Annotated in this window: 113 protein-coding genes, 6 tRNA genes and 1 pseudogene (2 of these 120 running past the window's edge); 39 read left to right on the top strand and 81 right to left on the bottom strand. The window is 38.6% G+C overall.

Annotation, left to right across the window (positions count from 1 at the left end; genetic code table 11):
• The 6 genes from AC5SLP_RS01785 to hemB form a co-directional block, all read right to left on the bottom strand.
• Nucleotides 1-905, bottom strand: the 5' portion of a protein-coding gene (locus AC5SLP_RS01785) for a transporter substrate-binding domain-containing diguanylate cyclase (protein ID WP_495253418.1). 1,936 nt of this gene lie to the left of the window's left edge; 905 of the gene's 2,841 nt are visible here — the first part of the coding sequence; its start codon is at nucleotides 903-905; its stop codon lies beyond the left edge, outside the window.
• A 207-nt stretch (nucleotides 906-1,112) separates the two neighbouring features.
• Nucleotides 1,113-2,375, bottom strand: a complete 1,263-nt coding sequence (locus AC5SLP_RS01780) for a (Fe-S)-binding protein (RefSeq protein WP_495253417.1) — start codon at nucleotides 2,373-2,375, stop codon at nucleotides 1,113-1,115.
• Nucleotides 2,376-2,378: 3 nt separating this feature from the next.
• Complete coding sequence (hemN, locus tag AC5SLP_RS01775; protein ID WP_495253416.1) at nucleotides 2,379-3,752, bottom strand: oxygen-independent coproporphyrinogen III oxidase; 1,374 nt, start codon at nucleotides 3,750-3,752, stop codon at nucleotides 2,379-2,381.
• A 9-nt stretch (nucleotides 3,753-3,761) separates the two neighbouring features.
• Entirely contained in the window at nucleotides 3,762-4,220 is a 459-nt protein-coding gene (locus AC5SLP_RS01770; RefSeq protein WP_495253415.1) for a DUF2603 domain-containing protein, read from the bottom strand.
• Nucleotides 4,221-4,249: 29 nt separating this feature from the next.
• Nucleotides 4,250-5,176: an ornithine carbamoyltransferase gene (argF, locus tag AC5SLP_RS01765; RefSeq protein WP_495253414.1), complete on the bottom strand. Its 927-nt coding sequence runs from the start codon at nucleotides 5,174-5,176 to the stop codon at nucleotides 4,250-4,252.
• 67 nt (nucleotides 5,177-5,243) lie between these two features.
• Nucleotides 5,244-6,218: a porphobilinogen synthase gene (gene hemB, locus AC5SLP_RS01760; protein WP_495253413.1), complete on the bottom strand. Its 975-nt coding sequence runs from the start codon at nucleotides 6,216-6,218 to the stop codon at nucleotides 5,244-5,246.
• A 77-nt stretch (nucleotides 6,219-6,295) separates the two neighbouring features.
• Here hemB and ribA point away from each other — a divergent pair, with 77 nt between their 5' ends.
• The 3 genes from ribA to mscL are packed head-to-tail and all read left to right on the top strand — an operon-like array spanning nucleotide 6,296 to nucleotide 7,739.
• The gene (gene ribA, locus AC5SLP_RS01755; RefSeq protein WP_495253412.1) at nucleotides 6,296-6,859 is read left to right on the top strand and encodes a GTP cyclohydrolase II; all 564 of its coding nucleotides are present in this window, start codon (nucleotides 6,296-6,298) and stop codon (nucleotides 6,857-6,859) included.
• 10 nt (nucleotides 6,860-6,869) lie between these two features.
• Nucleotides 6,870-7,298: a GNAT family N-acetyltransferase gene (locus AC5SLP_RS01750; protein WP_495253411.1), complete on the top strand. Its 429-nt coding sequence runs from the start codon at nucleotides 6,870-6,872 to the stop codon at nucleotides 7,296-7,298.
• A 12-nt stretch (nucleotides 7,299-7,310) separates the two neighbouring features.
• Nucleotides 7,311-7,739 carry a large conductance mechanosensitive channel protein MscL gene (gene mscL / locus AC5SLP_RS01745; RefSeq protein WP_495253410.1) on the top strand — a complete coding sequence of 143 codons (429 nt, stop codon included), beginning with the start codon at nucleotides 7,311-7,313 and terminating at the stop codon, nucleotides 7,737-7,739.
• A gap of 39 nt (nucleotides 7,740-7,778) precedes the next feature.
• Here the strand turns inward: mscL and AC5SLP_RS01740 are convergent, their stop codons facing one another.
• Nucleotides 7,779-8,048, bottom strand: a complete 270-nt coding sequence (locus tag AC5SLP_RS01740; protein ID WP_495253409.1) for a S24/S26 family peptidase — start codon at nucleotides 8,046-8,048, stop codon at nucleotides 7,779-7,781.
• Entirely contained in the window at nucleotides 8,045-8,521 is a 477-nt protein-coding gene (gene sodN, locus AC5SLP_RS01735) for a superoxide dismutase, Ni (protein WP_495253408.1), read from the bottom strand. The genes AC5SLP_RS01740 and sodN overlap by 4 nt, the downstream gene beginning before the upstream one ends.
• Nucleotides 8,522-8,635: 114 nt before the next feature.
• Here sodN and AC5SLP_RS01730 point away from each other — a divergent pair, with 114 nt between their 5' ends.
• The 7 genes and pseudogenes from AC5SLP_RS01730 to AC5SLP_RS01700 all read left to right on the top strand — a co-directional run bounded on the left by AC5SLP_RS01730 (nucleotide 8,636) and on the right by AC5SLP_RS01700 (nucleotide 13,711).
• Nucleotides 8,636-9,064, top strand: coding sequence for a desulfoferrodoxin family protein (locus AC5SLP_RS01730; protein ID WP_495253407.1), 429 nt, complete (start codon nucleotides 8,636-8,638; stop codon nucleotides 9,062-9,064).
• 116 nt (nucleotides 9,065-9,180) lie between these two features.
• Nucleotides 9,181-10,044: pseudogene (locus tag AC5SLP_RS01725) on the top strand (nitrate- and nitrite sensing domain-containing protein); the annotation flags it as partial.
• 54 nt (nucleotides 10,045-10,098) lie between these two features.
• Nucleotides 10,099-11,166, top strand: coding sequence for a methyl-accepting chemotaxis protein (locus tag AC5SLP_RS01720; RefSeq protein WP_495253863.1), 1,068 nt, complete (start codon nucleotides 10,099-10,101; stop codon nucleotides 11,164-11,166).
• 118 nt (nucleotides 11,167-11,284) lie between these two features.
• Complete coding sequence (rsmG, locus tag AC5SLP_RS01715) at nucleotides 11,285-11,854, top strand: 16S rRNA (guanine(527)-N(7))-methyltransferase RsmG (protein ID WP_495253406.1); 570 nt, start codon at nucleotides 11,285-11,287, stop codon at nucleotides 11,852-11,854.
• Nucleotides 11,844-12,074: a PP0621 family protein gene (locus tag AC5SLP_RS01710; RefSeq protein WP_495253405.1), complete on the top strand. Its 231-nt coding sequence runs from the start codon at nucleotides 11,844-11,846 to the stop codon at nucleotides 12,072-12,074. The genes rsmG and AC5SLP_RS01710 overlap by 11 nt, the downstream gene beginning before the upstream one ends.
• The gene (locus AC5SLP_RS01705) at nucleotides 12,074-12,454 is read left to right on the top strand and encodes a hypothetical protein (protein WP_495253404.1); all 381 of its coding nucleotides are present in this window, start codon (nucleotides 12,074-12,076) and stop codon (nucleotides 12,452-12,454) included. Before AC5SLP_RS01710 ends, AC5SLP_RS01705 begins: the two co-directional genes overlap by 1 nt.
• A gap of 9 nt (nucleotides 12,455-12,463) precedes the next feature.
• Nucleotides 12,464-13,711, top strand: coding sequence for a diguanylate cyclase domain-containing protein (locus AC5SLP_RS01700; RefSeq protein WP_495253403.1), 1,248 nt, complete (start codon nucleotides 12,464-12,466; stop codon nucleotides 13,709-13,711).
• On the opposite strand, the gene AC5SLP_RS01695 is transcribed toward AC5SLP_RS01700, so the two are convergent.
• From AC5SLP_RS01695 to AC5SLP_RS01685, 3 genes are read right to left on the bottom strand one after another with little or no spacing between them, the layout of a single operon-like run.
• A complete protein-coding gene (locus tag AC5SLP_RS01695; RefSeq protein WP_495253402.1) occupies nucleotides 13,708-14,736 on the bottom strand; it encodes an alanine racemase in 1,029 nt (342 codons plus the stop codon). The genes AC5SLP_RS01700 and AC5SLP_RS01695 overlap by 4 nt on opposite strands.
• Before the next feature lie 2 nt (nucleotides 14,737-14,738).
• Nucleotides 14,739-14,972, bottom strand: coding sequence for a hypothetical protein (locus tag AC5SLP_RS01690; protein WP_495253401.1), 234 nt, complete (start codon nucleotides 14,970-14,972; stop codon nucleotides 14,739-14,741).
• A gap of 10 nt (nucleotides 14,973-14,982) precedes the next feature.
• A complete protein-coding gene (locus AC5SLP_RS01685; RefSeq protein ID WP_495253400.1) occupies nucleotides 14,983-16,098 on the bottom strand; it encodes a L,D-transpeptidase family protein in 1,116 nt (371 codons plus the stop codon).
• A gap of 155 nt (nucleotides 16,099-16,253) precedes the next feature.
• Here AC5SLP_RS01685 and AC5SLP_RS01680 point away from each other — a divergent pair, with 155 nt between their 5' ends.
• The 5 genes from AC5SLP_RS01680 to nuoF are packed head-to-tail and all read left to right on the top strand — an operon-like array spanning nucleotide 16,254 to nucleotide 20,502.
• Nucleotides 16,254-16,616 carry an NADH-quinone oxidoreductase subunit A gene (locus AC5SLP_RS01680; protein ID WP_495253399.1) on the top strand — a complete coding sequence of 121 codons (363 nt, stop codon included), beginning with the start codon at nucleotides 16,254-16,256 and terminating at the stop codon, nucleotides 16,614-16,616.
• The gene (locus AC5SLP_RS01675) at nucleotides 16,607-17,125 is read left to right on the top strand and encodes an NADH-quinone oxidoreductase subunit B (protein WP_495253398.1); all 519 of its coding nucleotides are present in this window, start codon (nucleotides 16,607-16,609) and stop codon (nucleotides 17,123-17,125) included. Before AC5SLP_RS01680 ends, AC5SLP_RS01675 begins: the two co-directional genes overlap by 10 nt.
• Complete coding sequence (locus AC5SLP_RS01670) at nucleotides 17,118-18,785, top strand: NADH-quinone oxidoreductase subunit D (RefSeq protein WP_495253397.1); 1,668 nt, start codon at nucleotides 17,118-17,120, stop codon at nucleotides 18,783-18,785. Before AC5SLP_RS01675 ends, AC5SLP_RS01670 begins: the two co-directional genes overlap by 8 nt.
• Nucleotides 18,782-19,261, top strand: a complete 480-nt coding sequence (nuoE, locus tag AC5SLP_RS01665; protein ID WP_495253396.1) for an NADH-quinone oxidoreductase subunit NuoE — start codon at nucleotides 18,782-18,784, stop codon at nucleotides 19,259-19,261. The genes AC5SLP_RS01670 and nuoE overlap by 4 nt, the downstream gene beginning before the upstream one ends.
• Complete coding sequence (nuoF, locus tag AC5SLP_RS01660) at nucleotides 19,258-20,502, top strand: NADH-quinone oxidoreductase subunit NuoF (RefSeq protein ID WP_495253395.1); 1,245 nt, start codon at nucleotides 19,258-19,260, stop codon at nucleotides 20,500-20,502. Before nuoE ends, nuoF begins: the two co-directional genes overlap by 4 nt.
• Before the next feature lie 89 nt (nucleotides 20,503-20,591).
• On the opposite strand, the gene AC5SLP_RS01655 is transcribed toward nuoF, so the two are convergent.
• The 14 genes from AC5SLP_RS01655 to AC5SLP_RS01590 form a co-directional block, all read right to left on the bottom strand.
• Nucleotides 20,592-21,347, bottom strand: a complete 756-nt coding sequence (locus AC5SLP_RS01655; RefSeq protein ID WP_495253394.1) for a winged helix-turn-helix domain-containing protein — start codon at nucleotides 21,345-21,347, stop codon at nucleotides 20,592-20,594.
• A 235-nt stretch (nucleotides 21,348-21,582) separates the two neighbouring features.
• A complete protein-coding gene (locus AC5SLP_RS01650; RefSeq protein ID WP_495253393.1) occupies nucleotides 21,583-22,905 on the bottom strand; it encodes an OprD family outer membrane porin in 1,323 nt (440 codons plus the stop codon).
• A gap of 112 nt (nucleotides 22,906-23,017) precedes the next feature.
• Nucleotides 23,018-23,656: a cytochrome c3 family protein gene (locus tag AC5SLP_RS01645; RefSeq protein WP_495253392.1), complete on the bottom strand. Its 639-nt coding sequence runs from the start codon at nucleotides 23,654-23,656 to the stop codon at nucleotides 23,018-23,020.
• A complete protein-coding gene (locus AC5SLP_RS01640; protein WP_495253862.1) occupies nucleotides 23,653-24,039 on the bottom strand; it encodes a cytochrome c3 family protein in 387 nt (128 codons plus the stop codon). The genes AC5SLP_RS01645 and AC5SLP_RS01640 overlap by 4 nt, the downstream gene beginning before the upstream one ends.
• A 47-nt stretch (nucleotides 24,040-24,086) precedes the next feature.
• A complete protein-coding gene (locus tag AC5SLP_RS01635; RefSeq protein WP_495253391.1) occupies nucleotides 24,087-25,649 on the bottom strand; it encodes a flavocytochrome c in 1,563 nt (520 codons plus the stop codon).
• 353 nt (nucleotides 25,650-26,002) lie between these two features.
• Entirely contained in the window at nucleotides 26,003-26,653 is a 651-nt protein-coding gene (locus AC5SLP_RS01630; protein WP_495253390.1) for a DUF488 domain-containing protein, read from the bottom strand.
• A 2-nt stretch (nucleotides 26,654-26,655) separates the two neighbouring features.
• Nucleotides 26,656-28,161 carry an NADH-quinone oxidoreductase subunit N gene (locus tag AC5SLP_RS01625; protein WP_495253389.1) on the bottom strand — a complete coding sequence of 502 codons (1,506 nt, stop codon included), beginning with the start codon at nucleotides 28,159-28,161 and terminating at the stop codon, nucleotides 26,656-26,658.
• Nucleotides 28,161-29,642, bottom strand: coding sequence for a complex I subunit 4 family protein (locus AC5SLP_RS01620; protein WP_495253388.1), 1,482 nt, complete (start codon nucleotides 29,640-29,642; stop codon nucleotides 28,161-28,163). Before AC5SLP_RS01620 ends, AC5SLP_RS01625 begins: the two co-directional genes overlap by 1 nt.
• A gap of 2 nt (nucleotides 29,643-29,644) precedes the next feature.
• A complete protein-coding gene (gene nuoL / locus AC5SLP_RS01615; protein WP_495253387.1) occupies nucleotides 29,645-31,528 on the bottom strand; it encodes an NADH-quinone oxidoreductase subunit L in 1,884 nt (627 codons plus the stop codon).
• Entirely contained in the window at nucleotides 31,525-31,845 is a 321-nt protein-coding gene (gene nuoK, locus AC5SLP_RS01610) for an NADH-quinone oxidoreductase subunit NuoK (RefSeq protein ID WP_495253386.1), read from the bottom strand. The genes nuoL and nuoK overlap by 4 nt, the downstream gene beginning before the upstream one ends.
• Entirely contained in the window at nucleotides 31,842-32,339 is a 498-nt protein-coding gene (locus AC5SLP_RS01605) for an NADH-quinone oxidoreductase subunit J family protein (protein ID WP_495253385.1), read from the bottom strand. The genes nuoK and AC5SLP_RS01605 overlap by 4 nt, the downstream gene beginning before the upstream one ends.
• Nucleotides 32,336-32,836: a NuoI/complex I 23 kDa subunit family protein gene (locus AC5SLP_RS01600; protein ID WP_495253384.1), complete on the bottom strand. Its 501-nt coding sequence runs from the start codon at nucleotides 32,834-32,836 to the stop codon at nucleotides 32,336-32,338. Before AC5SLP_RS01600 ends, AC5SLP_RS01605 begins: the two co-directional genes overlap by 4 nt.
• 1 nt (nucleotide 32,837) lies before the next feature.
• Complete coding sequence (locus tag AC5SLP_RS01595; protein ID WP_495253383.1) at nucleotides 32,838-34,121, bottom strand: complex I subunit 1/NuoH family protein; 1,284 nt, start codon at nucleotides 34,119-34,121, stop codon at nucleotides 32,838-32,840.
• Nucleotides 34,118-35,632 carry an NADH-quinone oxidoreductase subunit G gene (locus AC5SLP_RS01590; RefSeq protein WP_495253382.1) on the bottom strand — a complete coding sequence of 505 codons (1,515 nt, stop codon included), beginning with the start codon at nucleotides 35,630-35,632 and terminating at the stop codon, nucleotides 34,118-34,120. Before AC5SLP_RS01590 ends, AC5SLP_RS01595 begins: the two co-directional genes overlap by 4 nt.
• Before the next feature lie 135 nt (nucleotides 35,633-35,767).
• On the opposite strand from AC5SLP_RS01590, the gene AC5SLP_RS01585 reads away from it, so the two are divergent.
• The 3 genes from AC5SLP_RS01585 to AC5SLP_RS01575 all read left to right on the top strand — a co-directional run bounded on the left by AC5SLP_RS01585 (nucleotide 35,768) and on the right by AC5SLP_RS01575 (nucleotide 38,319).
• Nucleotides 35,768-36,244, top strand: coding sequence for a hypothetical protein (locus AC5SLP_RS01585; protein WP_495253381.1), 477 nt, complete (start codon nucleotides 35,768-35,770; stop codon nucleotides 36,242-36,244).
• 142 nt (nucleotides 36,245-36,386) lie between these two features.
• Nucleotides 36,387-36,893, top strand: coding sequence for a PAS domain-containing protein (locus AC5SLP_RS01580; protein ID WP_495253380.1), 507 nt, complete (start codon nucleotides 36,387-36,389; stop codon nucleotides 36,891-36,893).
• Nucleotides 36,865-38,319, top strand: a complete 1,455-nt coding sequence (locus tag AC5SLP_RS01575; protein WP_495253379.1) for a methyl-accepting chemotaxis protein — start codon at nucleotides 36,865-36,867, stop codon at nucleotides 38,317-38,319. The genes AC5SLP_RS01580 and AC5SLP_RS01575 overlap by 29 nt, the downstream gene beginning before the upstream one ends.
• A 44-nt stretch (nucleotides 38,320-38,363) precedes the next feature.
• On the opposite strand, the gene AC5SLP_RS01570 is transcribed toward AC5SLP_RS01575, so the two are convergent.
• The 10 genes from AC5SLP_RS01570 to AC5SLP_RS01525 form a co-directional block, all read right to left on the bottom strand.
• A complete protein-coding gene (locus AC5SLP_RS01570; protein ID WP_495253378.1) occupies nucleotides 38,364-40,043 on the bottom strand; it encodes a sensor histidine kinase in 1,680 nt (559 codons plus the stop codon).
• Nucleotides 40,040-41,632, bottom strand: a complete 1,593-nt coding sequence (locus AC5SLP_RS01565) for an ABC transporter substrate-binding protein (protein WP_495253377.1) — start codon at nucleotides 41,630-41,632, stop codon at nucleotides 40,040-40,042. Before AC5SLP_RS01565 ends, AC5SLP_RS01570 begins: the two co-directional genes overlap by 4 nt.
• Nucleotides 41,629-43,212 carry an ABC transporter substrate-binding protein gene (locus tag AC5SLP_RS01560; RefSeq protein WP_495253376.1) on the bottom strand — a complete coding sequence of 528 codons (1,584 nt, stop codon included), beginning with the start codon at nucleotides 43,210-43,212 and terminating at the stop codon, nucleotides 41,629-41,631. Before AC5SLP_RS01560 ends, AC5SLP_RS01565 begins: the two co-directional genes overlap by 4 nt.
• Nucleotides 43,202-43,888, bottom strand: a complete 687-nt coding sequence (locus AC5SLP_RS01555) for a response regulator transcription factor (RefSeq protein ID WP_495253375.1) — start codon at nucleotides 43,886-43,888, stop codon at nucleotides 43,202-43,204. Before AC5SLP_RS01555 ends, AC5SLP_RS01560 begins: the two co-directional genes overlap by 11 nt.
• A gap of 149 nt (nucleotides 43,889-44,037) precedes the next feature.
• Nucleotides 44,038-44,601 (bottom strand): hypothetical protein, encoded by a 564-nt coding sequence (locus tag AC5SLP_RS01550; protein ID WP_495253374.1) that lies wholly within the window; start codon nucleotides 44,599-44,601, stop codon nucleotides 44,038-44,040.
• Entirely contained in the window at nucleotides 44,601-47,147 is a 2,547-nt protein-coding gene (gene torA / locus AC5SLP_RS01545; protein ID WP_495253373.1) for a trimethylamine-N-oxide reductase TorA, read from the bottom strand. The genes AC5SLP_RS01550 and torA overlap by 1 nt, the downstream gene beginning before the upstream one ends.
• Before the next feature lie 83 nt (nucleotides 47,148-47,230).
• Complete coding sequence (locus AC5SLP_RS01540) at nucleotides 47,231-48,076, bottom strand: c-type cytochrome (RefSeq protein ID WP_495253372.1); 846 nt, start codon at nucleotides 48,074-48,076, stop codon at nucleotides 47,231-47,233.
• The gene (locus AC5SLP_RS01535; protein ID WP_495253371.1) at nucleotides 48,073-49,302 is read right to left on the bottom strand and encodes a cytochrome b; all 1,230 of its coding nucleotides are present in this window, start codon (nucleotides 49,300-49,302) and stop codon (nucleotides 48,073-48,075) included. Before AC5SLP_RS01535 ends, AC5SLP_RS01540 begins: the two co-directional genes overlap by 4 nt.
• Before the next feature lie 3 nt (nucleotides 49,303-49,305).
• Nucleotides 49,306-49,809, bottom strand: coding sequence for a Rieske 2Fe-2S domain-containing protein (locus tag AC5SLP_RS01530; protein WP_495253370.1), 504 nt, complete (start codon nucleotides 49,807-49,809; stop codon nucleotides 49,306-49,308).
• A 12-nt stretch (nucleotides 49,810-49,821) separates the two neighbouring features.
• A complete protein-coding gene (locus tag AC5SLP_RS01525; RefSeq protein WP_495253369.1) occupies nucleotides 49,822-50,115 on the bottom strand; it encodes a c-type cytochrome in 294 nt (97 codons plus the stop codon).
• A gap of 192 nt (nucleotides 50,116-50,307) precedes the next feature.
• On the opposite strand from AC5SLP_RS01525, the gene AC5SLP_RS01520 reads away from it, so the two are divergent.
• Both AC5SLP_RS01520 and AC5SLP_RS01515 read left to right on the top strand, forming a co-directional pair.
• Complete coding sequence (locus AC5SLP_RS01520) at nucleotides 50,308-51,666, top strand: MATE family efflux transporter (protein ID WP_495253368.1); 1,359 nt, start codon at nucleotides 50,308-50,310, stop codon at nucleotides 51,664-51,666.
• A complete protein-coding gene (locus tag AC5SLP_RS01515; RefSeq protein ID WP_495253367.1) occupies nucleotides 51,663-52,214 on the top strand; it encodes a chalcone isomerase family protein in 552 nt (183 codons plus the stop codon). The genes AC5SLP_RS01520 and AC5SLP_RS01515 overlap by 4 nt, the downstream gene beginning before the upstream one ends.
• Nucleotide 52,215: 1 nt before the next feature.
• Here AC5SLP_RS01515 and AC5SLP_RS01510 read toward each other — a convergent pair whose 3' ends face one another.
• Nucleotides 52,216-53,484, bottom strand: a complete 1,269-nt coding sequence (locus AC5SLP_RS01510; RefSeq protein ID WP_495253366.1) for a SagB family peptide dehydrogenase — start codon at nucleotides 53,482-53,484, stop codon at nucleotides 52,216-52,218.
• Nucleotides 53,485-53,607: 123 nt separating this feature from the next.
• Here AC5SLP_RS01510 and AC5SLP_RS01505 point away from each other — a divergent pair, with 123 nt between their 5' ends.
• Complete coding sequence (locus tag AC5SLP_RS01505; RefSeq protein ID WP_495253365.1) at nucleotides 53,608-54,447, top strand: aldo/keto reductase family protein; 840 nt, start codon at nucleotides 53,608-53,610, stop codon at nucleotides 54,445-54,447.
• Here AC5SLP_RS01505 and yedA read toward each other — a convergent pair.
• The 21 genes from yedA to AC5SLP_RS01400 all read right to left on the bottom strand — a co-directional run bounded on the left by yedA (nucleotide 54,436) and on the right by AC5SLP_RS01400 (nucleotide 73,221).
• Complete coding sequence (gene yedA / locus AC5SLP_RS01500) at nucleotides 54,436-55,377, bottom strand: drug/metabolite exporter YedA (RefSeq protein WP_495253364.1); 942 nt, start codon at nucleotides 55,375-55,377, stop codon at nucleotides 54,436-54,438. The genes AC5SLP_RS01505 and yedA overlap by 12 nt on opposite strands.
• Nucleotides 55,378-55,398: 21 nt before the next feature.
• A complete protein-coding gene (locus AC5SLP_RS01495) occupies nucleotides 55,399-55,851 on the bottom strand; it encodes an Lrp/AsnC family transcriptional regulator (RefSeq protein WP_495253363.1) in 453 nt (150 codons plus the stop codon).
• A 163-nt stretch (nucleotides 55,852-56,014) separates the two neighbouring features.
• Nucleotides 56,015-56,091: transfer RNA gene (locus tag AC5SLP_RS01490), tRNA-Arg, on the bottom strand.
• A 70-nt stretch (nucleotides 56,092-56,161) separates the two neighbouring features.
• Entirely contained in the window at nucleotides 56,162-58,240 is a 2,079-nt protein-coding gene (fusA, locus tag AC5SLP_RS01485) for an elongation factor G (protein WP_495253362.1), read from the bottom strand.
• 81 nt (nucleotides 58,241-58,321) lie between these two features.
• Complete coding sequence (rpsG, locus tag AC5SLP_RS01480) at nucleotides 58,322-58,792, bottom strand: 30S ribosomal protein S7 (RefSeq protein WP_495253361.1); 471 nt, start codon at nucleotides 58,790-58,792, stop codon at nucleotides 58,322-58,324.
• A gap of 72 nt (nucleotides 58,793-58,864) precedes the next feature.
• Nucleotides 58,865-59,242 (bottom strand): 30S ribosomal protein S12, encoded by a 378-nt coding sequence (gene rpsL / locus AC5SLP_RS01475; protein ID WP_495253360.1) that lies wholly within the window; start codon nucleotides 59,240-59,242, stop codon nucleotides 58,865-58,867.
• A gap of 84 nt (nucleotides 59,243-59,326) precedes the next feature.
• Nucleotides 59,327-63,850: a DNA-directed RNA polymerase subunit beta' gene (gene rpoC / locus AC5SLP_RS01470; RefSeq protein WP_495253359.1), complete on the bottom strand. Its 4,524-nt coding sequence runs from the start codon at nucleotides 63,848-63,850 to the stop codon at nucleotides 59,327-59,329.
• Entirely contained in the window at nucleotides 63,828-67,985 is a 4,158-nt protein-coding gene (rpoB, locus tag AC5SLP_RS01465; protein WP_495253358.1) for a DNA-directed RNA polymerase subunit beta, read from the bottom strand. Before rpoB ends, rpoC begins: the two co-directional genes overlap by 23 nt.
• 132 nt (nucleotides 67,986-68,117) lie before the next feature.
• Nucleotides 68,118-68,495, bottom strand: a complete 378-nt coding sequence (gene rplL, locus AC5SLP_RS01460) for a 50S ribosomal protein L7/L12 (RefSeq protein WP_495253357.1) — start codon at nucleotides 68,493-68,495, stop codon at nucleotides 68,118-68,120.
• A gap of 89 nt (nucleotides 68,496-68,584) precedes the next feature.
• A complete protein-coding gene (rplJ, locus tag AC5SLP_RS01455) occupies nucleotides 68,585-69,067 on the bottom strand; it encodes a 50S ribosomal protein L10 (protein WP_495253356.1) in 483 nt (160 codons plus the stop codon).
• A gap of 114 nt (nucleotides 69,068-69,181) precedes the next feature.
• Nucleotides 69,182-69,886, bottom strand: a complete 705-nt coding sequence (rplA, locus tag AC5SLP_RS01450) for a 50S ribosomal protein L1 (protein WP_495253355.1) — start codon at nucleotides 69,884-69,886, stop codon at nucleotides 69,182-69,184.
• Between the two features lie 59 nt (nucleotides 69,887-69,945).
• Complete coding sequence (gene rplK, locus AC5SLP_RS01445; protein WP_495253354.1) at nucleotides 69,946-70,371, bottom strand: 50S ribosomal protein L11; 426 nt, start codon at nucleotides 70,369-70,371, stop codon at nucleotides 69,946-69,948.
• 16 nt (nucleotides 70,372-70,387) lie between these two features.
• A complete protein-coding gene (gene nusG / locus AC5SLP_RS01440) occupies nucleotides 70,388-70,918 on the bottom strand; it encodes a transcription termination/antitermination protein NusG (protein WP_495253353.1) in 531 nt (176 codons plus the stop codon).
• A gap of 9 nt (nucleotides 70,919-70,927) precedes the next feature.
• Nucleotides 70,928-71,107, bottom strand: a complete 180-nt coding sequence (gene secE / locus AC5SLP_RS01435) for a preprotein translocase subunit SecE (protein WP_041956442.1) — start codon at nucleotides 71,105-71,107, stop codon at nucleotides 70,928-70,930.
• 17 nt (nucleotides 71,108-71,124) lie between these two features.
• Nucleotides 71,125-71,200: transfer RNA gene (locus AC5SLP_RS01430), tRNA-Trp, on the bottom strand.
• A 28-nt stretch (nucleotides 71,201-71,228) separates the two neighbouring features.
• Nucleotides 71,229-71,387 (bottom strand): 50S ribosomal protein L33, encoded by a 159-nt coding sequence (rpmG, locus tag AC5SLP_RS01425; protein WP_495253352.1) that lies wholly within the window; start codon nucleotides 71,385-71,387, stop codon nucleotides 71,229-71,231.
• 51 nt (nucleotides 71,388-71,438) lie between these two features.
• Nucleotides 71,439-72,638 (bottom strand): elongation factor Tu, encoded by a 1,200-nt coding sequence (gene tuf, locus AC5SLP_RS01420; protein WP_495253351.1) that lies wholly within the window; start codon nucleotides 72,636-72,638, stop codon nucleotides 71,439-71,441.
• Nucleotides 72,639-72,709: 71 nt separating this feature from the next.
• A tRNA-Thr gene (locus AC5SLP_RS01415) sits at nucleotides 72,710-72,784 on the bottom strand.
• Between the two features lie 143 nt (nucleotides 72,785-72,927).
• Nucleotides 72,928-73,004, bottom strand: a tRNA-Gly gene (locus AC5SLP_RS01410).
• 3 nt (nucleotides 73,005-73,007) lie between these two features.
• Nucleotides 73,008-73,092, bottom strand: a tRNA-Tyr gene (locus AC5SLP_RS01405).
• 53 nt (nucleotides 73,093-73,145) lie between these two features.
• Nucleotides 73,146-73,221, bottom strand: a tRNA-Thr gene (locus AC5SLP_RS01400).
• A gap of 117 nt (nucleotides 73,222-73,338) precedes the next feature.
• On the opposite strand from AC5SLP_RS01400, the gene AC5SLP_RS01395 reads away from it, so the two are divergent.
• Both AC5SLP_RS01395 and AC5SLP_RS01390 read left to right on the top strand, forming a co-directional pair.
• On the top strand, nucleotides 73,339-74,082 hold the full coding sequence (locus AC5SLP_RS01395) for a YaaA family protein (RefSeq protein WP_495253350.1): 744 nt from the start codon (nucleotides 73,339-73,341) through the stop codon (nucleotides 74,080-74,082).
• Nucleotides 74,083-74,138: 56 nt separating this feature from the next.
• Entirely contained in the window at nucleotides 74,139-74,360 is a 222-nt protein-coding gene (locus AC5SLP_RS01390) for a hypothetical protein (RefSeq protein ID WP_495253349.1), read from the top strand.
• A gap of 115 nt (nucleotides 74,361-74,475) precedes the next feature.
• Here the strand turns inward: AC5SLP_RS01390 and AC5SLP_RS01385 are convergent, their stop codons facing one another.
• The 8 genes from AC5SLP_RS01385 to AC5SLP_RS01350 form a co-directional block, all read right to left on the bottom strand.
• Nucleotides 74,476-78,072, bottom strand: coding sequence for a proline dehydrogenase family protein (locus AC5SLP_RS01385; RefSeq protein ID WP_495253348.1), 3,597 nt, complete (start codon nucleotides 78,070-78,072; stop codon nucleotides 74,476-74,478).
• A 218-nt stretch (nucleotides 78,073-78,290) separates the two neighbouring features.
• Entirely contained in the window at nucleotides 78,291-79,007 is a 717-nt protein-coding gene (locus AC5SLP_RS01380) for an ABC transporter ATP-binding protein (RefSeq protein WP_495253347.1), read from the bottom strand.
• Nucleotides 79,000-79,782 (bottom strand): ABC transporter ATP-binding protein, encoded by a 783-nt coding sequence (locus AC5SLP_RS01375; protein WP_495253346.1) that lies wholly within the window; start codon nucleotides 79,780-79,782, stop codon nucleotides 79,000-79,002. Before AC5SLP_RS01375 ends, AC5SLP_RS01380 begins: the two co-directional genes overlap by 8 nt.
• Entirely contained in the window at nucleotides 79,779-80,729 is a 951-nt protein-coding gene (locus AC5SLP_RS01370; protein WP_495253345.1) for a branched-chain amino acid ABC transporter permease, read from the bottom strand. The genes AC5SLP_RS01375 and AC5SLP_RS01370 overlap by 4 nt, the downstream gene beginning before the upstream one ends.
• Nucleotides 80,726-81,628 carry a branched-chain amino acid ABC transporter permease gene (locus AC5SLP_RS01365; protein ID WP_495253344.1) on the bottom strand — a complete coding sequence of 301 codons (903 nt, stop codon included), beginning with the start codon at nucleotides 81,626-81,628 and terminating at the stop codon, nucleotides 80,726-80,728. The genes AC5SLP_RS01370 and AC5SLP_RS01365 overlap by 4 nt, the downstream gene beginning before the upstream one ends.
• Nucleotides 81,629-81,651: 23 nt before the next feature.
• Nucleotides 81,652-82,779, bottom strand: a complete 1,128-nt coding sequence (locus tag AC5SLP_RS01360; protein ID WP_495253343.1) for a branched-chain amino acid ABC transporter substrate-binding protein — start codon at nucleotides 82,777-82,779, stop codon at nucleotides 81,652-81,654.
• 68 nt (nucleotides 82,780-82,847) lie between these two features.
• Nucleotides 82,848-83,504, bottom strand: a complete 657-nt coding sequence (locus tag AC5SLP_RS01355) for a hypothetical protein (RefSeq protein ID WP_495253342.1) — start codon at nucleotides 83,502-83,504, stop codon at nucleotides 82,848-82,850.
• A complete protein-coding gene (locus AC5SLP_RS01350; RefSeq protein ID WP_495253341.1) occupies nucleotides 83,497-83,721 on the bottom strand; it encodes a hypothetical protein in 225 nt (74 codons plus the stop codon). The genes AC5SLP_RS01355 and AC5SLP_RS01350 overlap by 8 nt, the downstream gene beginning before the upstream one ends.
• A 267-nt stretch (nucleotides 83,722-83,988) precedes the next feature.
• Between AC5SLP_RS01350 and AC5SLP_RS01345 the strand changes: the two genes are divergently transcribed.
• Genes AC5SLP_RS01345 through AC5SLP_RS01335 form a run of 3 tightly spaced genes read left to right on the top strand, consistent with a single transcriptional unit; the run spans nucleotide 83,989 to nucleotide 85,889 of the window.
• Nucleotides 83,989-84,741, top strand: coding sequence for an SDR family oxidoreductase (locus tag AC5SLP_RS01345; RefSeq protein WP_495253340.1), 753 nt, complete (start codon nucleotides 83,989-83,991; stop codon nucleotides 84,739-84,741).
• Between the two features lie 56 nt (nucleotides 84,742-84,797).
• Nucleotides 84,798-85,025 (top strand): VF530 family protein, encoded by a 228-nt coding sequence (locus tag AC5SLP_RS01340; protein WP_495253339.1) that lies wholly within the window; start codon nucleotides 84,798-84,800, stop codon nucleotides 85,023-85,025.
• Between the two features lie 6 nt (nucleotides 85,026-85,031).
• Nucleotides 85,032-85,889, top strand: coding sequence for a DMT family transporter (locus AC5SLP_RS01335; RefSeq protein WP_495253338.1), 858 nt, complete (start codon nucleotides 85,032-85,034; stop codon nucleotides 85,887-85,889).
• Here AC5SLP_RS01335 and AC5SLP_RS01330 read toward each other — a convergent pair.
• Nucleotides 85,883-86,296 carry an ester cyclase gene (locus tag AC5SLP_RS01330; RefSeq protein WP_495253337.1) on the bottom strand — a complete coding sequence of 138 codons (414 nt, stop codon included), beginning with the start codon at nucleotides 86,294-86,296 and terminating at the stop codon, nucleotides 85,883-85,885. The two genes, AC5SLP_RS01335 and AC5SLP_RS01330, sit on opposite strands and share 7 nt — an antisense overlap.
• On the bottom strand, nucleotides 86,297-86,548 hold the full coding sequence (locus AC5SLP_RS01325; protein ID WP_495253336.1) for a hypothetical protein: 252 nt from the start codon (nucleotides 86,546-86,548) through the stop codon (nucleotides 86,297-86,299).
• Nucleotides 86,549-86,687: 139 nt separating this feature from the next.
• Between AC5SLP_RS01325 and AC5SLP_RS01320 the strand changes: the two genes are divergently transcribed.
• On the top strand, nucleotides 86,688-87,578 hold the full coding sequence (locus tag AC5SLP_RS01320; protein ID WP_495253335.1) for a polysaccharide deacetylase family protein: 891 nt from the start codon (nucleotides 86,688-86,690) through the stop codon (nucleotides 87,576-87,578).
• 37 nt (nucleotides 87,579-87,615) lie between these two features.
• On the opposite strand, the gene AC5SLP_RS01315 is transcribed toward AC5SLP_RS01320, so the two are convergent.
• The gene (locus AC5SLP_RS01315; RefSeq protein WP_495253334.1) at nucleotides 87,616-88,383 is read right to left on the bottom strand and encodes a putative hydro-lyase; all 768 of its coding nucleotides are present in this window, start codon (nucleotides 88,381-88,383) and stop codon (nucleotides 87,616-87,618) included.
• A gap of 88 nt (nucleotides 88,384-88,471) precedes the next feature.
• On the opposite strand from AC5SLP_RS01315, the gene AC5SLP_RS01310 reads away from it, so the two are divergent.
• Together AC5SLP_RS01310 and trxC are read left to right on the top strand one after the other, a co-directional pair.
• Nucleotides 88,472-89,308 (top strand): DUF4392 domain-containing protein, encoded by an 837-nt coding sequence (locus tag AC5SLP_RS01310; protein WP_495253333.1) that lies wholly within the window; start codon nucleotides 88,472-88,474, stop codon nucleotides 89,306-89,308.
• A gap of 3 nt (nucleotides 89,309-89,311) precedes the next feature.
• Entirely contained in the window at nucleotides 89,312-89,734 is a 423-nt protein-coding gene (gene trxC, locus AC5SLP_RS01305) for a thioredoxin TrxC (RefSeq protein WP_495253332.1), read from the top strand.
• A 67-nt stretch (nucleotides 89,735-89,801) separates the two neighbouring features.
• Here trxC and AC5SLP_RS01300 read toward each other — a convergent pair whose 3' ends face one another.
• Nucleotides 89,802-91,118 (bottom strand): APC family permease, encoded by a 1,317-nt coding sequence (locus AC5SLP_RS01300; RefSeq protein WP_495253331.1) that lies wholly within the window; start codon nucleotides 91,116-91,118, stop codon nucleotides 89,802-89,804.
• A gap of 200 nt (nucleotides 91,119-91,318) precedes the next feature.
• On the opposite strand from AC5SLP_RS01300, the gene AC5SLP_RS01295 reads away from it, so the two are divergent.
• Entirely contained in the window at nucleotides 91,319-91,669 is a 351-nt protein-coding gene (locus AC5SLP_RS01295) for a hypothetical protein (protein ID WP_495253330.1), read from the top strand.
• A 17-nt stretch (nucleotides 91,670-91,686) separates the two neighbouring features.
• Here the strand turns inward: AC5SLP_RS01295 and AC5SLP_RS01290 are convergent, their stop codons facing one another.
• Entirely contained in the window at nucleotides 91,687-92,991 is a 1,305-nt protein-coding gene (locus tag AC5SLP_RS01290; protein ID WP_495253329.1) for an EAL domain-containing protein, read from the bottom strand.
• Nucleotides 92,992-93,135: 144 nt separating this feature from the next.
• Between AC5SLP_RS01290 and AC5SLP_RS01285 the strand changes: the two genes are divergently transcribed.
• Nucleotides 93,136-93,495, top strand: a complete 360-nt coding sequence (locus tag AC5SLP_RS01285; RefSeq protein WP_495253328.1) for a hypothetical protein — start codon at nucleotides 93,136-93,138, stop codon at nucleotides 93,493-93,495.
• Here AC5SLP_RS01285 and AC5SLP_RS01280 read toward each other — a convergent pair whose 3' ends face one another.
• Nucleotides 93,496-93,861 (bottom strand): hypothetical protein, encoded by a 366-nt coding sequence (locus AC5SLP_RS01280; protein WP_495253327.1) that lies wholly within the window; start codon nucleotides 93,859-93,861, stop codon nucleotides 93,496-93,498.
• 46 nt (nucleotides 93,862-93,907) lie between these two features.
• Nucleotides 93,908-94,648 carry a dienelactone hydrolase family protein gene (locus AC5SLP_RS01275; protein WP_495253326.1) on the bottom strand — a complete coding sequence of 247 codons (741 nt, stop codon included), beginning with the start codon at nucleotides 94,646-94,648 and terminating at the stop codon, nucleotides 93,908-93,910.
• Between the two features lie 150 nt (nucleotides 94,649-94,798).
• On the opposite strand from AC5SLP_RS01275, the gene AC5SLP_RS01270 reads away from it, so the two are divergent.
• Genes AC5SLP_RS01270 through AC5SLP_RS01255 form a run of 4 tightly spaced genes read left to right on the top strand, consistent with a single transcriptional unit; the run spans nucleotide 94,799 to nucleotide 99,605 of the window.
• The gene (locus AC5SLP_RS01270; protein ID WP_495253325.1) at nucleotides 94,799-96,643 is read left to right on the top strand and encodes a PhoX family protein; all 1,845 of its coding nucleotides are present in this window, start codon (nucleotides 94,799-94,801) and stop codon (nucleotides 96,641-96,643) included.
• Nucleotides 96,624-98,522, top strand: coding sequence for an Aq_1262 family (lipo)protein (locus AC5SLP_RS01265; RefSeq protein WP_495253324.1), 1,899 nt, complete (start codon nucleotides 96,624-96,626; stop codon nucleotides 98,520-98,522). Before AC5SLP_RS01270 ends, AC5SLP_RS01265 begins: the two co-directional genes overlap by 20 nt.
• 60 nt (nucleotides 98,523-98,582) lie before the next feature.
• Nucleotides 98,583-99,161: a DJ-1/PfpI family protein gene (locus AC5SLP_RS01260; protein WP_495253323.1), complete on the top strand. Its 579-nt coding sequence runs from the start codon at nucleotides 98,583-98,585 to the stop codon at nucleotides 99,159-99,161.
• Between the two features lie 54 nt (nucleotides 99,162-99,215).
• Entirely contained in the window at nucleotides 99,216-99,605 is a 390-nt protein-coding gene (locus tag AC5SLP_RS01255) for a VOC family protein (RefSeq protein WP_495253322.1), read from the top strand.
• Here the strand turns inward: AC5SLP_RS01255 and AC5SLP_RS01250 are convergent.
• A complete protein-coding gene (locus tag AC5SLP_RS01250; RefSeq protein ID WP_495253321.1) occupies nucleotides 99,602-100,372 on the bottom strand; it encodes a dimethylarginine dimethylaminohydrolase family protein in 771 nt (256 codons plus the stop codon). The two genes, AC5SLP_RS01255 and AC5SLP_RS01250, sit on opposite strands and share 4 nt — an antisense overlap.
• Nucleotides 100,373-100,523: 151 nt before the next feature.
• On the opposite strand from AC5SLP_RS01250, the gene AC5SLP_RS01245 reads away from it, so the two are divergent.
• Nucleotides 100,524-101,555: an AraC family transcriptional regulator gene (locus AC5SLP_RS01245; RefSeq protein ID WP_495253320.1), complete on the top strand. Its 1,032-nt coding sequence runs from the start codon at nucleotides 100,524-100,526 to the stop codon at nucleotides 101,553-101,555.
• A 48-nt stretch (nucleotides 101,556-101,603) separates the two neighbouring features.
• Here AC5SLP_RS01245 and AC5SLP_RS01240 read toward each other — a convergent pair whose 3' ends face one another.
• A complete protein-coding gene (locus tag AC5SLP_RS01240) occupies nucleotides 101,604-102,518 on the bottom strand; it encodes a hypothetical protein (protein WP_495253319.1) in 915 nt (304 codons plus the stop codon).
• Between the two features lie 106 nt (nucleotides 102,519-102,624).
• Nucleotides 102,625-103,557 (bottom strand): lactate/malate family dehydrogenase, encoded by a 933-nt coding sequence (locus tag AC5SLP_RS01235; RefSeq protein ID WP_495253318.1) that lies wholly within the window; start codon nucleotides 103,555-103,557, stop codon nucleotides 102,625-102,627.
• 347 nt (nucleotides 103,558-103,904) lie between these two features.
• Here AC5SLP_RS01235 and AC5SLP_RS01230 point away from each other — a divergent pair, with 347 nt between their 5' ends.
• From AC5SLP_RS01230 to AC5SLP_RS01220, 3 genes are all read left to right on the top strand, one after another.
• Nucleotides 103,905-104,759 (top strand): threonine/serine exporter family protein, encoded by an 855-nt coding sequence (locus AC5SLP_RS01230; protein WP_495253317.1) that lies wholly within the window; start codon nucleotides 103,905-103,907, stop codon nucleotides 104,757-104,759.
• A 2-nt stretch (nucleotides 104,760-104,761) separates the two neighbouring features.
• The gene (locus tag AC5SLP_RS01225; protein ID WP_495253316.1) at nucleotides 104,762-105,226 is read left to right on the top strand and encodes a threonine/serine exporter family protein; all 465 of its coding nucleotides are present in this window, start codon (nucleotides 104,762-104,764) and stop codon (nucleotides 105,224-105,226) included.
• 355 nt (nucleotides 105,227-105,581) lie between these two features.
• Nucleotides 105,582-106,949 (top strand): tyrosine-type recombinase/integrase, encoded by a 1,368-nt coding sequence (locus tag AC5SLP_RS01220; protein ID WP_495253315.1) that lies wholly within the window; start codon nucleotides 105,582-105,584, stop codon nucleotides 106,947-106,949.
• A gap of 10 nt (nucleotides 106,950-106,959) precedes the next feature.
• On the opposite strand, the gene AC5SLP_RS01215 is transcribed toward AC5SLP_RS01220, so the two are convergent.
• From AC5SLP_RS01215 to AC5SLP_RS01190, 6 genes are all read right to left on the bottom strand, one after another.
• Nucleotides 106,960-107,919, bottom strand: coding sequence for a nucleotidyl transferase AbiEii/AbiGii toxin family protein (locus tag AC5SLP_RS01215; RefSeq protein WP_495253314.1), 960 nt, complete (start codon nucleotides 107,917-107,919; stop codon nucleotides 106,960-106,962).
• Nucleotides 107,919-108,629, bottom strand: a complete 711-nt coding sequence (locus tag AC5SLP_RS01210; RefSeq protein ID WP_495253313.1) for a type IV toxin-antitoxin system AbiEi family antitoxin domain-containing protein — start codon at nucleotides 108,627-108,629, stop codon at nucleotides 107,919-107,921. The genes AC5SLP_RS01215 and AC5SLP_RS01210 overlap by 1 nt, the downstream gene beginning before the upstream one ends.
• Nucleotides 108,630-108,805: 176 nt before the next feature.
• A complete protein-coding gene (locus tag AC5SLP_RS01205; protein WP_495253312.1) occupies nucleotides 108,806-110,845 on the bottom strand; it encodes an AIPR family protein in 2,040 nt (679 codons plus the stop codon).
• A 4-nt stretch (nucleotides 110,846-110,849) separates the two neighbouring features.
• Nucleotides 110,850-111,800 (bottom strand): PD-(D/E)XK motif protein, encoded by a 951-nt coding sequence (locus AC5SLP_RS01200; RefSeq protein ID WP_495253311.1) that lies wholly within the window; start codon nucleotides 111,798-111,800, stop codon nucleotides 110,850-110,852.
• The gene (locus tag AC5SLP_RS01195) at nucleotides 111,793-114,426 is read right to left on the bottom strand and encodes a Z1 domain-containing protein (RefSeq protein ID WP_495253310.1); all 2,634 of its coding nucleotides are present in this window, start codon (nucleotides 114,424-114,426) and stop codon (nucleotides 111,793-111,795) included. The genes AC5SLP_RS01200 and AC5SLP_RS01195 overlap by 8 nt, the downstream gene beginning before the upstream one ends.
• A protein-coding gene (locus AC5SLP_RS01190) for an ATP-binding protein (RefSeq protein ID WP_495253309.1) crosses the window boundary here: on the bottom strand, nucleotides 114,423-115,343 show its 3' portion. Its footprint extends 492 nt past the window's final position; 921 of the gene's 1,413 nt are visible here — the last part of the coding sequence; its start codon lies off the right edge, out of view; the stop codon is at nucleotides 114,423-114,425. The genes AC5SLP_RS01195 and AC5SLP_RS01190 overlap by 4 nt, the downstream gene beginning before the upstream one ends.

Genomic DNA, 115,343 nt, shown 5'->3' with positions numbered 1-115,343 from the left:
TCATTAAAATCATACGGATACCAATCCAGCTCATTCGTAACGCTTAAAACAGGATGCTCACGGATGTATGCCTTTTCACTTTCGCTCAGCTCTATTTTTTGAATTTTCTGAGTTGTTTGCGCTTCTGTACCTAAAGGCAAATATTTACGTTTTATCTTTACATGTAAATCAGAAGGCATGGACTCTAGCATTTTATTGAACAACGAGATGAACTCAGGCCAATCCGTTGCCGTTACCATAGACTGCTCTTCCGCAGGATACTTTGGAAAATTGGACACGATGACATTTTGCAGATGATAGACCTTAACAAACAGACTCATAATCGCGATGTCACCGACAAAACCATCAACCACATTGGCATCAACCGCCTTCATCGCTTCAAGACTATTGGGATACGTAATGTACGTAATGTATGGATAATCACGCTTCAATTTTTCATTAATCACATAATGAGGAACAATCGCTATTTTTTTAGACGATGATTCAAAAAACGTATTGGGATTTGTCGTTTTATTGCTTAAAAGAGAAAAAGGAAACGCACAATACGGCTTCGTAAAAAGCATATTTTTAATACGCACGGCATCGGGAGTTGCCTTTAAAATGATGTCAATATTTTTGCGTGTTGTGATGTTTTGCAACGCTTCTGTCCATGTGCCATCACTGACATACTCTATTTTGAGATTGAACATCGAAGCGAAAAATTTGATGTACTCAACACTAATACCCGTGTATTGACCATCTTGCATGTATTGATAAGGAGGAAGGTCTTTGGTAATTCTCACCCTGAGTGTTTTGGTATGATTGAGCCAAGCTTGTTCTAAAGGTGTTATGGTGATAGAAGAGAGCGCACTCAAGCAACTTAACAATGATAAAACAATGAAAACTATCTTTGCTAGTGCTGCCATATCACACCTCATGAAACTAAAGTGTCGTACTATTTAGATTAAGGCGATTTTATGTTTGTATTACGATTTCCAAAAATAATGTATGTATCGTAGTCAATTTTTCTTTAAAACAGTTGATATTAAAAAGTTAGGCAACACCTTGCTAAAGTTAGAAGAGGAGGAGTATTTACATGTAAAGCTAAAGCGCTTTACATGTAAATGTTTCATTTAGCCTTCACGAAGGGCTTTAGCAATCAATTCTATTGGGTTTTTGAAGATGACATCCACCTTTTGACCGTGCATCGCATCGCTCAGTTGCATTCGACAGGCACTACACTCTGCACTAACATACTCTGCACCCGTTGCTTTAATCATCGCTGCCTTGGGGAGTCCTGCGGCTTTGGCAAAACGGTAATTTCCTGTTTGCATGGTAACACCACCAAATCCACAACAGCGATTTGGGTCACTCATCTCTTTCATCACATAATTTTGTGAAAGTAAGTTACGTGGTTCTTTCCAAACACCTTGCATCTTTCTGGCATGGCATGGGTCATGGTAAGTAATGGTTTCACTTCTGCGTGATTTACTGGCTAAGATTTCAGCTAAATTGGTCTTCTTCTCTAAATATTCCGTTGCCATAAAGATATGGGGTGCAATCGCTTTGGCTCTGGCTTGCCATTCAGGTTGGTCATGGAAGAAATGCACATAATCAGCTTTAATCATTGCACTACATGTCGCTTCAGGAATGATGATGGCATCCAGTTCATTGACAAAGCCTTCAATGTATTCGATATTAAACTTTGCCAAATAATCGACACTGTCAAAATCACCTGTGAAGTACTGAGGTGCACCACAGCATTTTTGCTGTTTAATCAGATACGCGTCTATTTGCAATTCTTTTAAAATTTCAAGTAACGCTTTGCCAATATCGGTGTACATGTAATTGGCTAAACAGCCGATGAAAATGCCCACTTTGCCTTTGCCACCGTTATGAATGACATCAGGGTGTGCGTTTAAAAATGTTTTTTTCTTTAAACTAGGAAAGAGTCTATCCATCTTAATGATAGGGAAGTTTCGAAGATACATCGAGCTTTGCTTTTCCACCATCTTAAACCCACAGGTTTGAAACATGTAACCAAAGCGTGCAAGCACATCCATGATGTTACGGTTGCGCAGTAAGAAGAAAGCGAGTTTTTTATACCACGCCAATCCAAATTTTTTACGAATATCATTACGCGCTTGTTCGATAAGCATATCCACAGGCAAATCATTCGGACAAACATCCACACAGTTGGTGCATAAGAAACAGCTTTCAAAGATACTTTTCGCATTTTTATCGAGTTCTAATTCACCGCGTTGGTACGCACCCAAAAGGTCTAAAAAGCCTCTAGGACTGGTAACTTCATCGCGATTGACCTCGTGAATCGTACATACAGGAATACACTTACCGCACTTAACACACGCATCGCTCGTTACATTAAATTTAAACATCTGTTACACCGTTTTACTGAAGCGTCGTAACTCTTCAGGGATTTTTTTCAAATACGCATCAAAAGGCATTACGATATTACGAATCAGCAGGGTACCTGTTGTATTCACCAAAATCTTTTTGCCCTCTTTATCAATGCTGACAAGCTCTTCTTCTACAAAAGGAGAAAGAGCCGACACGGCATCGGCAAAATAATCAAAGAAGTCGATGCCAAACTGCGTTTCAATGCCAGCGATGTTAAGCTTGAAGTTGCTCATCATTTCCATAATAACGGCTTTTCGAAGCACATCATCCGCACTTAGAGTCAAACCTCGATGTACCGGTAAAATGCCTGCGTCAATTGCTTTTTCATACTCGTCCATCTCTTTGAAGTTTTGAACATAATGCGTCAATCCTTCACCGATACTGGTTAAACCTATACCAATTAAGTCCGCACCGCCTTTGGTTGTATAGCCTTGAAAGTTACGATGCAACTCTCCTTTTTCAATCGCCAAGAACAGTTCATCATTGGGTTTGGCAAAATGGTCCATACCAATCATTTGATAGCCATTAGCCGCTAAATAATCAATGGTATAACGCATAATAGCAAGCTTGACACTTGGATGCGGCAGTGTGGTCTCATCAATTTTACGCATCGACTTTTTCATCCAAGGTACATGTGCGTAGTTAAAAACAGCCAAACGTGTCGGATCAAGTGAAACGGCTAAGCGAAGCGTTTCTTGAAAACTTTCAAAGGTTTGATACGGAAGTCCATAAATCAAATCCATGTTAATTGATTTAATCCCTGCTTCTTTGGCTATCTTAACGGCGTTACCCGTTACATCATAGGGCTGAATGCGATGAATCGCTTTTTGAACCTCATCGTTAAAATCTTGAACCCCATAACTAATGCGGTTAAACCCATTACGAGTCAGCACGTCTAACTGCTCTTTGGTTAAAAAGCGTGGGTCAATCTCGCAACTGATTTCAGCATCGTTTGCAAAATTTTTGAAGTATCGTTTAATCGCACCGATAATGCGCTCTAATTGTGTCGTATTAAAAAACGTTGGCGTACCACCGCCAAAGTGCATTTGAATGACTTCGCGTGAGGTATCAAGATGATGAGAAAGCAGTTCTAATTCTCTCTCTAAATAGTCAATATAGCGCTCTTTTTTATCTTCTTTGCTGGTGTAAACAACGTTACAACCACAAAAATAACAGGCACTTCTACAAAATGGGAGATGAAAATACAATGAAAGTTTGCGATTTTTGTCTTGCTTCGCCAAAATACTCTCATAACTCTGTGCTGTAAAACCCTCATGAAACTCAGGAGCCGTAGGATAACTCGTGTACCTAGGCCCTGGTTTTGAATACTTCGCGAACTTATCAAAATCAATCATACATTATTCCTAACGCTCAATAGCACTGATAATACTTGCCCCTTCAGGTATATAGAGATCTTTGAGGTCTAAAAAGAGATTGGGGTGCTCTTTCTTGATTTTTTTAATCAATTTATCAAAGTCGATCTCACGTTTTTTACTTTTGTTTATCTCTTCCATTGCAACGGTCCAAACATCTTGAAAATCAAGAGGTAAGTGTTGCAAAATACTTTTTTCAAGCTTGAGAAAAAGTGTCTCTTGCTCTGCTTTTTTAAAATGTTCTATCATCTTACTGAGTGTTTCAATGGAGAGTAATGCGTGCAGTTTTTGCTGTTCATCATACACTAACCATGGCTCTTTGGTATTGTCCCATGAGCCATTTTTAAGACGAAGAAGCTTAGTATTTTCTTCTTCACTTGGCACAATCTCCAAAACCGTTTGCTCTTTCTGTTTGCTTAGGTTAAGACCTTTTGAAATTTTTTCTATCATCTTAAACTCTTTTTTTCGTGTAAAATCCATTAGTTATTTCTATGCCTATCGAGCCATACCATGACTGCTTTTTGGGCATGAAGTCTATTTTCTGCCTCATCAAAAATCTCATCTGCATGTGCTTCAAAGACACTCTCACTGACTTCATAGTCTCTGTAGGCTGGTAAACAGTGCAAAAACATCGCATCTTCTTTTGCCAAAGCCATCATGGCATCATCAACCATATACCCTTGAAAATCGCTTACGCGTTTTGCTTTTTCACTCTCTTGTCCCATCGAAACCCAAGTATCCGTTGTTACCACGGTTGCGCCTGCAATAGCCTCTTTAGGGTCATTGCCAATTGTGATAACCGCACCACTCTCTTTAGCAAAGCCAAGCGCATCTTCTAAAATGTTAGCATCAACCTCATACCCTTTAGGGGTTGCAATGCGAAGTTCGAAACCAAGTTTAGATGCCATCATCAACCATGAGTGGGTCATGTTATTGCCATCTCCGACATAAGCAACGATTGGGTTTTTATCTTTTTTATATTCAACCATAGTCATATAATCTGCCATCAATTGCACTGGATGATACGAATCACTCAGACCACTAATCACAGGTACTTTAGAGTACGCCGCAAACTCTTCAAGCGTGCTTTGCGCGAACGTTCGGATCATGACCATATCCACCATACGGCTAATCACACGCGCAGTGTCTTTCATCGGCTCGCCTCGTCCTAATTGCAAATCGTTGGAAGAGAGAAATAATCCTTTGCCACCCAATTGATGCATACCCACTTCAAAGCTCACTCTGGTTCTGGTACTGCTTTTTTCAAAAATCATACCCAGTGTTTGGTCTTTTAAATAAGGCACATAATTTTTTGCTTTTGCCTCTTTTTTAATAGCAAGGGCTAGATCAATAATCTCTAAAATTTCTTGCTTGCTATAATCTTTGAGTGTTAAAAAATGTCTCATTATTTCGTTATCCCCTTTCATTTACTTTGTAGATGACTGCTTAAGCCATATACAAAGTATTTCAATACTAGTGTCGGTTTAAAATTTCAGCCACTTCTTTAGCATGGTAGCTGATGATAATATCTGCGCCTGCACGCTTGAACGCGACCATCGTTTCCATCATCACACGGTCATAATCTATCACGCCTGCTTGTGCGGCTGCTTTTAAAAGCGCATATTCACCACTCACATTATAAATACACAAAGGTGTGGTTGTTGCATTACGCACATCTCGTATAATGTCTAAATAAGCAAGTGCTGGTTTTACCATTAAAATATCGGCACCTTGTTTCTCATCTTCTACCGATTCGGCGATAGCTTCTCTGCGATTTGCTGGGTCCATTTGATACGTTTTTCGGTCACCAAAAGAAGGAGCCGATTCTGCGACATCACGGAATGGTCCATAATACGCGCTGGCAAATTTCGTTGAGTAACTCATAATCGGCAGGTTGATAAATCCTTCGCCATCAAGTGCCGCACGCAATGTCTCAATCATACCGTCCATCATGCCTGAGGGGGCTATCATATCGGCACCTGCATGCGCATGAACCAATGCTTGTTTGGCTAAAATTTCAAGCGTGGCATCGTTATCAACACTCTCATGTTCTATATCTAAAATACCGCAATGGCCGTGATCTGTAAATTCACAAAAGCAAAGGTCTGTCACAATATACATCTGCGGAAAGCTTTTTTTAATCGCGCGAATAGCACTTGCAATGATACCATGCTCACACAATGCATCGCTTCCGATACTGTCTTTTACTTCTGGAATACCAAAAAGAATAATTGAGTTCAAGCCTAAATCTTGGAGTGTTTGGCACTCTTTTAAAATTTCATCAATGCTCATTTGGTAAACACCCGGCATTGAACCAATCTCTTTTTTAATATTTTCACCATTTCTTACAAACAACGGATAGATAAAATCGTCCAAACTAAGAGTGGTTTCGCGAACCAAGGAACGAAGGGTCGCGTTCATTCTAAGTCTTCTAAATCTCTTAAACATTCTTTTGCCTTATCTTTGTTAAAATTATGTCTTCTTATAAAAAGATACGATTTTAGCATAATTGGATATAAAAAAAGATGAAAATAGAAATTTCCGAGGTTGCAAACCTCCCTTCTCGCTTTGGAACCTTCAAAATTCAATCCTTCAAAGAAGGTATCAAAGAGCATTTAGTTATCTTAAAAGAGCCCTTAGGAGAGATTCCTTTAGTTAGAATTCACAGCGAATGTTTAACCGGAGATACCATCGGTAGTCTCAAATGCGATTGCAGAGATCAGCTTGAATACGCCCTTAAAATGATTGAAAAAGAGGGAGGAATGGTGATTTATTTACGTCAAGAGGGTCGTAACATTGGACTGCTCAATAAAGTCAATGCCTATGCACTTCAAGATAAAGGCTACGATACGATTGAAGCCAATCATCAATTAGGCTTCAAAGCCGATGAGCGAACGTATGAAGTGGTTGAGTTTATTTTGAACTACTATGCCATCCCTCGCATCAAACTCTTAACCAATAATCCTCGAAAACTAGAGAGCCTCAAGGGAATCGACATTGTTGAGCGCGTGCCTGTTATCATCGAGTCCAATGTTTATAACGCAGGTTATCTAAAAACCAAAAAAGAACAAATGGGACACCTATTTTAGGAGAAATCTTATGATACGAAGTGCTACGATACAAGACTGTGACGCCATCCAAGCACTTCTCACCCAGTTGGAATATCCCAATACCGCTTCTTTTCTGGGTGAACGCATCGAGACATTACTAACCCACCCCGATGCAATGCTCTTCGTTTATGAAAAAGAAAGAAAAGTCTTAGCGCTGCTTTCTTTACATATCATTCCACAAATTGCCCTTTTGGGCGCTTTTTTGCGCATCAGTTATTTTGTTGTGGACGAATCCGCACGCAATGTGCACATTGGTGCAGAACTGGAAGCATACGCAACGCAGATTGCTAAAGAAAACAACTGTGATCGCATTGAAGTGCATTGCCATAGCAGACGCATTGATGCACATCGTTTTTATGAACGACAAGGCTATTTACAATCACCACGCTATTATGTAAAAGAGATTCAAAATGACTAAAAAGGAGTTGAGATGTTAAAAGAGTTTCGCAATTTTTTGATTAAAGGCAATGTTGTTGATATGGCGGTTGGTTTTATTTTTGGTGCGGCATTTGCGACCATCGTAAAATCCCTTGTCTCCAATGTCATTATGCCTCCGATTGGATTATTATTAGGAAATGTTGATTTTTCATCGTTGTTTATCGCACTCGATGGCAAAACCTATGCATCCTTGGCCGATTTGGAAAAAGCGGGAGCACCTGCCATTAAACTGGGTGTCTTTTTTAATGATTTAACCTCTTTTATTATTTTGGGATTTGTGATGTTTATGATGATAAAAGCGTACACGAAAATCATGCCAAAAGAGGTAGCAGCACCAACAACAAAAGCATGCCCAGAGTGTGCAATGAGCATTCCTGTTGCCGCTAAAAAATGCCCTTATTGTGGCATTGAGCAAGCATAAAGTCTTTTACATGTAAAGTCTCAAAGCTTTACATGTAATTTAAAGAATCTTCCAAACTTTATAATCAATTTTGCGAGAGTCTATCAAGCCAAACACTCGACTATCAACACTCATGGCATCTTTACCTTCGACAAAAACACCTGTTTTTTCAATGCGAGTAATCTGTTTAAGCATCATACCCACGCCCTCATAATAAAACAGAACCAAATCACCTAGCTTTAACGACAGTGGTCGAAAGGCGATTATCCAATCGCCTTCCTTTGCAAGAGGGTACATGGAATCACCCTCAACTTTAAAAATCTTCATCATAGGACAGGATACACCAACTCCTCATTCGGTAAGTAAGGCGCTTTTGCCTTTTTGGTTGCAACACCTTTAATTTCCCAGAAAATAGCCGCAAATTCATTGACAGCATCTAATAAAGCCATCGCTTTTTCACGAGAGACATGTTGTTTAGCTGCCCCACTCAAACCCATAATCGTATGTACGAGGGTATGGATATTTGGGTATTTTTCAACATGGGCAGGCTTAATAAAATCACCCCAAATTACACGGATTTCTTCTTTGCATTTCACGGCTTCGCTCTCTTTAACGGCGATATAGCGGTTTAGTGTATTAAAATATTGAGCATCATTGCTCACAGGTAAAGCTGTAATCTGATCGACCATACGAACCACACTTAGCGCTGCAATTTGAGCAACAATAGGATCATAAATACCGCAAGGAATATCACAATGCGCATGTGCTATTTCAGGGGTAAAAAACTGGGATAACTGTTTCATTTCTCCTCCTTATGATTGTTGGTTTTGTGGCTTTCATTTTACTCTTTATTATTAAACAAATATTTAACATTTTAATATACAATTAATCTTATCTTTTGATTCTAAGGAGACAACATGAAACGAAGAGACGCCTTAAAAGTTGCTGCACTTGCAGCTTTAGCTACCACTTATGCATCAGCATATGACTCAAAACTCATCGTCAATAAACAAATGGTCTCGATCAAAGATCCTGCACATCCTACAGAAGCAGAGCTCAAACACTCTCCTGAAATCACTATTGGCGCAACCGATGCAAAAGGATATGCATTAGTCGAAGTCAATATCGGACAAAAAGGGATTCTCCACCCCAGTGATGAAAAACACTGGATTTATGAAATTGAGCTTCAAGCAGATGGCAAAAAAATTGCCAGTGTTGCATTAGAGCCTGTCATTTCACGTGGTTATTTAGCGGCTAGAGTCAATGCCAAAGAAGTCAAAATGGTAACGGCTATTTCTAAATGTAATATTCACGGCGAATACACCACAACTGCCAAACTTTCTTAAATCGCATTTTATTTCAAATCAAGAGCAATGGTTGCTCTTGATTTTTTTGACCTATGTCATTGCATTTTGCCTTCTATCCTTGAGATAATATAGAAAATTACCAAAAGGGAATACAGATGCGACGAACCATTAAATTACAATTAGCTTTAGTCTCTTTTATTGTTATTACTGCGGCACTCGCTTTAGGATTTAAATCGCTTTATGATGGAAAAGAGCAACTGAATGAACTTAATCAACTCCAATCCCTGGTTCAACTCTCAACCAGTATCAGCCTTTTTGTTCATGAGACACAAAAAGAAAGAGGTGCAAGTGCTGGCTTTTTAGGCTCTTCTGGTAAAAAATTTGCCGACAAACTTCCACCGCAACGTGCATTGACTGACCAATACCAACGCGGCTATCAAAACGCACTCATTTCCCTAGAAAAAGCAAATTATTCTAAGTCCCTTCTTGATAAAATCGCAAAAATCGATACCCTATTAAAAGAATTGCCTTCCATACGTAAACGTATCGATACCTTGCAAATCAGTGTCCAAGATGAAGTGAACTATTACACACTCCTTAATAAACACCTCTTAGACATTGTGGCATCAACCGCCGTTCTTTCCTCTAACCATGAAATCGTTAAACAACTCTCAGCCTATGCCAATTTTTTAAAAGCAAAAGAGCGTTCAGGAATCGAAAGAGCCGTACTATCCAATACTTTTGCCGCAGGGAAATTTGCACCGCATATGTTTGAAAAACTTATTACACTCATATCGGAACAAAGCTCCTATATTGACTCTTTTATAGGAACAGCATCTCTTACAGCTACAAATTTATATGAAAAAACCATGCAATCTCCTATTGTTGCCGACGTAGAAAAAATGCGCAATGTTGCTATTGAAAAAGCGCAAAGCGGTGATTTTGGGGTTGATGCTACCTATTGGTTTGACACAATCACTAAAAAAATCAATCTCTTAAAAGAGGTGGATGATGCACTCTCCAAAGAGGTTTTAACAGCGTTAGACACGCTGCATCACGACACAAAATACAATATGACCCTTCACAGTGGTGGCTTATTCCTTGTAACGCTGTTTGTGATGCTTTTATTGTACGCCACGTTTAAAGATATTATTCAAACCATTCAATTATCACAAAAGAAACTAGAAACCATCGCCTCAAATCTTGATTTGACACTTTCACTCGAACTCAACCGAGACAATGAGATTTCCGACACTTTAGGACAAGTTCAAAAACTCATTCATAACTTTCGTATGGCGATTACCAAAGCCATTGATTCTTCCAATCAAAGTGTGGAAGCCAGTACCAGTTTAGGAAACGTCTCATCCAATTTAGCCCAAAACATCACCAAACAAAATCATTTTATTCATTCAATCCAACAAGAGATGGCATCACTGAAAGAGAAAGAAAATACCATGCAACAGATGTCTTCTACAACAACGCTTGACTTACAAGAAACAAAAAAAACACTCGAATCCTTTGTTGCCAATATGAGTAAAGTTGTCTCGATGATTTCACAAGGAGCACAAAAACAGCATGATTTAGGAGAGCAAGTCGATTCATTATCAAAGCAAGCGACACAAATAAAAGGTGTTCTCGAAATCATTGGTGATATTGCCGACCAAACCAACCTTTTAGCGCTCAATGCAGCCATAGAAGCAGCACGCGCGGGAGAGCATGGGCGAGGGTTTGCCGTCGTCGCCGATGAAGTACGAAAATTGGCCGAGCGGACACAAAGCTCGCTGCTTGAAATTAGTGCTATGACCAATGTGATCGTACAAACGATTCATACAGTTACAACCGAAACAGAAACAATTTCACAATCGTTTTATCATCTCTCGCAAGAAGCGACAACACTCATCGACCAATCCAATCACACGTCTAATAAACTAAGCCATACCGTAAAAATTTCCGAGCAACAAACGTCTCAACATCATATGATTGCACAAACCGTTGAGACATTTCGACAACATATTGATGAAGTAACGCTTCTTTCAGAACAAAATAATGCCTTAGGTGAAAATGTTGAAGAGATATCAAAACATCTTTCCTTTAAAGCTGAAAGTGCCAATATCGAGTTAAAACAATTTCGTATCCATTAGAAGGATGTCGGCCTAGGAAAAAAGGGGTTCTGCACATTTTATAAAAAATATTAATACATCATTAATCCCTCTTTCGATAGGATATATTCTTTATTTAGCATAGAAAAGGTCTGTAGGTATGGCAACATTTGAATTACCCTCTTCTTTTTGGCAGCAAGTGGATGTTTTTACAACACTCTTGCTACAATACAACCAAACGCACAATATCACAGGCGCAAAGACAAAAGAAGCCGTTATGAAGAATGTTGAAGATAGTATCTATCCTATCGAATATTTAGAGCTCGAACATCTTCACAATGCCATTGACGTTGGAACGGGAGCTGGGTTTCCTGGTTTTTTACTCGCATTGGCTTTACCGCATGTTCAGTTTACGTTATTTGAGCCTATTGGTAAAAAAAGTGCTTTTTTACATTTGGCAAAATCAACGTTAGGTATCAAAAATGTTACTATTAGCTCTAATAGAGTAGAAAAAGTTGCACCGTTTGATGTTGATTTAATCTGCTCACGTGCCGTGACCAATACAAAAATGCTGATAAACTTATGTAAAAAGTTTATTCATGTTCAAACCACTTTGCTTTTTTACAAAGGAGAACTTGTTGCAGAAGAGATACAAGGACTTCAAAATTGTCAAGTGTATCAAAGAGACAAACGCTATTATCTTGTTATGAAGGATATTCATGCTTATTAAATTATTGATTTTTATTGCTATTGTTTTTTTAATTTACATTTTCTTTTTTAAAACACAACGTAAAGAAGAGATATCAAAACAAAAATCACACTCCAAAAAAGTTATAGAGGGCGATACGATGGTAGAGTGCCATGCTTGTTCTACATTCGTTAGCCATGATGAAGCCATTATTAAAGATGGTCACTACTTTTGCTCAAAAGAATGCGCGAGGTTACCGTAATGATACTCATTGGTCACACATTAATCCCTAGTGAGCCTTTTTACCAAATTGAGACAAAAACCCAAATTGCACAAACACCTGCAAATGCAACCGTCAGTTTTACATTTAACGCATCGCTTGCAGAGTATTGTAAGGCACAAAATATTTCTTTTGCTTTACATGTAAAAAACATTGAAGAGCTTATTTTAGCGCATGCACTAGGCGCTTCTTATTTTTTAGTGGATAAATCGTTAGCATTGCAAGCTCAAAAAATTGCCGATGATTATCTTTTTGATGGAAAAGTATTACTAAAAAGCAATGACAATACGGAAATTGAATTTGCTGCAATTCATTCCATTGATGGCATTATTTTTGAACATGGTTTTACCTCACTTTCATAAAGAACATGAATGCATAAAAGTCATTATTTTATTTTAGCGTCCTTTGTTTCGGTTTTTTATTGGCTTTTAGATGCATACACCAATGCATCGTTGTATGATACGTCCTTTATCAATGAGGTCTTATTACAAACACCGCATAGTATTGTCTTTATGAAGTTTTTTACGGCACTGCTTCTTTTTGCACTCAGCCTTATTCCTTTAGTCTTAAAACAAAAGAGTACTGCCCATTCCGTAGAACCGCCGCTCAATGAGTTCACAGAGCTACAACGTATGGCAGATATTCTCTTTTCATCTCTTTCAACCAAAATTAATACGATTAAATCACTTGAGATATTTGAAGAGGCGTTGCATTTAGAATCAGCCATTCTCTTCATTTATGATAAAGAGACTTTCTCGTTGTACAATGAAAATGACTTTATCAAATCTGCCTTTCGTTCAAAAGAGATTACGCCGCTTCGAGCCAACCCTAATCGCAGTGAAATTGAAGAGATTGCCATCAGTTGCTATGTCGAAAAGCGCCCTGCGTCCAAAGACACTATCAAATGGGGCCATAAGCACCTAACACTCTTTAGCTTTGAACTTAAAGAAGATCGCAGTGAAAAAGCACTGGGTAGTTTAATGATCGCAACCTATGCACCGCAAACAATTGAAACACATAAAAGCTTGATTCAGCGCTATCTCCAAATGCTGACGTTTGTCCTCTCACTTGCTATCAAAAAAGAACTTTTGCAAGGGTTAAATGTTCAGTATTCAAGCGAAAGTAGCAGCTATGACAAAATATTGGATATTATGAATTATCCCAAAATGCAAGAGCACATTGAGCATGAATTCAAGCGCCATAAGCGCTACCATACGCCTTTGACATTGGTTCTTATAGAAATCAATCTGTTTAAAAATATGACCAATATCTTTCCAACCGATGTTATTACAACTCTTAAAAAAGATTTTATACAGCTCATGAAAAAAAATACGCGGGATGTTGATATTTTTGCAAAGTGGAATACGGATCAATACGCGCTTTTATTACCCAATGTCGATTTTAGAGCCGGACAAGGTGTTGCAAAAAAACTACAAGCGATTTTAGCCGAAACAAAATTCGCACGTATTGGAAATCTATCGTGTAACTTTGGCATTACATCACTTGTTCCAAAAGACACCATCGCAACATTTAGAGCACGAGCAGAAAGTGCTTTGGTTGTCGCTGCCTCACGCGAGAGTAATAATGCAATTGAAGTCAAACTTCACGCAGAGCATTAAATGACAATGCGTTTTAACGTTGGAGAGAGTTTTGTTGTGATTTCGTAGCTAATCGTTTTAAAATACTCTGCTAGCGGATTGGCATCATCAAACATACAGACTTCTTTGGCATCACCTCTTAAACAAAAGCTATCCATAGACATTCGACCTAATGTAGGTGCATTGTTTGCCATTAAAACAGACCTATAACCATCAAAGCGGAAAAATCCATCTCCATAACCAATATCATAAGTAGAAATTACTTCATCCTGAGGTGCTTCATACGTGCCGCCATATCCAACACGTTCCCCTTTTTTTAGGATACGAGTACTGAGTTTTTCAGCCCATAGAGCTAAAACCGGTTTTAAATCATACGTTGCAATGAGAGCATCGAGCGTCGTATAACCATACATCGCAATTCCTGTACGAGCAAAGTCATCATCCCCCAAAGAATCCACGCGCAAAAGACCGGCAGAATTACAGCAATGAAAATTTGCCATGGGAAGTCCATAGCTTTTAATCAGTGCTTTTATACGCTGTTTGCCACGTTCAAAATTACTTCTTTGCCAAAAAAATTCACTGTTAAACTCATCAGCACTTCTAAAATGGGTAAAAACCCCTTTTAAAACCAATCCTTTTTGTACAATCAACGCCATGGCCGCATCAATATTCTCTTCTTTAATACCGTTTCTATGCATTCCCGTATCAAGGCTCAAATGAATACGCGTACCGCTCGGAAGTGCTTCTAACGCTTCATACGAATGTGTCGCCAGTGAAATAGATGAAGGAAGATTTTCTTGCGTTGGATGATCCACTAGTACAAGGACCTCTTCAAACAAAGAAGCGATGCTTTTAGCTTCCTCTATATTTTTGACAGCGGCTCTTTGAAGCCCATATTCAGAAGCCAAACGTGCCATCGTTAGAAGGTCATGCCCATACGCATTATCTTTCAATACCGCCATTAGCTTATGTTTGCCACCTGCTTTTGCCGATAAAAGATCAAGATTATGAAAGAAATGCGCTTTATTAATTGTAATGAATGCCATGATTAAGACTTTGTATTAAGTTTACCCATCACAAACCCACGTAATTTGCGGGCTTGATAATCAAGTTTGTAAAAATGTTCGTACACGCTTTGGGCATCAAGTGTCGGATGATTGGAAAAATCAAAAGTAATCCCATGCTTGTCTTTAGGAACATTTGCATCTATAAACGCCAAAAATGCCTCTCTTGCATCGAGTAACTTTGCTAACTCTTTTTCAATCATCTCATTTTCACTCATATACGTTCCCTTATTTTTCTGCTAGAATATGCATTTTATCACCAATCATTTCAAAATAGAGTTCTTTCTCACCTTTAGATGCAAACGATGGACTTTTATATGTTTGATAAAATGAAACTTTGAAGAGTTTGCTATCGTCAGTTGAAGGATAAGGTGAAATGCTCATATTGTCAAAAATAATTGTTTTATTCTCTTTACGTGAAAAAATCTGTTTTTTCATATTTGAAAAAGCAACTTTTCCTGAACCATCGGATTTTTTAAAATCATTGGAGTAAAAATTTAAATAGGTATTAATATCGTTAATTTTCCAAGCATGTTGCCATTTATACACTTCACTTAAAATCACAGCAACGTTTTCTCTCGACATCTTAGGCACTTTTGACTCACCAATAATCGTCACCGTTTTTTGTGCATTGATCTCTGTATCAAGATTTAAAATAGCATTGTTTTCCATGACCACACACCCTTTACTCAAATCATCGCGGTCTTTTCCATCAAGTGGCATACCATGAATCCAAATCCCATCGCCACTTCGTCCTCTTAAAACATCAAATAAATTTGGGTAAGAGAGTGAAAAAGCCAATGGTCCATAAAATTGGTTGGTTGGTTTAAACCGTTTGGTAATTTCATAAACGCCCACAGGTGTTTTCAAATCACCACGTTTTACTTTGGGACCACTTTTACCCATAATCACGTCATCATGTGTTTTCACAAGCTTCAGCCCATCATCATTGACACGGAAAACTTCACAACGTTTTTTATCTTTTTCACAGACGATCACAGAATCAACATCATCGTAAAAACCATAAGAGACATCCATCCCTTTGAGTTGTTTTGCCCAATACTCTTTAGACATCATCTCTTTTTCAGTTGGAGCTTTTGTTTTAGCGGGTGCTTTAACTTTGCTTGACCTAAAAGGCTCTCTTTCTCTAGTTTCTCTCGCTTCTTTAGTCGTTTCTCTAGTTTCTTTGGCTGTTTCTTTCACAACCTCTTTAGATTCAAACTCTTTTTTGAGGAAATCCTCAACAGCATTAATACCTTTGGTTTTGTAAATACGATAGATATCTTCTGCCGTTGCAGCATATAAGGCTAAGGCAAAAACCGATAATAAGACAAGATAACGCATACATTCCTCTCAGGATAACAATTTTTGATTGCTATTTTATAAAAAAATCTCTTAAGACCTCCTCTGTTTCAAAAACAAAATTGATTTTCTTTTTTTACGTATCTTTTAAACTTCTTTCGTTATTATCAATCCTGACTTAATAACGAGGATGCAAAATGTCGTTTGAACTTATGTTAGCTTCTAGTATCGTTGCCCTACTCGTTATTGTATTGCCTACCCTTTTCTTACTCAGCCAAAAGCTAGGTCCTCGAAACCGAAAAAATAAAGCCAAAAATAGCGTCTATGAAAGCGGTATCGCCTCTCCTATTGGGACAAGTGAAAGTCGCATCAGTGCTAAGTTTTATTTGGTCGCCATTTTGTTTGTTTTATTTGACGTGGAAATTATTTTCATGTTTCCATGGGCGGTAAATGTACGCGAACTCAGCCTTTTTGGCCTTTTTGAAATGTTTACGTTTATTGCACTGCTGTTAGTAGGGCTCATCTATATTTATCGTATTAAGGCACTTTCATGGCAGTAGGTGCAGAAGCGATTTTTGGCGATAGCGCCATTACCACAACTTTAGAGAGTGCGATTCATTGGGCAAGAGAATCTTCAATGTGGCCTTATGTATTTGGAACGGCGTGTTGTGCCATTGAGTTTATGAGTGTTGCTAGCAGCAAATACGATATTGCGCGCTTTGGAGCAGAAGTCGTCCGATTTTCTCCACGCCAAGCTGATTTATTAATCGTAGCAGGCACGGTCAGTTACAAACAAGCTCCTATTTTAAAACAAATCTATGATCAAATGAGCGAACCAAAATGGGTCATTAGTGCAGGTGCGTGTGCATGCAGTGGTGGATTTTATGACAATTACACAACGCTGCAAGGTATTGATGCACTCATCCCTGTGGATGTTTATGTCGCAGGTTGCCCTCCTCGCCCTGAAGCTTTTTTAGACGCTCTTTTGGAAATTCAAAAAATTCAAGCCAATGAAAGTCTGTTGGAAGATCGTGCAAAGCGACTTTTTAAAGGATTGCTAGATGTCTAAATTCTTTAAACAGACGTTTGAAAACCAATACGAAATTGACTCTTTTGGGTCTATTATCCTTGATAAAGAGCTTATTCTCAAAGCATTACATGTATTATCACACGATGATGGATACACTTTTTTAGTCGATATGACCGCCATTGATTATTTACATGTAAAAAGCCAACGTGAACGTTTTGCCATTGTTTATCTCTTGAGAGACAAGAATTTTTCCAACCTCATCACACTCAAAACATATATCAATAGCGCGATGGCAACACAAAGTATTACACCGCTTTTTAAAAGTGCCAATTGGTCAGAGCGGGAAATTTGGGACCAATACGGCATTCATTTTATCAACCATCCCAATCTCAAACGTATTTTGAACCATAAAGAGTTCATAGGACATCCGTTGCGTAAAGATTATCCTATTACAGAGGGACAAGTCTGTCACCGCAGTGATGATTTGATGGATGAGATGACGCCGCGCCTTAAGACCAAAGGCTATACCTCGCACGAAGAACTCATGTTCCTAAATCTCGGTCCCGCGCATCCAGCAAGCCATGGAACCATTCGCACTTTTGTCGCACTGGATGGTGAGAACATCACCTGTGCCGTGAGTGAGATAGGCTATTTACACCGTGGATTTGAGAAATCCTGCGAAAATCATACCTACAATCAAATTATCCCTTATACCGATAGACTCAATTACTGTTCTGCCATTTTAAATAATATTGCTTTTGCCCATGCCGTTGAGGGTATTTTGGGTGTTGATTTGCCTGAGCGCGCTAAATTTATTCGTGTTATCATCGGAGAACTTTCACGCATCATTGACCATCTTGTCTGCTTGGCTGCTATTTTAGTCGATATGGGAGCATTAACCAATTATTGGTATTTGTACAATCCCAGAGAAAAGGTTTATGATTTACTCTCAAAACTTACAGGCGCACGTCTGACCAACTCTTACATGCGAATTGGCGGCATGAGTCATGATTTATACGATGGCTTTGCAGAAGATTTAAAAGTATGCCTTCAAGAGATTGAACACGGCGTAGGTGAGACTTTAAAGCTTATTGAGCACAACCGCATTTTTCATGATAGAACCCAAAATGTAGGAATCATCACTAAAGAAGAAGCCATTAACCGAGGGCTTAGTGGTCCAAATCTTCGTGCATGTGGTGTACCTTACGATTTACGAGTCACTGCACCTTATTATCATTACGAAACATTTGACTTTGATATGGCACTTGGGAGCGTGGGCGATGTGTATGATCGTATGATGGTTCGCTTTGAAGAGATAAGACAAAGTAAACGCATTATTGAGCAAGCAATGCTCCGACTTCCTGATGGAGCCATTTGTGTGGATAACCATGCTATTTCACTCCCGCAAAAAAAAGATGTCTATCATAATATTGAAGGATTGATGAACCAGTTTAAATTGATTTATGAAGGGGTAAAAGTTCCTCCACGAGAATATTATCGTGCGATTGAAGGAGGAAACGGTGAGCTTGGATTTTTTATTGTCAGTGATGGCAGTGGAACGCCTTATAAAGTGAAAGTTAGACCTCCTTGCTTTTACGCAATGGCAGCTTACCCTCGTATCATTGAAGGAAGTATGATTGCGGATGCTGTTTTGACCTTGGGAAGTTTAAATATCATAGCAGGAGAGTTAGATCGATGAGTCATTTTACGTTTAATAAAGAGAATGAAACCAAGTTTAATTCCCTCCTTGAACGCTACCCAAACAAAAGCTCTCTGATGCTTCCTTCCTTGTGGATGGTGCAATATCAAGAAGGCTGGATTAGTTTAGAAGCCATGCGTTTTATCGCAGAAAAATTGGAGTGTGCTCCTATGGAAGTTTACTCCGTTGCCTCTTTTTATACCATGTTCAATCTCAAACCCATTGGTCAATACCATATTCAAATTTGTCGTACACTTTCATGCATGTTGTGCGGTTCAAAATCGTTACAAGATCACTTACAAAACCGTCTTCATATCAAAGCAGGCGAAACCACAAAAGATGGTAAATTCACCCTCTCCTTGGTTGAATGCCTCGGCTCGTGTGGAACAGCGCCTTGTATGAGACTCAATGATGATTATATTGAGCATCTGAGCATTGAAAAACTCGATGAAATTTTAGATGAGCTTGAAAAATGATTGTTAAGCTTGTGAGTCGTAATTTTGACATTCCAAATTCTCATACACTAGAAGTTGCACGTACAAATGGTCGGTATGATTCCCTGCACACTCTTTTTAAAATGAGCCCTGATGAAGTCATTACGGAAGTTGAACAAAGCGGCCTTCGTGGGAAAGGGGGCGGTGGCGCACATACAGGTGAAAAATGGCGTCTTATTCCCCCTCAAAGCGATAAGCCTGTTTACCTCGTCATCAATGCAGATGAAGGAGAACCCGGAACCTTTAAAGACCGTCAAATTTTAGAGTTTGACCCTCATTTGTTGATCGAAGGCATTATCTGTGCTTCGTATGCTATTAACGCGCATCATGCTTATGTTTATATTCGAGGCGAGTATGTCTTTTGGATGAATCGTTTGCAAAATGCTCTCAATGAAGCATATGAGGCTGGCCTTTTGGGTGAGTCTATTTTAGGGCATGATTACTGTTTACATGTAACGATTCATCAAGGAGCAGGCGCTTATATATGTGGCGAAAAAACAGCTCTTTTAGAATCATTGGAAGGTAAGCGAGGGCATCCTAGATTAAAACCAAAAGGTAAAGAGCCAGAATGGTTTTTTGGAAATCCTACTGTCGTCAATAATGTCGAGACTATCGCAAGTGTGCCGTACATTATCGCAGAAGGGTATGGAGCGTATCGAATGCATGGAACACACGAATCTCCGGGAACAATGCTCTTTGGTATCAGTGGGCACGTTGAGCGCCCTGGTGTGTATGAACTTGCCTATGGAACACCAATGAAAGAGGTGATTTATAACTTATGCGGCGGCATTAAAGAGGGTAAAAAACTTAAAGCCATCATTCCCGGTGGTTCATCGGTGCAAATTTTGCGTGCCGATGAAATTGAAGACATCACACTGGATTACGAATGCCTTAAAGCGCATGGCTCTGCTTTAGGAACAGGGGGTATGATTGTTCTTGATGAAAGTGTGAGTATTCCAGAAGCCATGAAAAACCTTTTTGCCTTTTATCATCACGAATCATGCGGTCAATGCACACCATGTCGAGAAGGGACAGGCTGGGTCGATAGTATCTTAGCCAAAATATTGGAAGGCAAAGGTGTCCAAGATGATTTTCAAACGATTCTTGATGCCTGTGATATAATGAATGGTAAAACGATTTGTGTCTTTGCTCCTTCAGTCGCATTTATCGCCCAAAGCTATCTCAAAAAGTTTCCAGAAGAATTTAAAGCGTTATTGGCATAAATGTCTATTTTTTTATTAAAAGTCATTGGAGCGTGTGTGATTCCACATTATATTGGAATCACGCACAGTGTCTCTAAATCAAGCTCTTTTTAGAACTGCTCCAAGAGCGGGAACATAGGATAATAAGAGGATAAAAACAGCAAAGCTGTATTGACAAGGGGCGCTAATTCTCTTGGTTCATCTACCACTTTATGCACTATCTTATACCCTTCTCCTTTATGGGTTTCTATAAAATCCAGTGGAATTTTTGCCCTTAATTGTCGAACCAATGACCTAATTCGCTCCTCACTTGCAATCTCGCCTTGATAAACATAGCAAGCAATATCGTTAAATGAAGTAACGTGCGGCGATTTAATAGACAATAATTTAAGCAATAACGCTTCTTTTTTTCCTAAAATCACCTCTTCCTCATGATTAATAAATTTGCAATGCTGAAAATCAAAATAGACATCTTTTGATAAAAAGAAATTATCATCATTCCAAATATCACATAGCTTGTAAATGCTAAAAATAATCTCCTCTGGCAAGAAATCTTTAACAATTACGCTTTCGTAAGAGAGATAATAGAGAGTTTTAAAAATAGTAGGCTCAGGGTTTGGCTCTAAAATAAGTAATATTGGAGCATCACTTCCATGCTCTCTTAGAAATTTCATGGTGCATACATCTGTTGGATTTTTAAGATTGAGGATGAAAAGGTTATAGGAGGCCAAAGTAACTGCATCTTCGTTAAAAAGATCTTCTTCATTTTGTACTTTTTTTACATCCATTTTCAATCGTAGCCGATTTAAGGCTTTATCAATTTCATTTGCTAATTCTCTATCTGGTTCAAGAAGGAAAATTTTCATTTTTGCTCCTTATTTTCTTTGATTTCTTCCTCTTGTTCTTTTCTATCTAGCATATAATTATAACATTTTAAATTAATATTTTTCTAAGTTATAGCTATAGTAGCCATGCCTAAAAGGTGAAAAGTACATCATCTATTTATTATAAGAACCATACTAGACTCAAAAAACAAGGGATTTATAACATAGGTATAAATCCCTAAATTGATATTTTAAAAGAACGTATTGCTAAGTGTAATTAGAAACTATAGGATAAATAAAAACGTGCATACGTAAAGCTATCTTCTCCACTGACATGATCATACGTACCGTATCCTGCCCAAAGTCTGGTTGCAAAACCTTTTAAAGCACCACTAAATTTATATTTTAGATCAAGATCAATTTCACTAGCGCCATCAAGGTACATTCTATCGGAAGAGGATGTACCGCTATTCATATAGCCTTCATCGCTTTGCGTGTAGTAGGCGTATTTAAGAGCTGAGCTAAATCCTGGAATTCCAAAACCATAGATTGCTTCAATAGAATAAGCATCAACGCCTGCAAAAATTGCATTATTGGTGAGCATATCGGTATAAGCAATAGTATCAGGTACATGCCCGAAAGTTCCAGGGAAGTTTGCTTCCTCATCCATTGTGGTATAAGCAGCATTGATTTTAACACCACTTATTTCTGTTCCAGCTTTAAATCCATAAAGCGTTGCGTTATCTTTTCCTGTAATTAACGGATTATCATAATGTGCACCCGCATAGGTCATAGCTAAAGAGAGAGGAAAATCAATGGGTAATTTATACTCTGCTTGGAGGTAATACTCATCATAGCCTCCTGCCTTGATAAAAATAGGCGCATCCCATATTGAATAAGGAGCCGCACCATACTTTCGATCTTGATTGGTTGTAAGGTATTGACCATCTACTTTCAACCCTTTAATACTTTTATTCACAAAAAAGACAGAGTACATGCCGTCACTAAAATGTTCATCTTGTTGAGAATTGCCTACGGCATCACTACCATATCGCATTTGCCACTCTTGGATATAGATCAGTTTAATCATCGTGTCAGGAATTTCATTGAGGGTTAAGACTGCCGCATCAAAGGAATCTTCGAGAACAAATGCCGTGCTGGTCATAATAAGAGGTGTTTTAATTTTTTGGCGACCTACTTTGATATCAGATTTCAAGAATGAGTATTGAATATATGCTTCTGAAAGGAGTGTTGTACTGACTGAGTTACGAGGGTCATCTTCCCTTTCTGGCTGATAAGGGCTCGTAGCATCACTCTTTTGCCAATCTAAATCATGGGCTGTTTGAAAACCAAGACCTAATTTAAATCCTTTAAAAGAATCTGTCACATATCTCAATTCAGCGCCAATAGAACCAACATTGACGTTATTTACGGGGGCAGTTTGAATCAAAGCATCAGAGTTACTGCCGCCTGTATATTCAAATCTTAATTGACCACTTACTGTTCCATTTTTGAAGGCATCTGCAAGTGCATCGCTGTTTGCGTATGCTACCGTACCCATTGCCATCATTGCCACTAAAGATAATTTTGCTAATTTCATTATTTCTTCCTTTAGTTATCTTGGTACATTGTCCTATTCTAAAATAAAACAATGCACTCGCAATCCCAATCCTATTAGGATTAAGCCTGCCACTTAATCCTAAAGGAGCCCTTTATTTATGTTTCAAATCTTCCAGTAACTGTTTTTGGACTTCTTCTTTTTTCTTGTCTAACTTCCCGTTATAAAACTCATACTCAGGTTTATAATAGTTCAGCATACTTCGAAGCCCTTTATGCCCGATTTCATTATGACAAGATGCACATCCGATTTCTTTATCAGTACCTTTAAGGATTGCATAATGCTCATGCATTTCATGGCCTTTCTTACTGATATGCCCATTTGTTTCAAAATTTGGATGACAACTAATACACCCTTCATCTTTCACAAAATGTTGTCTGTTTTCACGATTTTTGTACCAATCTATATCTTTGGGATTTCCAAAGAAATGGATTGCGCCCTCAACAACACCGTTCCTTGCTTTCGTCATGATGTAACTTAGAACATTATCATGAGGCAAGTGACAATCAACACAATTCACCCGGATACCCGTTTTACCCTTACCACCATGAACATCATTCTGGTATGCTGCAACCATAGGATCCATTTCATGACAAATGACACAAAATTTATCATTGCTGGTTCTATGAAGTCCTTCATAGGTTCCTAAAGAGAGAAGAAGACCTATAAATACGCCTGCCAAGCCAATAATAAAAATTTTACTTTTTATAAATGAGATGAGTTTTTTTATCATGGTGTCGGCCTCATCCAAATTTTTACATCATTACTATGACATTGCAAACACATATTGTCCGACGGTTTATGCTCATTATGACATTCATCACAATACAGCTTTGGACCATCATGAATCGAGTTATGTGGATTGACATGTAATGCATCCATAAATTTAAGCCTGTCTGCCAAATACTGCTTGGTTTTATGGCAAGACAAACAACCTTCATCGCCAATCAGTTTAAAATTTTCAGGGTTGTCTCCTTGTCCCTCATGACAATCTGTACATTTAAACGACAGCTTGGCATGGTGGGGTTTTAAAGGAAACTTCTTTTCCAGTTCAGGCGAAACTTTGATAGGAGGAGCCACCTTTGACTCACTCCCGACTAAAGAGACCATCCCCATCAAAAGAAAAAACCCTATTGCTAAAAGAGTTTTTTTGCTACACATGATTAGATATTCTCTCCTGCAATCAAACCAAAGGTTAAACAATCTGTTACAGCAACAGTACCTAAACGACTTGCGCCATGTGTTCCACCTGTCACTTCACCTGCCGCAAAAAGACCTGGAATTGGTTTATTGGTATTGGCTGAAATGACTTGTGCTTTCGTATTGATTTGTAAACCACCCATTGTATGGTGAGGTTTTGGCATTAAACGAATCGCGTAGAATGGTCCTTTCATTTCGATTGGCTCACTTTTCACGTCTTTGAGTGTTTGTTTTTTAAACTCATCTTCTTTACCTGCCATTGCTGTTTCATTGTATTTTTTAATCGTCTCTTTTAATGCATCTGCAGGGATCTTATAGTTTGCCGCAACAGCGTCAAGCGTATCAAATTTTTTCATTACACCACCCGTGATACCTTTTTCAATGATTGGATGGATTTGCGGGTCAAATGTATTGTACGTACCAATAACAACAGGGTATGCTTTTGGATCTTTTCTTAAAATGACATACTCAGCATCTGCTCTTGTTTTACGATCTGCCATTTCATTCATGAAACGTTTACCGTTTCTAACATCAATTGCAGCACCAAGTCTAAAGAGTCCTTGTTGTGTTAAAAGTGGAGCTACACCAAAACCTCTCTCATCTGGACTTGCCCATGGTCCTTGTTGAATCCATGAAACATGTACAGGAATTGCACCAATTTGGAATGCTTTAAGTAGTGCCCCAGCCGTTGCTCCTTCGTGGTTTGTAGCATCTTGATCCGGAGCGATACGAGGATCTTGGAGTTGTCTGTACATTTTATCCATAGAGAAACCACCACTTGCAAGGACAACACCTTTTTTCGCTTTAATGACTTTTTTCTCGCCAGATTTATTTTCAAGGTCATCACTAAACAGTTTATTATCGAATCGATAATTGGTTCTGATGACAACACCTACAACACTGGTACCATCCGCACTCATCACAAAATCATCAAATTTTGTACGAGTCATGATTTTACAACCAGGAAGTTTTTCAACAAATGCACTCATTGGTTTGATAATGCCTGAACCACTCATATTATCAGTGACCAATGATCTAGGAACAGAGTGACCACCAAACCACGCAGGTTTTACATCTTGGAATTTTGCACCACATTTTACGGCAAAGTTCAAAGCATCATTGGATCGTTTAACAATTGTCTCCAATAATTCAACGTGATTGATACCAAGCCCTGCTTTTAAACAATCGGCGATAAAAAGCTCACCAGAGTCTTGAATACCGTATTTTTTTTGTGCAGCGCTGTTAGGAACGGCCATACCGCCACCATTAATAACAGAGTTACCACCTACACGTCCCATTTTTTCAACCACTAAAACTTTATAACCACGTTCTACTGATTTTGCTGCGGCAGCAAGACCTGCGAAACCTGTACCAACTACGATAACATCGTATTCTTCATCAAATTTAACCTCTTTTTCTGTTGGAGCTGCCGCCATTGCATTACTTGCGCTAAGCATTGCTAAACCTGCTGTACCAAGAGCACCCAACTTAAGAGCGTCTCTTCTAGACATAGTCTCTTTTTTCATTTCTTTCTCCTTTTGAAGTAATATTTTATTTGTAACTTAATTTTAACGACTAACTGTGATATTTAATGTGAGATTCCTATGAAATCATTATGAAGCAAATCTAATGTAACTTTTGATGGAAATAGTGATGAAAAATATGCTTAGAATAGGAGATAAATTACGATTTGAGCGCTATAAAAATGAACAAATGACGATAAAAGCCGTTAGTATGGCTATTTTTTTAATAAAAAATTTTAATTAGAAAATACAAATATTTAGAAGGAATATAACCGATTATGAAAAAAATATCTTTCTAAAAGCATCTCTTTATAATATAGGTAGTGATACTTAGATGGAGGGCTAAGAAGTATGTTTTATTTTACATGTAAAAATGATGAGGCATTGGTGTCTTGTAAAAAAGCATTGTATGCGATATCTTTATTTCTTAATTCATAAGCATACGTGAGCCGTTGAGCGGTATGTATAGAAGGGGTGAAAAGGTCATCTTGTGGGAGTTTATGTTCGTATTTTTTCAGAAGTCGCTGTTCCAAGGATGCTTGCGATTTTAAAGCATCTGGGTAAATGTGTTCTACGCGTATTTTTTGATGAGTTAAATACTCCGAAATCAGTCCAAAGCGGTGACAATCAAACGCTTCTTTTTCTGAACACATCAGTGCAATACGGTATCCTTTGCCTAATCCTTTTTCTAATCGCAAAATACCTTTTTGAAAGCCTTTTGTTTCTTGCACTTTTTTAAAATTAACTTTGCCATCCTCAAACAATACCTTCTTATCGTCATACCGTGCTCCAAGCAAATCGCCCATGTAGAGATAATCTATATTTTGAGATTTCAGGGTATGACATAGTGTTTCTTTATTGTACTGAGGAGCAAAAGAGCTATACGGAGAACTGCGTACATCGACAATGGTTGTCAGAGCATTTTTGTGCACTAAGTCTATAAACACTTCGATAGGGTGAGTCGAATGTCCAATAGTATAAATCGCTTCGGCAAAACGTTCATGCATGGTTATTTAATAAAAAGTGACATATACGATAGCCTTGCGGTTTCAATTAAGAAGTCTACACCTGGGAAATAGGCAACAAACGTATTACCGATACCGCCCCAAATGACAGCTACCGCAATAAACCCTATCGTCAGTGCTGAGATGCCACGAAGGGGAGGAACATGGTCCCATTCAGAATCACACGCAGGATAAAAATACATCAATGCAATCACTTTAAAATAGTAATAAATCGAAATAAACGTCGCAATGATACCGCATACGGCTAAAAACGTGTACCCTGCTTCGATGGCCCCTGTAAAAATATAAAATTTACCGACAAATCCAATGGTACTAGGAATACCAGCTAATGAAAGCATAAACACACTGAGCATCGCTGCCATATAAGGATGGACATGCGCAAACCCTCTAAAATCTTCATAGGTAACACGCACATGTTCATCCGCCGCGATGTAAGAGATAAGCCCAAACGCACCCATGGCGGAAAGAAAATACGCAACCAAATAGTAGATGATAGACGAAGAAGCACTCTCGCCTGCATAACCGATGGAAACAAATGCGATGAGTAAATACCCCGTATGCACGATGCTAGAAGCCGCAAGCATTCGTTTTAAACTCTCTTGTACAATTGCTAAAAATGTACCATACAGAAGTGTTGCGATGATAATTACGATAAAAAGGGTGTCCCACATATCGCGAATTGGGTCAAAATCAACTAACATCACACGTAACACAAATCCAAAAATGGCGACTTTAAACGTAGCGGCCATAAATGCCGTTACAGGAAGGGGCGAGCCATCATACACATCAATGGTCCAGTTTTGAAACGGAAATGCGGAAATTTTAAATAAGAAAGTCACAAGAATCAATGTGGCTCCAATCACAATAACAGAGACATCTTTTCCCATTAAACTATCCAGTTTATCGCCCATTTCACCTAAAATAGTCGTCCCAAGTCCTGCATAGATAAAAGCGGTTCCTAAAAGAAAAAAGGCACCCGAAAGTGACCCTAAGACAAGGTATTGATAACTGGCTTCTACTCGTTTATCATGGATTTTTTGAAAACCAATCATGACATACAATGCCAAAGAAGCAATCTCTAAAGCGATAAAAGCTGTGATAAGTTCATTGGCATGTACGAGTAACATCATCCCAAATAAAGAGAACAAAAAGAGTGCAAAAAACTCTTTTTTAAAATGGCGTTTGGCTTGAAAATAGTGTGTACCAATCAAAGAAGTGACAAGTGCACCCGCAAGTAAAATAGCATCAAAATAGACCGAATAGCTGTCAATAATCAGCATTTTTGAGAAGACGTTTTCAAAAGGAAAAAGCGTAAAGAGTTTGCCAAAGTACATCAAATCCGTACCTAATGCGCACAGCAAGATAACAAACGTAAAAAATGAGAAGCGTTCCATAGAGAGACTTTGGAGGGGTGATAACAGCATCAACAGAACGCCACCACCACCAACAATGATCAGTGGCAAAAGATAAAGGAGTTGTGTCTCTAACATTATTTGCTCCCTACATGTAAAATATCAAGCAAATAGTGTTGCAAGGTCGGTTCAATTTTATATAAAAACAGATCAGGATAAACGCCCATGGCAATAATCAGCACCGCCAAAGGAATCAAACCTAAAATCTCATTGAAGCTTAAATCACGCATCTTAGAGATGTCATTCTCACTTTTGACTAAAATAGCCTTTTGGAAAACCCAAAACATGTAACTTGCCGCCACTAAAACCGTTAAGGCAGCTAACACGCCTAAAATAGGATTATAATGAAAAATACCCAAGACGATGAGAAGTTCTGCAACAAACCCATTTGTTCCAGGAATGCCCACAGTACAAAAGAGCATAATGGCAAAAAAGAGTGTAAACCAAGGCGCTTTAGAAGCAATACCACCTAGAGCACTTAAAGACCTGATGCCAAGGTGACGTTCCATCACTCCCACAAGCAAGAAAAGTCCCCCTGTCGCAATCGCGTGTGCTACCATTAAAAAAGCACTTCCCATCATCCCTTGAATATTGAGCGCAAAAACACCGGCGGTGATAAAACCTAGATGAGAGGCGGATGAATACGCAAACATCTTTTTGATGTTATATTGGCTAATAGCCGCTATACCAAAATAGATCAGTCCAAAAATACCCAAAGCAATAAAAAATGCCGAAAAAGAGACAAATTGTTCGGGAAACAGTGGCATCATAAATCGAACAAGGGCATAAACGCCTAACTTTGCCATAATGGATGAGAGTAAAAAAACACCACCGGTTGGTGAATTAGAATACGTTTCAAGTAACCATGTATGAAAAGGGAAAAGAGGAATTTTAATGGCAAATGCCAGCATAAACCCCGCAAAAAGAAGTGTCTTTTGCATGTATGTTAAAGTGCTGATATGCACTAAATCTGACAATGCAAAACTCCATGAGCCAAACTCATAGTAATGTGCCACACCCAAGTACAAAATACTCACAAACATAAACAAAGAACCCATAATCGTATAAATCGTGACTTTGAGTGTCGAGAAAACGCGGTTCCCAGAACCAAAAAGACCTATAATCATAAAAACGGGCAGAAGCATCGCTTCCCAAAAGAAATAAAACAAAAAGAGGTCTAACGAAAAAAGCGTTCCACTAATACCTGATTGTATGAGTAACATGCTGACCCAATAACTTTTTGAGCGAGAATTGTGCCATAAAAGAAGATATGCACTTGGAATTAGAGTCGCAATAAGCATTAAAACGATGAGAGAAAAACCATCAATTCCGACACTGTAAGAGATTCCATAACTTTGAATCCATGCGTAATTTTCTCTAAATTGAATGGCACCTGAGAGTTCAAAATGCGTATAGATATAAAGAGCCATTGCAAAAATCACCAAGGAAACACCAAACGCGATATTGCGCGTCATCTTAGAGTTCAGAGGTAAAACAAGAACAATAAACGCAACGACCATTGGTAAAAAAATAATAAATGATAAAATTCCTACTGACATGCCTACCCCAATATCACAATCAAATAACACGATGCCACGCTCACACCTAATAGCATGATGAGAGCATAAAAACGCACATGTGCATTTTGCATAATGGCAACCACGTGGCCTACCTTGACAAATCCGCGACTCAGCCCCATAACAATGCGATCCACGATATTGATATCCAGTGCCACAGCAATAAAAGAGCTTAAACGTTTTATAGGCTGAACTAAAAGCGCATCGTAAATTTCATCCACATAAAATTTATGATAAACCACACCGTGTGGTTCATAAGGGACACGTAAATCATAATAACGAAACTTTTGGTATGCAATGGCGATGCCCAGCGTAGCGGCTAAGATATTCACACCCAAGAGTAACCACTCGGTTGAATGCTTTACATGTAAAGCTCGCATACCCCATGCCTCAAGCCAATGCCCAATGAGATGCTCTCCGCCTAACAGCTCGGGCAAGCCCAAAAAACCTGCAAATGCTGCGCCGATAGCCAAAACGACTAGAGGCGCTTTCATGCTCCAGCCAACATCGTGCGCTTTTACATGTAAAGCGTGTTTTCCTTCAAATACGACAAAAAAGAGTCGAAACATATAGTACGATGTTAGAACCGCACTGATAACACTGAGTCCCCAAATAAGATAATCACCGCTGCTAAATGCAACCAATAAAATCTCATCTTTGCTAAAAAATCCCGCAAAAGGAGGAATACCACAAATCGCAAGCGTGGCTATGAGCATTGTCATATAGACAACGGGGGTAATCTGACGCATACCGCCCATCTTGAAAATATTTTGTTCGTGATGCAAACTCACAATCACAGCCCCCGCCCCCATAAATAAAAGCGCTTTGAAAAAAGCATGGGTGAAAACGTGAAAAAGCGCACTGCTATAAGCACCCAACCCAACGGCTATAAACATATACCCCAATTGAGACATGGTCGAGTAGGCAAGAATTTTTTTAATATCGCTTTGCTTGGTCGCAATAATCGCAGCAAAAAAAGCACTCAAAGCGCCAATATACGCGATAAAATGCCCCACATGAGGAATCAGTTCATACAAAAATGAAAAACGCGCCACCATGTAAACACCCGCTGTAACCATTGTTGCCGCATGAATGAGCGCTGAAACAGGCGTTGGTCCTGCCATGGCATCGGGGAGCCAAACATACAAAGGAATTTGAGCAGACTTTCCCATCGCACCAATGAACAAAGCTATCCCAACTAAACTGATGATAGATAAAGGTATTGTGGTCATTATCGAAGCAATCGCTTCATAACTAAAGCCTATTTTTCCGCAATAAAAAAAGAGAATGGCTAGACCGATTAAAAAGCCAAGGTCACCCACGCGATTGACAATAAAAGCTTTATTGCCAGCAACCACGTTAGCATTATCTTGAAAATAAAAGCTAATCAGTAAGTATGAGCAAAGTCCCACGCCTTCCCAGCCAATGAACATAATCAAAGGACCATCCGCAAGCACAAGTAAAAGCATGGACGCTAAAAAGAGGTTAAAGTAGAAGAAAAATTTGCCATACCCTGCATCTTCACGCATATACGCCATAGCATATACATGAATCAACCAGCCCACAAAAGTGATAAACAAGACCATAAACAACGAAAGCTTATCGCCTAAAAAGCCCATCATAATGTTGTATTCACCCACACTGAGCCACAAATAAGGCTGATAATGTAAAGGGGTGTCATAACGAGCAACATGCACAAACGCACTCACACCTAAAATAAAACTAATGGCAGGAGAGAGAAGGGCTGGAATGCTAAACCATTTTTGAGCAAGTTTTTTTTGTGTAATAGAATAAAGATAGAGCGCGCCAATCAACACAGAAGAGAGTAAAGGAGCAAGAACAATCCAGGCTAAAATGGCACTATTCATACAGCCTCCTTTTGCGAAAGCGTGCGAAAGATATCAGAATCAAGTGATTTTTTACGCTTATACAGTACGACAATGAGCGCCAAAAAGACGGCGGCTTCTGCTGCTGCGACGGCTATGACCATCATTGCCATCACTTGGGATGCCATGGAATGGTGGTAATTGCTTAACGCAACAAAGATTAAGTTAATCGCGTTGAGCATCAGCTCAATGGACATGTAAATAATAAAGATATTTTTACGGCTGATAACACCTAAAAGACCTATTGAGAAAAGGATCATCGCCACGACAATATAAGCAAAAATAGTATCTGCTATCATGCTTCATCCTTTCTGCCAAATACCACGGCACCCAAAAGTGCCACTAAAAGTAAAATAGAAATAAGCTCAAACGGCAAAAGCCATTTCGTAAAAAGCTCTATTCCCAACGGTTTAATTTTTCCAAAATTCTCTTGCAAAGAAGGAATGTCTAAGGGCATCTTATAAAAAGCCCGTAAAATTAAAAAATTAAGAGGCAACAGTGCAATGGAACCTAAAAAAAGCGTGATGTTTTTATTGGGCTCTTTGGGTAAATTGGCTTCTTTCACGTTTAAAAACATAATGATAAAAATAAAAAGTGTGATAATCGCACCCGCGTACACAATAATTTGCACCATGAATAAAAAGGAAGCGCTAAGAAGCGCAAATAGTCCCGCCATCGCAATAATCGTTAAAATAAGTCCTAGCGCACTGTGAACAGGTTGATGAAAAACAACCATGCCCACGGCCCCTAAAATAGCGAAAAAAGAGAGCAGTAAAAAAAGAATGTCCATCATGACTCTTCTCCCATCTTTTTATTGGCTAAGAGTTGCTCTTTTGTGAGGACAAAATCTTCACGCTTTTTGCCAATAAAACTAAAAATCCCACTGTCCATTCGAATAGCATCACAGGGACACGCCTCCACACAAGCGCCGCAAAAAACACATTCTAATAAATCAATATCAAACCGTTTTGGCATCTTTTCATCGACATCATCGTTTCGCTCTTCTGCCTCAATAAAAATGCATTCAGCAGGACATGCGGTTGCACACATAAAACAAGCAACACATCGAACACTTCCATCTTCTCGCTTTGTCAAGCGGTGTACCCCTCGATAGCGCTCCGTAATATCTTTTGGATTTTCTTCAGGGTAATTGAGCGTTTTAATCTGCGGTGTATCGCTTAAGTTGGTGATAAAATGCGACAAGGTCGTTTTCATACCGCCAAAGATGGCAGGAAGATAGAGCTTTTCTTTGAAAGTATTGCCATGTCTTGGAACGATTTTAATGCCCATCTTACAACCCTTTCACGACGATAAATGTCGCCGTAACAACGATGTTAGCAATCGCCAAAGGCATCAGTACTTTCCACCCCAATGTTTGAAGCTGATCGTAACGAAAACGAGGTAGTGTCCATCTGACCCACACAAAGACAAAATTAATCATGAGAAGTTTGACGGCAAACGTCATAATCTGAATAACCGCTACGGCAACATTGATTGACGTTTGCGTCAAGCCAGAGAGTAACAACATTCCAAGCGCGGCAATGACAAAAAGATTCAGAATGATCAAAAGATTGGTAAGTGTTTTTGTCTCAAGGTTTCGCTTATCTGTATGTTCAATCCAGCGGTTATGCTTTTTCATCCAGCGTACAAAGCCAAAACTACCTAAAGGCAATAACACCATTATGGCCATTAAAAGCGTAGGCATATGCATTTGTAAACTGTGGGTATTTAGATACGGTAAGTGATATCCACCTAAGAAAAGTGTCACGATCAATGCACTTGATGCGCTCATCGCAACATATTCGCCCACAAAAAAGAGTCCAAAGCGCATCGCGCTATACTCCGTGTGAAAACCGCCGACAATTTCACTTTCACCTTCGGCTAAATCAAAAGGAGTACGGTTGGCTTCGGCAAAAGCGGTGACAATAAAAATAAGTGCGGCAATCGGTTGTAAAACAATACCCCATGCTGGCAAAATTCCACCAATCAAATTTCCTTGATAGGTCACGATATCGCCCAAATGCACTGACCCATACGTTATGAGCACTGACACCAGTGAAAGTCCCATCGCAGCCTCGTAGCTAATGACTTGCGCACCCGCACGCATAGAGCCTAGAAGTGAGTATTTGTTATGGCTGGCCCATCCGCCTATCATGATGCCATACACGCTTAATCCCGCAAGCGCTAAAAACCATAGCACACCTAAATCCATCGGTAAGCCTTGCATGATAAAGCGTTTTCCATTTACGATTAAGTCATCGGCAAAAGGCATGACCATAAAGCTTAAAAATGCCGATGCGAAAACAAGCACTGGCGCGAGAGAAAATAAAAATTTCTCCGTAATGGCTTTGGCTTTAAAATCCTCTTTGAAAACCAGTTTGAGCATATCGGCAAACGATTGCACTAAGCCTCCAAGTCTTATTCCTGCAATATGACAACGATTGGGTCCTAATCTGTCTTGAATCAGACCTGCGACGCGTCGCTCAATCCAGACTAAAATCGGTGCGGCACCCAACGAAAAAAGTAAGGCTAAAATCACATTGATAACAACAACGCTGATGCTCAGTGTACTCATAAAACACTCTTTGGCGTTTGTTTGAGCATCTCAAACGTGATGCCTTCAAAGGCTTTGTTTTGAATAATTTCTTCATCCCAAACTTCTTTACATGTAAAAAGCCCGTCCCCTAAGATAGTACCGACAATTTCCAGCACTGTTTTATGCGGTTTATCACTGTGAATAGCACAGGCGCTGTATTGGAAATACCCGTCAATATTGATAAATGTTCCTGAACGTTTCGTATGCGAAGCAATCGGTAAAACGAGTTCGACTTCTTGACACGTCATTTCATCGGTTGGGCTTAAAACAGCGATGTTTTGAGCGTAATGCATCGTTTTAATGACAGAAACATCGTGTCGTCCAATGAAGACGACCAACTCAGCAGTTTCAAGATGCTTTTGAAGGGATGCAAGCGTATCATCTATTTCTAAAAGTTTGAGGGCACGCGCATTGCAAGAGCGATCAGCACATTTAAGAAAATCATCGCCAAACCCTTCATCAATACGGTCTGGTTCATACGCATTGATGGCAATTTCATACAATTTAGCCAACTTTTGAAGACGCACCATCTCTTCTAAAGCAAGCGAAGAAGAAAGCAGAAAGAGTGTTTTGCCTAAATGTCGTTTTAAAAGACGTAAGAGTTTCCCTTCAGCATACTCATATTCGCTAACACGTCCTCTAATCAGTGCTTGAGATTCTTGCGAAGCATTCTCTTGTTGATAACTGAGTCTTCCCGCATCACAAATAAAATAGCCATTGATTTTATCATTGAGCCGTGGTCGATAGCGATAAATCATCTCATCTTTGTATTTTTCTTTATGATGATCGACATAAATGGAGCACCCTCGCGCACAATGATTGCAAATCGCCTCTTCACTTTTTAAAAACCACACTCGTTTATGAAACCGAAAATCTTGGCTAGTTAGTGCACCAACGGGACAGAGATCCACCACATTCATGGCATAAGGATTATGCAGTTTTTCACCCGGAAAGGTGCTAATGACGGAGTGGTCGCCTCTGGAAAGCACTCCTAGCTCATTGCTTTTAGTAATTTTTTCCGTAAAACGTACGCAACGGGTACAGAGCACACAACGCTCTTGGTCAAGGACAACATTGGCTCCTAAATCAACCCGTTTAAGTCCGCGAACTTTAGGGGTAGAAAGCCTACTTTCATACAACCCAACATCCATATAGTAATTTTGCAAAGAGCATTCGCCCGCTTGATCGCAAATAGGGCAATCAATGGGATGATTGATGAGCTCCATCTCTAAGATAGAGCGTTTGACGCGGTCAATATTGGCACCTTTGGTGCGAACAATCATGCCTTCTTTAATCGGCGTATCACAGGCGATTTGCGGACGTTTTTGTCCTTCGATTTCGACCATACACATTCGGCAATTCCCATCTTTTCCCAAAGACGGATGGTAACAAAAGTGAGGGATGTTAATCTGATGCGCTAAAAGCTCTTCAATCAGTAAAGCACCTTCTTTCACCTCTAAAATCATTCCATCTACCGTAATATGCGCCATAAACCTTCTTTATCCTTGCTGTGACGAATTTTCTCATTCTATCTTGCAAAAACTTTAAAGTTGCTGTCACTTCTGGTTTACTAAATTTTTAATAAAGAGATGTTAAACTCTACCGTTTTTTCTGAAAGGAGCCTTATGTTCACACCTCGTTTGCTTAAGTGGTTGGCGGCTGAAATTATTGCTGTTCTTTTAATTACGGCGTATATTTTCATTGACGCAAGTGACGTTTATGAGTGGTGGGTTGGAGATACTGATTTTGCTTATTCATTAACTCCATGCGATTTACATCAAAGTACCTGTAAAGTAACCCTTAACGATGGTACAGTCCTTAGCTTTGATATTGAGCCTAAAAACATACCTTTGATGCAACCATTGCATTTTAAAGTTACGACAACTACGAATCTTGCCTATATTGAACTGAAGCTTTTTGCTACCAATATGAATATGGGTTTCCACTCCGTGACACTCAAGCCGACATCAACGGGTGTGTATGAAGGCGAAGGCGTTTTACCAACGTGTATGGTGGGTGATATGAACTGGCAAGCCAATGTTATTTTAAATGAAAAAACCAAAAGTCTAGGGGCAATTTTTTCGTTCAAAACAGATAAATAAAATTCTCATTTTAGTTTCGTTACAAAAGGTAATCTTTTGAAAACTGAATGAATATTCATCTATGGTGAACGGAATGAGTCTTGCAATTTTAGCTATACTTGTTACTTTAATTTATATGCAAGTGATTTTGAGGAGATGCACCGTGTCCATTACGCAACGAGGCGAAGAGCTTTGTTTTGACGAGAACCAATTTATCGTCTCTAAAACAGACCTCAAAGGTAAAATTACCTACGCCAATGACCTTTTTATAAAGATTTCTGGTTATAGTGAAGAAGAACTTATTGGAACTCCACACAATATTTTACGTCATCCTGACATGCCTCGTGCCGTTTTTAAACTCTTATGGGATAAGGTCCAAAGAGGCGACGAAATCTTTGCTTATGTTAAAAACCGCACAAAATCGGGTTACTTTTACTGGGTACATGCTTATATTACGCCCATTATCGACACGAAAACAGGTTCTACTATCGGGTATCATTCCGTAAGACGTGCCCCAAATCCTAAAGGAATTGCTGTTATTGAACCGCTGTATCGCAAAATGGTTGATGCAGAAAAAAACGGTGGCATCCAAAACTCACTTTCGCTTCTTGAAAATACGCTCTCAGACTTAAAGGTTAGTTATGCAGAATTTATCCTCTCTTATGAATAGATCTTCTCTTGCCAAAGTACAAGATGCCAATCTTATTTCGTTGGTCATCTTTTTCATCTCTTTTTGTATCGAAGTCTCTGTCAATGGTTTTCATTGGATTCAGATCATTAACCTCAGCAATTTTGCATTGGGTTGGTTTATGTTTATCAATATTCGTAAAGTGCAAAAGACCATCCATGCGCTAGCAGATATCGTACACGAAAGTTCACGAGGACAGCTTCATGGCAGAATCGTCAATGTTAAAGATGGCGGAGAACTCAAAACATTGTGTTCTAATATGAACTCATTGCTGGATAACTTTGAACTCATTACCAAAGAGATTAAAGCAACGATTCTCGCAGCATCCCAAGAAGATTTTAGTCGTAAAATTCTTCAAAAAGGCATGCATGGTGAATTTAAAGAACAGACCAAAATGATTAACCAAGCTGTTCATGCGATGCAACAAACGCACGAATTTATCGCTCGCAATACACTTAATGCCGAATTGGCGCAAATTAGCAGTGGTTCCAATGACTTTTCAACCGTGCAAGCAAATCTAACCAACATCGTTGAACGCTTAAAAGAGACCGCTAAAGATGGCGAAGTCTATGCGGAAGAGACCAAAGGGAGTTACCAAAATCTTCGCGATACGATTGATAAGATTACGTCATTAATCGAATTTGTCAATCAAAATGAGCAAAGTATCGGTGTTTTAGCCCAACGGACACGAGACATTAGCAATGTGGTGGATATGATTAATGATATTGCCGATAAAACCAACTTACTCGCACTCAATGCCGCCATTGAAGCGGCGCGTGCAGGCGAACATGGACGTGGTTTTGCCGTTGTTGCGGATGAAGTACGAAAACTCGCAGAAACAACGCAAAAAGCAACTGCTGAGATTGCCATTTCCATCAAAATGCTTCAACAAGAGACCTCAGGCCTTGAAACCAATGCAGAGTCTATGAAGCAAAATGCCGATGCATCGACCAAAACTCTCGATACACTCAGTACAACGTTTAATAGCCTTATCATGCACTCAGATACCACGTCGAATAATATCAATACCATTCAACAAACCATCTTCGTGACATTAGCGAAAATGAATCATGCGATTTTTAAATCCAACGCTTACAGCGCTGTGTACGTCAATGATACCAATGCATCGTTTCAAAACCATGAACAATGCAGCCTTGGTGAATGGTATCATCACGATGGTCAAGCGATTTTTGGTGATACTCAAAGCTTTAAAGCACTCTATAAACCGCATCAAAGTTTCCACAATCATGTCTTAGAGGTTGCAAAACTGATTCGCACCACCGGGTCAAATCTCTTGGATGAAAAAGAGCAAATTATCAACTACTTTAAAGAGGTAGAGCGAGAGAGTAAAATTCTTTTCGTAACGCTTGATGCTATGATTGCAGAGAAAAATTCACGCGCTTCATAAAGATTCAAAAGAAGAATTACATGTAAAAGTTTTACATGTAATTCTCACACATACTCCATCACTAAATCATCCGGAACACTGGGCAATTTAATCGTAAACAAAGCGCCTTGTTCTGTATTTTTAACTTCAATAATGCCGTTCATATTATTTTCAATAATCATCTTGGTCATATACAGTCCAATGTCGGTACCTTGTTTGGCGTACTTCGTTGTAAAATACGGCTCAAAGATGCGGTCCATATGCTCAGGCGCGATGCCTCTACCGTTATCTTCGATAATAATCAAAATATAACGATACCCTTTTTTAAGCTGTAACCGTATAAAAGGGTTGCTCACTTCTCTGTCCCTTAAAACATCTTTGGCATTTGAAAGAATGTTCAAAAGCGCTTGCGCAAATTCATTGGGATAGCCTAATACTTGCATACTCTCAGAAATATCAAAATGAAATTCAATGCCATGATATTTTAAAGAGGCTTGCAAAATAGCAATCGCCCTTTGGCAGGCTTCTGAGATTTCAAAAACCTCTTTGTCTTTGGAGGGTTTAAAAAAGTTTTGAAAATCACTAATGGTGTTGGACATATACGCATTAATTTTATTGCATTGCTGAATACTTTGAATGAGAAACGTTCCATCAAGGTCATTAAATTCATGCTTCACTTGCAAATTCATTAAAATGGCACTGAGCTCGCCTAAAGGTTGGCGCCATTGATGCGCAATGTTTCCGATCATCTCGCCCATACTGGCGAGCTTACTTTGTTGAATGAGTAATTTTTCCTGCTCGCTTCGTTTGAAAATCTCTTCGTTTATTTTAGATTCTAGGTTATCAATCATGGTATTAATCACGTCTTTGAGTAACTGCAATTCATGCGCTTGTGCGGTAGCATGCAATCTGGAGGAGAGCTTACCGCTTTTAAGGTCATTAACAACATGGATGGCATCTTCGACAAGAACGATATCTTGTTCGATATTTGCCGATGCTTTGGCAATACTTCGGTTGAGGAGTTTTGCCATATCTTCAAGCTCGTCTTTGCTGTTGAGTGTAATGGCTTTGGGTTGAGTACTTTTGGTCTCCAAATAACGGAAGAACTCTTTAAGCCCTTCTTGCAGTTTTAATATAGACGAGACAATATGACTAGAGAGTAAATACCCCGCAATAAATACTAACGTAGAAAGCAGTAAAACAATCACGCCTAATTCATATTTGAGTGCATTAGCACTTATTTTGATGTCTGAAAAGTTTTTCTCAGCTTGTGCGACAGCATCATGCTGTAATTTTTTCAACCGCCCTAAAAGACTATAATATCGTTCTCGCTCTGTGGTATTGACATTCACATAAGCACCCTCTTCAAACCGCGCCGAGAGATACTGGTGTGTTTTATTGACCGCTTCCACATAACTATGCCAAATGCCATACGTGGTCTGGTCTAAAGCTCCAAAATGCTCTTCTAACAATTTTATCTGAGCTTCCAAATCCACTTCAATACTTTTTCGATAATCATCATTCGGAGACATCACAAGCGAAAGGCTCATTTCGCGCAAAACATTCAAAGGCTCAATATAGTTTTCTTGCAAACTTTGCGTACTTTGCGAATTTTCAAAAATGGTGGTCGCATTGTGGATATTCTCTTGGCTCAGTTTAAAAGAGCGCTCTGCCAAAATCAACATTCCGATAAAGGAAAAACTAAACAGCAAAAAGAGTTTGTATTTGATTTGTATTTTTTTCATGGAATTCTCTTAGGTAAAATAGGCGCTTGAAGCTCCTTAGGGTAAGGCTTGTCCCCTCGTATCGACCAATGTTGATTGGTAACAGACGCTTTCCAAAACGGTTGCATACCAATCCCCAGTGGCTTAAAAACCAACTCTTTATTCATCGCAAAGACATTATTGGGAATGGGAACAAACAACATATACGCCTCCTCTTTAGCACGTTGGCGGATTTTCCGACATAAAACGTTAAAGGCTTCACTGCCCTGTTCCAGTCGGAAAAACTGTGAAATATACGTCTGCATCACAGCGTCATCTCGTACAAAACTCCACGGATTGCCCTCTTGGTAATTAAAAAAAGTCAGCCAAGGATGCCTGCCATACCAGTCGATTGAATTTTGGCTTAGAATATCCCAATCTTGTATCGTTTGGTTATTGGATAAAAGCAAATCATACACCTTTTTTTCATCGGTAGTAATGGTATAACGCAAGGTGATATTGTACTGTGAGAGTTGATACTCAATGCCTTTCCACAAGAAAAGCAGTGAATCTTGCGTTACCACTTTAAAGGTTTTATTATCCAACGCATCATGCACCTCTTTAGGGCTTAACGGACACTCTTGCGATTGCAACGCTTCTTGATTGATTGCCCCTTCTTGTTTATAGGTAAACATGAGAAGATTATGTTGATTTAATGCGCAATTTAGGGCTTGTCGCACTTTTTTATTATACACGGGTGAATCTTTTTTCAGTAAATTAAAATAGAGCGCAAAATTATTGGTCGAAGGTAAAATAACGAGTTTTGAGTAAGAAGATAACATCGTCTCAATTTTTTTATTAAACGGAATGGGCATAAAATCAAGCGTGCCCTCCTCAGATGTAATGCGGCGTAATGCCTCATCTGTTTCTAGCTCAGTATAAACGGTAATCGTCTCGATTTTAGGCGAGCCTTTTTCCCAATAGTACGGATTGGCTTTGAGCGTAGCTTCTGGGGTCTGTTTGCGCCCGGTGATAACACCATCGACAAGAATATAAGGTCCTAGCCCATACGGTCCTGCCTCTTCGATATTAGGACCTGTTGCCGCCCCTCTCCACGCAAATTTTTCAAGGTAGGTTTCGGTATAAAAATTAATACGTGCAAGGTCGCGAAACAGCATACCGTAAGGCTTTTTCAAAAGAATGCGAATTTTAAAAGCATTGATTTTCTCGACTTTTTGAAGCGAATTTTTTATGTCCGTATAATTGATGGGCTGTTTCTGAAAATAATCAAAATTATGAACGACGGAGTCTGCGTTAAAAGGCGTGCCATCTTGAAAGCGAACTCCTTTGCGTAAATCGCATTCATAAATAAGTTCACGAGGATGTGTACATCGTGTTGCCAAAGAGTATTCCCAACCATTGTCATTATCCGCCAAACGAACCAATCCTTCATTTATCATACGCGACACGGTTACATAAGGAAGTGCAGGCAAAAAGACTTTTATATGCGATCTTGGGTCTTTTACATGTAAAACCCGTGAAGTGCTATCATCGACGCGGTAGTTGATTTCAGGCATTGACTCGGCAAAGATAGCAGTAGCCACCAAAAGCAAAAAGCACAGTTTCATCATGGCAACCGCTTAGGTAAAATAGGGGTTTGAAGCTCTTTTGGATAAGGCTTATCGCCTCTTACAGACCAATGCTCGCTCGTAATTTTCGCTTTCCAAAACGGCTGCATGCCGATACCTAATGGCTCAAACACCAACTCTTTGTTCATCGCAAACACGACATTGGGCGTTGGAACAAAGAGCATATACGCCTCTTCTTTGGCACGTTCTTTAATTTTATTGCATAATATTATAAATTTTGGGTCATCTTGTTCCACCAAGAAAAACTGCTCTATCAACCCTTTCATCACTGAATCACCGTAAACAAAGCTCCAAGGATTGTTCTCTTGGTAGCGAATGAAAATGGGCCAAGGATGTCTGCCGTAATAATCTTGTGTTCCTTGAATCAGCATATCCCACGTTTGAACGTGGCTATGGTTTTTTTGAACGAGATTGTAAATCTCTTTCTCACTGGTCGTAACTTGGTAGTGCAGTGTGACACCGTACTGTGCCAGCTGGTATTCGATGCCTTTCCATAAAAACATCAAGGAGTCTTGCGTAGCGACATTGAGGGTGACACCATTTAAGAGCTGGTAGAGTTTTTGAGGACTCATACTACATTCACTTTTTTTAAATGCATACGGATTGAGCACGCCCTCTTTTTTATACGTAAAATCCAATAAATTTTGCTGATTGATGGCACAATTGAGTGCTTGGCGTATCTCCTTACGATAAATCGGCGAGCCTTTTTTAATCAGATTAAAATAAATCGTAAAATTATTGGAAGACGGCATAGAGACCAATTTCGCATAAGGCGAGAGCATACTCTCAATTTTTTTATTAAAAGGAATCTGCATAAAATCAAGCTGTCCATCGTGAAAGAGAGTCATATCAAGAGCCTTTTGACTCTCAAGTTCTGTGTAAAATGTAATTTTTTGGATACTTGGGTACTCTTTTTCCCAATAGTAAGGATTGGCTTCAAGAATGACGAGCGGTGTCTGTTTTCTGCCCGTAATCATACCTTCAACCAAAATGTAAGGGCCCAATCCATAAGGACCTGAGGCTTTGATATTTGCACCCGTTTCCGCACCACCCCAGCCATACTTTTTTAAATACGCTTCAGAATAACAATAGATGCGGGCTAAATCACGAAACAGCATACCATACGGCTTAAAAAGATGCAGGCGTATTTTATATTCTGAGACTTTTTCAATGGATTTGAGCGAATGGTGAATGTCGGTATAGTTAAAAGGTTGTTTGAGAAAATACGAAAAATTATGCACCACAGAATCCGCGTTAAACGGAGTCCCATCTTGAAATCGCACACCGTGACGCAATTCAAATTCATAAAGCGTGGGAGAGAGTTTCGTGCTCTTTGTTGCGAGCGAGTACTCCCAACCTAAGTCGTTTTCAGCCAAGCGCACTAATCCTTCATTGACTAAACGAGACACATAATTATAAGGCATGGAAGGCAAAAAAACTTTAATGTGCGAGCGCGGGTCTTTTACATGTAAAACCCGAGAACTACTGTCATCATCACGATACGTTACAGTATCGGCGCATAATAATAGCGATAAAAAAAGCCATAAAAGGCTATGCTTCAAAACTGTATCCTGCCAGTGAATGATTTTTGATAAGGTTACTGCGCAATTTTTTACGCAACGTTTTAACCAGCGTACGAAGAGCCGCGATACTCATGAACTCTTCTTTCCAAACGCTCATCTCAATTTCATCGTAACTTACGACCATCCCTTTTTTACGGAGCAATAATTCTAAGAAATCTGACTCTTTATGGGTCAAATCAATTTCTTCGCCATCGTTATGCACCAAAATACGGTTTTTAAAATCAAATTTGCATCCACCGCATTCAAAAAAGACGGAACGGTCCGATTCAATTTCTTCAATACATAAACGAAGTGCGCTTAAGAGTTCATCCAGAGCCACGGGTTTGATGATGTATTTTTCAATTTTAAGCTCAATGGCACTTAAGAGGTACTCTTTATCAGTGTGTGCGGTTATCATCAAAATCGGTGTTTTTTTATCGACTTGACGAATCTCTTTGACCATGTACAAACCATCACGTACAGGCATACGAAGGTCGGTTAAGATAATATCGGGACGTTTCGCATAATACATCTCCAGTCCCTCTTCGCCGTTTTTAGCTTCAATGACCTCTTTAAGATAATACGAAAGTGAATTCGCCATAGGTTTGCGTATGCCTTCTTCATCTTCGGCATACAATAGCGTCATATTTTTGAGTTTTTCAAGCCAAAGTTCCATTCTTTTGCCTTTTGCATAAACTTTACATGTAAAGATTTTAACGAAAAAATTCTTCTAGGATAGCTAAAATTACTATAACACCAAAATATGAGAAAAAAATGAGGTGAAAGTTCTCTCCGCTTGTCTAAAAAGCGGAGAGAAGAGGTGTACTACTTTGTGTAATTTTGGAGGTATTTTTCAATCGTGTAGCGTTCACTACCACTCAAACCTGCTTGTGCACTCATCGCATCTAAGATAGACGGCCACACATTGGCATCAAATTCATCTTCAGGATGCAGTGCGTGACATGTTCCACATTTAGCTTGAAACATAGCTTTACCCACATTTAAAATTTTGTTTTTATCAGCGTCTAATACCGCTGTTTTGACAAAACCTTTGACAGAAACATTGAGCCATACGGTATCGTATTCGTCTTTTTTCTGACCAATAATTTTGTAAGCCGATGGGCTTTGCGCTTGGAAACCCACCATTAATACACCAGCTTTTTCGTACGCAATCGTACTGCCTTCTGGCATAAAACCTTGAAACTCGACTTCGCTGTATTCACCACTCGTTGAAAGTGTCTTCACTTCCGAAGCAATGACCAGCTCTCCAAGAGCTGATCCTTCGCTTGCTTCTGCATACAAAGGTGCGTTTTTTGTCAAAAACGCACTTTGTGCAAATAGCATCGTTGATGCGACACATAACGGTGCTATCAATTTCATTAATTTCATTATACGCCTTTAATATGTGGAGCTTTAAAGATTCCAATTTCTGGAACTTCACCTTTGTATTTTTCAATTTGAACCAATGCGGTTGCTTGGTTACCTTGTGCAAGTTCTGATGTTCCAACATCAGGAGTCAGAACATTCACATCTCCATGACGGCAAAGTGTTCCTGGTTTTCCGGGCTCAGTTGGGTCATACCAAGCACCCTCTTGCATTCTCACCGCACCTGGCATCATTGCTTCGGTTACCACGGCACCAGCAAGAACTTGACCACGTTTATTGAAAACTCTTACGACATCACCGTTTTTGATACCGCGAGAGAGAGCGTCTTTTGGGTTCATCCAAATTGGCTCACGTCCATCAACCTCTTCAAGGTGGCGAATCCATGTATTGTTGAGTTGTGAGTGAAGGCGATATTTTGGATGTGGACTGATTAAGTTGAGTGGATACTCTTTTGCTACTGGTGAGCCAAGCCATTCCATTGGCTCAAACCACATTGGATGACCTTTACACTCTTTATAGTTATAGCCCGCAATTTTCTTAGAGAAAATTTCGATTTTACCCGAAGGTGTACCCAAACGGTGTACGATTGGATTTTTTCTAAAGTCACCCATTTTAATGAATTTTTTCGCACTTTCAGGTGTTTCAAACTTCACATAGCCTTTTTCCCAGAACTCATCAAAGGTAGGCATGGTAACGCCTGATTTGGTTGCTTTGTCGTAAGAGGCTTGATAGAATGATTTGATCCATTCCATTTTCGTTTTGCCTTCAGTAAACGCAAGCACTTGTTCAGCAGTAAAACGGCGTAAGATATTGACAAAAATATCAAAATCGTCCATCGCTTCACCCGCAGGCTGTACGGCTTGTTTCATCGCGAAGATATAGGTATTGCTGTGTGCTTTGGTAATATCGTTACGCTCTTGCTCTGTGGTTGCAGGCAAAACGATGTCCGCCATTCTCGCACTGGCTGTCCAGAAGTTATCTTGAACGATAAAGGTCTCGAACTTTTTCCACGCTTTAATCATACGGTTACGGTCTTGATGGTGGTGGAATGGATTACCGCCAGCCCAATACGCCATTTTCAAATCAGGCCATTTGAGTGTTTTGCCATCAAAGTTGTACTCTTTACCCGCATTTTCCAAACATTCAACAATACGAGATACAGGAATGAGTTCCATTTTCGCATCTTGCCATGGACCTTTGACTTTTGTTTTGATGCTAATACCTGAAAGTCCTGGAGAAGCCGCTTTGTTATTGGCATCTGCCGCAAGACCGGTTGAACCATTGAGTGGTTTTTCGCTGAGTGCATTACCTGTTGCAGCAGCAGGCATTGGCACACCACCGTTTGAGTAGTGGTAATTTAATCCATATCCTCCACCAGGAAGACCGATTTGTCCAATCATACTCGCAAGCGTAATCATCATCCAGTTTGGTTGTTCGCCATGGTGCGCACGTTGTGTTGCCCAACCGCCCATGAGCATTGTACGTTTTGAGACGAACTCTTTGGCAAGCATTTTAATCACATCTGCTGGAACGCCACAAATTTTAGAAGCCCATTCTGGTGTTTTTGCCACCATGTCTTCACTTTCACCGAGCAAGTATTTTTTAAATTCGTCAAAACCATAGGTGTATTTTTTGATAAAATCTTCACTATGGAGTTTTTCGGTGTAGAGATAATGTGCCATACCGAGCATCATTGCAACATCGGTTGTTGGTCTGATTTGGATGTGCTCTGCTTCAAAATACATACCTGTATTATTGTACACTGGGTCAATGATGTAAAATTTTACACCACGTTTTTTCGCTTGCGCTTTGAGTTCCTTCAAATAAGAATAAACTTCATGGGTTGGAACACCCCAAGCGATTTGATTGGTATTGACTGGGTCACATCCCCAAAAAACAACACATTCGCTGTTTTCAATCAACACTGGATAAACCGTTTGTTGCGCTGTGGATTCATCGCTTCCTGTAATGTATGGCGTGATTTGACGAATCGCATGGGTTGAATAGGTGCATGTACGAGAAGTATAACCACCAGAGATGCCTAACATTCTGCCCAAAAGCGCTTGTGGATTACCAAGACTTCCTACACAAAACCATCCATAACTACCACCATAAATAGCATCTGGACCGTAATCTTTATGCACACGCTTGATTTCATTTGCTACTAAATCAAACGCTGTTTCCCAAGAGACGCGCACAAATTTATCAGACCCACGTTTGCTTTTATCGCTTTTGTGGCCATTTTTGAGATAACCCTCACGAACGCATGGATATAAAATACGATCTTCCGCATACGTACGAGCAGGAATCGCTTGCACAAGCGTTGAAGGATATTCATCACCCTCTATGGGTGTGACTTGCTCTAAACGAGAATTTCTTACACCTGTTTTAAAGGCACCAAAGTGTGAAGCACTGCATCCTTCTGCTTTATCATTAAATAAAGAATCTCCGACTAAAGGAATTGCTTCTGCATTGACTGCCGCGACAGCAGCACCTGTTGCTGCACCACTTACTTTCAAAAACGATCTTCTGTCCATTTTTCTTGTCATCATGTACTCCTTGTTTCTTGTTTTAAAAACCTACGAGCTCAACCCTACATGCAGTTTTACATGTAAAAACTTTTTCATCGTCTTTACTCCACCTCCCGCCAAATCTTAACTTTCCAAAGATAGGCAACCACAGACATAACCGTCATAAAGAGAATCGCAATAAGCCCTAGTTGTTCGCGTTCCTCTTTTTTGCTATCACCAATCTTCTCAAAGTAAGAGATAAGTTTTGTTTCTGATTCTTGTGTTAAACCGACCCGTGGCATGGAAGTTCCTGCCAATAATTTTTGTGGGTCATTGATAAATGTATGAAGATAGAGTGCATCTTTGCTGCGAATAATCATCGATAAATCAGGAATTTTCGCCCCCATATAACGCTTCAAATCTTCCGCAGAGGTAAAGGCTTGAAGTGTGTCATATTTCATACTATGGCATCTCTCACACGCATCGGCAAAGATAGCTTTTCCACTGATCTCTTTTGGAGCAATAAATGTAAAATATGCCACCATATCAGCAATCGTCTCATCGCCCAAACCTTCAAAACTTGGCATAGGATGCGGATTTTCATCGTTAAATTTATGACTCAACTTAGCTGTTTTTACAGGATTTTTAATAAAAGCCGCCAAATAATTTCTGTCATACAACACACCAGCCGTTGATAAATCAGGAACGACAACCCCATAAGCCGCGCCAGCGTCTTGATTGCTCATAACAGCGGCAAACCCTTGTGAACTGAGTGCATGGCATGCAATACAATTGGCTTCAACAGCGGCTTTTCCTTTTTCAATATTCCCTTTAGAACTAATGGTTCCAACATCTTTGAAACTGTAATCCGCAGGAGCAACGCTTGGGTGCATCACATGGTGTGCTAAAGGTTCAACACCGATGTATAAAAGAGCACTCAGAATAAGCACGATTGCTAAACTTTTCATGCAACATCTCCTATTTTTTCACGTTTTGTGATAATAGGCAAGGCTACAAAAAGTGTTAAAAAAAGAAGCGATGCGGCAAAACCGATATAGGCATTAATACCTGTTGGCGGTAATTTGCCATACAACGTTAAGAGCATCATATCTGCCATTAAAAGCCAAAACCAAACACGAAATCCTTTGCGTTCATGCGCAGGAGCCACAACCTCACTTCTATCTAAGAAAGGCAGTGCTATAAAAATAACATTGGCGACCATGAAAGCTAAAAAGCCCAAATCAGCGCTAAAGAAAAAACCACGAAGCACTTCATAACTCCATAAAAAATACCACTCAGGGTAGATATGAAGCGGTGTTTTCATTGCATCGGCTGGTTCAAAGTTAATCGGATCCATCGCAAAGTCATAGTGGTAAAATGTGAGGAAAAAATACCCTACCATAAAAACACACACGACAAAAATATCTTTGGAGAGGAACACCGGCCAAAAAGGAATAACTTTAGAACTTTTTTTATCACCTTCTAGGTATTTTTTTGCTTCCACATCAAAATCAAGCTCTTCGCCTTTTTGGTTATTGACGTGTGGGAAACGAAGGGTAAAAAAATGAATGGCGATAAACACTAAAATGAGCATGGGTAGCAGTAAAACATGCAACATAAAAAAGCGCGTGAGTGTCGCATCGGCTACAGTAAAATTACCGCGAATCCAAATGACCAAATCAGCACCAATCACAGGAATGCCACCAAAAAGGTTGGTAATAACTGCCGCTGCCCAATAACTCATCTGTCCCCATGGCAACATATAACCGCTAAATGCTTCGGCGGAGAAGAGCACAAATAAAATCATACCGCCTATCCAAATCATCTCACGGCCTTGTTTGTATGAGCCATAATAGATACCGACAAACATATGAATATAAATGACTAAAAAGACTAACGATGCACCCACGGCATGCAGATGTCGCCAGAGCCAGCCGTATTTGACCTCTTGCATGATGGTGTAATTCACGCTGTCATACGCCAAATGAATGTCTGGTTTGTAGTACATCAATAAAAACACACCGCTGATGAGTAAAATCATAAATAAAACCGTTAAAACAACACCCATCGCCCAGAGAAAATTGATATTTTTAGGAATCCAATACTCTGTCAAAAGCACTTTGGTGACTGCTTTGATGGCAATGCGTTGGTCAAGCCAATCGATAAGGCCCTCTGATTTTCGAATACGTGCCATACCTTACACCTTTGCCATCATTTTTTTGTACATCTCGCCCTCTTCGCCTAAAACGAGCGTTGTTCCATTAATGTTAAATGGAGGAATTTCCATAGGACGAGGTGGTGGTCCAAATGTATTGATGCCATTGACATCAAACTCACCACCATGACAGGCACATTTGAACATCTGTGTTTTACTCTCATAACTGGGGATGCATCCTAAATGCGTGCAAATTTGAACACCTAAAGAGTAAGACGCACCTTCAACAACGACATCGCGTTTAAGGTTGATAGGCATTGAAGCAGATTTTTTGATAATATACACCGGTTTGCCACGCCACTCAACGGTTTTGCATTCACCTTCTTTCAAACTACTAATATCCACGGTTGTAAAACCTGATGAGATGACACTGGGAAGTGGGTCCCAAGCCCCTTTCATTGCAAGAAGCGTCGCGCCCGTACCCACAGCAGCAAATCCGCCCAAGGTTAGACCAATAAAATCGCGACGATTGATCGAATTTTCCATTAGCTTCATACCTTATTTTTTTGCAATAAACTCAGCAATTTCTTCCATTTGAGCATCACTGAGCGTTGCCACTTGAGGCTTCATTGTCGCTTTTAAAGCTTTACCGTAACTGCCATCTTTGTAGCCTTTGAGCGCTGCTATAAAATCTGCTTTGCTCATATCTTTGATGATGGCGCTTTTACCAAGGGCCGCTTTTTCACCTTGCGCACCATGACATGCGATGCATTTACTGTAAAGGGGTGTTGCATTTGCACTGACACCAACCAATGAAACTAAAATACCCAGTGTTACCGCCATCTCTCTCATTCCAAACTCCCGTATTATTCTTAAATAAAAATTACATAAAATCTGTAATTTTCTATTTTTATAACTGAAGCTTAACGAAAAAAAATGAGTAATTAATGAGGCATACATGATATGTGATAAAATTTTTACATGTAAAAAAAGAGCTACTTTAAAGTCTATTGCGGTTATGATAAACAGAAAAAAAGAGCTTTTATGGACGCACAAACACTGACGACATATCCCATTCCTTCGCTCATTCGTCAGCTTGCCATTCCTGCAAGTTTAGGAATGATTTTTAATACACTCTATAATGTCGTTGATACCTATTATGCAGGTCTTATTTCAACCCAAGCCCTCGCCGCTTTGTCTTCTAGCTCCTTTTTATTTTTCTTTATTATTGGGCTTGCATATGGCGGAACAACCGCGCTGAGTGCATTGATAGGGCATGCATATGGCAGACGACATCTTGTGTATGCGGCACTGCTTAGTAAAAAAGGGGTAACGCTTGTGATGATTTTAGGATTATTGCTCGGGGCTCTTGGGTACTTCAACTTGGCGCTTTTACTTGACCTTATCGGAACAGAGGATGCTTACAAATCTTTAGCAACCGCGTATATGCGTATTATTTTACTCGGTACGATTTTCTTTTTTGCCAACTTCGCTCTTAACAGTGTCCTTGTCGCCACAGGTGATACCAAAAGCTACCGAAACACGCTCATTTTTGGTTTTTTTGCCAATTTAGTTCTCAACCCTTTGTTTATTTATGGTTTGGCATTCATCCCTGCTATGGGCATTGGGGGTATTGCTTTTTCAACGGTTTTGATTCAAGTATTAACAGCCGTATATCTACTGATAAAAGTCCTAAAAACAGGACTTTTTGATTTTACATGTAAAAACCATTTTTACCCAAATTGGCGCATCTATAAACAATTTTTTGCCCAAGCCACGCCCCCTGGTCTTAATATGCTGATGATTTCTCTAGGCTCTCTCATTGCCCTTCATTTTGTGACGACCTATGGGTACAAAGCCGTTGCGGGGTATGGTATTGGATATCGGGTTGAACAACTTATGCTTCTTCCAGCTCTTGGTATCAGCAGTGCAACACTGAGCTTAGTTTCAAACAATATGGGAGCTGGAAAACTGCTTCGTGTCAAAGAAATTTTAATTTCTGCTCTAAAATATGGTTACACCATCGCATTACTTGGTATGGTTATTATGCTCAGTTTTAGCACATGGATTGTCTCACAATTTGATAATGACGCAGATGTTATCTTTTTTGGTAGTAGTTACATTCATGTTATGCTTTTTCTCTTCTGTGGCTATGTCACCCATTTTGTCTGTGTTTCTACACTGCAAGGTATCAAACAGCCTGCGATGATTTTTTACATCGGCTTATCACGCCAACTGCTTGCTCCCACCATCGTTTATCTCTTGCTTGTCACGTATCTCAAACTCTCTTTTATCTGGATGTGGGTAGGACTGGGAGTGATTGTTTACAGTTCGGCACTTTTTTTGCTATTCTATACGCTTAAAAAAGTCAATCATCTTTTACATGTAAAAGGAATTCAATGAAACGTCTTTCTGTTTTGTGTGTTGCCGTATTGCTCTGCTTATCGTTCCTAAATGCCAAAGAAATTGCCGGTGTAACACTGCCAGAACACTTAAGTCATGACACATTAACGCTCACCTTACAAGGTGTGGGCGTTCGCGATAAATTGTTCCTTGACCTTTATGTTGCAGGACTTTACACAGAAAAACCCTCTGCTACACTTCTGCACGATGATGTTCCGATGAGCATGACGTTACACATCACCTCTTCTTTGATTACCAGTCAAAAGATGGAAGAGGCAACGCGTGAAGGGTTTGATGCATCCACGCATCACGCCACAAAGCCACTTCAAAGCGCTATTGATACCTTTATTGCCGTTTTTAAAGAGCCTATTGTTCAGAAGGATGTGTATGAATTTTTCTATCTTCCGCAGCATGGCGTCAGCATTTTCAAAAATGGAGTTTTAAAACAGCGTATTGAAGGGTTGGCGTTTAAAGAGGCTCTTTTTGGTATTTGGCTAGGGGATGCACCCGTTCAAGAGAGCCTTAAACACTCACTTCTTGGGAAATAGCTTATTTCCCAATCACAAGGGCATACAAGATCATGCCCTCTGTTTCTAAAAATGTCGCCACTTCTTCATCGTAATACGCACCAATGCCACTGCATCCAATGCCTAAATAATTTGAAATAAGATACAACCGATGTCCTATAATGCCCGCTTTTTGCATCAAAGCTTGATAATTCTCGCTCTCATCACCAACCAAGAAAAATGTCACCGCACTTTGTGCACCTAACGCTTGTTCCAAACACAAATACCCTGCCAAATTGGCAAAATCACCGGATTTGAGATAGGCTCCCTCTTTCCATAATCCTCGCCACAAGCCCTCAACTCTATTAATAACTGCGTAGATGTCTACACGTGTATCACAATCGCTAGGAATAGGCTGGGTAATAAACTCCATAATCGTTTGAAAGTGCTCCTGCGAAATAGCGCTTGAGGGATTAAAGTCACGAATAGAGCGTCTGTTCCAAATCGTTTTGAGATAACTATCTTTATCCAGCGTACAATGAGGCATTTTCATTTGAGGTTGTTTTTTCAAACTAAGCGTACTCTCATAAGCACGCTCTACGAGAATATTTGATTCAAACGTGTGCGTGCCATCACAGCTATCAAAATGCGCGGCAGGCAATTTACATGTAAAAGGTTGTTCGTCGCCTACACAAGCAAAGGAGAGAAAAAATTCCTCTTTGCCAAAACCAAAAAATTGGTTGAGCGCTTGTTTATCGCCATCATATAAAATGTGATACGATTTGTCTAAAAGATAACATGATGCTTCAAGAGTACCTAACATATGGCCTGTATCTTGCAAACAATATCGAAACGCACGATTGCGGTATTTCCATGAAGAGCGGTAATAAAGTGTTGAAAATAAAAATAAAAATCCTGTGATTTTTTTTACATGTAAAAGCGGTTCTAGCCCTTCATCCGCTTTAAGTGAAGACAAAAGAACCAAAGCCTGCTCTTTGGGATTTAAATGATAGATGCCATCTTCAAAGCCTTCCACTTCTTTGATTTGTATATACACTTCTGTGGGGTATAAGGCTCCTGCACTAGGATTTGTTCGAAGCGAATACGTCACACCTGGATAGCTTTTTTGAGCACTCAAGCCACCAATTAAGATAAAAAAACGATGCAGAGGATTGGTTTTATGAAGAGGAATACGCGTAAAGTGTTCAGGATAAATTTTAAAACTACTGGGCTGATGGTCCCAATCCATAAAATGACTTCCATCGCGAACCGATTGGTATGAGTGCATGGTTTTGGCATGATAGGCTAACATCACTTCTCCTTTGGCAAAATCTTACTCCAAATCATGTACGCCTTAGCTCAAAAATCGCTTTTACATGTAAAGTTTAATCCAACCCCAACGGCCATTACTTTATAATGCCAAAAAGGAGAAACCATGGAGTATAAACAAAGCAATCGAAATGTCCAAATTCCATGTATGCTGTATGGTACAGCATGGAAAAAAGAGCGCACCGCTGATTTAGTATCATTAGCGTTAAAAAACGGTTTTAGAGGCATCGATACCGCTTGTCAGCCTAAGCACTATGAAGAGGCATTGGTGGGAGAAGGTATCTCGCGTTTTTTTGCAGAAGGTGGTCAGCGTGAAGCGCTTTTTATTCAAACTAAATTTACGCCGCTTAATGGTCAAGACCCAATGCGCGTTCCGTATGATCCAAAAGCAACGCTTGAAGAGCAAATTTTATACTCTTGTGACGTTTCAAAACGCAATCTACGCACCACATATCTTGATTCACTGTTACTTCATTCTCCTCTATTCTCTTATGCAAATCTTCTAAAAGCATGGAAGAGTTTTGAAAGTCTGGTTGAAAAAGAAGAGGTACGTCAAATTGGTATCAGTAACTGTTATGATATCACTTTGTTACAACACCTTTTTGCCGATGCTACTATTAAACCCTCTGTTGTTCAGAATCGCTTTTATCAAGAGAGTGATTACGATAAATCACTTCGTGCATGGTGTAACGATGTAGGCATTATTTATCAGAGTTTTTGGTCGCTCACTGCCAATCCACACATCCTTCAAAGTGACATCATGCATGCGATTGCTAGACATTACCAAAAATCTACCGAACAGATTTTTTACCGTTATTTAATCCATAAAGACATTATCCCCCTCAATGGAACAACATCGCAAAAACATATGAAAGAGGATTTAACTATTTTTGAATTTTCATTAAATCCTGATGAGATAACACACATTGATACCTTACTTGTTTAATTTCTTTTTGGCTTTAAAAAGGGTAATCATCACAACAGCGCTAATAATCAATACGGTCGCAATCAATGCTTTGAAACTTAAGACTTCATTGGCAAAAAAATACCCTAAACAAAGGGCGACCAGAGGATTGACAAACGCATACGTTGAAGCCAAATACGGCGATACATTTCTTAAAAGCCACACATACGCGCTAAAGCCAAGTAATGAACCAATAAAAATCAGATAAAGCAGCGCTAAAAGTGAACGAGAAGAGAACGCTTCAGGGTTAAAGTGATGCCATTCACCAAACAGGGTTGCTACGATGATTAACACAACTCCTCCTGATATCATTTGCATTGCCGTAGAAAGCATTGAAGAAGAAGGTAACGTCGCTTTTTGAGAATAAATAGAGCCTAATGACCATAATATCGCTGCGAAAAGTGTGAGTAGCAATCCAAAAGTATCAACATGCAATGTGTCTTGATGTGAAGGATACATCAAAATCGCCACGCCTAAAAAGCCAATCAGCGTTCCAAAGAGTGTACTCATATTGGGCTTAGATTGAATTTTCATCAACCACCCCATCACAATCATCCATAAAGGTACCGTTGCAATAATAATGGCAGCAATCGAGCTAGGAATACTCCCCTCAGCAATCACCACAAGCCCGTTACCGCCCAAAAGCAGTAATGTACCAATGATGGTCGTATCTCGCCACTCAATGAGCTTAGGATGCTTCCGCTCTTTGTAAAAGACAAAGCCATACAACAGTACGCCAGCGATGAGAAACCGAATCCCTGCCATTAAAAAAGGTGGAAAGGTTTCGATGGCAATTTTGATCCCTAAATAGGTGCTGCCCCAAATAATATAAACAGACACTAAAGCGATCACAACACTAGCCATTCGTTTAAATTCCACAGATGCATTAGCCTTTACATGTAAAGCGTTCATTTCTTTTTTCCTCTTTGATTTTTAGTATTCACTAAAGCCATTTTCATATAGTGTGGAGAGAACAAAGGTGGTTGAAGTCTCATAGATTTCAGGAAACTTTACAAGTTCATCCAAAAAGTGCGTAATATCATCGGGAGAATTCACACGTACTTTTAACACCATACACCACTCGCCAGCTAAACGTTGGCACTCTAAAATCGTGGTATGCTCTGTTTTGAGATTGAGGATTTTGGAAGTGATCTCTTTAAACGACTGGCATTTCACTTTGACAAAGATAAATGCTTGAATTTTTTGCTCCAACATTTTCCAATCAATAATGGCATGATACCCTTTAATCACACCACTCTTCTCTAATTTCGCTACCCGTTGATGCACAGCGGGCCTTGAGATATGCACAAGCTTCCCAATCTCTTCGTGAGAAAGCCTGCCATTGTGTTCCAGTAATTTTAAAATCTCTAAGTCAATCTCATCCATTATTTTCTCCTGCAAAAGTATAACTGTTTTGGGATATTTTAGAACGAATCGTCTTAGATAATCTAAAATTACGACATATAGAAAATTTTAACAGTAAATTAATAACGTTTAGTCAATTTTGTGGTCTAAAAGAGGGGAAAATAAAACGATGTGTTTAAAATTTTGGTGTCCCGAATGCGATTCGAACGCATGGCCTTCAAATTAGGAATTTGATGCTCTATCCTGCTGAGCTATCGGGACCAAGGGCAAAAAATGAAGTAAAAAAAAAGCCGAATGTGTGAAAACACATTCGGCTTCTAAGCGTGGCTTTTTAGCCGTTACGTTTTTTGATAATCTCTTCAGCAACGTTTCTAGGAACTTCATCGTAATGATCAAATTCCATAGAGTAAGACGCACGACCTTGTGTTTGAGATCTAAGGTCAGTTGAGTAACCAAACATCTCTGCAAGAGGACAAAATGCATTAACAATTTTGTTACCGCTTCTATCATCCATAGAGTTGATTTGACCACGACGTCTATTAAGATCGCCGATAACATCACCCATAAAGTCCTCAGGTGTTTCAACTTCGACTTTCATGATTGGCTCAAGAATAACAGGTTTTGCTTTTTTTGCACCCTCTTTAAAGCCCATTGAAGCAGCGAGTTTAAATGCCATCTCAGATGAATCGACCTCATGGTAGCTTCCATCGTACAATGTGACTTTAACGTCTTCCACTTTATAACCTGCAAGTACACCGCTTTGAAGTGCTTCTTTGATACCTTTATCAACCGCTGGAATATATTCTTTAGGAACAGAACCACCTTTGATATCATTCACAAATTCATAACCTGCACCTGGCTCTTGTGGTTCAATTTTAAGATATACGTGACCGTATTGACCACGACCACCAGATTGTTTTGCGTATTTGTACTCTTGATTAACCGCTTGGCGAATGGTTTCACGGTAAGCAACTTGTGGTTGTCCAACTTCGGCACTTACTTTAAACTCTCTAAGCATACGATCAACAAGAATTTCTAAGTGAAGCTCACCCATACCTGAAATAATGGTTTGACCACTCTCTTCATCGGTTTCAACTCTAAAGCTTGGATCTTCTTGAGCCAATTTTTGAAGGGCAATACCCATTTTCTCTTGATCCGCTTTCGTTTTAGGCTCAACCGCAACAGAGATAACAGGATCGGGGAATACCATTCTCTCTAGAATTACTGGGTCTTTTTCGCTCGCAAGTGTATCGCCGGTCAATGTGTCTTTAAGACCAACAACCGCGCCGATTTCACCAGAGTGAAGCACTTTAATCTCTTCTCTTTTGTTCGCATGCATTTTAAGAAGACGGCCAATTCTCTCTTTTTTGTCTTTTGTTGTATTGTACGCATAACTACCGCTCTCTAATGAACCACGGTAAACACGAACGAATGTTAATTGTCCAACAAATGGATCTGTCATAATTTTAAACGCAAGTGCAGCAAATTCACCTTCATCGGTTGAATCAACAACACACTCGTGTCCATCTTCATATTCACCTTTGATTGCGTGAACTTCTGTAGGAGATGGCATATAATCAACAACAGCATCAAGTAAAGGTTGAACACCTTTATTTTTGAAAGCTGTACCACAAATCATTGGGATGAATGTCATTGCAAGACATCCTGCTTTAATACCTGCTTTAATCTCTTCTTTGCTTAGTTCTTCACCACCAAGGTATTTTTCCATTAATGCATCACTTGTCTCAGAAACAGCTTCTACCATTTTTTCACGGTATTCTTTTGCTTTGTCCGCAAGTTCTGCTGGAATTTCAACAACTTTATAGTTTGAACCCATAGCAGCATCATCATCCCAGATAAGAGCTTTCATCTCTACAAGGTCAATCACACCTTTAAAAGTATCTTCTGCACCGATTGGAATTTGAATAGGCACTGGGTTTGCTTTTAGACGATTTTTAATCTGTTTTTCTACGTTATAAAAATCCGCACCAACACGGTCCATTTTATTAACAAACACCATTCTTGGAACTTGGTAACGGTTTGCTTGTCTCCATACGGTTTCTGATTGAGGTTGTACACCACCTACCGCACAAAAAACAGCGACAGCACCATCAAGAACACGCATAGAACGCTCAACTTCAATCGTGAAGTCAACGTGGCCCGGAGTGTCGATGATATTAATTTGATGATCTTTCCATGAACAAGTTGTTGCAGCAGAAGTAATGGTAATACCTCTCTCTTTTTCTTGTTCCATCCAGTCCATTGTTGCAGCACCATCATGTACCTCACCAATTTTATGAGAGATACCGGTGTAAAAAAGAATTCTTTCAGTTGTTGTGGTCTTACCCGCATCAATATGCGCAGCAATACCAATGTTTCGTACCATGCTTATGGGGGTATTTCTTGCCATTATCGTTTCCTTAAATATGTTAGGAGTAAAAATTGAGAAATGAGAGAGAGCAGTTTAAATCTAAACGCTCTCATCATCATTCTACCAGCGATAGTGAGCAAACGCTTTGTTTGCTTCTGCCATTTTATAAGTATCTTCTTTTTTCTTAAAGGTAGCGCCTCTACTATTAGCCGCATCTAAAAGTTCATTGGCCAACCTCTCGATCATTGTTCTTTCACTTCTTTTACGAGCAAAAGAGACCAACCATCTAAGAGCCAATGCTTGTTGACGAGCTGCTCTAACTTCAACGGGAACTTGGTATGTTGCACCACCCACACGTCTGCTTTTAACTTCCATGACAGGTTTTACATTGTCGATAGCTGCATTAAAAATTTCAATACCTTTTTGACTTCCGCTTCTTTTTTCAGCTAACTCTAATGCACCATAAAATACTTTGGTTGCAACACTTTTTTTACCGTCAAGCATCAACGCATTGATAAACTTTGTGATGATTTTGCTATTGTAGATTGGATCTGCTAATACTTCTCTAACAGGAGCTTTTCTTCTTCTCATGATATTTCCTTCAAATTTTTGAAAAATTTTACTCAAATAGTGTCAAATCAAGGACACTACCTGTGGTTAAATTTATTTAGATTTAGGTTTTTTAGTACCGTACTTACTTCTAGAAACTGTTCTTTTTGCAACACCTGATGTATCTAAAGCACCACGAACAATATGATACTTAACACCCGGTAAGTCTTTTACCCTTCCGCCACGAACTAAAACAATAGAGTGTTCTTGAAGGTTATGTCCCTCGCCACCGATGTAGCTAATGACTTCAAAACCGCTAGTCAATTTGACTTTGGCAACTTTTCTCAAAGCAGAGTTTGGTTTTTTAGGAGTTGTAGTATAAACTCTTGTACAAACGCCTCTTCTTTGAGGGCACTTATCAAGTGCAGGTGATTTTGATTTTTTTATCACCTTTTTTCTCTCATTTCTGACGAGTTGGTTAATGGTTGGCACATTATTTCCTTTATTTTGTAAAAAATAGGTGCTAATTTTATTTAAAAATAGCTTAAAAAAAGGTTAAGTTAAGGGAACCTTAACTTAACCTCTGTTTGGATTGAGTTCGATATTAAATTGTTTGTTTTGATATAAACCTGTTCCAACTGGAATCATACGACCTAAGATAACGTTTTCTTTAAGATCTTCAAGCATATCCATTTTGCCGGCGATACTTGCTTCTGTAAGAACTTTGGTTGTCTCTTGGAATGACGCTGCAGAGATAACACTATCACTACCGATAGCAGCACGTGTTACACCAAGGAGTGTTGGCTCAGCAATTGCCGGTTCTCCACCCATTTTCAAGACAGCTTCATTTTCTTCTCTAAAACGTCTACGACTGATTAAATCACCCATGATAAACTTCGTATCACCACTATCAACGATACGGACTTGACGTAACATCTGAGAAACGATGACTTCGATATGTTTATCGTTAATCGCAACGCCTTGACCACGGTAAACTTGTTGAATCTCGCTGATAAGATAATAATGAAGTGCTTTCTCACCCATAATACGTAAAATATCATGACTTGAAATAACACCATCGGTCAAACGCTCGCCCGCATGCACAAACTCGCCCGCTTGAACGTGAATTTGTGTATTTTTATCCACAAGATACTCTACGCTTGTACCATCGTTTGCATCAATAATGATGCGCTCTTTCGAACGTAGTGGTTTGCCAAAACGAATGGTTCCATCAATTTCAGCAATAACCGTTGCATTTTTAGGACGACGTGCTTCGAAAAGTTCACTAATACGTGGAAGACCACCGGTGATATCCTTTGATTTTGCAATCGCTTTTGGTGTTCTACCAATTAAATCGGCCAGACCAACTGTAACGCCATTTTGAACGAAAATCGCTGTTTTTGGCTCAAGTTGGTATTTAATAATTTCGCCATTTTTATTAGCAATAATAATTGTAGGCTTCATACCGCTTGGTAAATACTCATTAATCACAAGTCTACTTTGACCTGTCATGTCATCAAATTGTTCTGTTGCACTAATGCCAGGTTCAATATCTTCAAAGGTAACCGTACCTGCATCTTCTGCAATAATTGGTGTTGAGTATGGATCCCATTCAGCAATCGTAATTTGCTCACTGGTTGAAGGATACGCAATCAACGTTTTAGACTCTACAATACTGTTATCTGGCACATCAATAATAGAATCGCGTGGGATATAATGACGAATTGCTTCTCTATCATCATTGTCCGCAACAACCGCAAAAATACCTTTTTCTTTAACCACGTGCCCTTTTTCAATGTCATGGATACGATCCAAATAATCACCATGAAGTTTATAATACTTCACAGCACCTTTTGCATCTGCATGGATTTTTTGAATAATCGGCTCACCGTTTTTAACTTTAAGCTCACTGGCATACGGGATACGACTTGGTACGTTCCACCCCTCACGGATAACCTCGACAATACTTTCATTTTCTTCTACAACATCACCGCTGTTGTAAGGAATGTAGAATTTACCTTCGATTTTACCGCTAACGCCTGCAAGCTCATTTGGTTTTGCAAAGTCACTTTTACGCAAGGTATAGCGAATATTTTCGCTTGCACCCGTAATGGTAATTGCAGTCTCTTCGTGTGCTGTATCGATTTCAATTTTGCCTTTAAATGGCGCTTTAATTTTTGGTTCAACAAGTAAAACAGCCGCATTTCTACGATTGGCTACGATGTTTTTACCTTCTTTTGTTACATACGTTTTTACGTTGTAATAACGAATAAAACCCTCTTTTTGCGCAATAACTTGACGGTCTTGCGATTCCGTTGATGCCGTACCACCGATGTGGAATGTACGAAGTGTTAGCTGCGTACCTGGCTCACCAATAGATTGTGCTGAAATAATACCCACGGCTTCACCTGGGCGAACCAATGTACCTTCAGCCAAGTTGGTACCATAACATTTGGCACACACACCTTTTTTAGCTTTACATGTAATCGGAGTACGAATCACAACAGACTTGATGCTTGCTTCTTTCAGCGCTTGAGCTTTTTTCTCATCAATGAGCGTACCTTCGGTAAAAAGTACTTCGTTGGTAATCGTATCAATAACATCTTCTGCTAAAACACGACCTGTTGCTCTCTCATACAATGATTCGACCAACTCACCACTTTCACTGATTTCTGTAATCTCAACACCTTCATGCGTTCCACAATCATCCATAGTCACTTTAACGTTTTGTGCAACGTCGATCAGTTTTCTGGTTAAGTAACCTGCGTTCGCTGTTTTAAGTGCGGTATCGGCCAAACCTTTACGTGCACCGTGGGTTGAAATAAAGTACTCAAGAACGTTTAGACCTTCACGGAAGTTAGAAATAATTGGTGTTTCAATAATACTTCCATCCGGTTTTGCCATAAGACCCCTCATACCTGCTAACTGTCTAATCTGTGCGGCAGAACCCCTCGCACCAGAGTCAGCCATCATGTAAATAGAGTTAAAGCCGCCTTTATGACTTTCAGTCAGTTTCATCATCTCTGATGCTACTTCGTTGTTCGTATCCGTCCAGATATCAATAATTTTATTGTAACGCTCTTGCTCGGTTAAAAGACCTGAACTAAATTGTTTTTGAATTTCACGTACTTTTTTCTTCGCTTCTTTAATCTTTTTCACTTTCGCTTCAGGGACACGAATATCATCAATCGAAACAGAAATACCCGCTTGTGTTGCGTATTTAAAACCAAGATTTTTAAGATTATCCAAAAATCCTGCGGTGATACCAATACCACCCTCTTTAAAAATAAAATCAACCAAACCACCAATATTTTTCTTTTTCAAGACTCTATTCCATAACTCTTCAGGAACGAATTCTGGTAAAATCGATTTTAAAATTAAACGACCTGCTGTTGTAAAAAGAATTCTGTCATTGATACGCGTTTTAATTTTGGCATGAATATCCAAAAATCCTGCATCAATAGCAATATGAACTTCATCCACATTAGCAAAAATTTTATTGCTGCCTTGTGCATGCGGTTTTTCTAACGTTAAATAATAAAGACCCAAGACCATATCTTGTGTTGGAACGGTGACCGCTTTACCTGAAGCTGGAAGCAAGATATTCATAGAACTAAGCATCAAAATCTTACACTCAGCAATCGCCTCTTGTGACAATGGAACGTGAACCGCCATCTGGTCACCGTCGAAGTCCGCGTTAAAGGCAGAACAAACGAGAGGATGCAAACGAATCGCTTTACCATCAATCAAAACAGGGTGAAACGCCTGGATTGAGAGTTTGTGAAGTGTTGGTGCACGGTTAAGCATAATAGGATGACCTTTAACTACTTCCGCTAGGCATTCCCATACTTCGTTGGTCTTCATATCAATCATTTTTTTCGCTTGCTTGACCGTTGTTGCATAACCTTTTTCTTCAAGACGCGCTAACAAATGCGGTTTAAACAATTCAAGAGCCATCTGTTTTGGAAGACCACACTGATCCATTTTCAAGTTTGGTCCAACAACGATAACCGAACGACCCGAAAAGTCAACCCTTTTACCAAGTAGGTTCTGACGGAAACGTCCTTGCTTACCTTTGATAATCTCTGAAAGTGATTTTAAAGGACGTTTGTTAGCACCTTTAACCGCATTGGCTCTACGTCCGTTGTCGAAAAGTGCATCAACCGCTTCTTGAAGCATACGTTTTTCGTTGCGAATAATGATTTCAGGAGCATCAAGTTCCATCAAACGTTTCAAACGAGCGTTTCTGTTGATAACACGACGATACAAGTCGTTTACGTCACTGACCGCAAATTTTCCGCCATCAAGCGCTACAAGTGGTCTAAGATCTGGCGGAAGAACTGGCAACATCGTAATCATCATCCATTCAGGACGATTACCGCTATTTAAAAATGCTTCAACAACTTTAAGACGCTTAACAATTGTTTTTTTCTTTGCTTCAGAACTGGTTTGATTAATGTCTTCTTTCAATTGACCAAGAACTTCAACAAGATCAAGGCTCGCTAAAAGGTCACGAATAACTTCACCGCCCATTTTAGCCACAAAACCAGTATCTCCAAATTTTTGTTGGAGCGCTTGATATTGCTCTTCATTTAAGACATCATATAAAGCAACTTTGTTCTTGTTTTCAGCATCGTAAAATGCTTCACCCGCTTGTTCAACAATGTATGCTTCGTAATAGAGTACGCGCTCTAAATCTTTCATCTTAACGCCAAGAAGTGTTCCAACACGGCTTGGGAGAGAATTGACATACCAAATGTGTGCCACAGGCGTTACGAGTTCAATGTGTCCCATGCGTGAACGTCTTACTTTAGTGCTGGTAACTTCAACACCACATTTTTCACATTTGATGCCTTTATAACGCATCTTTTTGTATTTACCACAAAGACACTCATAATCACGGACAGGTCCAAAAATTTTCGCACAAAAGAGACCGTCTCGCTCTGGCTTTAATGTACGATAATTAATAGTTTCTGGTTTCTTTACCTCACCATGACTCCATGAGCGAATTTTCTCAGGACTTGCAAGTCTAAGTTGGAATGCTTGAAAGTCTCTAGGACGGCTTTCTTCGTGAATCTCAATTGGTTCTAGTCGCTTCATCTTCTTCTACCTCATCATATATCTCAACATCTAAAGCCAAAGACTTCAACTCATTAGTTAAAACGTAGAATGTTTCAGGAATACCTGTTTGTGGTACATTTTCGCCTCTTGTAAGAGCTTTGTACGCAAGAATTCTTCCTTCAACGTCATCTGATTTAACTGTCAACATCTCTCGTAGAGTATAGGCTGCACCGTATGCTTCAAGTGCCCATACCTCCATCTCACCAAATCTTTGTCCACCAAAGAGTGCTTTACCACCAACGGGTTGTTGTGTGACCAGTGAGTATGGTCCGGTACTTCTTGCATGCACTTTTTCATCAACCAAGTGGTGGAGTTTTAACATATACATGTAACCCACATTGACTTTTTCATGCATTTTTTGACCTGTCATACCATCGTATAAATCTGTCTTTCCGTCTAAATCAATTTTGGCCATCTCAAAAAGTTTTGCAAACTCTTCTGTATTGACACCTTCAAAAATTGGTGTTGCGAATTTAACACCTTTACTCCAATCACGAGCATAGGTTAAAAGTTGTTCATCATCCAATTTGTCAATAAAGTTTTTAGCATCCATCAATTTAGCAACATCCGCAATACTAATCATTTTTTCGCGAAGGGTTTTAATCCAATCACCTTGTTTCTCTTTGAAAATCTCTTCAATTTGATTACCAAGACGTTTACCTGCTAAACCTAAATGGACCTCTAGAATTTGTCCAATGTTCATACGACTTGGAACGCCCAGTGGATTGAGGACAATATCAACAATCTCGCCATTTTTAAGGTAAGGCATATCAACTTCACGGACGATATTAGAAACAATACCTTTATTTCCGTGACGTCCCGCCATTTTATCACCCACTTTGAGCTTACGTTTTGTTGCTACATACACTTTTACAAGCTTTACAACACCACTTGGCAAGATATCATCTTTTTCGATGATATTGAGTTTTTCATCATGCTCTTCTTTGAGTTTTTTCTTCTCATTTTGGAAGTAAACTTTTAAATCTTTGTAATCATCTTGTACTTCGTTAGAGAATGCTTTTACAATAGAATTGATTGAGAAACGATTGACGTTGTGAAGGTCCTCCGCTTTAATAAAATCACCTTTTTTGTAGCTGTTTTTACTAATTTCTTGATCTTCTTCTAATGGATTTCTAAGAAGCATTGCATTGATACGCAGCATCTCTTCTCTATCTAACATCAAGAGTTTATCGTGATGTTCGCGGTCCAAAATCTCTTTTTCTTGCTCATACGCTTGAACGGCACGTGGGTCTTTGTCATACCCTTTTTTGGTGAAGATTTTAACATCTACGACAATACCTTCTAGCGATGGTGTCGCATAGAGTGATTTATTAACAACGTGTCCTGCTTTTTCACCAAAAATTGCACGAAGGAGTCTCTCTTCAGGTGTTGGTTTTACTTCACCTTTTGGAGAAACTTTACCCACCAAAATCATACCTGGAGTCACATAGGTACCAATTTTAACAATACCACTGTCATCAAGGTGTGCAAGTTCTTCTTCTTTAACGTTAGGAATATCTTTTGTAATTTCCTCTACGCCGTCTTTAAGTTCGCGTGCTTCAATCTCTTTTTCATAGATATGAACGCTTGTAAATGCATCTTCACGAATCATACGTTCACTGATAACAATCGCATCCTCATAGTTATAACCGTTCCAAGGCATAAAGGCAACCATTGCATTCTTACCAATCGCAAGCTCACCTTGATCCATGCTTGGACCATCCGCAAGGACGGTTCCTTTTTCAACAACGTCACCACGTCTTACAATGACTTTTTGCGTAAACGTTGTATTTTGGTTGGTTCTAAGGTTTTTTTGAAGTGCATAATGGTCAATAAAAGCACCGCCTTCATCTTCACCAAGAATGTAGACATTTTTATTATCTACTTTTTCAACGATACCTGCACGTTTTGCTTTAATCGCTTCCCATGAATCACGTGCTGCAATTTTTTCAACACCTGTTCCTACAATTGGAGCGTCTGATTTCACTAAAGGTACCGCTTGACGTTGCATGTTTGAACCCATTAACGCACGGTTCGCATCATCGTGTTCCAAGAATGGAATCAAAGAAGCAGCAACACCCGCAATCATCATAGAAGAAAGGTCAATTAAATCTACTTTTTCTTTTTCAATAAGTACTGTTTCACCATCAACCCTAACCTCAATCAAATCTTCAATAATTTCATTGTTTTCATTGATTTTTGTACTAGCAGGAGCAATAACTAAACCCTCTTCTTGCGTTGCAGTGATATAGATAATCTCATCGGTAATGGTTGCATTCTCAACTTTACGATACGGTGCTTCCACAAAACCAAGGTCGTTTACTTTTGCATACATGGAAAGCGTATTGATCAAACCAATGTTTTGACCCTCTGGGGTTTCAACAGGACAAATACGACCGTAATGCGTTGGGTGAACGTCACGAACTTCAAAGCCTGCACGCTCTTTCACCAAACCACCCTCACCAAGAGCTGAAAGTCTTCTTTTGTGAGTAATTTCACTTAGAGGATTGGTTTGATCCATAAATTGTGATAATTGTCCACTTGAGAAAAATTCTGCAATAGCAGATGTAATCATTTTAGAGTTAATCAAATCATGTGGCATCAACTCTTCAACACTACCGCTAAGTGCTGTAAATTTATCACGAATCGCTTTTTGCATTTTGATGAGACCAGAGTGTAATTCATTGGCTAAAAGCTCACCAATCGCTCTAATTCTTCTATTACCCAAGTGGTCACGATCATCGATATGGCCTTGACCATTTTTAACTTTGATTAAGTATTTTGCCGTTTTGATAATATCTTCACTGGTCATAATCGTCACATACTCAGGTACGCTAAGGCCTAGTTTATGATTCATTTTCATACGACCAACTTTTGTAAGGTCATAACGCTCTGAGTTGAAAAATAAGTCTTTAACGAAAAGCTTGGCAGCTTCTTTCGTTACAGGCTCACCAGGTCTCATAACTTTATAAATACGAATAGCGGCTAAATCATTTTCATCTTCAATGCTCTCTGTTTGACGTAGAAGTTTTAATGTTTCATTATCAGCAATAAAAGAGTTAATGATAGCATCATCAACACCACTTGCGAGGTCATTGGCTATTTCAATGGTTTCACATTTTTGTTCAATAATTTTTGCAAGTTTACCTTCATCCAATTGTGTGAGCGTATCATAGAGAACTTCACCACTCTCTTGGTCTATAATAGGTGAAGACAAGAAACGATTAACTAAAATCTCAACAGGATATTCAATAAATTTAACACCATCTTCAATAAATTTTTCCGCTTTTTTACGAGCAAGACGTTTTCCTGCTGCTAAAAGAAGATTACCGTGCTCATCTTTCATGTCAAAATCAACACGACCTAAGAAATTGTCAGCAGAAAATTCAATTAAAAATTTATTGTCTTTGATGAGAATATTAAGGACAGGATAGAAAAGTTTTAAAATGTCTTGCTTACTATAGCCTAACGCTCTAAAAAGAATCGTAATAGGTACTTTTCTACGCTTATTAATACGTACGAACAATGTATCTTTTGCATCGTATTCAAAGTACAACCATGAACCACGATCAGGGATGATTTGTGCATTGTAGATAAGTTTGTTAGCAACCGTTGGGCTCTCTTCCTCTTTGAAGATAACACCAGGGCTTCTATGAAGTTGATTAACAACAACTCTTTCAACACCATTAATAATAAACGATGTTCTATCGGTCATTAATGGAATTTCTCGAATAAAAATGGCTTGTTCTTTAATATCTTTCACACCAGTTTTTTCACCGGTTTTTTCATCTTTATCCCAAAGGATAAGGCGAATGTTCATTTTTAAACTAACAGAATAAGTAAGACCTCTCTCCATACACTCTCTAACGGTGTATCTAGGTTTGCCTACTTCTGATCCAACGTATTCTAAAGTAAGTCTATTTTGTGGATCATGGATTGGGAAAATGGATTTAAAAACCTTCTCTACACCGCTCTCTTCTTGAAGGTTTTCAACATTTAAAAACTGTTCGTAACTCTTTTGTTGAAGTTGTAGTAGATTTGGTACATCAATTTTTTTTGGGACTTTGGAAAAATCAACTCTTAAGCGATTTCCAGATTTTAGGCTATTTAACATGAGTCTACCTCGTGTAGTTGTTTGAAAAAAGGGCAGTAGGTTCATCTATCAAATGATAGAATTTGTAACGACTAATAATTTCCAGGGAAAAAGTTTTGTGAAGAGAGCACAGGGCTACTCTTCACAACAAAATTACTTAATTTCAGCGACAGCGCCAGCTTCTTCAAGTTTCTTTTTGATTTCTTCAGCAAGTTCTTTAGATACACCCTCTTTAAGAGTTGTTGGTGCACCTTCAACTGCATCTTTAGCCTCTTTAAGACCAAGACCAGTAATTTCTCTTACGACTTTAATAGCGTTAATTTTCTTCTCGCCACCATCTTTAAGGATAACGTCGAATTCTGTTTTCTCTTCAGCAGCCTCGCCACCAGCAGCAGCAACACCAGCGCCTGCAACCATAACTGGAGCAGCAGATACACCGAATTTTTCTTCGAAATCTTTAACCAATTGGCTTAATTCAAGTACGCTAAGACCTGAAATATACTCTAATACGTCTTCTTTTGAAATTGCCATTTCAAATCTCCTCATTTTTTTAATTATTTTTAAAGAAGAGCTAATGCTCTTATGTTTACATGTAAGAACTCAATCTTACATTTGCTTGATTATTCTGACTCTTGTTTTTTAGCACGAAGTGCATCAAGACCGATTGTAAAGTTGGTAATTGGTGCCATCCAAGTTGAAAGAAGCATTCCAATAAGCTCATTACGAGATGGCATTTTAGAAAGTGCTTCAACTTTAGCAGCATCAACAATTTCGCCACCTGCAAAACCTGTTTTGATAACAAAGTTAGGATTTGATTTAGCGAAGTTTGCTACAACTTTAGTCACAGCTAACTGATCTTGTCCCCAAATAAAGATGTTACTCTCTTTAAGGTCAAGTCCTTCTAAACCAGCGTTTTTCATTGCAATAGACGCTAAAGTATTTTTAATTACTTTAACATTAATCGCTTCTGGTCTTGAAGCATTTCTTAATGCTTCGATAGCTTTTGTATTAAGACCTTTGTAGTCACAAACAATCAAACCGTCGGAAGCTTTAAACTCTTCAGTAAGTGAACTAATAAATTCAGCTTTTTCTGTTCTTGTCAATTTTTCTCCTTTCCAACTGGTGATTTCAAGTAGAGCTGAGATGTCTCAAATTAAGCTTGCGCCTCTACTCTCTCCAATCAAAGATTTACATAGTTTCTTTATAAAATAAAAGAGTTATCTAAGGTCGATTAACTCTTGGTTTTCTAGATTCATTGATGGGCTCATTGTTAATGAAAGAGCCGCACTTTTAATATATTTACCTTTTGAAGCAGAAGGTTTATGTTTATTAATTGCTTTAACAAATGCTTCAAAGTTTTCGCGAATTTGTGTTTCTGAAAAACTAATTTTACCAATACCAGCATGGATATTTCCTTGTTTATCAACACGGAAATTAACTTGACCACCCTTATTGTTTTCAACAGCTTTTGCTACATCCATTGTTACAGTACCTGTTTTTGGGTTTGGCATAATACCTTTTGGTCCAAGAATACGACCTACTTTACCCACAAGTCCCATCATGTTTGGCGTTGCGATAAGAACATCAAAATTGATACGGCCTGCTTGAATCTCTTCAATCAAATCATCACTACCAACGATATCAGCACCAGCAGCTTTTGCTTCATCTGCTTTTTCGTCTTTTGCAATAACAGCAACGCGAACTGTTTTACCTGTACCCGCTGGTAAAACAACTGAACCTCTTACCATTTGATCTGCATGTCTTGGATCAACGTTAAGTTTAAGTGCGATTTCGATTGTTTCGTCAAATTTTGCTGAAGCTAGGTTTTTAATATTTGCTAGGGCTTCATCAACTGAGTATTTTTTTTCTTTATCAACTTTTTTTAAAAGCTCTTGAAAACGTTTATTTACTTTTTTTGCCATTTTTATCTCCGCATAATTTTGCTTCCGCCTTCATTAACCCTGACGGTAAAGGGTGGAAATTAATCGACGACGTTAATACCGATACTTCTTGCAGAGCCTGCAATAATTTTTGCTGCTTGCTCACGATCCGTTGTATTAAGGTCAGCAATTTTTTTCTCAACAATCTCAAGGATTTGAGCTTTTGTGAGAGTTCCAACTTTATTTTTCAAAGGGTTGCTTGAACCACTTTTAAGACCTGCTGCTTTTTTAATAAGATCAGTTGCAGGTGGTTGTTTTGTAACAAATGTAAAACTTTTGTCTGCATATACAGTGATTACAACAGGAATTCTATAACCTGCTAAATCTTTTGTTTTTTCATTAAAAGCTTTACAAAACTCCATAATATTAACGCCTCTTTGACCCAAAGCTGGACCAACTGGAGGTGATGGGTTTGCTTTAGCAGCTTCAATTTGCAATTTAATTTCGCCAATGACTTTTTTTGCCATTTCTTTTCCTTTACGCTTAAACTATTTTTTCAACTTGAGAATAGAGAATCTCAACAGGTGTACTTCTACCAAAGATTGAAACATTGAGTGTGAGTTTGCCATGAACCATATCGTACTCTTCAACAGAACCTGTGAAGTTTGCGAAAGGACCTTCTGTAATCCTGACACTTTCTCCTGTTTCGAAGAATATTTTTGGTTTTGGCGCACCTTTTTTCTCGGCTTTTTCTAAAATCAGTGCAATGTCTTTTTCCATTAAAGGTGTAGGATTTTTTGCCTCACCGATAAATCTTCCGACTTTTGGCAATGATTGAATAAGATGCCACAGTGCTGTATCTAAATCCAGTTTTGCAAAAGCATAACCAGGATAAAGACTTCTCTCACTAATCTTTTTTTTACCATTCTTAACTTCGATTACATCTTCCGTTGGGACAAGAATTTGTTCCAACTTATCAGCAATACCATGATCGTTGACAAGATTAATAATCGCTTTTTTAACTGCTTGCTCACTCCCAGCATAAGTTTGAATTGCATACCATTTATGTGCCATTCTTTCTCCTTAAATTAAAGAGGACAAAGAAAAAGACATAATCGCGTCAATCAATGCTAAAAAAAGTGAAATGACGGTTACAACAACAAAAACAGAAATGAAAGCATTTCGAATCTGCTCTTTAATTGGAAATATAACCTTTGACAATTCAGCTTTAGAATGATGATAATAAGCTCTTAATTTTTCCATTGCATTACCTCGACTAGTGGCAGGGTAGGAGGGACTCGAACCCCCAACCTGCGGTTTTGGAGACCGACGCTCTACCGTTGGAGCTACTACCCTACATGTAAAGTTAAGTCAAAAAATCGACTTAACTTTTTAATTTCACTTCTTTGTGAACGGTATGTTTTTTCAATCTTGGACAATATTTACTGAGTTCGACTTTCTCAGTAACTGTCTTACTATTTTTGGTTGTAGTGTAATTGATATCACCACATTCACTACATTTTAGTCCGAATTTAACGGTCATAATATTTCCTTGACTAAATTACATGTAAGGGAAAACCCTTACATGTTAAAATTACTTGATGATTGTTGAAACAACACCCGCACCAACTGTTCTACCGCCCTCACGGATCGCAAAACGTGTACCCTCTTCAAGAGCGATTGGAGCAATAAGTGCTACTTTAATTTTTACGTTATCACCAGGCATAACCATCTCAGTACCTTCTGGTAATGTGATAGAACCTGTTACGTCTGTTGTACGTACATAAAATTGTGGTCTATAGTTATTAAAGAATGGAGTATGTCTACCACCCTCTTCTTTTGAAAGAACATAGATTTCAGCTTCAAAGTCAGTGTGTGGAGTGATTGATTTTGGTTTACAAAGAACCATACCACGCTCAACTTCTTCTTTTTTGATACCACGGAGTAGAATACCACAGTTATCACCAGCTTCACCACGCTCCATCTCTTTACGGAACATTTCAACACCAGTTACAGTTGTAGTTTTTGTATCTTTGATACCTACGATTTCGATAGTCTCACCAATTTTTACAGCACCTCTTTCGATTTTACCTGTAACAACGGTACCACGACCTGAAATAGAGAATACGTCTTCGATTGGCATCAAGAAGTCTTTATCTGTTTCACGAATTGGAGTAGGGATATAAGCATCAACTTCAGCCATAAGTGCAAGAATTTTCTCACCCCATGGTCCAACAGTGCCAGCTTTTGCTTCTTCAAGTGCTTTAAGCGCTGAACCAGCTACGATTGGAGTATCGTCACCTGGGAAATCATATGAACTAAGAAGTTCTCTAATTTCCATTTCAACAAGCTCAAGAAGTTCTTCATCATCAACCATATCTGCTTTGTTCATGAAAACAACGATATATGGAACACCTACTTGGCGAGAAAGGAGGATATGCTCACGCGTTTGTGGCATAGGACCATCTGCTGCAGAAACAACAAGAATCGCACCGTCCATTTGAGCAGCACCTGTAATCATGTTTTTAACATAGTCGGCGTGGCCTGGGCAGTCTACGTGAGCATAGTGACGATTTTCTGTTTCATATTCAATGTGTGAAGTTGCAATGGTAATACCACGCTCTCTCTCTTCAGGGGCGTTATCAATACCATCATAATCTTTAAATTCACAAAGACCTTTTGTCGCTAAAACTGCTGAGATTGCAGCTGTAAGCGTAGTTTTACCATGATCAACGTGACCAATAGTTCCGATGTTAACGTGTGGCTTGGTTCTAGAGAACTTTTCTTTTGCCATTTTTTCCTCCGTAATGAGTTTGTGTTTTTTAGTACATTTTCAATTTTAAAGTTTCAAAAACTTTTTGGTGATGGAGCTCATAGAGGGACTTGAACCCTCGACCTCTTCCTTACCAAGGAAGTGCTCTACCCCTGAGCCATATGAGCCGACTACAAAAGGGGAACCGACATTGTACCTAAAAATAGTAACGATTTGATTTTAATTGATAAAAGTAAGACTACTGAACTTGTTCTGTAGTGCATTTAAGCAGAAAAAATTCAACAGCTCCCAGTTTATATAATAAAATCGTTGGAGCGGGAGACGGGACTCGAACCCGCGACCCCCAGCTTGGAAGGCTAATGCTCTAGCCAACTGAGCTACTCCCGCAAATGGTGGTGAGAGAAGGATTCGAACCTTCGAAGACATAGTCAGCAGATTTACAGTCTGCCCTCGTTGGCCACTTGAGTATCTCACCGTATCTATACCATTTTCATTTCTGGTCAAACACTGTCTTTCACAATATAAAAATGGAGCTGGTGAACGGAGTCGAACCGCCGACCTACTGCTTACAAGGCAGTTGCTCTACCAACTGAGCTACACCAGCATCCTTGATTGTGAGGTGAAAGTATATCTTAAAAGAATTCCAAAGTCAATACTTTTCAACCGTATTTTACACAAGTTTGCTAAAATAGTTCTCAATTTTCTTCTATGAAGGGTTTATATGAAAATTCTTTTTTCACCCAGTGAGACAAAAACAACATTAAAAGATGCTTCTTCGATTACATCTCGTAGCTTTATTTTCCCAAAACTTTTTGAAAAACGCTCAGAAGTTTTAAGGCACTATCAGCACATTTTAGACGAAAAAGACCCCGTGGTTCTTTCAAAATTATTTGGCTTCAAAGATAGCGCTAAAGTAAAACCCTATTTAGATGAAAACATCTTTTCATCTTTTACATGTAAAGTCATTGAACGCTATAGCGGTATTGCGTATGACCATCTAGATTACGCTTCACTCACGCCTCATGCAAAACACTTTATAGAAAACAATGTGATGATCTTTTCCAATCTTTTTGGCCCACTTTTAGCAGGTGATTTTATTCCAGAATATAAATTGCAACAAGGCGAAAGTCTCCAAGGCTTTAAACCAGAAAATTTTTATAAAACCCATTTTAGCAATGCCATTGATGATTGGATAGGCAATGACACGCTCATTGATCTACGTGCGGGTTTTTATGAAAAGTTTTATACCCCTAAAGTCCCTACTATTTCAATGAAGTTTCTTAAAAATAGCAAAGTAGTAAGCCACTTTGCCAAAGCTTACCGCGGCAATGTTTTGCGCCATTTAGCACAGCAAATGCCACGAGATGAAGTTGAGCTTCAAAAAATTTGTTTTAAGGGGCTTAAAATTGTTGAAATTCTACATAAGAACCTAAAACACGAATACGTCTATGAAATTATTGATTGATTTAGATTAAAAAAGATACAATAAGCCTAAAATCTATAAACACAAAGGAAGCGCTCATGGATATTTTACAATGGATTGTGATTGGTGTACTTGTTTATGTCATCTATTACCTTATCAACAAATACGAACAAAGAGTGAACGAACTCACACGTCTTATTGAGCTTAATCGTGAAGAGATTAATAAAAATAAAGAAAGCATTGCTAAAAATGCTGAAGGCGTTGCTCTTAACAAAGAGAAACTCAATCTTAATCAAGCTATTATCGAAAAACTTAAATAATCTTTGGGGCGATAGTATTCGCCCCTAATTACACGACACCAAAGCTCTTGGACACACCATCAAAGCAAAGCTTCAAAGCCTTCGCTTTCTCTTCAACGGAATGCCCACTTCTTTCTTATTTTTTAATTCCTCGTGCACCAAGGTTGCCATAACGGTGGTAGCTGTGTGAAATACTTTGCTCCATAAAATAATGTAACAATTCTAAACGTCCTTCCATCAACGGTTTGGAACGCTCAATAAATGTTGCACTTTTAGCTGCTGCTTCAAATACGTTTGCTGTTATCAACGCTTCATTGGCATAGATGATTTTTTGGACGTCTTTAAAACATTGAGTAAAAGCAGCTTCACTTTCACGTACCAAAACATCCTCTTGTGATAAAAGATGTTCTTTGTTTTCATAAATAAATGAAACCACATTGCTTTCAATATCCGCGGCAATACTGACATGTAAAGCGACTTTAGCAATTTTTGCAGCCATAATGCGACTCAGAACATCAAAGAGTGTATCGTCTTGATTAACACGCAAAGCAATTTTTTTCAGAGGTAAATATTTGAAAATATTGTCCTCACCTCTGACATTAGCAAAATCTTTCTCTTTACTAAAGACTTCTTCATAATTTTCAAGATAACTTGCCACCGCCATGGAAAGTTTTTCAAATGACTCTTTAAAGAGTGCATGCGTTCCTTGATGGCTCATTTCTAACCATTCATTGATTAAAGAGATAAATGCATGTTTGACGCTATGATTCACACGCGGTGTCCCAGCATCCTCAATATCCATAAACAGCGTCACATAGTTATGCACACCTGCTTTTCGACCCGCACCGATAGCAGATTTTCCCATACCACCAAAAGGCTGGCGAAGGACAATTGCGCCCGTTGTTCCACGGTTGATATACAGATTGCCTGCTTTGAGATGTTTTCTCCAATATGCCACTTCTCGTTCATCTAGCGATTCAATCCCTGACGTTAAGCCATATCCTGTCGCATTAACAATCTCAATAGCATGTTTCAAATCTTTCGCACACATGACGGAGAGTACAGGCCCAAACAGCTCATTCATATGGCAAAAGCTACCCTCTTTCACACCCCATTTAATTGCCGGCTTTAACATATACTCATTCTCTTCACTGTACGTTGGCGCCAATGCCCAACTCTCTCCTGCTTCTAATGTTTCTAGCGCATGTTTTAGTGCCCCATCCACTTTGTTTGCAAGCGTTCCCAGTCGGTTTTTAAAATCCCATACAGAACCAACATGTAAACTTTTAGCAGCGTCAATTAACCCTTTTTTAAAGTGCGGATCGTTATACACCTCTTCTTCCAAAACCAACAGTGATGTCGCAGAACATTTTTGACCGCTGTTTGAGAAAGCAGAATGAATCACATTTTTAATCGCTTGGTCACGGTCACTCATGGCAGTTACAATGGTTGCATCTTTACCACCTGTTTCAGCGCTTAAAAAGAGATTTGGACGTGTTTCGAGCATTTTATAAGCGGTCTCTTCACCACCTGTTAAGATAACAAAATCTACTTTTTCATTTTTAATCAAATACTCTCCTGCCAAACTTCCAGAACAAGGGACATATTGGAGTGTGTTTTTACTAATACCTGCATTCCAAAAACATTGGCATAGCTCATAAGCACAAAGGGCTGCCGCACTTGCGGGTTTTATAATCACACAATTGCCTGCGGCTAAGGCGGCGGTAATACCGCCAACAGGAATAGCTATCGGGAAGTTCCATGGAGGGGTGATAACACCTACGCCTTTGCCTTTACATGTAATGTTTTTATAATCATCAAAATAGCGCGCGGCATAACCGTAAAATTCCAAAAAGTCAATTGCTTCACTGACTTCTACGTCGGTTTCACCAAATACTTTACCAACTTCTGCCGCCGCTACACCGATAAGGTCTCCTCTTTTTTTACGCACTTCATTTGCCACGCCACAAAGAATTTTTTGACGCTCTGCCGTGCTTAACGCTCTCCATCCATCCTTATCGGCATCGGCAACTTCAACCGCTTTTTCTAAATCTTCTTTGGTTGCTAGTGCAAATTTTCCGCAAATAACGCCTTCTTTTAGTTGAGATTTATCGATGACCTCTTTGACATCTCTTTGAACAATCTCTTCGCCACCGACAACCACAGGAACGACACGAACATCATCCTCTGCTTTTTTCATCCAACGTGCGCGAATCTCTTTCGCCCACTCTTTATTGGCAGGTAAAATGAAATCGGTATCAGCTTCGCCATGATACTTACCCGTATAATAGGTCCCACCTTCATAATCATCCCATTTTTCTTCCAAACGATTTTGTTTACGTTTAGGACCTATGACAATATGCTCTGCATTTTCAAAGGAAGCGATAAATTTTTGTTTTTGTGCTTCCCACTCTGGCGTACCTGTTTTTAATCCAAAAGAGTAACGTATAAAATTATCGACACCCGTATTTTCATCAAGTCTTCGTACTAAATAGCCTATAGCATTGGTAAACTGTTCTTTTTTCGCGGTTGGGGCATACAAGATAATCTCGCCGCTGAGTTCTTTAATAGCAAGACGGGCAGATTCACTCATGCCTTCTAACATTTCCATACTAAAATACTCACTCGTGCCATATTCACGTGCCAATTCATACCCATATGCGTGTTCAAAAAGGTTGTGTGATGCCATGCCGATATTGACATACGGAGCATTTTCAGGGCGTAAAGCGTATTCAGCCATGATTTTATAGTTACTATCGGTGTCCACTTTTTGAGTAAAGGTTACCATTTCCCAATGGCGAAGCGCAGATTCTGTCTCTTCCATCTCCATATTCGCACCCTTCACCAAACGCATCTTAATAGGCGCTCCACCGCTTTCAACTCTCTTTTTCGCCCATTCAACAAGTTTTTGTTGCCATAAATGAGAATCGGGGAGGTACGCTTGAAGAACGATACCGGCACGGAAATCTTTAAACTCTTCTTGTTCCAATGTTTTGGTAAACGCCATAAACGTCAATGCCAAATCACGGTACTCCTCCATATCGAGGTTAATAAATTTATTCTCTTTTTCACCTTTGGCATTCACGAAACTGTATTTTTTTGCTTGTGCATAAATACGTGTAAGTCGTTTCACTAACTCTTCAATCGTGTCTTCAAATGAAAGTGCGTTGATTTGAGAAAAAATCGTCGAAATTTTGATGGAAATATAATCAATATTCGGATTTTCAAGGACTTTCAGATATTTTTCGATGCGCTCTTCCGCTTCATCTTCACCGAGAACAATTTCGCCGATTAGATTGATATTAACGCGTGTTCCCTCTTTGTGGCGTTTTTCAAGATGGGCATTGAGCATATCATCTTCGCCTTTTAAAACAACGGTTTTTGTATCTTCGCGTACGTTTTTAACAAAAAGAGGTACGGAAATTTGAGGCAAATAGATACCTGCATTGAGAAATAAAAAGACCAAAAATCGCTCACTTGAAGTAAAAAATGATGCCATTTCGTATTTGGAGAAAAGATACTCTATTTGATTAGCGACACGAGCAGGATTGCTGCTTCTAAAACTCTGATCCATAAGCTCAATTAAAAAGACTTTGTCTTTTGGATGGCTAAGCATCTTATTCATTTTAATATGAAACTTGCGGTCAAATTCACTGACAAGTTCTGTTGCACGGTTTTGCCATGTTTCAGCAAGCTTAATCGCTCGATTCATCACTTCGGTATGTTGTTGCATTTTCGCTCCTTTAGCGGATTATTGTATTTTTAAAGTTATTACACTTTTAAAGCAAAGCTCTAAAAGTTACGCTATCGCTGAGTTCTCCTCGACGGAGTGCCCGCGCACCTCTGGCACTTTTTTATATTTAGTAGTACTAAAAGTAGTACTTTTTTTGTAATATAAAAATTGGGCAAAAAAAACCGCCTGCCAAAAGGCAAACGGTTTTACATGTAAATCTACTTTTTCTTACCTAAATAGGCCTCTTGAATCACTTCAGAATTTAAAAGCTCTTCACTGCTTCCTGTATGAGTAATCTTTCCAAGCTCCAATACATAACCACGATTGGCAAGTTTTAAAGCGGCCTTTGCGTTTTGCTCTACCAATAAAACCGTCACGCCGGATTGGCTGATTTGTTTAATCGCTTTAAAAATAACTTTCACCAAAACAGGCGCCAGTCCAAGACTAGGTTCATCTAAAATCAACAGTTTTGGCTTACTCATAATAGCCCTTCCAATGGCTAACATCTGCTGTTCGCCACCGCTTAGGGTTCCTGCAAGTTGTTTGTGTCGCTCTTTGAGTCTGGGTAAAATCTCATAAATCCATTCAAGTGTTTTTGCATCGTATTTTTTAAGACTATACGCACCCATCATCAAGTTTTCCTCAACGCTGAGTGTTCCAAAAACACGACGGCCTTCAGGAGAATGGCTCATTCCAAGACCTACGATTTCATGCGCGGGAACCTGCGTAATCTCTTTGCCATCGAAAAAAATACTTCCCGATACGGATTTTAAAAGACCGCTGATGGTACGAAGGGTTGTCGTTTTACCTGCACCATTAGCACCCAAAATGGTGACGACTTCGCCTTTATTGACATACAAGTCAATGCCTTTAATCGCTTCAATGGCGCCATAATTGACATGTAAATTTTTAATTTCCAATAATTTTTCACTCATCTTCGTCATCCTCATCGCTACCAATATACGCTTCAACAACCACAGGGTCATCTTGAACAAAGGATGGCACACCTTCACTGATCTTCGCACCAAAATTGATAACGGTAATGTACTCAGAAAGACTCATTACCATCTCCATATCGTGCTCAATCATCATGATAGTCACACCCATCGCTTGAATTTTGCGTATGGTTTGTGTGAGCTCTAACGTCTCATTTTCATTTAAACCTGCCGCGGGTTCATCCAAAATAAGTAGCTCTGGTTCCGCCGCTAAAGCACGCGCCATCTCGATGCGCCTTTGAATTCCATACGAGAGGTCACCCGCTGGAGTCGTTGCATATTGAGACAAATTGAAAAATGCCATCAACTCTCCGACTTTTTCCCAATTTTCTTTTTCATCTTTATAATACGCAGGTGTAGGAATAATGCCGTTATACCATCGCTGTTTTGATTTGATATGGCGTCCTGACATAATGTTTTCGGCAACACTCATCTCAGCAAAAAGGCGAATTGTTTGAAAGGTACGCAAGATGCCAAGCTCTGCAATTTTATAAGGACTGACACCTTTAATCTCTTTTCCCTTCCAGAGGATTTGACCGATTTCAGGCGTATAAATCCCTGTAATACAGTTAAACAGTGTCGTTTTGCCTGCACCGTTTGGTCCGATAATGCCATAAATTTGCCCTTTTTTGACTTTCATTGAGAGGTCATTAATAGCAACCAATCCTTGAAATAACTTACTCACATTTTTAATCTCTAAGATATACTCGCTCATTTGACCTCCTTTTTAAGGAAGTTTGGGATATTGCCAAACTTAACAGGCCAAATACCGCGAGGTCTTAGAATCATCGTCAAAATCATCGCCACACCAAAGACCAAATAACGTGCTGTTTCAAACTCTCTGAACATTTCAGGCAATACAAACATCACAAATGTTCCGATTAAAACACCCGGCAGAGAAGCCGAGCCACCTACGAGGACAATAGTAAAGAACATAATGGATTGTGTGACATTAAACGCTTCAGGACTCACGGCGGAGTATTGAACCGAGAACATACTACCTGCCGCCCCAGCGATACCTGCACCGATAATAAACGCATAGAGTTTATAGTAGCGAATACTAATTCCCATGCTTTGTGCCGCGATTTCATCTTTATGAATGTAAAACATCGCGCGCCCAAATTTACTTCTATCTAAATTGCGCATAATAAAAAGCGTGATACCTAAAAGAATAAACGCCATATAATACATATGGGTTTGCGTTACAAACTCGTACCCAAATACTTTCACCACATCGATACCAAAAATTCCATTTGGACCGCCTGTGAGTCCGAAAACATCGTTTTCCAAGACTTGAATGAAGATGATATTAAATCCAATGGTCGCAACCAAAAGATAATCACCTCTTAGATGAATAATGGGGGCAGCAAGGATAAACGCAAAAAACATAGGAATCAAAACCGCCGGCGCCCATGAAGCAAGAATAGGAAGACCAAAATGCACATTCATAATGGCTGTCGTATAGGCACCCAAACCGAAGAACATGGCATGTCCCATATGAAAAACACCCGCACGTCCTAAGATGATGTCTTGCGAAAGAGCAACGACGGAAAATACCAAGAACGTCGTACCGATGGCTAACCACGCAGAATCAACAAACAGCGGATAAAACCCCATAAAAACCAGTAGCGCAATGGCTATAATGCTTGTTTTATTCATCATACTTTCTCCGCTACTTTTTCACCGAGGATTCCCGTTGGTCGGAACACTAAAATGACAATTAAAAGCACAAACGTAAAAGTTTCCGCCCACTGTGTCGAGATATACCCCGTAATAAGTGCATTAAAAAGTCCCAATAACAAACCTCCAAGCATCGCACCTGGAATATTACCAATACCACCCATAATAGCAGCAACAAAGGCATTCAGTCCATACATCCAACCCATATCAAAAGTGATACCGCGATAATAAGCGCCAATAAACAGTCCTGCAACGGCACCGAGGCTTGAGCCAATGATGAAAATAATCATAATGATACGATTGACATTAATTCCCATCAATTTTGCAGCATCTTGGTCAATGGCAACGGCACGTATGGCTGTACCAATTTTTGTTTGATTGATAAAGAAATAAAGCCCTATCATTAATAAAGAAGAGAGCCCTAAAATCATCACTTGCGTAAAGGTAATCACAACACCTCCCACGGTCCACAATGTTGAAGGGAACAAGTCTGAGGGAAATATTTTCATATTGGGTCCCCAAATGAGCATCACGGAGTTTTGAATGACAAGTCCTGCACCCAATGCTGATACCACCGCGCTAAGTCTAGGTGCTGTTCGTAAAGGTCTGTATGCAAGACGTTCAAGAAGAACACCTACAAAAGCAACAATTGCTGCTGTAAAAACGAACACGGTTATGACGGCGACAAGTGAAGTAACACTCTCTCCAAAAATCTGTGAATACACACTGAGTCCTACAAAAGCCGAAAAGGCAACGAGGTCTCCGTGGGCGAAGTTAATTAACCTCATCACCCCGTAGACCATCGTATAACCTAAAGCGACCAATGCATACAAACTTCCGATAGTCAAACCATTGACCATTTGTTGAAGGAAAATATCCATGGGCTTTACTTTATCCTTTGTGATTATTGGTAAACGATTTTATAGCTTTTATCGGCTTGTACTTCATAGGTCATATAACCACCGCCAATTCTTTCACCGTCTTCTCTAAATGTCACAGGACCTGTGATGCCTGGAAAATCTTTGAGTTTATGCATTGCCGCTGCAATGGTTTTTGTATCTTCTGATTTTGTCTCTTCCATTGCATGTAAAATGACACGAAGACCATCGACGTTCATCAATGACCAGATAGAAGCTGGCATCATGTTGTATTTTGCTTTGTAATCGACTAAGAATGTTCTAGCAATGTCATAAGGCAAGATATCTGGCGTTGGAACATTAATCAAGAAGGTTCCTTTTGCACTGTCGCCTGCTAGTTTCATATAGTCTGGATTGTCATTTGAGTCACCGCCAACGAAGTCTGCTTTAATGCCAAGTTGCATTTGTTGCGCACGAAGGAGTCCACCATCGGTATAGTAACCACTAAAATAGATAACATCGGGCTCCATTGACTTGATTTTTGTCAAAGTCGCTGTAAAGTTTTGTGTACCTGATTTGATTTTGCCTTCATAAATGATATTGGCATTTTTAGCTTTGAGCGCTTTAGAGGTTGCGTCTGCTAAATCGGTTGAGTAACTTGAGTAGTCTGAGAGAATGACAATTTTTTTGTATTTTTTGCCATCAACAAAATATTTGGCTGTAAAGTCAGCCTCAGCACTGTTTGGAAAAGAGTTTCTGAAAAATGTCCAGTATTTGTGTGCGATCAAAGAGTCACTTGTACCATCGCTGGTTTGAAGGACGCCTGCTCTGTTATAGGTTGTTTGAGCCGCTTCTGTTGCACCAGATGTGTACGAACCAATAACCGCTTTGACACCTTCATTGACCAATTTTTTAGCACAAATAGCTGCTTGCTGTGCAGCACCTTGGTCATCACATGTTACGACTTCGATTTTTTTGCCAAGCACCCCGCCTTTTGCATTGTACTGATCAACGATGAGTTTAACACCGTTATCTATGCTTTGGCCTTCACTGGCGTATTGACCTGTAATTGGAGCTTGAACACCAATTTTAATCACATCAGCAGCGACACTTACACTCGCTAACATTGAGCATGCCACTAACGAAGCAGCGATTTTTGGTAACATTTTTTTCATCCCATCTCCTTTTAAAAGTTTGAAATCACACCCAAACATTTTTACATGTAAATGTTTGAATGTAACGTCTACTTGGGTTCTATGACGTAACACCCTGCCATCCACTCGCCTACATCTTCAATCTGTTGAATCGCTGTGGCATGAAAACTCGCTTTTAAAGAGGGGAAATGACTCACCACTTCATCAAAACTCGCAATGATTTCTGGAACACGCTTCGTCAGTTTTTTTCTCGCTTGCGTTGAAATATCTGCATAGAAAGCAAAAATACCATAATCCAGCATCGATTCTTCTTTACTTTTTCTCTGCAACATTTTGCACAGCCTCTCAATTTCAAAACTGTACTCCGCTTTTGCATTGCAAACACCATTTTTAAGCATCATAATCACGCGTGAAATAGAGTCATTGTGGTTACTGTGGGTAAAGCGCTCATCCAAAGTGATGCTAAAAACACCTTGGGAAAGGGCATTTTTTTCCATAAACGTTTTAAATGCTTTTCGATTGGGAAGTGAACAGCGCAATATATCTGAAACGGTGGCATCAATGAAGACTTCTGGGGCATTTTCAATCAAACTTAATGCTTGCGCAACATGAATACAAAGAATTTTTTGAGGACCTGCGGAAAGGGTTAAGCGATTGTTTGTCCAAAAAAGGAAGTTACGTTCGGCTTGTTTAATGCCATCTAATGTCGCTTGAACAACCATCGCTTGAGAAGGAAAATTACTCATAATAGTTCTCCTCAACTTCTTGCATGACACCGCTTTCAAGCAATATATCTTCAATCAATCTGTTTTTAGAGATGTTAAGGGCATTGGCGAGCTTAGAGAGTGCTATATCTAAATTTGCATCAATCTTAATCGTCAATTGAGCAATTTCACGTTTTTTTGTTTGATGCTTTTCTATCACGCTTTGAATTACATCACGACCAAATTTCTGCTTTGCCACGTTATTCCCTTAGTAAAAATTAAGAATACTAAAAGTAGTACTTTTTGACCAACAAGGAAATCTTAGTATATTTTTTGAAAAGTTATCTACATCGAGATGATGAATTTTTACGCAAAGTGTGTGATTAGTTTAATTATGTGCTTTAAAAGAGCCATTTTAAGGCTATATTTAGAAATTGAGGGTAAAAAAAATTTTTTTACATGAGTTACAAAAGGTATCATTATACCTCCATAAGCTATAATCACAAAAAACATCTAAAGGATCATTATGGCAAAAATTGTTTTGATTACAGGTGCAACTTCAGGATTTGGAGAAGCGACGGCAGAAAAATTTGCTAAAGCAGGGTATAAAGTTATTGTCACTGGTCGCAGACGTGAACGCTTAAATGCCTTAAAAGCGCGTCTTTCAGGCTGTGATATTTTGCCATTATGCTTTGATGTTACACAAAAAGCTGATGTGTTTCAAGCCATTGCATCCCTACCAGAGGAGTACAAAAACATCGATATTTTAGTCAATAATGCAGGTCTTGCCTTAGGACTAGAGTGTGCGAATGAAGCCAATTTAGATGATTGGGAAACGATGATTGATACCAACATCAAAGGTTTACTCTACGTAACAAAAGCGGTTTTACCTATCATGGTTGAACGTAAAAGCGGTTATATTTTCAATCTTGGCTCAACCGCAGGTACATGGCCGTATCAAGGTGGCAACGTCTATGGCGCAACCAAAGCGTTTGTCAGACAATTTTCGCTCAACCTACGCACAGACCTAAAAGGCACACACGTCCGTGTCACCAATATTGAACCCGGCATGGCGCAAACGGAGTTTTCCGACATTCGTTTCAAAGGTGACAAGGCAAAAGCGGACGCAGTGTATGCCAATTCAACGCCACTATCAAAAGAAGACATTGCCAATACGATTTTCACATTGGCAGAACTTCCAGCCCATGTCAATGTCAATACCATCGAGATTATGCCAACGGTACAAAGTTACGGCGGACTCGTTGTTGAAAAGTATTAAACTCTTTTTACATGTAAAGCGTAATGCTTTACATGTAATTTTATTTTGAGGTCATTATGGATACACACACTAACAACCCTCTTCATGGAATCACTCTAGAAAAGATGATTACGGAATTACACGCACATTATGGCTGGGAGAAGCTGGATGAGCTTATGCGCGTAAACTGTTTTCATGTCAATCCTAGCATCAATTCTTCATTGAAATTTTTTCGAAAAACCCCTTGGGCAAGAGAAAAACTCGAAAAACTTTATCTTAGTTTCCGCGCGACACACACCAAGTAATTTTTGATGACATACGCAAAAGCATTTGGGTTTACTACCCTGGGTATGATTTTAATGAGTTTTGAATCTCCATTGATTAAGATGACGTACGTCATCGCTCAAAACTTTACATTTTATTTTGGTATTTGCATGTTTATCAGTCTCAATGCCACATTGTTTCTCCAATATCGCTGGCGCATCATAGAGCTGTATCGTCATCAAATACTCGCCATTTTAGTCTGTGCCTTGTGTACGGGACTGAGTAATTTTTTCTTTATTCTTGCGGTCAAACATACCAGTGTTGCCAGTGCCGTTTTTATCTTAAGCACAGGTCCTCTCATCAGTGCCTTGATGTCTTTTTTATTCTTTAAAACCAAAACACCTTTTCGTACCTTCGTCGCTATCTTTTTTGTTTTTGTGGGACTCTTCATTATTTTATTTAATGACTTAGGTCTTGGCAATATGGAAGGGAATCTTTACGCATTTGCGTGCGTTTTTGCGTTTATTTCTATGCTGTTTATTTTTGAGCGTAACAAAGAGGTCAATCGTTTAGCATGCTTTGGCACGGGCACACTCATTGCTTCTTTACTGGCGGCATTATCGGCTCCCATCGCCCTACCCGATACCTATTCATTAGGGATTATTTTGTTTATGGGAATTATCTTAACACCGATTTCGAGAGCATTTATTGGTGTGGGTACGAAAGTCTTATCATCCGTTGAAGTTGCACTGCTGACGATTATAGAACCGCTGTTAGCCCCGTTTTGGGTGTGGATATTGTTAGATGAAAAACCGCTGATAAACACACTTATTGGAGGAGCCATCATCGTGACAACCTTAGTCATTCATTCCATGATGGCATTAAAGAGGCAAAGAAATTATTGATTTGAAACGTTAAGCTGTCCGTAGAGCGCATTAAGGTCGCCTAAAACCCAAGCATCGACAATTTTTTCATTTTCAAATTTAAAGAAGCAAGAACCTGAATAGCGAATTCGATTGCCCGTTGGTTCAAATCCAAACAGTTTACCCGAGTGCGTTCCCGTATAAACCAATCTTACAGCCGCTTTATCACCTTCGATGACAATATCTTCAATCACATGATACAAATTTGGGAAAGCACTAAAAAGCATCTTAGCGTAGTCACAAAAACCATTAATACTATCGACTCTCATACCCAAAGAGCCTCTAAAATTTAACGAAGGGTCTAAAAAGCGATGTGCTTGATCCAATTTTTTATCGTTCCAAAGCACCTCATAGTACTCTTCAATAATCTGCCTTATTTGCCTTGCCATCTAATTTTTTTCCTTTTCTGACCCCTGTTTTCCAGGTACCTTATGGGCAGGGGCACTTGCACCACTTTCAAACCAACTTTCACTCGCATCGTATTCAAACTCGAAAACTTTGTCTAAACCTTTTTTTTCAAGTTCTTCATCAATGTTCTGTGGCGTAAGGCCTTTTTTCTTACACACCTCTAGAATCTCTTCGATATCTTCTTCAGGGATTCCACTGTAACGCATTTCTAAAACTGCTTCATTAGCCGTCATACTTTAATTCTCATTACAAAAAATAGACTTTTAGTCATACAAAACGTTTGAATGCTCAAACACCGCCAACGCAATATTTAGCGAAATTATAATCATATTTTTTCAAAAAATAGCTAAAATTCTTTTGAAAGGAGTTTACATGCTCAAAGTTATCGTTTTATGGCTTGGTTTTACGCTGCCATTACTAGCGTTAGAACACTATGAGGTCTCTGTTGCATCGTACCAAAAAGAGGGCAATTTTTTTATGACGTTGCGTAAATTTAAAGACCATGAGAAGACGTATTATCTGACATTAAATCCTTATACATTAGAAACATCTATTCAAGAACTTAACCATGTTGCGCTCCAACCATTAGATGAGCGTTTTAAAACAACACCGTTTGCATCGCTCCTCAAACAATCTACCTCCTTTGATTCAAAAGGCGGCACACCCAAAGCATTCACTTCCCTTTCACACGCAATTTATCTTACGATGGATTTATGCCCCTCTTCTAAAAAAGGATATGAAAATACCTTTTTAGAGAATTTAACTGCTAAAAATGGCACAACGCCTATCGCCATTGCCGTGAGTTCCGCATGGATAACGCACCACGAAAGTGCTTTTAAAGAACTTGCAAACAATCCTCGTCTTGACATTACATGGGTCAATCATACCTTTAGCCATTTTTATGACCCGCATCTTCCCAATAGCAAAAATTTTATGTTGCATCCAAATACCAATGTCAAACAAGAAATTTTAGGACTTGAACAAACTTTGATAGAGCATGGCGTTACGCCTTCGGTATTTTTTCGTTTTCCAGGACTCATTGCCGATAAAGCACTGATGAAGGAACTTAAAGAAACTTACTTTCTCATTCCGCTTTCTGCGAATGCGTGGATTGCTAAAAATGAGCCTGTCAAAGAGGGGAGTTTTATTTTGGTTCATGGCAATAAAAATGAGCCACAAGGGATTAAGCTGTTGGAAGCCAAACTTCCGAAGATTTTAAAGGCGTATCAATTTCACGCGATTAAAGAGGCATTTGTACCGTAGTTTAACACCAAGCTTTAAAAGCTTGGTGTTAAAATGATTATTCGTAGTATTCGCTGTCTTTTTTATCGGTCACAAACATGTGTCCGGGCGCGTGGGTAATTGCAAAAGGCAGTTTCATCTTTGTGATGACATTTTGAGGCGTCACCCCACATGGCCAAAAGAGTGGAATTTCATCGGCTTTGATTTCAATCGCGTCGCCATAATCAGGCTTTGAAACATCGCCAATGCCTATCATTTCGGGGTATCCTACTTGTATCGGCGAGCCGTGCATTCGTGGAAAATGACTGGTCACGACACACGCATCTGCCACTTTCTCTTTTTTGATCGGGCGCATACTCACCACCATTTCACCTTCAAACCCTTCAACAGGTTTGAGTGTAATGTTCGTACGATACATCGCAACATTTTTTTGTTGATCAACATGACGAAGCGGCATACCGTTTTCGATGAGCGCGGTTTCAAATGAAAAACTGCACCCAATCAAGAAAAACACTAAATCTGGTTGATAATAAGGCGTGATGTCCGTTACGGTTTCAACAACCACGCCATCACGTAAAATATTGTATTTTGGAATCTCTTTTAAGATGTCAGCACCGGGTGCTAAAACATGTGAAATATGTCCATCACTAATCACTTCAAGGACAGGAATCGCTTTAGAGTTCGCCTTAGCAAATGCCTCAAATCCTTTAGCATACGCTTTAGGCAATGCTACCATATTCATCTGTATATAACCAGGACATTCGCCTGCTGTTGGTCGTGTAAATTCACCTTTCGCTATTTTTGCGCGTAATTCTTTTGGTGACATAACTATCCTTTAATCAAAAACTAATCGAATTGTATCAAATTTTTAGATACAATTTTTTTTAATAACTTTTTTACATGTAAAGGTATTTATGTACGCTTTTAGCTCAATCGAAGAGATTACTCTTCAGCATTCAACACGTCACATGGACAAAATCCAAGCCCACTTTCCTTATGAACACACTAAAAAGGCTGTCGATGCTTTTTTAAAACTTGAACGTGGGGTTATTTTTATCTATACTGGCTTTTATGTCGCAGGCTACGCTGAAACCGATGGCCCGCTAGGCGCTTACTTTTTGGCCAAAGCATTTGAAAAACTGGGCTATACCCCCGTTATCATCACCGATCATTTTTGTGAAGATTATTTTTTCGATGTGAAGACACTCTATATCCCGCTTACAGGTTTAAGTGAAGCAGAAAGCACGCTACTTTTAAATACGTATAAACCTATCTGTCACCTTTCAATTGAACGCTGTGGTCAAAATGCAGAGGGCAGTTATCTTAATTCACGCGGTGTAGACATCAAAGAATTTACCGCTCCTGTGGATGAACTTTTCAAACTTGGAAGCAAAACCGCTCCTAGCTTTGGCATCGGTGATGGTGGCAATGAAGTCGGGATGGGAAGCTTTGCCGAAGTGTTAAAAGACAAAGAATTTTTTTATGACTACTGTGTCATTCCTTGCGATTATCCGATGATAGCATCAGTCTCTAACTGGGGCGGATATGGCTTCATAGCAGAGCTAGAAAGGGTTTTACATGTAAATCTTTTGCCCTCGTTTGAAGAGGTCGAAAAATACTTGGCGTTCATCGTTTCCAAAGGTTCCGTCGATGGTATCAAACGAGAATCTGTGATGTCAGTCGATGGTAAAGACTGGGAGATAGAACCACAAATTCTAGGCGCTTTGAAAGAATATGCAACAAAAGGATAAATCATGAAAGTCATCTGTTCACACTGTTTGGCTACCAATAATGTCCCAAAACTTGAAGTCTATAAAAAAGCCAATTGCGGTAAATGCAAAGAAAGCTTACTTGACCCGCATCCTATTGCACTTACTAGTGACACACTGGATGCGGTCTTAGAGAGTACCGACGTTCCTGTTATTGTTGATTTTTGGGCGCCGTGGTGTGGACCGTGCAAATCCTTTGCCCCCACCTTTCAACAAGCCGCACGCGCCTATCCATTACGCATTCTCTTTGCTAAAGTCGATACCGAAGCCGAGCAGTTTTTAGCCTCTCGCTTTAAAATCCGCTCTATCCCGACCTTGATTGTTTTTAAAGACGGCAAAGAGATTGAACGTGTATCTGGAGCCATGAGTGATGAAGGATTGGATGCGTTTATTCAGAGGTTTTTGTAATTTACATGTAAGTTTCTAAACTTACATGTAAAGTGTTTGTTTTAGTATTTTTACATTCAGAACAGAACTACGCTTCACTCTTCTTTCGCTGCACCACAGAAGAAAACACCCATGCACCTAGCGTTAAAATCGTATAAATTCCTATGATAAAAAAGACTTGTTCCATTTGTGTAGTAGCTTCATAATAGAGAATTAAACTCATCCCGACCATAAGACCCATCATCGAAATCAAAGTTAAAAGTAGCGACGAATGCGTATGCGTGTGTATTTTAAAATTGGCAATTGCCATCAACAATGACACAAGCAAAAAAGTGACACTGCCAAACTCTAAAATGACTTTTAAATTTCCTACTAAAATCAAAACAAATGCTAATGCTGCCATTATCAAAATAGCATAGACAGGAATATTATCTCTTCTTGTCATTAAAAATGTTGGTAAATAACCATCCTCAGCAATAACTGCCATCAGTCTTGATGCACCAAAAAGTGTCCCGCTGATTGCACTACTGGTTGCAAGTAATGCTCCCATAATAACAACATCAAATCCTAACTGCCCTAATATCTCTTTTGCACCAGAAGCGAGGGCATACTCTTTATTTTTGACAATATTTTCAAAAGGTATTGCTAAAATAGCACCTAAAGAAATAATGATATAGACCAATGCTGCGATAACAATAGCGCTGTAAATAGCTCTTGGAATATTTTTCACTGGATTTTCCATCTCATCTACAGCATGAATGACTAACTGAAACCCCTCGAACGAAACAAAGGTAAGTGAGGCAACAATTAAGACTGATAAAACTGTTGCATCACCACTTGTTTGCAAAAGTATAGGCAATGTTGTATTTGCATGCGTCATTAATACTAAAGAAATAATTGTTAATAAAACTAATTTTGTATAAACCATCAAATCTTCTATCTTGCCCATGCCCTTAACACTCCAAACATTGATGAGCGTATATACTAAAATGATACCTCCAGCCACCAACTTTCGAATCCATCCATTATCTGCAAATGAAAATCCACTAATAGCATAAGACGCAAATGTATATGCGTACAATGCCAATGTGCTGATATAACCAAATGAAATCCACCATCCCACTAAAGATGCCGCAAAATGTGACTCGGGAAATGTTTTCTTATAAAATGAATATGTTGCGCCTTCGTCTTTGTAGTAAACACCCAGCTTCACATACGAATACGCAGCAAACAGCGCAAGGAATCCCCCTAAAATAAAAGCGACAGGGGTAAAAACACCAATCATAGAAACAGATATACCCAAAACTGTAAAAATACCACCACCTATCATTCCGCCAAGAGCAATAGCAATAAGCTCTAAAAGACCCAATGCTTTATCACGTTTTCGAGAAAAAATTTTTTTCATCATATTCTTATCACACATCCTAAAAATTAATTTTTCTTGCTCTAATGCTTCATAAAATTGTACACAAAAATAAAAAGATACAAAACAGCATCATATTTTTACATTTAAAATAAACCCTATTTCTTTCATTCTGAAATATTTTCAATCCTTCCTTTTTTCCTTTGCTACCATAACGCCATAAATCAACATTGAGGTGCATGATGGTTCTTGGCAAATGTCCGTATTGCGGTGGCACAGTTGTATCGCAAAAGCTTACGATTCAAGGGCAGAAGGTCAATCTTTACACGTGTGAGCATGCCATAAAAGAGCGAGATATTAACGATGACTTGGTCTTTAGTGCTACTTCTTCATGTCGTTTTCGGGTCTATTCCAATGCTTTTTTACGTTGGAACAAACGCAGTTTTAGTGAAAATGAGATGAAAAAATTGCTCAGTGAAGGGCAAATTACGGTGCGTTTGCATGGGCGAAAAGGCACGGGAGAATATTTTAAATACATCGTCCCCGATGCAGAATATGGTGTGTCGATTCTTTGGGACTGCGAGGTTGCGTAACGTTTTACATGTAAAAACTATTCGGTAATTTCAGGAGACGGCATATCGATAAAATAGCCTTGCGAATAGTCAATGCCTAACTGTTTCACGGTAGAGAGAACGGTACTGGAATGCACAAACTCTGCAATCGTTTGAATGCCCATTTTTTTGGAAAAATCAACGATTGTTTCCACAACGATTTGTGCGTTTTTATCTTTGTCAATATCTTTGATGAGACTACCATCGATTTTAATAAAATCAGGATTGAGCTTGATGATATACGAAAAGTTGGAAAAACCGCTTCCAAAATCATCTATAGCGACTTTAGCGCCATAGCGTTTAATTTCATTGAAAAAACGCACTACTTTATTGAAGTCATTGACGCGCTCAGACTCCAAAAGCTCAAATGTAACACGTTCACCCATATTTGAATTACGCAGTTTTGCGATAATAAAATCGTAAATATCTTGGTTGATAATATCTTCAAACGAGAGGTTGATACTAAAGTCATACGCGTTTTTTTCAAACACGGCAAATGTCTTTTCAATAATCGCAATTGTGATTTTATCGTACACTTTAATCATCTTCGCCACAGGAATAAAATTATGCGGTGAGTGAATCACACCCTCTTCATCAATCAAACGAGAAAGGGATTCAAATTTGATAATTTCATCGGTTTGGTTGTCGATAATCGGCTGAAAATAAGGAACGATGCCCGAAAAATCTACAATGGCTTTACGCACTTTGGTCGCATATTTGAGATTGCTTTCATACTCTTGTGGAAAATGCATCGACTCTTCGTAAATCCAATATTTAAGCTGTGCATTTTTTGCATATTTCAACGCCATACTCACTTTAGAGAAAATATCTTCATTGTTGTCACTGGCATTGGAAGAAAGCGTGCAATCCACATAAATTTCCGTTTGAGCATAGGCGTATTTTAGGTGTGTCAAACGCTTTGAAAGCTGGCTTAGGTAGTTTTTTAAAAGATAAAAATTCATTTTCTCTTTGAGTAAAATGGCAAACTCATCGCCCGCGATTCGGTACACGGAAATATCGGGTAATTCCTGCTTTAGACTCTTTGCAAAGGATTCTAAAATAAAATCACCCACAACAAAACCGTAAAAGTCATTCAAAAGTTTGAAATTATCAATATTGGCAAGGATGAGGGTAAATTGATTGGTTTCTTCAAGGTCATGGCGTAATTTATAGAGGTTGGGTAGACGCGTGAGAGGGTCTGTATAAAATTGTTCAACAAGATTGTGCTGAACCATACGAAGTTCGCGAGAAAGAAATTTTATTTTCTCTTGGAGGCGAAGCTCTTTATCTAAACTCTTTTCCATTGTGTATGCCTCTGTATAAATAGTCGCCAAAACTTAACAACGATATTGTATCGAAAGATTGGAAAAATCGAAAAAATTATGAGGATAACCGCAGATTGAGTCATCTTTTGCTACAATCGTTTTAAATTGAACAAAGGAGATTCTATGAATAAATCAAAAATTTTGGTCAGTTTGGCATCTCTTTTATTGGCATTAAATGCCAATGCCGCCACGAGAAAATCGCAAGAGACAGAGATTCCTCGAACAGCGTATAAGGATATTTACAAATATTATATTCTAGAAGCTAGTAAAAACGCTACTATCTATCAAGTGACTTATAAACGCTTGGGTTACGATACGATTTTATATGGAAAAGTAGAAATCAACTGCCCCTCTAAGTATATTCGCTCTATGGGAACCAGTGTCAAATCCGTCAAAGAGATTAACACAGCAAATCCAACCCAATGGACAAGACCAACGATTGGTTCCATTGAGTTAGACTTGATTACGTATGTGTGTCGTTAATTAAAGACTTAAAAGTTGTGTTAAAAGAGGCTTCATCTCTGCGTAATCCGCTCTCTTACTAAAGGCTTCCATCAGTTGCATCTTAGATGCGTACACTTGGGTATCGAAAAAATCCATTGAGCTTGAAAAATCAAGTCCCCCAACACCGAGTGTATTCATCGCTTCCCAAACTTCTGGGGAACTGAGTGCGTTCATGGTATCTTGTGCCATCATTTTCGTGAGCCAACCGTTGTCGCCTTCACTAGCACCTTTAGAATCATAATGCAATAAAAAGTCTTCAAAACTAGCATCTTCACCTTTAAGGGAGTTGTACAATCCGTAACTGATGCCTGCATACGGGTCAATTTGAAAAAGTCTGTTGTCCATCATGAACTCCTTTTTACATGTAAAAGATACAAGCAAAAAACATACCTTATAATGGAAGCACTTCTCCTAAAAATTCAACCAGTCTACGCCATGATTTTTTATCGGCATCTTCTCTATAACGCTCTGTCCCAAAGACGGTAAACGCATGCGGCGCTCCGCTATATGTAATCATTTCGTGTTTAATGCCTGTTTTTTCTAGCTCCTTGCCTAGTGCTGCGAACTCATCTAAACTCACACTTGCATCGGCTGAACCATGCATCACTAAAATAAACCCTTTTGTTTTTCTATAGTCTTCTCCACTGGGTGTCGCTAAACCGCCATGAAAAATCGCAAACCCTTTCAAAGGTGTGCCGCTACGTGCCATTTCTAACAGTGCCGCTCCGCCAAAACAGTATCCTATGCCAATCGCATTAGAGACATTGGCTCCCTCTTTTTTAGCAGCCGCATAACCCGCGTCTAAGAGTTTACGCATTTTGGCTCTATCACTGTACAAAGCATTGGTCAAAGCTTTTTTTTCATCAACGCTCACAGGTTTTACATCTTTACCAAACAAATCAACCGCGAAGGTGGCATAACCAAGCGCATTAAGCATTTTGGCGCGTTTGATTTCATACGCATTAAGCCCATCCCAATCATGCACGATAAACACTAAAGGCGCATGCTCTTTGGGTGAGCTGTAATACCCTTCATACGTTTTACCATCAACCATGTAAGGCACAAACATCTCTTTTGCACCAGCAAATGTTGCAAACAATGACATCACTAACACAATCCATCCATGCTTCATTTTAGACTCCTTGGTTTTTGTTAAATTATTGTAAAGAAGCTTCCTTCAATCTTATAATAATCTATCGATTTAATGCGGCTTTTTAAGATTGTAACACATTTGTAACTCTTCTTCTCTACGATTTTAAAACTAAATTTTTTGGAGGATGTTGTGAAAAATAGGTTAAAAACATTATGCGTATCGCTCTCTTTAGTGGCGTCAAGTTTGTGTGCGGGCACTTCTGTTGAATTTGTGGGTATGAATGCACCAAGTACCCCTGAACAGATGGCAAAAGCTTACTCAGAAGCTAAAGTCATTATTCACACTGAAAGTGGTGGGAAAATCGAACGTAACCTTTCTTATCAAACACTTTTTGGCGTTAAAGACAAAGTCGGAACCAATAAAAACCCAGCGGGTCAGCTCTATTCTATGTCTATGAAGCCGCTTATGGACCCTTTTGGAAAACCACTGATTGCAGAAACGCCCGATAGCAACTCACTTTTAAATGTCAATGGCTCTTTATTTTTAGTCACACATTATGAATATGACTGGATTTTAAGCGATGGTTCATCGGCTGAAAAAACCGATGTCTGGCATGAAAGAGCGCCTATGAGCATGACGCTTACGTCTATCAAACAAGACCCAAAAACAGGAAAGCTTAAAGCATTCGATCAAAAACCGATTGATTTTTCAAGCGTGGGCGGCATCTGGATTCCGTGTGCTGGTTCACAAACACCTTGGAATACGCATCTAGGAACGGAAGAAGATTATGACCTCTTCTTTACAGCAGCAAGTGGCAAAAACTATAAAAAAGCTCAAAAAGGCTTAAAAGCAATGAGCGAGCTTTATTTTGAAGGTAAAAAAGAGGCAAATCCTTATGATTATGGTCATATCACGGAAGTTGCCGTGAGCCAAAAAGGCGATACTACGGTGACAAAACACTACGCGATGGGACGTGGAACATGGGAAATGTCAAAAATCATGAGTGATGGCAAAACCGCTTTCTTTGGCGATGATGGAGCGTATGTCGGACTTTACATGTACATTGGCGATGCATCCGGTAATCTTGATAGCGGAACGCTGTATGCCGCTATTTGGAAACAAACCAATGAAGATGGTGCGCGTGATGGCGGACAAGCCAATTTATCGTGGATTAAACTCGGGCACGCTACCTCAAAAGAAGTTGCCGAGTGGAAAGATAAATACACCTTTAACGACATCTTTGAAGCGTATGCACCCGCTGAATTTGACGCAAAAAAACACGAAGGCTTTAAAGCCATCAAAGCAGGTCACTCTGAAATCGAGTACCTAAAACTCAAACCGGGCATGGAACGTGTTGCGGCATTTTTAGAGACCAGACGTTACTCAGCATACCTTGGCGCAACAACAGAGTTTAACAAAATGGAAGGAGTTGCATTTAACCCTGAAGATAAAAAACTCTACATCGCGATGTCCTACATTGAAAAAGGTATGGCCAAAGACAGCTCTTTTGCAAAAGATGATATTCGTATCGCAAAAAACAGCTGTGGCGGTACCTATGAGCTAACGCTTTCAAGCCATGTTAAAGACAGCAATAATGAAGCGATTCCAAGTGAGTTTGTTCCAACCTTTATGCACGTTCCAAATGCCCTCTTAGGGGAAGAGATGGCGATGGATGCGCAAGGAAACACCTGTGTGGTTGATAAAATAGCCAATACTGACAATCTCTTCTACTCTTCTCGTGCTCGTACACTCTTCATCGGCGAAGACAGCGGAGCTCATGTCAATAATTACCTTTGGGCGTATAACATTGACACGAAAAAACTCTCACGTATTCTCTCCATTCCAGCGGGTGCAGAATCCACAGGACTTCAAGTCGTCGAAAACCTTAATGGATATGCGTACATTATGAGTAACGCGCAACACCAAGGTGATTTTACGAAAACCACCAGCAAAGAACTGAAAGCGAAACTAACACCGCTTATCGACAAATTTCAAGCACCTGTGGGATACATCTATGGCATCCCTGGTCTATAACCGCTTTTTACGTGCGACCTTTTGCCTCAGCCTAAGCCCTATCATGGGCTTTGGCGGCTCTTTGGTCGGTGAATTTATCAGTCGTTTAACGTTGCCAAATCCTTATGCCAATATTCCCGCTCAATGCTATATCGAAACGATGGGCGGGACGCAAAATGCTTGTCTGTTTTGCCATACCAATGCCCCTGCTCGCGCGCGTCTTGGCAATAACAATCCCCAAGCTGGACTTTCCAGTGTTACAGGCAATCTTCAAACCACTTACAGTTTCACCCCAGCATCTAAACAGAGCAAAATGGCAACCATCAACCCGTGGGAAAATACACTCTATCCTGAAAAGCTCGAACAGGCGTACCAACAAAGCGCCCACCGTTTTGATGAAAACACGATGCTCGCGTATCTAATGGAAGATAATTGGAAAAAGGCTTATGCCAAACGTCACGGAAAAATGGGCTGGGACAACGGCATCGACGATTCGCCATGGCGACTTTTTCCCGACCTCGACCCTTCGGATTTGCCGGCTAAAGAGGACGGCTTTGTCAGAACAACGGATAAACATAAAGCCATTTTTGGAGATATGACAGGCTGGCGCGCGATTAATTTTATGCCTTACGGTATTTTCACCCCTATGAACGGCAGTGTCTCTGGCATTTATATTCGTTTGCCTCACATCTTTATGCAAGATGAACAAGGGCATTGGAGTGAAAAAATCTACATCCAAAATCTCGACCTTTTAGAGCGTGCGATTACCGATAGACTCACACAAAAAGATGCAACACATTACGTTGGCAAAGCCAATACCGTTGAAGTCACTCGTGGTCTTTACCCACTTTATACCGAGTTTGCACATCCACTGCATTATGTCGATTTACGCACCAAAGGCACTCGCGCACAAAGAGTCAAGGAGATTCGCTATATGGTTAAAACCAAAATGTTTTATCCCGGCGAAGCGGCAGAAAAAGAGGAGAACGCGCCCATCTATCTTAATGAAAAGCAAGGGTGGATTAACAACGGTGCAGGATGGATACTCGCTGGGTTTATCGAAGATGCCAAAGGCGACTTACGACCACAAAAGGCTGAAGAGTTGATGCAATGCATCGGGTGTCATAGCGATAATTATGGATTTGAACCCTCCGCTTTTACCTCTGGAACGGGCAATACCATTGATTCTACGTGGGCATTTCCCCGCAAATTTCCTGCAAAATTAGGCTGGAGGGAGATGGACTATCTAGGCTATCATACACGCCAAGGCAAAGCGCTCACCTCTATGGGCGACCCAGTGAATCGAGCGGCCAATGAAGGTGAATTTGGCTACTTTTTAAAACATGTTGTCGGTGCAAATTTGTATGGCATGATGCCAAAAAGTATGGAAGATTTTTTGGTGCAACACATCACTAAAGCTAATGGCTACAGCGATGATTGGAAGGAGCTTGATACCACGCATCCCGAGACTTTGGTATCCCAACAGCGTTTACATGTAAAACTGATGCAAACGTTTGTAGCACGCAAAGCCTACCTAACAAACGAGAGCTTAATTGAGCCGGCACTGTTTTATCCAACACCCAAAGAAGCATTACACGGAGCTATCAACTATCGTAAAGTGGTTGCAACCCAGCGTTTTACATTAGGCAAAGATGTTTTTGATACGACTCCTTTTACATTTCGTTATTACCGTAACGCACACGAAGGCTATACCCATTTAGATGGCTCGGCGTACCAGATAGGCGATATTATTACCGATAGACCCATCGAAAAAGAGGCAAACATTATGGAGAGTGTAGGAAATGCTCCAACATTGATTGATGAAAAAGATGCGCTGTATGATGGCGAGTATCTGCCACTTTTAAAATATCCTTTGGTTTTTGAGCATTATGCAAAATAGACATATTTTCTAATATAAAAGCGTTATAATCTAGTATTCCACTATTTTTAAGGAGTCACTATGGCAAAAAACATTTTGTTTATTGTTGGAGATTTTGTTGAGGACTATGAGATTATGGTTCCCTTTCAAGCGCTAAGCGCAGTTGGTCACAACGTTGTTGCTGTGTGTCCTAAGAAAAAAGCAGGGGAATTTGTTCGAACGGCAGTCCATGATTTTGAGGGCGACCAGACGTACAGTGAAAAACCAGGTCACAATTTTACACTAAATGGAACATTTGACACGATTGTACCTAGCAACTTTGACGCCTTGGTCATTCCTGGTGGGCGAGCGCCGGAATATTTACGATTGGATGAAAAAGTGTTAGAGATCGTGCGTCATTTCTCCAAAGCCAATAAACCCATTGCGGCCATTTGCCACGGCGCACAACTCTTAGCCGCCGCTGATGTTCTAGGAGGCAAAAGTTGCTCCGCTTACCCGGCATGCGCTCCTGAAGTGACTAAAGCAGGCGGAACGTATAAAGCTATTGAAGTCACTGAAGCCGCCGTGGATGGCAATCTTGTTACAGCCCCCGCATGGCCAGCACATCCACAATGGATTGCAAAATTTTTAGTGGTTCTAGGCACAAAAATCACGCTGTAAATTTTTACATGTAAAGAGGAGAACGTCTCCTCTTCTTACTTAAAAAGGTTTTTTATGGGATTGATTTCACATTTAGACCATTTGGTTTTAACGGTCATGGATATTGAAAAAAGCATTGCATTTTATACGCGTGTTTTGGAAATGGAAGAAGTCACCTTTAAAGGTCGCAAAGCCTTGAAATTTGGTCATAGTAAAATCAATCTCCACCAAAGCGGACACGAATTTGAACCTAAAGCGATGCACCCAACCGCAGGCGCGGGTGATCTTTGCTTTATCACACTCAAACCTATCAAAAAGGTTTTAGAACACCTGCATGCATGTGGCATCGCGTGCTTAGAAGGACCCGTTAGACGAACGGGTGCAAGAGGCGAATTACTCTCTATCTATTTTCGCGACCCCGATGGCAATCTCATTGAAGTTGCCAACGAATTAGTTGCCTTTTAATTTTCCCAACGAAACGGCACACTCATGCACGTTAGTCCCGCTTCAGCTTTGACAAACTCGCTGATGTCGGACGAATCAACCTTATAACCGAGTGATTTGACAAGCGCAATGCTTTTAGGAAAGGCTTCGTTCATGCAAAGGATGTCACCTATTTTAAGGACGTTTGCGCCAAAAGGCTCGTCTGCGGGAACATCGATTTTGGTAAACCCTTCAAATGCGTTTGAATCAACCCAATCGGCATTGATAAGCAGTGTCTTTTCATCCAGCGCGGTGCAGCCCGTTTTAAGGTGCAAACAGCCCGTTACTTTAACGGGAGTAACGCTGTAACCAAAAGGTTTGATTATCGCTTCTAGCGCTTTGATGCCTTCTTTGTTTGTACGAGGCGACTCACCGACAAAAATCTTTTTGCCAATTTTAAGGACATCGCCGCCTTCGATTTTAGCGGGAAGCGTGATGCGTTTAACCGTACGGTACTTGGCAAATGTTTTTGCCATTGCTTCACTCTCTTTTCTTCTAGAATCCACACCCATAGAGGTCAAAACGGCGATTTCATCAAAAACGATGATAGGGTCTTCCACGAACACGCTATCAGGACAATCCAAATTTTCATCCAATGCGATGACGTGTGCGCCACAACGCTCTAACATCGCTCTATATGCCGCGTGCTGTATAGTGGCTTTGTTCATATCAATCGGCTCACTTTGTAAAAAAGTGAGTTCACACTCTTGTAGTTTTGGGGAAGGCAGATGGGTGATAGCCATCAACATGGACAATCCTTCTATGCATAAAGTCAAAAAGTGCAATCATAGCACAACTTTTCTAGCCTTGTTTAAGAAGATTGCCTATAATGCCATCAGTATTTTACATCGCTTAAGGCTCATATGGAACCGATAAAAAACGTAACTCTAGGAAAAGCGTATGAATAAACCATTACCCTCTCAAAAAATCCCGATTCAGATTTTTAACGCCATCATTGTATTTTTGCGTCAAAACTATACGCTTGATATCTCCGCACTGTTAGTTAAAGTGGGCTTGGATGAAACGCTGTTGGAGGACAAACACGCCTTTGTCAATGTTGCATTTTTAGCTAGTTTTATAGATGAAATCATTGCCCAAACTAAGGATGTCGAATTTTTATTTAAATTAGGAACGGCGAGTAAGCCTTACTCTTTAGGAATTTTGGGCTATATGATGCTGCACAGTAAAAGTCTCTACGATGCTTTAGTCAAACTCTGTAAATACCATCGCCTACTGGGCAATCGCTTTCATCCCACGTTGCAACACGTTGGTGAATACACCTATTTACGGCTGTTGGGAGAATCGAGCCTGAGTGATGTTATGTTTGAAACCTCTATGGCTGAAGTTCATTTTTGTGCACTTTTAAGCATCATCAACCAAATTGCTTCGCAAAAGATTATTCCATCCAAAACATTGTTTAGGCACGCTAAACCCAAATACATTGAGCGTTATCATACTTACTTTGGCACAGAGATTTCGTTTGATCAGCCTGAAAATATTTTGGTTTTTGAGACCTCATCGCTTCACATCAAAACGCTTTATGACAATGAAGCCCTACTTGCTTTTTTTGAGAAGGAAGCAAACAAATATCTAGACCTTCCACCCAAAGAGGGTTTGAGTGAGAAAGTTTCAAGGCAGATTATTTTATGCATTGAAGAGCTTGATTTTTCACTGCAAAGTGTTGCTAAAAGACTCTCACTGCATCCTCGAAATTTGCAAAAACAGCTCAAAAATGAAGGAGAAAGTTTTGCATCCCTCTTAATGGAAGTTCGCAAAAAACTTGCCCTTCAGTACTTAAGAGATGGTATGGAAATTACGATGATTGCAACGCTTCTGGGATATGGTGAACTTAGTTCTTTTAGTCGCGCATTTAAACAGTGGTATCAATGCAGCCCTGCACATTGGTTGGAGCAGCACACACACAAAGCATGAGCAGTTATCGCACTGCTCGTAGCTCAATGCTCTTTTACATGTAAAAGATTAAAAGAATTCTAGCGAGTCTTCTTCTTCGGCTGGAGGCAACAGTATCATTTCAAACTGGATGATACTGGAGAGTAAAGAAGCATCTAAATAGTGTATATCAATAGCCGTTTTTTCTTTTAAAACCGCATCGGTCCAAGAGATTAAATCCTCGGTAATCGCACGTAAAATAACCAAAATCTTCTTTTTATTGACATGTTCAGCAAGTGTTGCGATATGCTCATCTAAAAGTTGAGACAATTTGGATAGGCTAAATCCCAAATCTCGAAATTCCAAGTTCTTTTCCATGATACTTGCATAAGAGCTAATTTTTTCGTTAATGTTGCTAAAGTAGTCTTGATTGTGCTCGATATTATAGTCTTGAACGCCTTCGTAGAGTTCACTGCAACATTCCAAAATATCTTGAATGTCAAGCTCATCTATCGTACCTTCTGCACAAAAATCTACCGCGCTTATCTTTGCCTCATCTTTATAGTGCATCTTGGCCAAATCATCTGTCAGAGCTTCTGAATCGTAGAGATAAAAATCATCTTTCGCTTCATTATTTTGAGCAAACGATTCATAGACAAATTGCTCGATGGTTTCTAAATTGGTTCCGAAGCGATTTTCTGCTTCAAAATGTTTTTGATTCCACTCTTTGCACAGTAAAAAGTAAAGGCTGTAAAATTCTTTGAGGTTTGCAAGAGGGATATGTTTTTCTTTATGCGCTTTCGCTCCTTCTTGGATGTAAGCGTATGCCCGTTTGATATCAGAATAGATATAAATGGTGAGTTTTGATACCGCTAAATTGTGAACTTTTGCGACCTCTGGGTCAGCAAGATACTCTGCAAGTCTTGAATCTTCAATGATAAATTTTTCAAATGGCAACACAACATCATCAATTAAAGCTTCCAGTTTTTTACTACTAATTCCCATCTGCAACCTTTTAAAAAGAATCTGAAAATTGTATCATAGTTTCAAACTATTGGTACCTTCTTTTTTTTCATTTTTAAAAGTATTTTTTCGTTCACCTCAACTGTTTTCAACAGACACTTTTTGCCATGGCTTGCATCGCTTTTGCACTGACATGTAATGCTTCAAGTTCTTCAGGAAGCAGTTTATATTTAAGAATTTTACTTGCACCTTTGCGCGTAACTACCACAGGAACATTGAGGACTACATCATAAAGATTGTATTCGCCTTCCAGATAAACGCCTAAAGGAAGAACCGAATGCTCGTCATTGGCAATCGCACGAATGATGCGAAAAACGCTCGCAGCCGTACTATGATTGGTATTGCCTTTGTGCTTAAACACTTCAAATCCTGCATTAATCACATCACGGTAAATCTGCGCTCTATCCAACAATGGCAAGCCATTTAATTCGCAAAACGTATCGACATCTAGCCCGCAAATATTGCAAATACTCCACGGAAGCGTACTTCCTTTGCCATGTTCTCCTAAAATATACCCGTTGATGTTTTTAGGGTCAATTCCCACTTTTTTACTAACGATTTTCATAAAACGCGCCGTATCAACAAGCGTGCCTGCACTAATCAAACGCTCTCTAGGATAAAGCCCTTCTTTGTAAGCGATATGGGTTAAAATATCCACTGGATTGGTCACCATGATAAGAATAGCTTGTGGCGCATAAGTGTGGAGTTCATGGACGATTTCTTTTATTAACGTGGCATTCTCACCTAAAAGAGTATCTCTGGTTTGTCCCTCTTCTTTGAGTGTAATGCCAGCGGTGATGACAATGACATCGCAATGTGCACAATCAACATAATCGCCACTGTGCAAATGGGTGTTACGTGCGTACGTAAATGACTCGACATACGAAAAATCAGCCACTTCTCCCATTGCTTTTTCTTTGTTTCGATTGACTAAGACAATTTCACTCATACTGCCAAGTGTTAGCAAATAATTCACTAACTCAACGCCGACACCGCCTGCTCCGATAATTCCTACGCGCATTATTTTCCTTTGAAATATTCTGAGGAATTATACATTCAATGCGCAAAGAACATAGGTGAAAAATTGGGCATGTTTGCTTAGGCTAATGAATGGCAAAGGAGAGAAAAAATAGAGGTGAAATAAAAAACGCTCAGACCGGGCAATCTGAGCGTTAGTATAAAAAAAGTTAGGTTGTTTTCCAAAAAGGAGGTATTGTCTTGGTAATGAAAGTATAGACACTTAACTTAAACAAGATATGAACTGTTTGTTAATACATTATAAATAATCTATGAGATTTTACGTCACCAACGCATAATGCAAGAGCCATAAATCGTTATTTTATAAAGATAAAACACAAAGATTTGCCTATGATTTTGAAAAAAATACGCCAATCTCTTTTACTTTTAGCCTATTTCTACTATGATTTTGTTTATAGAACAGCAAAAGGATTTTTCACGATTACGCATGAAGAGCAAACGAGAATCACAACTGTTGCAGTTAGAGTCGCTGCGATGCTCCTTGAATACGGCGCAGAAAGTCGCTTGATTGAGCAACTCACCTCTCGCCTAGGAATTGCATTAGGCTGTACGTCTATTGAAATGTCCTTGATTCCCTCAGCCATTGTTCTAACCACGCTTGTGGGGGATTCTTCGGTCACAACAACAAGACGCGCACATGAACAACCCATTAATATGTCCATTGTCCATCAAATTGTCTCTATTTGTATTTTGGCAGAACAAAACCCTCACGATATTATGTTGGTAGAGCGAAAACTAGCAGCGATTCATTCAAATCCTTATCCTGCATGGCTGCTTATCCCTACCATTGGAATTGCTTGTGCGGCTTTTAGCCATTTGCAAGGAGCTGATTGGATGGGATTTCTCATTACTTTTTTAGCGGCATCGATTGGAATGATTGTTAGAAGAGAGCTTTCTCGTCGCAATTACTCTTTATTAATCGTTTTTGCATTTACCGCTTTTGTGTGCACGCTAATCGCTAGCCTCTCCTTTTACCAAGATATTAGCAGTACCCCTAGTATCGTCCTCTCTTCAAGTGTTTTGTTACTTGTACCCGGGTTTCCATACATCAATTCGATGCTAGATGCCTTCAAAGGCTATATCAGTATGGGATGGGGACGTTGGACGCAGGCTACATTACTGACCCTTATGTCTTCGCTTGGTATCATGTTGGCGATGGGTCTTTTGAAACTCAAAGGTTGGTAACGATGGTATGGATTACACTCTTACTCAATGCCTTATGGGCTGCAATTCCTGCTGTCGGATTTGGGATGATCTTCAACGTTCCACGCTCCGCCTTGCCATTTTGCGCGATAGGTGGCGCATTTACATACGGTCTAAGAGAAGCTTTGATGCACCAACACTTTTCCATCGAACTCTCAACGTTTATTGCCGCGACAGCGATTGGCATCATCAGTGTTTTTTGGTCACGTCGTTACGTTATGCCTCGCCCGGTGTATACGGTTCCTTCTATTATTCCAATGATTCCTGGAAAATATGCCTATGAAATGATGATAAGCCTTGTCTCAATGAACAGCGATGGTGTCACAGACACTTTGCTTTCAAGTTTTATTCAAAACGGACTACACGCGGTTAGTATCTTATTTGCCATTGCGTTTGGACTGGTCTTGCCTTCTATGTACTATACAAAACGAAAACAACCTATTATCTAACACGCATCACACAAAACATTTTTACATGTAAATGTCTATTAACATGCTTTAGGCACAGTATAGAATTTAGATTTGATTAGAATGGTGAATTTAAAAGGGGATTAAAAAAAGAGTGGCTCCGAATGCTGGATTCGAACCAGCGACCAAGTGATTAACAGTCATTTTTTTAGCATTTATAAAGTTTTACAAAGTTTTCTTAAATTGCCACAAAATAGCCTATTTTAGGAGCTTAAAAAGGGGTTTTTAGATAAGATACTTTACAAAGTTTTCTAACCTTTTACATCATTCTCGTTGGAAGTTGGTTGGAAGTTGATATAATATCACTCATGTTTAAAATATCTTAATAAGGCATCCTATGATTACAGAGCGTCTGACGACAAAGTTTAAAAAAGTTTATTATAAACCACTCCCTAATGGTGATGAAGTCTATTACATTTTAGTCGAACAACGAAACAAGTATGTCGAAAAAGAAATTGGCAAAAAATCTGATGGGCTCTCTCCAAAAGAAGCTTTTGAACAATACACCGAAAAAACAAAATACACAAAACGTAACCGAACACGTTCTCAAAATATTTTTTGGAGATATTGCAAGCATCCTAATGGGGGTGATGACAAAGCGTATTACATCACATTCAGAGACCATGAAAATAAATCTTGCGAACTTTGTGTTGGTAAAGAATCAGAAGGTAAGGGTATTGAGGATGCACGAAAAAAACTTGGTAACATTACCAACAAGCTTTGCAATAAAGAAATTGTTCCAAAAACCATTTTAGGCCGAAAAGAAATTTTTACATTTTATGCTGCATTTGAAAAATATATGGAGCACACACAAGACAATAAAAAAAGCTGGAAGAAAGATAAGGAGCTTTTTGATAATCACCTCGAAGAACTTCATGGAAGAGAACTTACCTCATTAACCCAATACGATTTTAACAAGATCAAAACTCAAAAATTAAAACAGTATTCAGAAAGTACTGTTAAATATATCTTAGGTGTTGCGAGGCAAATTATAAACTATTCCATCAACAATGATTTAGTAAAAAACTATACTAACCCTATTTCAAAAGGTAGGGTAAGTATGAAACAACCCAATAATGCGAAATTAGCCTTTTTAACAGTCGATCAATCCAAAGAACTTCTCAGTGAGCTCAAAGAAAATCACTCAAAACTAATTTATGATTTAACCGTTATGTTGCTTACGACTGGCGCTCGTTTTATTGAAGTAGCCTCCCTCACATGGAAAGATATCGATTTCAATACTAATTTAATCCATTTTGAGGCTACTAAAAATGGTAACTCTCGTCACATTGAAATGGATGAATTAGTTATAGAAGTTTTAAAATCCCAACCCAAAAACAATAATTTTTTGGTTTTTCCTTCAACAAATGGGAAGAGAATGATTCAGATGCCACGACAATGGCAAGATGTTGTCGATAAGCTTTTTGAAAATAATAAACCAACTATCACTTCAAAAGATAGAACCAGCTTAACACAAGAGCAAAGATTAGAAAAAGACAAACAACAAAAATATCGAATTACTGTTCATAGCCTAAGACATACATATGCAAGTTGGTTAGCAACAAGTGGTGAATTTTCTCTTTTAGAAATTCAACAAAGATTAGGACATAAAACTATTCACATGACTGAAAGATATGCTCACCTTATACCAAGCAAAAATCCAGAAAAACATAATAAAATTTTTGCTCAATTGCATAACTTTTAAATTTTTGAAGTTAATTCTGTGCAATTATTGTAGCTATCTTTTGTATCGTTGTTTCAATATCTTTTAACGATGGCAAGGTTTCAGAATAAACTAAATCTCTAAATTGTGTCATATAGTGATGGCTTAGTTTTTCTGAAATTATTGTTGTGTCTTGGAATATTGGTGTTTCGGATAAGTTTATTTGTGCCCACACAGAAGTATCAAATTGTCTCTGATCGTCTTCTCTTACTCGTGCTATCATTTTAGGGAATGCTTCACTTGCCACAAAGTTTTGAATATCAGGATGCTGCATCAAGAAATAAATGTCGTATAAATGCCTAATTTTAGTTTTTAACTCCAAGAATTGTGCATCACTTTCATAAGAAGCTCTGGCAATTGCACTCAGTTTTTCACACAATGTTCGCCTAAAATCAAGCACATGAATGCAAAAAGGTTCCATCGCAAATTCACTTACCATTGAAGGTGCTTTCTGTTGCAAAAACTCGCCTAAATAAGAAGAAATTTCCATGAAATTATATGGATGTGGTTTGGCAAATGAATTGATTTCAAGAATGATATTTTCATTAGCATGTCCAAAATCACCATGTTGTAACTTGGGATACCGATGCGCTGTTTTTCTAAACTCGCTTCCTTTTGACGTGATATGAGCTATCTCAATTTCTTCAAAATTCGCATCTAAGATAGTTTTTTCAATTTTTCGTATCAGTGTTTTAATTTGATTGGAATTTAGTTCATTGGTAATAATAGCCAAATCAATATCTTCTGAAAATCGTTCTATGAGTTTATAAGCTTTTGAAAGAGATGTGCCACCTTTAAAAATAGCCACATCTCGACATGAACTTTTGGAAATAGCCTTTAAAATATAACTTACCCAGTAATCTTTTTCGATATACAGTGCATTCATTCTCAAATTTTGCGCACATGCTTCAATGGTATCTTTAAAAAGCTCTTGATTTAGATGTAACGTCATTAAACGATTCTCCATTCACTTTTATTAGGTAGCAACTCTTCACTGATACCAAGTTTATATACACTAATTGGATTCAAAGTAGCTTTTAGTTTGTAAGCCTCTTCCCAAAGTCCTCTATTTTTAAGAATAGCTCCAACCAATGCTTTGGTGCGTGGTGGATAGGCAAGAACCAACTTCGCCAAACATTGTTGCTCATTTAGGCTTAATTGCTCTATCATGCCTTTAATTATTTGAAACGCTTCATTGATAGAAACATCGGGTATTTTTTTAATGCTATTGAGCGCATCTAAAAGTTGCAATAATTCGACGTCCTCTTTAGAACCATTCGCTCTTTTAGGGATAACCTTAATAATGGTATTTTGTAAAGAAATTTTGCGTGGTGATTGATTAGATGCAATGGTAATAACATTAGGCACTTGTGTTGTAAGTCCTAATTGATTCAAGCTTGAAAGACCTGCGATATAATCATTGGATGCATTAAAAAAACTTTTTATTTTTTCTTCACTATTCGGAGCTATCTCTCCAAAAGGAGTTACTTTTGCTTTATAGTATTTCCCCTTAGAAACTTTTTTGATAATACCTTTTTTATACAGTCGGCTTAGTTCAATTGCAATACCCATTTTATTATCGCTTGGGATGTCATCGTACATAAAAATTTTGCCAGTTTTAATAGAATCTACAAAATTACGTGTGATTTTTGCTATTGACATAATACCTCCTTTTTTGAGAAGCATTATAGCATATTTGAAAAGTTTATTAGCAAAAAAACTTATTAAATTAAGTTTTAATTTATATATAATTCTCTAAATAGTTCTGAAAGATATTCAATTGAATCAATCTGGCTTTTTCAGATATCGCATTAGAATACATTTAGCACTACTCTTATCTATACAATAGATAAGCCATCTTTTTTTGCATTTTCATATAGTTCATATAAGATTTTTGATTGTTTGACTGATGGTAAAGGGATAAAACCCAATGAATATTTGTTTAAAATATCTAATTGCATTAAAGAAACACTTGATTTAATTTCATCACGACTGTAGTATTCACTAAGGTTTCCCCAAAATGTTTTTGGTGTTTTCACTATGAATGACTGTATCTCTATATCTGAAATTATTTTTTTCTCTTTTTTATCTTCCCGTTTATCATATTTCTCATCTTCTGTATCAATTAATAGTTCTTCGCTAATATCAAGACTTAAATTCAAGTTTTTTACACTATCCCAACACAATTTTTTCTTACACCATTGACCAATATTTGCATTACCTTCAGGAGGGTTCGTTATATTTTCATAAACTGCCTCTGCAATAATTTGAATTACGTTAGACAAAATTTTTGGCAGATGCTGTTCCTCCCAAATGATATTGAAATTTAAATATTGGTTTTTCCTTTTTAAAAAATATGATAAATAAGATAACGTATAGGCAACAGCTTGAGCTCTATATCCTCCATTATACCAAAGAGCTTCAGAAACTATTTTTTCTGTTTCTTTAAACATTATGATTCGTGAGATTGAGTCTTTAAAATATTTTTCTGTAATAGCAAGTTTATTGTCTTCTAATTTTTTAACAACTTCTTCAGAATATTCTGCAAAACTATATTGTGCACCTTTTGAAACAATATCAGGTTTTTGATCCCAAACATTTTCACTTTTAGACAAATATGTTTTATCAATAACCTGCTTTCTTGGATTTTCTAATTCAAATTGCTTTTTACCTGATGGAGTTAAATAAGCTTGTTCATTGAGATATTCACCTCTTACACGCTCATAAAACCAATGAGTGCGTCTTTGTGAGCCTTTGGTCGCAGGTGCCCATACTCTTCGCGAATATTCCTTAAAGTCTTTATGTAATAGCTCATTAGAATCGAAGTCAGAGTTATTGATCTTATTTTGAGTATTCGCATATCGAGAAACATCTTGAACAAAAATATTTTGTTGCTCTTTATTTTTAACTACAGATAACTTCATTTGCACATTGACATATGATACATCTAATTTACTATTTTTATTTGCTGCATAAATGGAAGATGTTGTTTGACCACCATTTACAATTTGGAAATCTTTAATTTTAGTAATATGCCCTTGTTCATTTACTTCAACTTCAGATGCCGTTGCGGTAATTCCATTGTTATATGCAAAAAACATTTGAGGTCTATTGTTAATTGTTTTCCAGAGTCCCTTATTAACACTCCCTTTGAATTGTAAAAACGTTCTTACATTCTGTTCAAATAACTTTTGTCCGAATTTTTCATATATATCTACTAAAAGATTGCCATTTAAGTATGTTAAATACGAAGAATATTCATCTGAATTAGTTTCTATTGGCAGGCATGGCAAATCCACTTCTACTTCAAAGCCTCCACCCGTATGAGTTGAAAGAAAAATTTTATATAAGTATTCTATATCGATTACTAAAAATTCTGTTTTAATTCCCTGATTTTCTTCCGTTGGTAACTCTAATAAGTTTCTTGTAGCTTTTCCATCTGTAATGATGATAAGTTTTAGCTTCTTAATCTTATTTTTTAAATAGTAATCATATATATTATAAGACATGGAATGATGTTCATATGCAGGATCCATTTGATGATACAATCCATCTAAGCTTTGAATAAAAAAAGATTTTAATTTTTTGAATTTAGATTCTATTTGACTCATAGTTAATGTTTGAATTGTATCTTCTTGATTAAAATGATGCACTAACAGTGAAAAAATTTGACGCTCTTCATCATAATCATATCCATAAACTTCTAACCCTTTTTTATTATAATCTGCAACAGTATAGTTTGTTGACAAATCTCCAATGGCAACTAATTCTTCACAAACATTTTCAAAAAATGCTTGAGCTTTGAGTAAACCTCTACTTTCAGCATCAGAAAAAATTGATTGTAAAAAATCTTGATGAAATTCTTCCAAAGTAACCATGATTTTAATCCTTCAAACTACTTAATTTGATTTCAAATGGTTTGCATTTAAGTAAATCTATTTTGTATTTAACTTGCAAGATGTCATTATGTAATTGAATAGGCGTAATTTTAGGAAATTCACTTTTGATAGCATAAGCATGTATTGAATCAATCAAAAAAGAATATAATTCTTGGGTTTCACTCGAAAAATATCCATATTCTAATAATTTTGTTTCAAACAAGTTGTAAATTTCATAATCTATCTCTTTAAAATATTGTTTAATATCATTAATAAGTTCAACAATAGTTTTTCCATTCTCTGATGGCGATATACCATATGCTATTAAAAATAATGGCTTTTCTTCACTATAAAGCTGGTAAGCAGAAGATATTGTAACGATAGGTGCTTTGCTTGTTTTATAAGTTTTAACTTCTAACATTTTCTTTGAAAGCAAAAAGTCTTGTTTATCAAAATCCGGTCCAACCCAAGAAAAAATAGCATTTTTAATCCCTTCTTGGGGAATTACAAAATCAAGCATACATTGCAATTCACCAAAAAGTCCCATTTGAACTTCTATACCAAATTCATGACGACTTTTTAATTTCAAAAACTGATGCCATTTTGTGATTCGTTGTTCAATTATTTCAATTAAATAATTTTTGTTTGATTCTTTTGAAACAACATCAATTAGATCTTTGCACAAAGTAAAAAAGACATCCAAATACTCATCAGGATGTTCTAAAAACAAAATGAGCTCACTTTGTTCTTTAGTACAACGCCTTGTAATCGAAATACCCTTTAAGTTATTAATAATATCTTTATTAACATGATAATTTATACAAGTAAGATTTACATAGAAGCCGCAACGTGAATTAATATCTTTTAACCAAAACAAGCCATGGATATCTGTTCCACTTACTCGCCTTTGAGAATTTAAAGGCATTTCATCCCATGGATAATTTGCTTTAATCATCAAAATCCATCTCCTCTAATTCCCTAATTTTAATAAGAACGGTATTCATCGTATATTCAACTGTCTGTGTACAATCTAATCCATTATTTGGAAAACATACTCCAAATGCAGGTAAAAATTCAACAAATTCTGTATTTAAAATATGAAGCATTAGTATAGGGTTTTTGAGCCGCTCTCTTATAAATTGTGTTTTTTCTTTCGGCTTTGTAAAAGTTTTTTTTCTCATTTCTTCAAGATCAATATTATCAAGTAAAATTAATTCAGGCGAGCCAGATGAAATTTTTCGTTGACCTATTTCGTAATAATCATTATATTCTGTATAGCTTGTCCGCAATTCAGTAGCAATTTTTAAATTATCAATTCTACATTCTAAAGACGTCCCTGTATATAGCACAATATCCCATTTTGTATCTATTGTTTCTGCATATTTTTGAATATGCCGTATTGGCATTAATCCTTGTATACCTTGAGTATCATATGTTTTGAAATTTTTAATAAAAGCGGATACTAAAGATTTATCTTGGTCTTTCCAAATATATTTATCAGAGTCAATGTGGGGGAGTTGTTTGATTAAGTGTTCTATCAAATTAAAATTGAATTCATGTATCTTTATATCTTTAGAAAATCGAACCGTTTCTTTGAGATGCCCATTAAGGTTCATTGAATGCATGAATTTTTTTGTATTTTTCAGCTTATTTTTAGCAGTAATTTGAAGAAGACTATCTGGATGCTGTCTAACGGCTAATCCAAAATCAAGTGGAGTTCTTTTTGATGCTGCCATTAATCTTAGATTTTGAATTAAATCTTCAGTTGCTTCTATAATTTGGGTAAAATTATCCATCATTTCTTCTGTCATATAAATTTTACATAAATCTTCGTATCCATCTCTATAGCCAAACCAACGTCCCATCTGCATTAAAGTATCATAAAAGACTGTGTTACGTAAAAAATAACTAATACTTAACCCTTCTAATGTATAACCTCTTGCAACACTTGTACCACCAATCACAATCGCATTTGTTGGTCTATCTTTGCGATATTCTAATTCAATTGTTCTTTTTTGATGTACTTCTCTTACAATCACTGTCTTGACTGAATAATGTAATTGTTCTTTAATTTCGTACCAAGAGAAATTTATATCTTGATAGTTTTTTTCAAAAGACTCTTTTAGCTCTTGAATATAAATACTTTGTTCTTCTGCATCCTTCAATAAAGAATAAGATGTTATATCTGTTTTTACTAAAGACAAATAATTTTCCACTAAAAGGGATAATTTTCTATGTACATCTGTAAAACGTGTTGCATGAATTAACATACTATTGTGTTTTTGTTCTTGACCTCTTTTCCATCGAATAGCAATATTTAATAAAAATAACCTAATAGCTTCAAAAATGCTCTCTGGAAGAACTTGAGGTACAAAATCTTTTTTATGCCCTAATGGTAAAATATTTTTATAGTCATTTTCTGGTATCGAAATCAAATACCTTTTTTCTGATTCTATAAAAATTTTTTTTGCCCCAAAATAATTTGTTGGCGCATCCAACGTATAGATAAAATCACGAGGGAATAGATCTTCACCATATTTGTCATGATTTACTTCATGGTTAATAAAAATATTTGCGAATGGTGTAGCTGTATATGCTACATAACAGCTCTTGTGAAATAAATTCAGCAATTTCCTTAGCTTTTCATTAATTTTTGTTGGATCATTATCTTCGTTGGTATTAATAGAAGCATAATCAGATTCATCATCAATCAATAACATAGCATGATTAGAAATCTTATTTTTATATTGATTTTCGAGCCAAGAAATTACATTTTTAAGTGTTGTAGTATTTTTTTTAATTACTAAAAGTATGGGTGTCGTATTGGTCTCAAAATTTGTTCCTTGTGAATTTCTTCTTGCATCATTTATATTAAAATCATTTTCAACAGTTGTTAAACTAATAGGTAGTTTTTCAAGTGGGGCATTGCCTATACCAGCACCTATTTGTTGACCTTTGTCTGCACCAATAAAAGCTTCATTTATTCTTTCTTGTGTTTGATTGCGTAAATTATTAATTCCTCCAGCTATAACAACAATAAATTTATATCCTGCATCTGCCGCTTTACATATTAATGATGAATAATTTGCTGTTTTTCCAGACTGAACATGTCCAACGACCATACCATAAATACTAAATGTATTATTTTCTGGATTTTCAAGATTATCCATAACCATATCAGAGTCTATATCTATTGTTTTGATAACTTCTTCAGGCAAAGATTTTTTTAAATATTTTTTATATCTGTTCCAATAAAAATTTTCAGATTCTTGCTGTTTTTGCCCTGTCCACCAAGAAGTATCACGTTTTTGTTGTTCATCTCCTTGAATAAGGATACCTTGATCCATTCGTACGTCAAATAGTGTTTCTAATTCATTCCGCATACGACTTAAATCATTATCTGATAAGTCAATAACATCAACATTAAAAATAGCACTGAGAATAACTTTTGGAGATGATATTAAGATTTTTACATTGTTAAATTCATCATCTAAATCATCTTTATCTAAAAGACCTTTTTCACCTTGTATTTCTTGTAATTTTCCGAAAAGATAGGTTTTAATTCTTTGATAATCATTCACTGTAGTAATTCCTTTCTATCTTTAAAAAGTTCAGTTTTCAATAATTTTTCAATGTATTCTTGACTTAATCCTATCTCTTTAAGTTTATATGCCAAGTCTTTAATTTCGTCTTCTGACATAAGTTCATCTTGTTTTAATTGATGTGGTTGCTGTTGCTGATAAGATTGAATCGCAGGTAATGGTAAGAAAGCTTCTAAACTTTTAAGATAAGAATTAAATAAAAATTGGGTCTCAGGGGATATCTGATTGATTATTGTTTGATAAATTGGATGTTCTTTATTAATTCCAAAATAAATTTGGTTATTGTCTGGAATAATGTTCCAAAATCGTGTAATAGTTTTATCTTTTATACTTGATGCTCTTTTTATAAAAGGTTTAATACCTTCTTTCACAACTTCATGAATTATTCTTTTTAAATCTTGCTTTATTTCAGGTACAGGATTTGCAGTAGATTTTTTAATGTCAATTCCCCAAAATATATCTTGATCATTAGAGATATCAATTTTAATTCTAACAAGTTTATGTGCATCTGTTGCCTTATGCAACCCCCACCAAGTACCATATATTAAGAGTCGATTGCCCCTATAAAAATAAAAACCTTGAGACTTAATATATCCATCTTCTGTGCCAAATTCTTCCCATTCTTGTTGCGAAACATTTTTATGGTGAGGTAAAATATACGGTGTAATTTCAATAGATGAGCCAAATAATTTTATTTTCTCTGTACTAATTTCCCTTGTAAATTGATTCATTTTATTAAAAGGGTCAAAAGGAATCAATAAACTCTGGTTGACAAAAATTTTTAATTTTTTAGATCCAGGTATACCTTCTAAATATCTATGAAATACCAATGATAAGTGTTTTCTAAGCTTATCAATTCTTTGTGCAAAGCTCTCCTTTTCATACCGATCGAATTT

Source organism: Sulfurospirillum sp. E15m (genome assembly GCF_059415145.1).
Note: the sequence above shows the minus strand (reverse complement) of the source record. Positions and strands in the feature narration are given on the sequence as shown.

What these genes read in the sequence shown, in the direction of transcription:
- AC5SLP_RS01780 (WP_495253417.1), bottom strand. Translation starts at nt 2,375, where the DNA reads ATGTTTAAATTTAATGTAACGAGCGATGCGTGTGTTAAGTGCGGTAAG.
- hemN (WP_495253416.1), bottom strand. Translation starts at nt 3,752, where the DNA reads ATGATTGATTTTGATAAGTTCGCGAAGTATTCAAAACCAGGGCCTAGG.
- AC5SLP_RS01770 (WP_495253415.1), bottom strand. Translation starts at nt 4,220, where the DNA reads ATGATAGAAAAAATTTCAAAAGGTCTTAACCTAAGCAAACAGAAAGAG.
- argF (WP_495253414.1), bottom strand. Translation starts at nt 5,176, where the DNA reads ATGAGACATTTTTTAACACTCAAAGATTATAGCAAGCAAGAAATTTTA.
- hemB (WP_495253413.1), bottom strand. Translation starts at nt 6,218, where the DNA reads ATGTTTAAGAGATTTAGAAGACTTAGAATGAACGCGACCCTTCGTTCC.
- ribA (WP_495253412.1), top strand. Translation starts at nt 6,296, where the DNA reads ATGAAAATAGAAATTTCCGAGGTTGCAAACCTCCCTTCTCGCTTTGGA.
- AC5SLP_RS01750 (WP_495253411.1), top strand. Translation starts at nt 6,870, where the DNA reads ATGATACGAAGTGCTACGATACAAGACTGTGACGCCATCCAAGCACTT.
- mscL (WP_495253410.1), top strand. Translation starts at nt 7,311, where the DNA reads ATGTTAAAAGAGTTTCGCAATTTTTTGATTAAAGGCAATGTTGTTGAT.
- AC5SLP_RS01740 (WP_495253409.1), bottom strand. Translation starts at nt 8,048, where the DNA reads ATGATGAAGATTTTTAAAGTTGAGGGTGATTCCATGTACCCTCTTGCA.
- sodN (WP_495253408.1), bottom strand. Translation starts at nt 8,521, where the DNA reads ATGAAACAGTTATCCCAGTTTTTTACCCCTGAAATAGCACATGCGCAT.
- AC5SLP_RS01730 (WP_495253407.1), top strand. Translation starts at nt 8,636, where the DNA reads ATGAAACGAAGAGACGCCTTAAAAGTTGCTGCACTTGCAGCTTTAGCT.
- AC5SLP_RS01720 (WP_495253863.1), top strand. Translation starts at nt 10,099, where the DNA reads ATGACCCTTCACAGTGGTGGCTTATTCCTTGTAACGCTGTTTGTGATG.
- rsmG (WP_495253406.1), top strand. Translation starts at nt 11,285, where the DNA reads ATGGCAACATTTGAATTACCCTCTTCTTTTTGGCAGCAAGTGGATGTT.
- AC5SLP_RS01710 (WP_495253405.1), top strand. Translation starts at nt 11,844, where the DNA reads ATGCTTATTAAATTATTGATTTTTATTGCTATTGTTTTTTTAATTTAC.
- AC5SLP_RS01705 (WP_495253404.1), top strand. Translation starts at nt 12,074, where the DNA reads ATGATACTCATTGGTCACACATTAATCCCTAGTGAGCCTTTTTACCAA.
- AC5SLP_RS01700 (WP_495253403.1), top strand. Translation starts at nt 12,464, where the DNA reads ATGCATAAAAGTCATTATTTTATTTTAGCGTCCTTTGTTTCGGTTTTT.
- AC5SLP_RS01695 (WP_495253402.1), bottom strand. Translation starts at nt 14,736, where the DNA reads ATGGCATTCATTACAATTAATAAAGCGCATTTCTTTCATAATCTTGAT.
- AC5SLP_RS01690 (WP_495253401.1), bottom strand. Translation starts at nt 14,972, where the DNA reads ATGAGTGAAAATGAGATGATTGAAAAAGAGTTAGCAAAGTTACTCGAT.
- AC5SLP_RS01685 (WP_495253400.1), bottom strand. Translation starts at nt 16,098, where the DNA reads ATGCGTTATCTTGTCTTATTATCGGTTTTTGCCTTAGCCTTATATGCT.
- AC5SLP_RS01680 (WP_495253399.1), top strand. Translation starts at nt 16,254, where the DNA reads ATGTCGTTTGAACTTATGTTAGCTTCTAGTATCGTTGCCCTACTCGTT.
- AC5SLP_RS01675 (WP_495253398.1), top strand. Translation starts at nt 16,607, where the DNA reads ATGGCAGTAGGTGCAGAAGCGATTTTTGGCGATAGCGCCATTACCACA.
- AC5SLP_RS01670 (WP_495253397.1), top strand. Translation starts at nt 17,118, where the DNA reads ATGTCTAAATTCTTTAAACAGACGTTTGAAAACCAATACGAAATTGAC.
- nuoE (WP_495253396.1), top strand. Translation starts at nt 18,782, where the DNA reads ATGAGTCATTTTACGTTTAATAAAGAGAATGAAACCAAGTTTAATTCC.
- nuoF (WP_495253395.1), top strand. Translation starts at nt 19,258, where the DNA reads ATGATTGTTAAGCTTGTGAGTCGTAATTTTGACATTCCAAATTCTCAT.
- AC5SLP_RS01655 (WP_495253394.1), bottom strand. Translation starts at nt 21,347, where the DNA reads ATGAAAATTTTCCTTCTTGAACCAGATAGAGAATTAGCAAATGAAATT.
- AC5SLP_RS01650 (WP_495253393.1), bottom strand. Translation starts at nt 22,905, where the DNA reads ATGAAATTAGCAAAATTATCTTTAGTGGCAATGATGGCAATGGGTACG.
- AC5SLP_RS01645 (WP_495253392.1), bottom strand. Translation starts at nt 23,656, where the DNA reads ATGATAAAAAAACTCATCTCATTTATAAAAAGTAAAATTTTTATTATT.
- AC5SLP_RS01640 (WP_495253862.1), bottom strand. Translation starts at nt 24,039, where the DNA reads ATGGGGATGGTCTCTTTAGTCGGGAGTGAGTCAAAGGTGGCTCCTCCT.
- AC5SLP_RS01635 (WP_495253391.1), bottom strand. Translation starts at nt 25,649, where the DNA reads ATGAAAAAAGAGACTATGTCTAGAAGAGACGCTCTTAAGTTGGGTGCT.
- AC5SLP_RS01630 (WP_495253390.1), bottom strand. Translation starts at nt 26,653, where the DNA reads ATGCATGAACGTTTTGCCGAAGCGATTTATACTATTGGACATTCGACT.
- AC5SLP_RS01625 (WP_495253389.1), bottom strand. Translation starts at nt 28,161, where the DNA reads ATGTTAGAGACACAACTCCTTTATCTTTTGCCACTGATCATTGTTGGT.
- AC5SLP_RS01620 (WP_495253388.1), bottom strand. Translation starts at nt 29,642, where the DNA reads ATGTCAGTAGGAATTTTATCATTTATTATTTTTTTACCAATGGTCGTT.
- nuoL (WP_495253387.1), bottom strand. Translation starts at nt 31,528, where the DNA reads ATGAATAGTGCCATTTTAGCCTGGATTGTTCTTGCTCCTTTACTCTCT.
- nuoK (WP_495253386.1), bottom strand. Translation starts at nt 31,845, where the DNA reads ATGATAGCAGATACTATTTTTGCTTATATTGTCGTGGCGATGATCCTT.
- AC5SLP_RS01605 (WP_495253385.1), bottom strand. Translation starts at nt 32,339, where the DNA reads ATGATGGACATTCTTTTTTTACTGCTCTCTTTTTTCGCTATTTTAGGG.
- AC5SLP_RS01600 (WP_495253384.1), bottom strand. Translation starts at nt 32,836, where the DNA reads ATGGGCATTAAAATCGTTCCAAGACATGGCAATACTTTCAAAGAAAAG.
- AC5SLP_RS01595 (WP_495253383.1), bottom strand. Translation starts at nt 34,121, where the DNA reads ATGAGTACACTGAGCATCAGCGTTGTTGTTATCAATGTGATTTTAGCC.
- AC5SLP_RS01590 (WP_495253382.1), bottom strand. Translation starts at nt 35,632, where the DNA reads ATGGCGCATATTACGGTAGATGGAATGATTTTAGAGGTGAAAGAAGGT.
- AC5SLP_RS01585 (WP_495253381.1), top strand. Translation starts at nt 35,768, where the DNA reads ATGTTCACACCTCGTTTGCTTAAGTGGTTGGCGGCTGAAATTATTGCT.
- AC5SLP_RS01575 (WP_495253379.1), top strand. Translation starts at nt 36,865, where the DNA reads ATGCAGAATTTATCCTCTCTTATGAATAGATCTTCTCTTGCCAAAGTA.
- AC5SLP_RS01570 (WP_495253378.1), bottom strand. Translation starts at nt 40,043, where the DNA reads ATGAAAAAAATACAAATCAAATACAAACTCTTTTTGCTGTTTAGTTTT.
- AC5SLP_RS01565 (WP_495253377.1), bottom strand. Translation starts at nt 41,632, where the DNA reads ATGATGAAACTGTGCTTTTTGCTTTTGGTGGCTACTGCTATCTTTGCC.
- AC5SLP_RS01555 (WP_495253375.1), bottom strand. Translation starts at nt 43,888, where the DNA reads ATGGAACTTTGGCTTGAAAAACTCAAAAATATGACGCTATTGTATGCC.
- AC5SLP_RS01550 (WP_495253374.1), bottom strand. Translation starts at nt 44,601, where the DNA reads ATGAAATTAATGAAATTGATAGCACCGTTATGTGTCGCATCAACGATG.
- torA (WP_495253373.1), bottom strand. Translation starts at nt 47,147, where the DNA reads ATGACAAGAAAAATGGACAGAAGATCGTTTTTGAAAGTAAGTGGTGCA.
- AC5SLP_RS01540 (WP_495253372.1), bottom strand. Translation starts at nt 48,076, where the DNA reads ATGAAAAGTTTAGCAATCGTGCTTATTCTGAGTGCTCTTTTATACATC.
- AC5SLP_RS01535 (WP_495253371.1), bottom strand. Translation starts at nt 49,302, where the DNA reads ATGGCACGTATTCGAAAATCAGAGGGCCTTATCGATTGGCTTGACCAA.
- AC5SLP_RS01530 (WP_495253370.1), bottom strand. Translation starts at nt 49,809, where the DNA reads ATGGAAAATTCGATCAATCGTCGCGATTTTATTGGTCTAACCTTGGGC.
- AC5SLP_RS01525 (WP_495253369.1), bottom strand. Translation starts at nt 50,115, where the DNA reads ATGAGAGAGATGGCGGTAACACTGGGTATTTTAGTTTCATTGGTTGGT.
- AC5SLP_RS01520 (WP_495253368.1), top strand. Translation starts at nt 50,308, where the DNA reads ATGGACGCACAAACACTGACGACATATCCCATTCCTTCGCTCATTCGT.
- AC5SLP_RS01515 (WP_495253367.1), top strand. Translation starts at nt 51,663, where the DNA reads ATGAAACGTCTTTCTGTTTTGTGTGTTGCCGTATTGCTCTGCTTATCG.
- AC5SLP_RS01510 (WP_495253366.1), bottom strand. Translation starts at nt 53,484, where the DNA reads ATGTTAGCCTATCATGCCAAAACCATGCACTCATACCAATCGGTTCGC.
- AC5SLP_RS01505 (WP_495253365.1), top strand. Translation starts at nt 53,608, where the DNA reads ATGGAGTATAAACAAAGCAATCGAAATGTCCAAATTCCATGTATGCTG.
- yedA (WP_495253364.1), bottom strand. Translation starts at nt 55,377, where the DNA reads ATGAACGCTTTACATGTAAAGGCTAATGCATCTGTGGAATTTAAACGA.
- AC5SLP_RS01495 (WP_495253363.1), bottom strand. Translation starts at nt 55,851, where the DNA reads ATGGATGAGATTGACTTAGAGATTTTAAAATTACTGGAACACAATGGC.
- fusA (WP_495253362.1), bottom strand. Translation starts at nt 58,240, where the DNA reads ATGGCAAGAAATACCCCCATAAGCATGGTACGAAACATTGGTATTGCT.
- rpsG (WP_495253361.1), bottom strand. Translation starts at nt 58,792, where the DNA reads ATGAGAAGAAGAAAAGCTCCTGTTAGAGAAGTATTAGCAGATCCAATC.
- rpoC (WP_495253359.1), bottom strand. Translation starts at nt 63,850, where the DNA reads ATGAAGCGACTAGAACCAATTGAGATTCACGAAGAAAGCCGTCCTAGA.
- rpoB (WP_495253358.1), bottom strand. Translation starts at nt 67,985, where the DNA reads ATGTTAAATAGCCTAAAATCTGGAAATCGCTTAAGAGTTGATTTTTCC.
- rplL (WP_495253357.1), bottom strand. Translation starts at nt 68,495, where the DNA reads ATGGCAATTTCAAAAGAAGACGTATTAGAGTATATTTCAGGTCTTAGC.
- rplA (WP_495253355.1), bottom strand. Translation starts at nt 69,886, where the DNA reads ATGGCAAAAAAAGTAAATAAACGTTTTCAAGAGCTTTTAAAAAAAGTT.
- rplK (WP_495253354.1), bottom strand. Translation starts at nt 70,371, where the DNA reads ATGGCAAAAAAAGTCATTGGCGAAATTAAATTGCAAATTGAAGCTGCT.
- nusG (WP_495253353.1), bottom strand. Translation starts at nt 70,918, where the DNA reads ATGGCACATAAATGGTATGCAATTCAAACTTATGCTGGGAGTGAGCAA.
- secE (WP_041956442.1), bottom strand. Translation starts at nt 71,107, where the DNA reads ATGGAAAAATTAAGAGCTTATTATCATCATTCTAAAGCTGAATTGTCA.
- rpmG (WP_495253352.1), bottom strand. Translation starts at nt 71,387, where the DNA reads ATGACCGTTAAATTCGGACTAAAATGTAGTGAATGTGGTGATATCAAT.
- tuf (WP_495253351.1), bottom strand. Translation starts at nt 72,638, where the DNA reads ATGGCAAAAGAAAAGTTCTCTAGAACCAAGCCACACGTTAACATCGGA.
- AC5SLP_RS01395 (WP_495253350.1), top strand. Translation starts at nt 73,339, where the DNA reads ATGAAAATTCTTTTTTCACCCAGTGAGACAAAAACAACATTAAAAGAT.
- AC5SLP_RS01390 (WP_495253349.1), top strand. Translation starts at nt 74,139, where the DNA reads ATGGATATTTTACAATGGATTGTGATTGGTGTACTTGTTTATGTCATC.
- AC5SLP_RS01385 (WP_495253348.1), bottom strand. Translation starts at nt 78,072, where the DNA reads ATGCAACAACATACCGAAGTGATGAATCGAGCGATTAAGCTTGCTGAA.
- AC5SLP_RS01380 (WP_495253347.1), bottom strand. Translation starts at nt 79,007, where the DNA reads ATGAGTGAAAAATTATTGGAAATTAAAAATTTACATGTCAATTATGGC.
- AC5SLP_RS01375 (WP_495253346.1), bottom strand. Translation starts at nt 79,782, where the DNA reads ATGAGCGAGTATATCTTAGAGATTAAAAATGTGAGTAAGTTATTTCAA.
- AC5SLP_RS01370 (WP_495253345.1), bottom strand. Translation starts at nt 80,729, where the DNA reads ATGATGAATAAAACAAGCATTATAGCCATTGCGCTACTGGTTTTTATG.
- AC5SLP_RS01365 (WP_495253344.1), bottom strand. Translation starts at nt 81,628, where the DNA reads ATGGATATTTTCCTTCAACAAATGGTCAATGGTTTGACTATCGGAAGT.
- AC5SLP_RS01360 (WP_495253343.1), bottom strand. Translation starts at nt 82,779, where the DNA reads ATGAAAAAAATGTTACCAAAAATCGCTGCTTCGTTAGTGGCATGCTCA.
- AC5SLP_RS01355 (WP_495253342.1), bottom strand. Translation starts at nt 83,504, where the DNA reads ATGAGTAATTTTCCTTCTCAAGCGATGGTTGTTCAAGCGACATTAGAT.
- AC5SLP_RS01345 (WP_495253340.1), top strand. Translation starts at nt 83,989, where the DNA reads ATGGCAAAAATTGTTTTGATTACAGGTGCAACTTCAGGATTTGGAGAA.
- AC5SLP_RS01340 (WP_495253339.1), top strand. Translation starts at nt 84,798, where the DNA reads ATGGATACACACACTAACAACCCTCTTCATGGAATCACTCTAGAAAAG.
- AC5SLP_RS01335 (WP_495253338.1), top strand. Translation starts at nt 85,032, where the DNA reads ATGACATACGCAAAAGCATTTGGGTTTACTACCCTGGGTATGATTTTA.
- AC5SLP_RS01330 (WP_495253337.1), bottom strand. Translation starts at nt 86,296, where the DNA reads ATGGCAAGGCAAATAAGGCAGATTATTGAAGAGTACTATGAGGTGCTT.
- AC5SLP_RS01325 (WP_495253336.1), bottom strand. Translation starts at nt 86,548, where the DNA reads ATGACGGCTAATGAAGCAGTTTTAGAAATGCGTTACAGTGGAATCCCT.
- AC5SLP_RS01320 (WP_495253335.1), top strand. Translation starts at nt 86,688, where the DNA reads ATGCTCAAAGTTATCGTTTTATGGCTTGGTTTTACGCTGCCATTACTA.
- AC5SLP_RS01315 (WP_495253334.1), bottom strand. Translation starts at nt 88,383, where the DNA reads ATGTCACCAAAAGAATTACGCGCAAAAATAGCGAAAGGTGAATTTACA.
- AC5SLP_RS01310 (WP_495253333.1), top strand. Translation starts at nt 88,472, where the DNA reads ATGTACGCTTTTAGCTCAATCGAAGAGATTACTCTTCAGCATTCAACA.
- trxC (WP_495253332.1), top strand. Translation starts at nt 89,312, where the DNA reads ATGAAAGTCATCTGTTCACACTGTTTGGCTACCAATAATGTCCCAAAA.
- AC5SLP_RS01300 (WP_495253331.1), bottom strand. Translation starts at nt 91,118, where the DNA reads ATGAAAAAAATTTTTTCTCGAAAACGTGATAAAGCATTGGGTCTTTTA.
- AC5SLP_RS01295 (WP_495253330.1), top strand. Translation starts at nt 91,319, where the DNA reads ATGGTTCTTGGCAAATGTCCGTATTGCGGTGGCACAGTTGTATCGCAA.
- AC5SLP_RS01290 (WP_495253329.1), bottom strand. Translation starts at nt 92,991, where the DNA reads ATGGAAAAGAGTTTAGATAAAGAGCTTCGCCTCCAAGAGAAAATAAAA.
- AC5SLP_RS01285 (WP_495253328.1), top strand. Translation starts at nt 93,136, where the DNA reads ATGAATAAATCAAAAATTTTGGTCAGTTTGGCATCTCTTTTATTGGCA.
- AC5SLP_RS01280 (WP_495253327.1), bottom strand. Translation starts at nt 93,861, where the DNA reads ATGGACAACAGACTTTTTCAAATTGACCCGTATGCAGGCATCAGTTAC.
- AC5SLP_RS01275 (WP_495253326.1), bottom strand. Translation starts at nt 94,648, where the DNA reads ATGAAGCATGGATGGATTGTGTTAGTGATGTCATTGTTTGCAACATTT.
- AC5SLP_RS01265 (WP_495253324.1), top strand. Translation starts at nt 96,624, where the DNA reads ATGGCATCCCTGGTCTATAACCGCTTTTTACGTGCGACCTTTTGCCTC.
- AC5SLP_RS01260 (WP_495253323.1), top strand. Translation starts at nt 98,583, where the DNA reads ATGGCAAAAAACATTTTGTTTATTGTTGGAGATTTTGTTGAGGACTAT.
- AC5SLP_RS01255 (WP_495253322.1), top strand. Translation starts at nt 99,216, where the DNA reads ATGGGATTGATTTCACATTTAGACCATTTGGTTTTAACGGTCATGGAT.
- AC5SLP_RS01250 (WP_495253321.1), bottom strand. Translation starts at nt 100,372, where the DNA reads ATGTTGATGGCTATCACCCATCTGCCTTCCCCAAAACTACAAGAGTGT.
- AC5SLP_RS01245 (WP_495253320.1), top strand. Translation starts at nt 100,524, where the DNA reads ATGAATAAACCATTACCCTCTCAAAAAATCCCGATTCAGATTTTTAAC.
- AC5SLP_RS01240 (WP_495253319.1), bottom strand. Translation starts at nt 102,518, where the DNA reads ATGGGAATTAGTAGTAAAAAACTGGAAGCTTTAATTGATGATGTTGTG.
- AC5SLP_RS01235 (WP_495253318.1), bottom strand. Translation starts at nt 103,557, where the DNA reads ATGCGCGTAGGAATTATCGGAGCAGGCGGTGTCGGCGTTGAGTTAGTG.
- AC5SLP_RS01230 (WP_495253317.1), top strand. Translation starts at nt 103,905, where the DNA reads ATGATTTTGAAAAAAATACGCCAATCTCTTTTACTTTTAGCCTATTTC.
- AC5SLP_RS01225 (WP_495253316.1), top strand. Translation starts at nt 104,762, where the DNA reads ATGGTATGGATTACACTCTTACTCAATGCCTTATGGGCTGCAATTCCT.
- AC5SLP_RS01220 (WP_495253315.1), top strand. Translation starts at nt 105,582, where the DNA reads ATGATTACAGAGCGTCTGACGACAAAGTTTAAAAAAGTTTATTATAAA.
- AC5SLP_RS01215 (WP_495253314.1), bottom strand. Translation starts at nt 107,919, where the DNA reads ATGACGTTACATCTAAATCAAGAGCTTTTTAAAGATACCATTGAAGCA.
- AC5SLP_RS01210 (WP_495253313.1), bottom strand. Translation starts at nt 108,629, where the DNA reads ATGTCAATAGCAAAAATCACACGTAATTTTGTAGATTCTATTAAAACT.
- AC5SLP_RS01205 (WP_495253312.1), bottom strand. Translation starts at nt 110,845, where the DNA reads ATGGTTACTTTGGAAGAATTTCATCAAGATTTTTTACAATCAATTTTT.
- AC5SLP_RS01200 (WP_495253311.1), bottom strand. Translation starts at nt 111,800, where the DNA reads ATGATTAAAGCAAATTATCCATGGGATGAAATGCCTTTAAATTCTCAA.